We start from the raw sequence: 114,359 nt of genomic DNA, 5'->3' as shown, positions 1-114,359 counted from the left end.
ACCTATAGCCGCCTGGTTTATAACGGCCTCTGGTACAGTCCCCTCAAGCAAGCTCTGGATGCTTTTATTGCCCAAACCCAGGCGCGAGTCACCGGAACTGTGCGGATAAAACTCTTTAAGGGCCAGGCCACGACTGTGGGGCGTAAATCTGATTATTCACTCTATACTCCAGACTTGGCCACCTATGGTGCGGACGATCAATTTGATCACAAAGCGGCCGAGGGCTTCATCTATGTTTGGGGTTTACCGACCCGAGTTTGGTCTCAACAAGTCCGCAACACCTGAACTTCACTGGGCCTGGCGAATTAATAGGCCCCGGCCAAACTAATCTTTAGGATTTAAGGCCGCCTCAAGGGCAAGGAGTTCATCCCGATGGGCAGTAATTGTAATCGCTGTCGGGCCGGGTTCACTCTGGGGGCGTTCCAGTTGGACAGTCACAGTTTCCAAACGTTGCGCACCGCGCCAATAAAAAATAGTTGCCAGAGGTGCAAAAATGACCAGGCCCAGGCCCCAGCCCTGTAACGGTGGCCAAACCATTCCTAAAACCAGGCCTAGACTCCCCAAGCCAAGGGCTGCCAACAGGGTGAGAAAAATGGCTAACCCCAGACTGGCACTCACCAACCCCTCAAAAGTAATCTGCTCTTGTTCAGGACTAACCGCAATAATCCGATAGGCTCGTCCTGTCAGATGGTTTTGAATTTGAGTCAACAGAGAGGCAGGTTCCCCAGGAGCAGGCAGGCGTTTGACTTCAGTCCGGTTCTTTGTTGAGGCCCGTAGAAAGAAAACCAGACCCATTAAAAGCAAGAGGGTTAAAAACAGGGTCGAGGGCAAAACATAGTCCGTGGGCATACAGCCTATTTCTCATCTAATAGTGTCACTTAATTGGTGGAAGCGTTTATTGTAGAGTGGGTCGAGACTGTTCCTGTGTACATTAAACCCAAAATAGGCTGTCAGCACAATTCCGACAAGAGTTAAGCGGTTTTTTCTAAGATTAGTTCCGACTTATCGATCTTCTCAATCTCTGGGCGTAAATCATTCAAGTCTAAATAGCGATCTGTGGCATTTCGGAGTTCACGCGCAATCATCCCCTCCGTCGAAACCACCGTAATGTGGGTATTTTTAGAGCGTAGGAGTTCAATGGCCCGCTCAAAATCCCCATCCCCACTAAATAAAATCACCCGATCATACTGATCCACGGTGTTAAACATATCAATGACAATTTCAATATCTAGATTTGCTTTTTGAGAGAATTTATGTTGCTGATCATCATAGAACTCTTTCAGCATTTTTGTCCGCACCGTATAACCCAAGTTGATCAGAGCATCCCGAAATGAGCGTTGATCTTGGACATCTTTAAGGCCGGTGTACCAGAAGGCATTAACTAAGTGAGTGGCGGGATCTCGAGTAAAATAGTTCAAAACTCGCCGGGGATCAAAGAACCAGCCATTCTTTTGTTGGGCGTAAAACATATTATTGCCATCAACAAAGATAGATAAACGGTTAATCACAGATAACATAAGTAATACTTAACCTGAAAATTTAGATAATCAATCAGAGGGCAGAAACAATCCTAGTGATCGGGTTAACTCCCTAAGGGAATGGATAACAGTTATGGCAACGACCGTATCTGTAACCTCTTGTGATGGGTAGGCCAGATTCCCCGCAATAGGGGCCAGACCTGAGCAGAGATAACAGTTATGGGTAGGGTTCATCAGATAATCTAAGGCGGCGTAGTCAAGATTGACTGACAACCAAAAATTGATATTTATCAATCAAACACATTTAGCGGTGAAATTATCTGATGTCTTAGAAATAAATCAGCGTTACTATAAGGTTATATCGCTTTCATTCTAACAGTTTGTTTTACCTTCCCTATGTTGCCCCAGATTAAACATTTAGCAGAAACCCTTCAGCCCCGCTTATTAGAAATTCGCCGTCATCTCCACAGCCATCCAGAACTGAGCGGCCAGGAAACCCAAACTTCAGCCTATGTAGCCGGTGTTTTGTCTTCGGCGGGGGTGCAACTCTTACCAGGCCCGGCAGGGGTGGGGGTGATGGGGGAGATTCCTGGCAATGGACAAGATGAGCGGGTTTTGGCGATTCGGACGGATTTGGATGCCTTACCGATTCATGAGCGCACCAATCTTGACTTTGCCTCCCAACGACCAGGGGTGATGCACGCCTGTGGCCATGATGTTCATACAACGGTGGGCCTAGGAACGGCAATGGTTTTGGCCCAACTCCAGGATCATCTACCTGGGAAACTGCGATTTATTTTTCAACCCGCTGAAGAGATTGCCCAAGGCGCGGCCTGGATGATTGGGGCAGGTGCAATGCAACAGGTGAGTTCGATTCTTTCTCTCCACGTTTTTCCGTCCATTCCGGCCGGAGAAATTGCGGTACGTTATGGGGCCTTGACTGCTGCCGCCGATGATTTAGAAATTCAAATTATGGGGGAATCTGGCCACGGCGCGCGCCCCCACGAAGCCATTGATGCAATTTGGATTGCGGCCCAAGTGATTACGAATTTGCAACAGGCCATCAGCCGTACCCAAAATCCCCTGCGCCCAGTTGTGCTCACCATTGGTCAAATTTCTGGCGGTCGGGCCCCTAATGTGATTGCGGATCAAGTCATGTTGCAAGGCACAGTCCGCTCCCTCCATCCTGAAACCAGCCAAGCTCTCCCGGCCTGGATTGAGCAAATTGTGGCCCACACCTGTCAGGCCTATGGCGCAACCTATCAATTGGATTATCACCGGAGAGTCCCTTCGGTTTGTAATGCGCCTCAACTGACCCAACTGTTACAGGAAGCAGCCCAAGAAGTGATTGGCAAAGAAAATGTCCATACTCTCCCCGAACCGTCCCTGGGTGCAGAAGACTTTTCCCTCTATTTAGATCAAGCTCCTGGGGCCATGTTTCGCTTAGGGGTTGGTTTTGCAGATCGGCCCAATTATCCCCTGCACCACCCCCAGTTTGATGTGGATGAACGGGCCATTACAGTCGGTGTCTTGACTTTAGCTCACGCGGCCTGGAAGTATTGGCAAATCGCCTACTAATCTTTTCCCTGAGGCTCGATCATGTCCCTGTCCTTAGAATCCTATAGAGACTTAGTGATTGAACTGGCCTGGGCCGCTGCCGATGTCTTGAAAGAGTACGAGGAAAACCCGGCCCGTTGGCAAATCCAGGCCCATGCGGATCTTTCTCCCGTGACGCTGGCAGACCAGGCCGTGGATGAATTGATTCTCAACCGTTTGCGAGATGCCTGTGGTGATCAAGAATTTGGCTACCTGACGGAAGAAACCCATCAACCTGGCCCCCCACTCCCGCAACCCTATGTTTGGGTTATTGATCCTCTGGACGGAACTAAAGACTTTATTCAACGGACTGGAGAATATGCTACCCACATTGCCTTGGTGCATCAAGGTCGCCCAATTTTAGCCGCCGTGGCCTGGCCGGGCCGGGATACGGTTTATCTAGCTCAAGTCGGGGAAGGCAGTTATCGGATGACTGGGACGGCCCCCCCCTATCGGTTGGTCGTGGATCAAGCGCGGGCCTGGGAAGATTTACGCATTTTGACCAGCCGCAGTCATGCCACCCCAGAACTGGAAGCATTTCTGAAGCAGATGCCGCAACCCTCACGTCAAAAAATGGGGAGTATTGGCTGCAAAATAGCGGCAATTGCGGAACAGGACGCGGATGTATATTTCATGTTGCCCAGTCGCACCTCTCCCAAGGATTGGGATCTGGCCGGGCCGGAGTTGATTTTGACAGAAGCTGGGGGTAAACTAACCCGTTTTGATCAAAGCTTATTGACCTATAACCAAGGAGATGTTAACCAGGCCGGGGGCTACCTCGCCAGTAACGGACAGTATCATCAGCAACTCTGTGCCATGCTTCAAAGGGCTTAATGCTGATTAGGCAGAGGCAACTACGGGGCTAGGGAGTAAATCGGCTTGATAAATTCTGATCCGGAGGTCTTGGTAAAACTCGGCCTGGTCTAGTTCAACCTTGGATTGGGAAGAAAGAAATAACAAGGCCCAAAATACACCCACCCGATCATTTTTGAGGGTCAGTAGGGCTTCTAAATCTAACCATTCCTCTCCCAGGCCTTGGTTCTGTAAGAGAGCTTCAACCTCATGGGCCATTTCCGTCAGATTTTCTTGGTGGGCCAGTTGGGTAATGGCTTTAATATTGCTGGGTCGTCTGCGGACTGGGGTGGGACGTGGCGGCCGATTGACCGTCCGTTTTTCAACTTCAACGGCCATGGTTTTGAGATGGTCAATTAATTCTGCTAAAGTGACACGGCGACGTTGGGGGGGTGGGGCCACCGGCCGGCGTTGGAGATGACGTTCTAACTGCACAGGTAAACCAGGCAAGACCAAGTGTTCATCGGCGGCTTCCTCGAAATCCAAAGTCGGTTCCGCTTGCTCCAGGCCCAGTAAACTATCCGACTTCAATAAAATCAGGATTGCGGCATACAGAAACGCCTGTCCCGAGTGGTGTAAATCTTGATAATGGCCGGTGGCTAGTTCTTGGAGACAACGGTCAAACACATCCACCACTTGTACATCCCAGGGATCAATTTCTCCCCGTTCAGCTAAGTCAATTAAAACCGCAATAGCTGTATCGGCAAAGGAGGTGGCCATAAAGTTTTGACCCAGGTAGAAACCGTTGTTTAACAGGGGTTAACTGGTGCTGTTGACTATCGGCAGGGCAGTTATCCGTTAAGCATAGCGTAGAAACTTGAGAAGTTATGCAAGAGCACAGGTTGTATATGTTACCGCTATAAATTAAAAATCCCAGGCCCAACCTCCTCCCCGTCTAAACTATCCCCAATTCGTAAAAACTGATCGGGGTCGGGGCCGTGATAAACCAAAACATAGCGTTCATCCGGGTGGATCATCCAGGCCAGGCGGGTCTCATTTTCAAATGTCCAAACTTGTTGCGTTGTGGCAATCATGTTCCCTTCGGTTGGATTGGGGATGTTCTTATCTGGGCAAATTTTAATCCTGTTGCGGTTGGGGATTGAGCCGATCCAAATTGGCCTGGGCATTACGTCTCCATTGGGCGGGCTTGATCCGGCGCAGGGCTGAGGCGGTAAATTTCTGCTCCCAATCTGGCTCGGTTAAGGTGGCGAGTTCCGTTAACGGAGGGGCTAATAGATCGGGGCGAGGCTCAAAATCAGGAATATCCGTGGCCTGGGCAAAGCGTTGGTTCCAGGGACATACATCTTGGCAAATATCACAGCCTGCCACCCATCCCTGTAAGTTTTGGGAAATCAATTCTGGTAACTGGGCCTGGCGATTTTCAATGGTGTGGTAAGCAATACAGCGGTTGGCATCAACAGTATAAGGACTAACAATGGCCTGGGTGGGACAAGCCTCTAGGCAACGGGTACAACTGCCGCAGTAATTCCCGTGGGGCTGATCGGGTTCCAGGTCAAGATTGGTTAAAATTTCACCGAGAAACAACCAAGAACCATATTGCCGACTAATGAGGTTACTGTGTTTACCCACCCAACCCAGGCCCCCTTGTTCAGCCCAGGCCTTGTCGGAAATGGGCCCCGTATCCACATAAAACTTGGTTTCAACTTGGGGGTTTTGGGCGGTTAACCACTGACAGAGAGCCTTTAAGCGTTTCCCTAAAACTCGGTGATAGTCGCGCCCCCAGGCATAGCGGGAAATTTTGCCCTGTTGGGGATTGTCCGAATGGCGATGGGGGGTGTAGTAGTTTAAACCTAGGGAAATAATGGATATCACCCCTGGCATCACCTGGAAAATATCTTGGCGTTTAGGATTTCCCATCCAGGCCATGTCGGCGGCATATCCCTGTTCTAGCCAGGCCTGGAGGCGTTGTTTTTGAAGCGTGACGGGGGAATCAGGATTCTCTACGGCTTGGGCTACGTTACTGATCCCAACTCGATGAAAACCTAGGGCCTGGGCCTGGTGTTTCACGGTGGCAGAGGTGATGGACTCAGGTTGAGAATTTGGGCTAGTCATCACTCAGGGCCATAAATTGGCGATTCAGTTCCTGTAAATAGGGTTCAGCCACTTCTTGGGAGAGTAATCCCTGCCTTAAACCATGGGTCACTGCACTTTTTTGGGCCAAAATCAATTGCCGCTGGAGTCGGTTTTGATAGAGCCGTTGACCCAGATCATCCGGAAATTGGATGTCAGCGTTATAGATCGATTGGAGTTCGGATTCAGCCGCTAAAATCTTGGCCTGGTATTGGTTCCAAAGATCATCGTGTAAAGGTTGGGGTAACCCACCGGCCTGGAGTAAGTCTTTGAGTTGGTTTTGGGCCGCCTTAGCTGTCATTAAATTCAGTTGCAGGGTCTGGATTTGCAGTCCAGATTCTGACCGCTGGGCCACCTTCATCTTACGGACAAACCAAGGTAAACTCAGGCCTTGGGCAATCAAAGAAACCAGCACCGTGCCAAAGACTAAGGTAATGACTTCTGTTCGAAAGGGCATTGAGCGGGGCAAACTCAAGGCCATCGCCATTGATAATGACCCTTTGACATTCCCAATCATGAGAATATTCTGCCAACGAATCGGGATCGGGCGATCAAACCAGCGCAACACATACAAAAATGGGTAAACCACGGCCGCCCGCCCAATCTGATACATGACAATCACCAGCAGGGCAATCGGCACAGCCGCAATCACAAACTTGGGGTCAACTTCAATGCCCAACAGGAGAAAGATAAAGGTATTTACCCCAAATGCTGCGTACTCCCAAAAGCTAAAGAGAGTAAGTTTCGATTGAGCCGTCGTGCTTTCATGCTCCAGGCCCCAGTTGCCAATCACCAGGCCAGCCGTCACTACCGCAATCGCCCCAGAAACCCCTAGCCCTGTGCCCACCTGAAAAGTTCCCAATGCGACAGCAACGGTCAACAATAGGCTACTCAGGGGATCTTCCAATTGCCGGAACAGGCCGATGCAGAGATACCCCAAGCCCAGGCCCAAGAGGATGCCCCCTGGAAAGGCAATCAGGAATTGCTTCAGCCCCAAAAGCGGTGTAAATGTTCCTTGTTCGTGAACTGTTGTAATCAGGCTTAACAGGACTAAAGCGACCGCGTCATTAAATAAACTCTCCCCTTCCACAATGGTAGATAAGCGGGGTGGGACTGGTACAACCCGAAAGGCCGCAATGACAGAAACCGTATCGGTAATGGTTAAAATCACCGCCGCGGCGAGGGTTGGAATCCAAGGCCAGTCAAAGGCAACCTTAAACAGACCCCCGGTAATTAGGGCCGCCACAATGGTTCCCGGCCCCGCCAACAGGCCAATGGGGAGTAAATTGCGTTTCAAGCGACTGGCATCGGTATTCAGGGCCGCTTCAAAAATCAGAATCGGTAAAAAGAGGTTTAATACCAACTCAGGATTCAGGCCAACGTTGCTGGGTAAGGTTGGTTTGGGAATCAATAGCCCAGCTACCACTAGACCAATGACATAGGGAAAGCCCAGCCGCCGACTGACCAAGGCCACGCCAGTTGCCACCAAGAGCAAAATAATAAAGGTTTGTACCAGGCCATAGATGTTGACCAATTCGATACCCGTGGCTGGCGGACTCGTCAGGGGTGGCATTAAGTTAGACAGCAGCGGCAAAGGAATCATGGCATTGGATATCTGAACACTCTGAAGTCTATAGTCTCTGGGGTTTGATCCGATCTGTTCCGCGGCGGGGCCGGGAAATATTGGGATAGGTTTAGCCTACTGGCGCGAGACCGGGGGATGCAATCAGGACATATTCAGTTTGGTAAATCTTTAGGAAGAGATGTGACGGAATGGAGATTATCTGGTACATTTATTAATGTGAGGAGCGAACCAGTCAGGGCATCGAGACGAAACACGGAAAGTCGTCGATGTCCTTTCTGATTTTTAGGCATTTTTTCAGGAATTTTTCGGACGTGCCACTACCCCCGTCACATCATCAGCGTCCACAGCCCAATTCAGCCTGACTGGGGAAAACCTGATAAACATTGATCACCAACTGGGACCGCAGCAGAAAAACTGGGAGAGAATCGCCTAGTCTGGAGATTGAATCACCTTCCGTCCCTGACTATGCTCGATGACTATCAACTAGAGCCGCGTTTAGTTGCTGCCTTAGCGGCCCTCAATCGCCAGGATTATCCCATCGCCATTGCCGCCTTAGAAGCGATTAAAAAGCAATATGGCTCCACGTCTTGGGGGGTGACAGCGCAACTCCATCTCATCCAGGCCTATGCGGCGGTTGGTGAATTTCCTCAGGCCTTGGCCCTCTGTGATCACTTGGCAGAACTGCCCCAGGCCAAGGTGCGCGATTGGGTCGAAAAAGCCCGCCCGATTCTCCAGCGCAAAGCGGAACTCTCCCAATCCCTAGCTCTTCCCACAGTTCTGGCTCCAACCCCAATCTTGGAACGGGCTATTTCTGGACAAGTGTTGCGGCAAGTTTCTCCCTGGCGACTCTGGGTGACGCAGATGGCCTGTTTAGGGGTTTTGTGGATGGGCGGGGCCTGGTTGAATCGGATCATCATTGTTCAGCCACTCATCAACTTTTTCAGTGCTTGGTATAGTCTCGATGCCTGGGCCTGGGCTATGGCCTGGTTTTTGACGGGGGTTTTGGCCCTAGTGATTGGGGTCGGTTATCCCTGGGCCTGGGTACAACTCCTGCGTTGGAAGTTCTCACTCAAGCCATTGGATTTAATTACCTTAAATACCTACAGCCCAGAAAGTATCAAGTTTTGGGGCCGCTGGGCCTGGTCTGGGTTTCAGCCGAAGCCGCAACTAGGGTTTTTACCCACTGCTGTTCCCTTAATTTTTAGTTTTGGACACTTGCGGCGTTGGGTGGTGATCAGTCAGGGGCTACTAACGGCTTTGGCCGCCGATGAAATTGCCATCCTCATCAGTGCTGAAATCATCCAACTCCGGCGAGGCTATAATCTGTTGCTGGGGCCAATGGTTTTTGTGCGGCAACTCATCTATGAGCTTTATCAAACCACTGCCCAATGTGGGAACTATTTTGCCCACCGCTTGGAATGCCTTAACCGTCAGCACCAAGACCGTCAAGTTGATGCGGGGCTAATATTCTTAAATCGGCTTATTTATGGCTGCGGCTGTGTCACAACGGCCTTGGCCTATGGCCTGGTCTGGCTTTTGGAAAAAATCATTGCTCCAGCCGCGCGGGTTCGGTTCTACTTCACAGATCGGGCGACGGCCGCCTTTACAGGCCATCCCAATGGCTTAAGCCAGGCCCTGATTCATCTCAGTCAGGCCATGGCAGAGGTGGTGTATCAGACAAGAGAGGTTTCACCCCTATTTGAGTCGTTGAGCTTGGTTTTTCCCGTTCATGCCGCTGCGGCGATCACCTATGGGAGTCTCCAGTTTCCACCCCAGTCGCGAGATTGGGTCAAGCTGACGGCCTGGGAGCGGCAAAATCCCCTTAAAGATTGGTTTAGCTTGTTTCACTCTCATCGCTTTTTGGGTATCCGGCTCCAGGCCCTGAGTATCTACGCCCAAAAGTGGCAATTAAAACCCCAATTTGAGTTTGGTGAGCAGTCCCAAGCCTGGACAGGACAACGGCAATTTTGGCGACAGTTAACTCCAGTTTGGGGCTTATTCCTGGGATTATTTCTAGCCATTTTGGTGTGGCGGGGGGGAGAGTTTGCCTTACGCACCGGGGCAATTGGAATTAAGTTTTGGTGGTTTGCCAATTTGAATCTCATGCTCTGGGGTTGGGGAAGTTTGGGGCTGGGCCTGGGAATTTTGTTACGGATTAACGCCTATTATCCAGAAATTACCACGCCTGTTACTGATCCCCAGTTACTAAAACCCCTGATTGAAAGCCCCATTGCTTTGCCCTTAGATAGTGTGCCGCTAAAGTTGACGGGGCGGTTATTACGGATGCGGGGTTTAGAGCATGGCTTAGGCCAAGGGCTGTGGCTAGAAACAGAAGTCGGGCTTTGGCAACTGCGGGCTTTGGGGTGGTGGGGGCCATTCAGCCATCTGTGGAGAAGTCCGTTTGGGGCCTGGGGAGATCGCCAAATTGAGGTGCAGGGGTGGTGGCGGCGTAGCGAAGTTCCCTGGATTGATGTTGAACAGGCTCGTTGTTTGGGGAGTCCAGGCCTGGTCTTTTGGGGACGCGCACCCTATTGGGCTACGGCGATTTTTGGATTATTAGTATTGTTTAGTCTTTACACCTTTTTGATTGCTCCTTGAAGCCGCAGATGAGCTAACCCATTCACAAATCTTCACTAACTAGAACGGCTGACCCGAATAATATTTTCCGTCATCTGCTCAAAGGCATCATCATGACTAATCACAAAGAGTTGATGAAAACTTCTCAGGTTACCTAAGGCCGTTGCCAGTTGAGAGCGGCGCTGGGTATCCATATTGGTTGTTGGCTCATCAAAAAAGGCAATATCAATTTCCACTAAAACCTTCAGCAAAGCCAAGCGAATCGCCAGGGCCCCACACATTTGCTCCCCACCGGATAAACTCTTGAAGCCGCGCCAATGTCCTTCTTCTTGGACGCGAATTTCATAGTCTTCTGTCCAGGCCAGGGCGACATCAGGGCGATTGAGTAATTCTCGAAATAACTGATCCGCCACTTGGACAATGCTGCTCATGTAGTATTGGGTGATGCGCGGCCCACTTTGATTAAAAATTTGCCGACTGGTTTGAATAAATTGATCAATCTGGATTTGGCGGTCGGACTCGGTTTGTTGTTCTTGCCAACGATCATAGATAGCAGAGCGGGCGGCTAGTTCAGTTTGCAGTTGGGTGAGCTGGGTCTGTTGCAGGGGTAAGCTGCCTAAAAGTTGATTGATTTGGCTCTCGGCCTGGTTAATTTCACGAGTGATCCTGTCCAGTTCAGTCGGATCATAGGTGGCCTGGGCCTGGGTTAGTTCCTGGTTCAAAACGGCGGCCTTTTCAGATAGTTGGGTCTGCTGAGACTGGATATCTTCGAGTTGGCTTTGGAGGACTGTCACCTGTTGGGCCAGGTTGAGGTGCTGTAAATAAATTTGTGAGCCGGGTTGATGGAGCTGATACTGCTGTTGATAGGTTTGTCGTTGTTGTTCGAGTTGGTTTAAGCGGTTTAGGGCAGTGGCCAGTTTGTTAGATTGATCTTGAAAATCCGCAATCATGGCCTGTTGCTGCTCGTAGGCCTGTTCTAATTGGGGTTTTGCTCCTAAGGATTGTTGCAGATGCTTGATTTGGGCGCGGGGGTTTCCCAGGCCATCTAGTTCTTCCCTTAAAACTTGGGCTTGGCTTTCCAGGTCGGGGAGTTGGGCTAGACGGGCTTGGATTTTTCGCAGTTGGTTGTCCAGGGCGGCGAGTTGGGCTTGATAATGGCACTGTTGTTCTTGTTTGCCGGGGAGAGTGGCCAATTGGAGTTGGGCTTGGCGGGCTGTGTGGAGTTGGGCTTGAATCTGGGCTAAAGCATCTTCCACGCTGGCAGAGTCTGATTGGGCTCGAAATCCGCCGGTGAGTTCCTGGAGTTGATGATCAAGGTCTTGGAATTGGCTGAGGCCTTGGCTGAGAGCTTGTTCAACAATGCTTTTCCCCAGTAATGAGTCGGGCCAGGCCTGGAGATAGGCTTGGGCGGTGGTGTTCAGCTCTTCCAGTTCGACCCGTTGGGTTTGGGCAAAGGTAGCTAGGGTGGTTAACTGATTCAGAACCGTTTGACTCAGTTTCCGTTCTTGTTGGTGCTGGTTGAGTTGTTGGGAATGGGCCTCAAGCTCAGGCAGTCTAGTCACGATGACTCTCAAGGCTTCTAAGGCGGTAATTTCTTGGTCTAAGGTGGCTAAGGTGTTTTGGATTTTGGCCTGGGTGGCTGATAGTTCTTGGTAGTCCGCTTCGGCTTGTTGGAGTGTGGTGAGTTCCAGTTGAATGGCCTGTAAGTTAGCTTCTAGGGTTTGTTGCTGAGGCAGGAGCGGTTCTAACACTGCAATTTGAGTCTGGGCCGCCGTGAGTTGGCTGAGTTGTAGTTCCAGTTGGCTGAGTTGGATGGTGGCTTGCTGCTGTTGGGCCTGGATCTGGTGGGCTTGTTGTTCTAGTTGGGGCCGGTCTTGGAGTTGTTGCTCTAGGGTTTGCAAGGTTGCGCTCAGTTCAAGGCAGGCCTGGTAAGCCGGGAGGTGTTTTTTGCAGAGGTGTTGGGCGGCTTCGGCGGCGGTAACTTGGCCGTTTTGCTGCTGGAGTTGGGTTTGGATATTAGCCAGTTCTAGTTGCAGATATTGATAGTCTTGGGTGAGGGTTCGCAGACGTGTGGCCTGGGTTTGGAGTTGTTGAGCTTGGCTTTCTAGGCTTTGCCGATGTTGGGTCAATTGGGTGAGTTGCTGCTCTTGGGCAGTCGTTATTTCCTGTAAGGCCTGGGCTTGTTGTTTGAGGCTGTCCCAATCCGCTAATTGTTGTTCATAGAGGGCCAACTGTTGCTGGCTGCGTTGTAACTGGGCCTGGCTATACTTTTCGAGATCAAGAGCCTTTTGATAGGCATTTTTATAATCATCCACTCGTAAAATTGGGTCAAAGACTTTTTTACGTCCTTCTGGATTTTTCAAAAAGTCAGCGGTAAATGTGCCTTGGGGAATGCCAATCATTTCCGAAAATAAGTTGCTCAGGGCAAGATCCCCTGTGATCCCCAATTGTTGCCGAAGCCAGCGAGCAATATCCTCCCTATTTTTTAAGCCAAGGTTTTGCTGCAGTTGTGGATCATAAATTTCATAGCCTTTGGTGGTACAGCGTTGAATCCGATAGGGCCGCTCGTCATAGCTAGAAATAAAATTGACCCAGGCCTGGGCACTCTTCGTTCCATTCCGAATTAGATCCGCCTTGTTGTAACTACTGTAATCAAACAACACCCAGGCCACGGCTTCAATAATGCTGGTTTTACCGGCTCCGTTTTCACCACAAATGGCATTGATTCCTGGCCGAAACTCAAAGCGTTGATCTTGGTGAATCTTAAAATTTTTGAGAACGACTGAGGTAATTTCCATTAGAGGCAAGGGATGAGCCTAAAACTGGCCTGGGAATGCTAGGGTAGGAATACTTTTCATAGTAAGTTATTGTAAGCTAGAAACCTTTGCCCAGGTTTGTGATGGCCAGCCCGACTGAAACAACGACTCCCCTGCGCTGTCTAACTGGAGCCTTAGTGGCTGGAACGTTGGGTATTTTGCTTTACCGTCTCACCCAGGCCATTGCCTCCAGTTTTGCTACCCATCCCTTGCATACCCAAAGCCAAATTGCCCAAAGTCTCTCGGTGGCAATTCGCACTCTAGTGGTAGGTCTCTCAACCATGGCCACGGGGATATTTGCCCTAGCCGCCTTGGGATTGATTGGCCTGGGAATTCAACTCTTGTTGCAGCCAAAATCTATTTCCCCCCAAGATTCCCAGGATTAAGGTAATGGCACCCGGACGTAAAAAGCCTCCCCCTCCCAAAGGCCGAGTTGTCCTCAACCACTCCACCCATATTGAAGGTTTAATTGCCACTCTAGAGCGATTAGCAACCATGGATGGAATTACCACCCTGACTCCCGCCGTCATTAGCCCAGGTGGAGGGCGTTCACCTCAATTAACGTTAAGGGTTTCTGTGCCCATTCTAGGTGGATTCAAACTAATCGCTCGTAAAGGAACGTCTGTCCAAGAGGTGTTTGTGATTACTAGCCTCGAAAAAGTTCAATTAGAACAAGCTATTCAACAGGTGATTCATAAATAGCTTGAAATTACACAACCCAATAAAATTAGAAGCACTTTCACTCAATACAACTCATATTTTAGTAACTGACAAGGGATTGTTCCATTGTAGACCGCAAAGCGTTGAGCCGACTTTAAGCCAATGGACTGAGATAACTCTTTATTTCCACTCAAGATAAACGCCGTCCACCCCTTAAATCGGGACTTAAGAACATGGCCTAATCGTTGATAAAACGCGCCTAAATCAATATCTTGCCCCAACCGTTCACCATAGGGCGGATTACAAAAGACAACACCACTATCTATGGGCGGGGCGACATCTTCTAGTTCAGTGACAGAAAAATAAACATAATTAGCAATTTCTGCTTGGGTAGCATTGGCTTGGGCCTGGTGAATCACCGCTTGATCTTCATCACTTCCCCAAATTGGTGCGACTAAACGATCTTTTTGACTTGCTTCTGCCTCACGAATCAGTCGTTCTAATAGAGGAATGTCAGCATCCAGCCAAGTTTCAAAGGCAAATTTTTCCCGATACAGGCCTGGGGCGATGTTTAAGGCTCGGAGACAGGCCTCCAAAGGTAAGGTTCCTGAACCACACAAGGGATCATAAAACATCTGCTCAGGTTGCCATTCAGACAGTTGAATTAAGGCTGCGGCTAAAGACTCTTTTAGGGGTGCGGCTCCCACTGCTGGTCTATAGCCCCGTCGATGCAAACTTTCCCCGGAACTATCGAGGCTAACGGTACAAATATCCGCTTCAATATGGATACTTACCTGGACATCCGGTGATTTGGCATCCACATCGGAGCGATCATTAAAGTGAGCTTGCTGCTGTTTGACAATGGCGGTCTTGGCCTGGATTGCGGTGAAATGGCTATGGTTCAGGCGTGCACTTTTGCCAGTGGCCTTAACAGCCAAGGTCAAATCGGGCGTGAGATAGTCTGACCAATCAATTTTTTGGATCCCCTGAAAAAGTTCATCTGCATCTTGACAGGGAAATTCATAGAGTTTAACCAAAATCCGGAAGGGAATTCTGGCCCAGATATTAACCCGGTAGAGTAACTTCCGATCTCCTGTAAATGATACCCCACAGAAGCCAGGTTGAACATGGTCGGCTCCTAATTGCTCCAACTCCTGAGCGGCCAAGGTTTCTAATCCCCGAGCTACAGTTGCAAAATAATCGTTCACGTTAAGATCATTCGACTCATTTAAGATTGACTAGAGACTGATTAGTATAGCGTCACCCAGACTATTTTGACTGATAAAAATTTAGAAACGACAATCGTTATCAATCAGATCTGACTAAAAAAAGACGTACAAAGGCAAACCGCATTAATTGACGGTAACGATAGAGCCAAACAATAAACACGGGTGTTAAAAGAACGAGCCACCAAAATAAACCCACCACAATGGCTAAATCAACCTGAAAAAATTCTTGGGATAATCGGATAAAATCATGGTCTAGCAAGCCACCCTTTCCCTCTCGATAAACGGCCTGCTCAATCGGATCAAAGATTAATCGCCAGGCAAATCGCAAATCATAGAAGATAATAAAGAGGCCAGCCATTGCATACAGCGGTCGCTCTAGGGGATATCGGCAGCCAAAGCCACTCAAAGCTCGATATAAAAAAATGCCCGCAAACAACAATTCAAAGCCATGTCCCATCGCCACGAACAGAGCTTGGTGAATTGGACTGAAGGCCGACACTGTGTAAAGCATCGTAAAGATTCCCAGGCAAATCAGGGTCAAGCGATTGTGACGATACAACCAGGCCAGATACCCCAACCCCCCATAAATAGCCCAGAGCAACAATGACCAGCGACTCCCATGAATCGTAATTCCACCCCCATAGATAAAGTCAAAGGATGGAATGGCCGGATAGCCAAAGACCCAACCACAGGCGGCATGGCCTAGCTCATGAACGAGGGTAATTAAAGGAGTAAACAGAACGGTTAAAAATGGCAAAGTAATCAGAATTAATGCCAAGACTGCGCCAATGCCGATACTTTTCCAGGCCTGGGCATCTAACCGTTGAATTGGGATCCCAACTGCTGCAGTCGGTGGGGGGTCTAACTGGGCCTGGGGAACCAATGATGATTGGGATGGCAAGATTTTGGGCCTGGGCTGGCCTGATTTGGCTAAATTGGTTAAGGCTTCCGGCTCTCTTAAATCCCAGTGATAATCCCAAATCTCCTCTGCCTGGCCTGGATGGATTGCCCGCATCACCAAAGTGTTCATAGGTAGGTTCGGCCAGGCCAACAACTCTCGACCAATCAACGTCAAGCTACTACTGGCCTCTGGGGGAACGTCTGCCTGGAGAGTTAAGATGAGACTAGGGGGAGTAATGGTCGAATTTAGAGTTGGACTAACCTTAATTCCTTTGTGACTTAGGGCTTGGTTCAAAAGTAGGGTAATTGCTCCTAAATCTCCTTTGCTGGCCTGGTGACGTAGCTCAGACAGTTTCACAAAAAATCCCTACCCACCTACTCAGAAATGAGTTCAAGACCAAGCTGAGAGCATAGTGAAATTTTATTGCAACGATGGGGAACTATAAAGTCATCGTCGGGGGACTTAGGAATGAAATCTTCATATCTACAGCTTAAAACTATTCTATTGCGAAGTTATTTAAATTCCGAGACGGGTTTTACTTTGATTGAACTCTTAACAGTGGTAATTATTATCGGAATTTTAGCAGCCATTGCCTTACCTTCCATGCTATCCATGTCTAACCGAGCCAAAGAAAGTCAAGCCCAGAGTAATATTGGAGCCGTTAACCGCGCTCAACAAACCTACCGCTTAAGCAATGCAACCTTTGCCCCAAGTATGGCTCTACTAGAAATTAATGTCCCTAGCGAGACCCCGCAGTACCTCTTTGCCATTACGGAAAATACATCTATTTTGGGAGAATATAAGGTCACTCCTAAGGAGGCTGGTCTCTCAGCGTTTACAGGCTGTGCTAATGCTAATACATCGGCTCTTCTCGCAACGACCACTGCCACAGTCCTAAAGGTTTCCCCCACTAGTGGTGGTAGTGCCGTTCCTGATGAGTGTCCTTAGGGATGCGCAACCCTCCTACTAGTTCAAATCTTGACGGCACTGTTGAGTCGGGACAATAGAAAACTCCTGAGTCAGAATGAAACTAGTGAGAGTTGCAGTTGTAATCAGGGGGGTAATACTGGTGTGGGAAATGGTGCTCAAGATCATGATCATACTCATGGGAGCATTTACGATTGACACTCCAATCGCCGCCATCATGCAAACTAGGGCTACGGACAGAGGAATTCCCGGTATTAGTTGATGTACCCCCATGCCCACGCAGGCCCCGACAAAAAAAACTGGAAAGACAACTCCACCCTTAAACCCAGACTGTAGGGATAAGCTCAAGGCCAGCATCTTCATGATTGCAATTAAAAACAAAAGCCAAGAACTATAGCGCATCCCCGTATCAAGAATTTCTTGGATTTGGGCCTCACCATAGAACAGGGTAATCGGAAAAGCCATCGCAATCAGACCAAAGGCTAATCCCCCTAAGGTAATAAGTAATAAAGGGCGCTTGCGTAACGGATAGACCAAGCGTTGGACGACAATATCAATTCCCAAAAATAGTAAACCAACTCCAGCCCCAACCACGCCTAAAAGTACGGCCGAGCCAATGTCTATAGGACGCAATTGTTCATAGGGTGGAAAACTGTAAATGCCTCCAAAGGTTACACCTGTAGCACAACGAAAAACGGCAAAACCCATGAAAGCGGACATTAAGGTAGGAATAATTGCTTCAAAAAACTCCAGGCCCCGCCGATGGGGAATTTCTAAAACAAAGAGGGCTGCTCCCAAGGGGGCTGAGAAGAAGACACCCATGCCTGCACCCATGCCACAAAAGGTGAGAATCCGGGCATCTCGAGTAGATAGTTTAAGGCGGTCAGCAATCCAACTCCCCACCCCCCCATTAATGTCAATTAGAGGACTTTCTGGCCCAGCACTACTTCCGACGGTCAAAGATAGCCAAGAAGCCAATGCTGTACCCGGAAGTTTTGTGTAATCTAATTTGCCATATTTATGAAGTTCTTTGACCGCCCCCGCTAGCCCCCCAGCCGCCCCCAAATATTTAACAATTAGTCCCACCAGTAAGCCGCCAATTCCGGTAATGATCCAGACTCGATAACGAAGTTGATCCCAGTTTGGCAAAATCGCCCGCCCAGGTAATTCATTCCATAACAGTGAGAACCCCAGTTTCATCGCTAAATAAAATAAAGTTGCCAGGAATCCACCGACAAGGCCCACCCCAGCTGCATAGAGCAATAATTTCGGATAAGGGAGGGCTTTTGGTTCCTTGCACTGCTCAGTCATAGGGATAGTCGCCAAGTTTTCTTTTAGAAATAGCAGACTTTCTAGCTCAGGTACATACCTATTGCCAGCAACTAAAGAGGCCAAGATTAGAGTTCTAAGCAGACAGTGACTAATTTTTAACTAAAGATACTATCAAAGGATTGGCGATATAAAGCGGGTAACGCGATTCGAACGCGCGACATCAACCTTGGCAAGGTTGCGCTCTACCACTGAGCTATACCCGCATGAACTATTGATTAAGCATCGTTTATCATTTCAAACTTGGGCCGCTTTTGTCAACCTTTAGGGAAGAATAATTGAGGATGGATTTAATTGATCGGCGGATGTCCACAAAAGCTTGGATTTATCCTTAAGTACAGGCCTATCCCTGACAAAGAAGGGTTTAGGTCTAGATCGTTGCTCTTAACTCCCAGAGATTTATGTCTTTTTTTGCTGGCCGGGTTGCAGTGTTAGGAACCAAACACCAGAAAGAACAAGTTATTGGGCCTATTTTAGCTGAGGCGGGGATCACCCTTACTGTGTCACCGGAATTTGACTCGGATTGCTTGGGAACCTTTAGTCGGGAAAAGCCGCGCCAATCGTCTCCCCTGACAACAGCCCGCCAAAAAGCTGAATTAGCCCTTAGCCAGGCCGGTGGTGATTTAGCCCTAGCCAGTGAAGGCAGTTTTGGCCCCCATCCCCAGATGCCCATGCTGCCAGCCAACCATGAACTGGTGATCCTGATTGATCGAGCTAATCATCTGGAATTAATCGGAGAAGTTTGGTCTGTTGACACCAATTTTGCTCATCAGTCGGTTTCTACCTTTGAGTCCGCCTTGGCCTTTGCTGAAAAAGTTGGCTTTCCTACCCACGGACTAATTGTGATGCCCCAGGCCCAGCCCGCACCAGGCGATCCAATCTGGAAAGGAATCACCACTGTGGAAGCTTTAGAGACAACCCTGCAAGACGCTCTGAACTACTCCCAAACTGGAACGGTTCACCTGGAAACAGATATGCGAGCCATGTTTAACCCCACCCGAATGCAGGTCATTGCCCAGGCCACCCAAAATCTTTTAACAGCCATTCAAAGTCCTTGCCCGCGCTGTGAACTTCCTGGTTTTACCCTAAAAGAAACTCAACCCGGCCTGCCCTGTAGTTGGTGTAGTTTACCGACTCCATTACCAAGAGTGGGGATTTATCGCTGTCAACAGTGCCATTTTCAAGAGTCCCGGTTGTACCCATTGGGCCTGGAAGTTGCGGATCCCGGACAATGCCCCTATTGCAATCCCTAAGCATGAGGGGAGGGTGATAGATAAATCTGGGCCAAGATGGGGAATTTCTCGTCCCAATAGAGCATCCGCCATGTAAATTATGGGAAGGACTACCCCCACACCCCCATCCATCCGCCAATATGTCAGAACCTGGAATCCCGCCCGTTACCCCTGAACCCTCACCGGCTTCGACCTCAGACGATCCGACTGCGGCCGCCCGTCAACTTTTAGGTATGAAAGGGGCCCAGGCCGGGGAAACCAACCTTTGGAAAATTCGCCTCCAACTGATGAAGCCAATCACCTGGATCCCCTTGATTTGGGGGGTGGTTTGTGGAGCAGCCTCTTCCGGTGGGTTTACCTGGAGTGTGGAGGATGTCTTAAAAGCAGCTACCTGTATGCTCCTGTCGGGGCCGTTAATGGCCGGCTATACCCAAACCCTAAATGACTACTACGACCGCGACATTGACGCAATTAATGAACCCTATCGCCCAATTCCCTCTGGGGCTATTTCTTTGGGGCAGGTCAAAGCGCAAATTATTATCCTGGTGGTGGCGGGTCTGAGTTTGGCGGTTTTGCTGGATGTGTGGGCAGGTCATGGACAATTTCCAGTCACCTTAACGGCATTGTTGGGGGGATTTTTAGCCTATATTTACTCAGCCCCTCCCCTAAAACTAAAGAAAAATGGTTGGCTAGGAAATTATGCCTTAGGTGCGAGTTACATTGCCTTACCCTGGTGGGCAGGTCATGCTCTGTTTGGGGAATTAAACCCGACCCTGATTGTCTTGACCTTGTTTTATAGTCTGGCTGGCCTGGGGATCGCGATTGTCAATGACTTTAAGAGTGTCGAAGGGGATCAGAAACTAGGGTTGGCCTCCTTGCCTGTGATGTTTGGGATTGGGACTGCGGCTTGGATTTGTGTGTTGATGATTGATATTTTTCAAGCTGGCATTGCGGGCTATCTGATCAGTATTCAACAAAACCTCTATGCCGTTATTTTGATCTTGCTGATTATTCCCCAAATTACTTTTCAGGATATGTACTTCCTCCGTGATCCCCTCAAGAACGATGTTAAATACCAGGCCAGTGCCCAACCCTTTTTAGTTTTGGGAATGTTGGTTGTAGGTTTGGCCTTAGGGCATCAGTAATTCTCCAGTCAATCAATTATCTCTTGAGCAAGATTTTCGATTGGCTTAGGGGTGAGTCAGGCAAGTAATCAGGTCTTGATGGTGGGGAAATGCGGCTAGTAATTTGTTCCGCTCACCCATCTCGAAATCGCGAAAATCAAATCCGGGTGCAACCGTACAACCCACCAAGCTATAACTCTCCGGTTCATTCACATAGGCCCCAAACCAAGCCCCCGCTGGAACCCAGGCCTGGAACTGTTGCCCTTGATCTATATCCGCGCCTAAATGTAAATCAGTCCGCTCTCCTTCTGGGGAAATTACCACCACGGTTAATCCTGATCCCGCGTAAAAATGCCACACTTCATCGGCTTGGATGCGGTGTAAGGCTGAAAACTGTCCCGACTGGAGCAAGAAGTAAATGGCGGTTCCATAATTACGATCTCCACCAGCAAAATTAGGCGGTAAGGCCTGGCCTGGAATAATCCCCGTTGCGCGATAGGTTTCCCGAAAATAGCCCCCTTCTGGATGGGGTTCCAGGCCCAGGCCTGTGATCCACGTTTCCGCCGTGATAGACATCAACACCAACCCTAGCTGGCCAGGTATTCCCGCATTTGATGCCGCCGCCGCCGCAGATGATCCAAAGCTTGCCGTTCTAATTGGCGCACCCGTTCGCGACTAAGGCTGAGTTGTTCCCCGACCTTGGCCAAAGAAAGCTCCTGCCCATCGGAAAGGCCATAGCGCAAACTTAAGACCTGCCGTTGTTGGGGTGAGAGTTCCGCTAACCAATGGTGCATATCGTCTCGGAGGGCTTCTCCGGCGGTGAATTGCTCCGGTGAGGGGCCTTCGTCTTCCAAGAGTTCTCCCAATTCAGTGTCTTGGTTATCCCCAACTCGGAGATCTAAGGAAATGGGTTGCCGTGACAAGGTTAGATATTCCCGAATTTGAGCCGGTTCTAACTCTAGGGCCTGGGCAATTTCGGCCGGGGTGGCACTGCGACCTAACCCTTGGGACAATTCCCGCTGCGTCCGTTTGATCTTGTTCAGCTTTTCGGTGATGTGAATCGGTAGCCGAATCGTTCGGGCTTGTTGGGCAATGGCCCGCGTAATGGCCTGGCGAATCCACCAATAGGCATAGGTTGAGAACTTATAACCCCGAGTCGGATCAAATTTTTCCACGCCCCGCTCCAGGCCAAGGGTTCCTTCTTGAATTAGATCTAAAAGCTCCAGATTCCGTTTCTGGTACTTTTTGGCCACCGAAACCACCAACCGTAAGTTAGCCTCAATCATTTTTTGTTTGGCCCGTTGCCCTTTGCGTAAAGCCAAGTTGAGTTTCTCTGGGGGCATTTCCGCGACGGTGGCCAGTTCTGCCAGGGTAGGTTCACGCCCCAATTCGGTCGTCAGGGTTTCTTCCAGATCTCGGAGCCGCATTAGTTGTTGGACTTGTTTGCCGAGGATGATTTCTTGCTCATGGGTTAACAACGGCACACGGCCAATTTCATGGAGGTAGGTGCGCACCATATCAGTATTCAGCGGTAAGGAGGGGGGGGTGCTAGTTGTCTTTGTCATAGGGAGTCCGGGGGTATAGGGACAAGGAAAAAACTTTTAGAGAGCAAGCCAAGCTCAGGGGGGCAATTTATCTCGAAGTCAGTATGAGTTTATATGTGTAGGATACCTGACGACTTGGGGTAGCAGGGGGTGGGTTGATGGCGGTATTACCGTACCGAGCGGATGTGAAGTTGCAAGGAAAGGGAATTTACCTAAGTGTTATAAGGGGATTTCACGGACAAAAATGTGGCCTACGCTTCTTTAGACTTTGATTCTGCCCCGAAAGTTGCCGATTCTTACCTTAAATCTTGTGAAATGATCCTTAAATTTATGGGACTTAGCCTATAAAAATTGCTCTCGTCTTTGAAGTCTTTACCAGGCCTGGGTTTGCTCGTTTTAGAATTTTGTTACGTTTTATTTTGGCAACTCAGGTTAACGTGATCGCAGTCTGTTTGGGGCCAGGGTTGGGGCTGAAATCTGAACCGAAAGAGAGCGGCTGTGGCCTGAAGGAGAGCGGCTTGAAACTGATCAATAGTGATCTCTGGGACAAATTGCGTCACATTTCCGACCGGATATTGGCTAATTCCGCAGGGAACAATGGCCTGGAACCCAGATAAATCAGCCGTGACATTCACCGCCAGGCCATGCATCGTGATCCAACGACTGACTTTAATCCCAATGGCCGCCACTTTGTATCCCTCGACCCAAACTCCCGTCATCCCCGGCCAGCGTTCTCCCCAAATCTCAAACGGAGCCAGGGCTTGCATGACAATTTCTTCGAGTTGTCGTAAATACCAATGCAGATCCATCTGATAACGCCGTAAATTCAGAATTGGGTAGAGAATCACCTGGCCGGGGCAATGATGGGTGACTTCACCGCCGCGCTCGATTCGATATAAGGGGGCTGGGGGAGATTGGGGATCAAAATTCAGATGCTCCAAGGTGGCCCCTTGTCCGAGGGTATAGACGGGGGGATGTTGGCAGAGAATTAATGCATCAGGGAGGGCTGGGTGGGTGTGTCGGGCGGCAACTAACTGTTTTTGAACAGTCCAGGCCTGGGAGTAGGGGATCAGGGGGGCCTGGTAGAGATAGCAGGGGTTGCGATTGTGGGGTGGATGAGAAAGTGCTGTCAAGAGTTACATCCAGTTTCAGAGCAAAGAATTGTCACGGAAAGCAAAATATCGTTAACTCGCCCCAAAAGTAATGTTATCCCCAATACGAAAGTGTTACGGTGATCGTATCGGTCAGGAACGGAGGCAACCTTTATGCAACTTGTGATCCACGGTAAAAACATTGATATCACAGATGCCATCCGCAGTTATGTCGAACAGAAGTTAGAACGGGCCGCAGGCCACTTTCAAAATATTACCCAAGAAATTGATGTCCACCTTTCAGTTGCGCGCAACCCGCGGATTACCACGAATCAAACCGCGGAAGTGACGATCTATGTCAACGGCTCAATTATCCGGGCAGAAGAGAGCAGCGATAACCTCTATGCCAGTGTAGATTTGGTCGCCGACAAAGTGTACCGAAAGTTACGGAAGCTGAAAGAAAAACGCCAAGATAAGTCCCGCACTCACGAAGTCCCAGAAATTGAAAATCCCAAGTTAGTTCCAGACCTGTTGGGGGATCGCGCTCCAGAATTGCCCCAGGAAGTTGTTCGGGTGAAATACTTTGCCATGCCAGCGATGACGGTTGAGGCAGCCCTGGAGCAATTGGAAATGGTTGACCATGATTTTTACGTCTTCCGTAATGCTGAAACAGGCGAGATCAATGTCATTTATGAGCGTAATCATGGCGGCTACGGAGTCATTCAACCCCGCAATGGCAATGATAACCATCAATCTGACAGTGATCTGCAAGTGCCAGTTCCCGCCCATTAACGGAGTTGTTAACTAATCGGACGGGGACTCCCTGTTGCTAACCTCGCAATTGTGAAGGGGAAGAGTCGGGGCCTGAGTTGGCAAGGCTGTGGGGAGCAAATTGAAGGATTAGGCTGGCTGCCTCTGGATGCGAACTACCAGGGAGATCTCCTAAGCTAGTAAGCATACCTGTATGACCTTAGCCCCTTGCTATGGCATCGTTTATCCCAAAGGAATCTTCCCTTGAGCCAGCCTACTACCACCGAACTGACCACAACCACTCCGGCTCCCCTCGACACCAGTACCATGCTCGAGGCTCTGAATCGGCAGATGATTGTCATCCTCGATTTTGGATCCCAATATTCGGAATTGATTGCGCGGCGGATCCGGGAAACAAGCGTCTATTCAGAAGTGGTTTCCTATCGGACTACGGCGGCCCAACTCCGGCAAATAGCGCCTAAGGGAATTATTCTCTCTGGTGGCCCCAACTCCGTCTATGATGACCAGGCCCCAGCTTGCGACCCAGAAATCTGGGAGTTAGGAATTCCAGTGCTTGGAGTCTGCTATGGGATGCAGTTGATGGTCAAGCAGTTGGGGGGAGAAGTTGAACGGGCCAGTCGCGGCGAATATGGTAAAGCCTCTCTCCTGATTGACGACCCCACAGACCTCCTCACGAATGTTGAAAACACCGCAACCATGTGGATGAGTCATGGGGATTCGGTGACACAACTACCCGGTGGCTTCAAGACTCTCGCCCATACAACCAATACTCCCTGTGCGGCCATTGCCGATGATCAGCGTCAGTTTTATGGGGTGCAATTTCATCCAGAAGTAGTCCATTCCATCGGTGGCCAGGCCCTGATTCGCAACTTTGTCTATCACATTTGTGGCTGTGAACCGACTTGGACAACGGCGGCCTTTGTGGATGAAGCCATTCGGGAAGTCCGAGCCAAAGTGGGGGATAAACGGGTTTTGCTGGCCCTCTCCGGGGGAGTTGATTCGTCCACATTGGCCTTTTTACTCCATCGAGCCATCGGGGACCAACTCACCTGTATGTTTATTGACCAGGGCTTCATGCGCAAATATGAGCCGGAGCGTTTAGTTAAACTCTTTCAAGAGCAGTTTCATATTCCGGTGGTCTATGTTAATGCCAGGGAACGGTTTTTAGCCCAAGTCGTGGGAGTTACGGATCCCGAAGAAAAACGCCGCCGGATTGGTCATGAATTTATCCAAGTATTTGAGGAAGAGTCTAATCGCCTGGGGCCGTTTGACTATTTAGCCCAAGGGACGCTTTATCCTGATGTGATTGAGTCGGCCAATACCAATATTGATCCCAAGACTGGGGAACGGGTAGCCGTTAAAATTAAGAGTCATCACAATGTCGGCGGCTTACCCCCAAATCTGCGGTTTAAGTTGGTTGAACCCTTACGGAAACTCTTTAAGGATGAAGTGCGGGAAGTGGGTCGGTCGTTGGGTTTACCCGATGAAATTGTCCGGCGGCATCCGTTCCCAGGCCCCGGTTTAGCCATTCGGATTATTGGCGAGATTACCCCAGAGCGGTTGGATATTTTGCGGGATGCGGATCTAATTGTTCGACAAGAAATTAATCGCTCGGAAACCTACCATGATCTCTGGCAGGCCTTTGCGGTACTGTTACCGGTTCGTTCCGTGGGGGTGATGGGGGATCAACGAACCTATGCCTATCCGATTGTCTTGCGTTTAGTCTCCAGTGAAGATGGGATGACAGCGGACTGGTCACGGGTGCCTTATGAATTACTGGAAACGATCTCCAATCGGATTGTCAATGAAGTCCCAGGGGTGAATCGGGTTGTGTATGACATTACCTCGAAGCCACCAGGAACGATTGAATGGGAATAGATCGGGGTAAAGTCGGCTCCATCAAATCCCATCTCGGTTTGGGTTGAGCAGTTGACAGATCCTGTTGGCAATGTTTTGGGCGGCTCCAGGTTGTCCCATGCGTTGTTGGCCATTCTGACGGATAAGGTCGAGGCGGGGGTGATCGTTTCTTAACTCGATAATTTTCGGCATAACGGCGGTTGGATTTTCGACTAGGTGTACAGATATGCCTAAAAGGCGGGCCTGGCAGCGGGCAAACAGGGGGGTAAATTGCGGCCCTTGTCCCGGAAAGGTGATCACGGGTTTTCCCAGGCCAACACATTGTTCCGTGGCTGTCCCGGCCTGGGCAATGGCCAGATCTCCCAGATGCAAACAATCACTATAGGCCTGCTGGGTGAGGACTAAATAACCCTGGTTTTGCTGGAATGTTAAGGCTGCTGAATCTCCGATCTTTAACCAGGCCGGTCGGGCTATTTTTTTCCAGCCAAAGCTTACCAATGGGTTTAATATCTCCGCTAACTCCAGGCCTGGACTGATGGCCGCTAAAAATAAACAATTTGGCTGATAACTGGGGAACTGCTGAATAGCCGCCAAAATTCGCTGCCAATTCTGATAGGCCTCTGGGGGACGCGAACCCGGCAAGAGGGTGATGGTCAGGGCCTGGGGATAGGATTCACGGGGGGCAGCGGGCGAGGGTAATTCATCCATCATCGGATTGCCGCAGTTAAAGGAGCGAATTCCTAGTCCAGTTAAGACCTGATGCGTGAGTTCATCCCGCGCAAACACCGCGACACAACCCGGTCGGGCCATCAACCATTGCTCCCAAGGTAAATAATCACTGCCGGCCCAGCCCAGACCCCAACGATGGGAGAGAAGTTTTCCGGTTTCGTCTCGGATGTAATATTCAGATTTAGCCGTACCCACAAACCCATAGTCACTCCTACTCAACCCGGCCAGGCCCAAGGGAACAATATCGCCCACTGCTAGAATTATGCCCCGCGTCTTTAAGGATTGGTTTTCGGACTCCCAGGCCTGGATGGCTCTAACTTGTTTACCCAACAGTCCTAATAGACCCGCCCGTAGATCCCGCCATAACTGTCGTCCATCTTGATAAATAAATCCCCCCGAAGGCATGACCTCAACTGGCCCAGCAATTGCAATCCCCAGGTTTTGGTACGCGGTTCCCAGGCCAACAATGGGCAAAGCTGTGGTTTCAATCTCAGGGGCGAGTTTCTGTAATGCCTCCAGAATCCGGGCCCCAATTTGATCTTCCCCGTGACCATTACTGATACATAACAACCGCACCGAGCCAGACCTCCCCTAACTGAGACAGTCTAAAAATCAGATTCACCAGCATTGATAGGATAAAGAGACTAGACCCTTTTTTTGTAAGCATTTTCTAGGACAACCAATGACCAGCAATCTCCAGGCCGACTTGAAAACAGGCGAGCGCGAAATTCTCGCAGGACAACTCACCACCTTTCCCAACCCCAGGCCTGGTCGTCCCTATCAAATTAACATCACCCTGCCGGAGTTTACCTGTAAATGCCCTTTTTCTGGCTATCCCGATTTCGCGACTATTCACCTCACCTACACTCCAGATCAACGGGTTTTGGAACTCAAGGCCCTCAAGCTTTACATCAACAGCTACCGGGATCAATATATTTCCCATGAGGAAGGGGTAAATAAAATTCTGGATGATTTAGTTGCAGCCTGTGCCCCCTTAGCCATGACGATCAAAGGGGATTACTCCCCCCGTGGCAATGTTCACACTGTCATTGAAGTCCATTATCCCTTCCATCCAGAGGGAGCCTGAAGGAGATATCGGGAACAAATTCCTCTGGATTGGGATCGCCCTCAGTCCCAGGCAAATGTTAGAATAGCGGCGTTCTTCTACTAGATTGAGTTCACTGCCTTGACCCAGGCCACCGGACTTCCCGCTATTGATAGCCCCAGTGTTGATGAGTTTCTCCAAGAATTAGCCACAATCCAGCAAGCAGGGCCCAAACGCATTGCCTTACTCGGTTCTCGCCATGTTCCCATTACCCATCAACACCTAATCGAAATGATGAGTTATGCCATGGTTTTAGCGGGAAACCGCTTGATGACCTCAGGAGCAATGGGGACAAATGCGGCTGTCATTCGGGGGGCCATGCGGGCAGACCCCAATCTCCTCACGGTTGTTTTACCCCAAGGGATGGATCGTCAACCCCGCGAATCACGGCAACAGTTGGATAAGGTCATGCACCTAGTCGAGAAACCAGAAAACGATCACCTTCCTCTCGCTGAAGCCAGTGCGCTCTGTAACCAAGAAATTATTAGTCGTTGCCAACAACTGATTTGCTTTGCCTTTCATGACAGCCATACGCTGCTCCAGGCCTGTGAGTTTGCCGAGGAACAGCATAAGGTAGTCACTTTGTTTTACTTTGATTAGCCCGCTCATCCCCAGTAAGGCTGCCAGGGCTTCAATCCGCCCCCTAGAACGTAAAGGTGGAGCGAATTAGGCCAACGGCGGTAGTTTCGTTCAGGCTATTAAACTCTGGGTTAAAAATCACAAAGGCTCCTGGGGTGACACTAATGTTGTCAGTAATCCGAAAGCGATAGTAGGCTTCTACCTGGAATGGGCGGGCCCGGCTAAACACCCCCGGAATATTCGGGCTACTGGCAATTCCACTGGTGGATTCCAGATAGAGAGGCTGACCGATGATTAGGGCCGCTGTATTGCCCTCAAAAATGGCATCACTAAATTGGACACCCCCCATAAAGCTGGTATAAACTGCCCCAGCGGTTGGACTGGGTAGGGCCCCACCCCCCGCTAAGGTATTCGTCCCGCCAATCGTGTTCACAAAAATCCCCGCCGCATAACCAGACAGGGCAATGTTGGGGGTGACTCGATAGGTGCCAGTTCCACCCACGCCAAAAATCTGCACCCGCTGGGCTAAGTTGCCAATCGCCCCATAGGGTAGGCCGGGGACTGAAAACACATCTCCCCCATAGCCCAAAAGCCCACCGGAAGATAAGCCTGTCCCCAACACATTAATTGCATGTTGTGAGTAGGAAAAGTTAAGGGCTAAGTCTAGGGTTTTGAGGGGGCTAAAGGTGGCCTGGGCCGCCGCGATAAAACTATTTTGGTTACTGGGAAAGAATCCAGAACCCAGCGGTGTCCCCGCACTGCCATCTAAAGCCGTTGGTACCAGGCCTGGATTAGCAGCCCCCGCAACTCCATAAAGAGCGGTTAAGTTAACCTTGCTATTCGGATTCCAAATGAACCCTAAACCACTGGGAACACCAATTCCAGATGTACCTGTGGTGAGGCGGACAATGGGATTGACCCCAGCAAACCGTGATAAAGCTCCTTGCCCCTCACCGGCCCAGGGAATAATTTGCGGAAAGGCATCGGTGGTCTCGGCTTTAACAAAGGCAAAGCTGGTAAAGGATTTAACAACTGGAAAGATATACAACAACTTATATAGGTTGAGGCTATTTGGCCCATAAGCACCACTATTCGCCAAATTGTTCGGGTCAATGCCAGCAAATTGGGGTTGAAAGCCAAGATTCGTACTCCCAGAATTGAGCACCGTACCCGGAAATAGGGTGTTTTGGACACTGCCCCCGCCCAGTAATGCGCCTTGGAAGTTAAAGGCCTGTAAGCCTGTAATCAACATATCTTGGCCCGTAAAACTGGTAACCAGGTTCAGCCGGGTGCGATAGACCGCAATGGGATTGGGCTGACTTCCGGTTGGATTTCCTCCCCCAGCCGCTTCAAAACCCAAGATCGCTTCACCCTGGAGCTTAGTTGTGGTGGAAAATTGGGTGGCTTCCAAGGCGGCAATGCGGGCTTCAGCATTATCTACGCGACCGCGAATTGTTGCGAGTTCGGTGGCAAATTCCTGCTGAAGACGGCGGACTGCTGCTAAATCTTCTTTGGTGGCAAACCGATCACTGACCACATCTAAGCAGGCGTTGAGGGCGGCGGCCAGTTCAAAGCGAGTTGCGGCCCGATTCCCCCGAAATGTGCCATCGGGATAGCCAGCAATACAGCCGTATTTTTCCACAAGAGAGGCTAAAGCCTGGTAGGCCCAGTCTGTGGGTTGCACATCGGCGAGCTGGGAGACAGAGGTGACCTGCCCCAGAGCTTGCAGGTCGGCTTGAGTTGGATTGGCTATAGGTAATGGTGCAACAGGAGCGGGAATACTGCTGCTATTGGGGGCTAGACTCTCAATTGTCGTTAAGGTCACCGATTGACGCGGTGGGTTGGGTAGGGCCGATTCAGCCCAGGCCTGGCCTGTCCAAACAAGGCTACTGCCACTCATCAAGAGCAGACTACAGGCCCTTAGGGGATTGATTTGATCCATTGTGTGTTCTCCTCACAGCATTGTGGTCGCGCTAAGCCCCTCTGAATGGACAGAGAAGTGCTTAAACTTAAGGGGTTGACAGACGTTGATGAGTCGGAGTCAGGAGCAGTTTACGGAAAGTGACCGGGTGTTTTGCCGCTGTGCTGCCGAATGACACTATCGCTGTATTCAGTATCCTAGGGCGTAATGCATAGGTTTAAGCAAATGATTGTTTAATTGCCAATAGATATTTTCAATGGATAGGACAACTAAAAATTATCGTAGTCCCAGGCTGATCGGCCGACCCCAAGCCGAGCATTCCTGCATTAATGTTCAAAGATATTCTCAAAACCCGCTAAATCCAATTCGATGATGGTGGGTAAGGCGGTAAAACAGGCCTGGGCCAGACTCCAACGGCATTCCCGCGCGAGCATGGCCTGAAGTTGGGCCTGGGCCGAGAGGAGATAGCGGACATCATTAGCGGCATAACGGAGTTGGGATTCGGATAAATTTGCCGCATTACCCCAATCGGAACTCTGAGAGCTTTTGTCTAATTCAACTCCCGTGAGTTCTAAAACCACTTCTTTCAATCCGTGGCGAGGGCTATAGGTACGGGCCAGTTTGCTCGCAATTTTGGTGCAGAAAATTGGCGCGACCCTAATCCCTAGTTGATGCTGCAAAATCCCCAGATCAAAGCGAGCAAAATGGAACACTTTTGTACTGTCAGGGGCTTCGAGCAGGTGTTTTAAGAGGGGGGCTTGAGTTTGTCCCCGGTCAATCCGAATCACTGCCACTTCCCCTTGGGGATCGCAAATTTGCACGAGGCATAACCGATCGCGACTGGGCTTTAACCCCATTGTTTCTGTGTCAATGGCTAAACGGTCGGCCTGGCGGAATTGCTCAAAGCTGGCCTGGGATAAATCTTGATTGAAAATAGTGAAGGGAAAATCCATATCCATCAAATATACAGCAACGTTAGCTGAAAACCGACCTAACTTTTATAGATAAATCTTGAGGTAGGAAAACTGGAAATCATGAATAGAAATAAATAGAAGTTAAGAAATTCTGCATTTTGAAACTCTCTGTTTACAGAATGTGATTATCCCTTCAGGCCTGGGGAGATTTAGGGGCACAACCGATAAGAGATGGACGTTTCCGCCTAAGATGAGGGGAAAGCTGGCTAGGTTCTGAGCCTTAAATTTCTTGGCAATGCTTAAAGAATCTACCCTTCAATTCTCCTCTGCTTGACCGCCCCTCATCCAAAAGTAAGACCCCTATGTCTATTGGCTACCTTGCCCTTGTCCTCCATGCCCATTTACCCTTTGTCCGTCACCCCGAAAGTGATTACGTCTTAGAGGAAGAGTGGCTATTTGAGGCGATTACGGAAACCTATATCCCGCTCTTGTGGATGTTTGAGGGGCTGAAGCGGGATGGAGTGGACTTTAAGATCACTATGAGTATGACACCGCCCTTGGTTTCTATGTTGCGGGATGAATTACTCCAAGATCGCTATGATGCCCATCTGGCCCAGTTAGAAGAGTTAGCGGAGTTAGAAGTTGAACGGAATCATTACAACGGGCATATTCGTTACTTAGCCGAGCATTATGTTCAAGAATTTAATCGGGTACGGAATACCTGGGAAGACTACGGGCGGGATTTAGTTAAAGCCTTCAAGCAATTCCAAGACAGCAACAACCTAGAAATTATTACCTGCGGGGCGACTCACGGCTATTTCCCCTTAATGAAAATGTATCCCCAGGCCGTCTGGGCCCAAATCAAGGTGGCCTGTGAACATTATGAGGAAAATTTTGGGCGGTCGCCGAAGGGGATTTGGTTACCGGAATGTGCCTATTACGAGGGGGTAGAACGCCAGTTAGCTGATGCGGGGTTACGCTATTTTCTGATTGATGGTCACGGGATTTTATATGCCCGCCCGCGGCCCCGTTTTGGGACCTATGCCCCCATCTTTACCGAAACAGGCGTGGCAGCCTTTGGTCGCGATCATGAATCTTCACAACAAGTCTGGTCTTCGGAGGTGGGTTATCCGGGAGCGGCAGAATATCGGGAATTTTATAAGGATTTGGGCTGGGAAGCGGAATATGAGTACATCAAGCCCTATATCATGCCCAATGGTCAACGGAAAAACACCGGGATCAAATATCACAAAATTACTGGCCGAGGCCTGGGACTCAGTGATAAGGCCCTTTACGATCCCTACTGGGCTAAGGAAAAAGCGGCCGAACACGCTGAAAATTTTATGTTTAATCGGGGGCAACAAGTCCGCCACTTGGCCCAGATGATGCAGCGGCCACCGATTGTGGTTTCTCCTTACGATGCGGAACTCTACGGTCACTGGTGGTATGAGGGGCCCTGGTTCCTAGATTTCCTCTTCCGCAAATCTTGGTTTGATCAAGATACCTTTGCGATGACCCACTTGGCAGACTACCTCAAAGCCCACCCAACGCAGCAGGTTTGTCGCCCCTCTCAATCCAGTTGGGGGTATAAAGGCTTCCATGAATATTGGCTGAATGAGACCAATACCTGGATTTACCCCCACCTCCATAAGGCTGCAGAACGGATGATTGAATTGGCCAAAGTCGAGGCCTGGGATGAACTGAGTTGGCGAGCCTTAAATCAGGCGGCGCGGGAACTCCTCTTAGCTCAATCCTCTGACTGGGCGTTCATTATGCGGACTGGAACCATGGTGCCCTATGCGGTGCGGCGAACTCGCTCTCACTTAACCCGGTTCCATAAACTTCATGATGAAATTCGGGCGGAAAAGATTGATGCCGGCTGGCTGGAAAAAGTTGAGGCGATTGATAACATTTTCCCAAGCATTAACTATCGCGTTTATCGTCCACTGTAAGGGGGATATGGATAGGGCTAGTTTGCTTTTATTGACTGAGAGCAAAATGTCTCTGTAGCTCAGGAAATTAGTAGTTATACTGAAAGCATTCAAATCTTTCAGATAGCTTATGCCTAGCATTAATACAAATCTATTCATCCCTGAAGACATACAGGCAGGCCTGGACGCTGGTCAATATATTCGGAAAGGTGGCGTTATTCGGGAGGTAGGAACCCAGCGGATAGTTAGGTTACTCAAAGAAGGGCCGGCGCAAATCTCCCAGGCCTTATCAAATTTATCAACTCTTGGATCAGTCGCTAGTCTTCTCAACGTGGCTGTTTCTATTGCCGGTTTTGCAATGGTTCTAGCTAAATTAGGTGCAATGGATAAAAAGCTAGATAAAATTCTCGATAAATTAGAGCAGATGTCAGATAAGTTAGACAATATTGAAGCCAAAGTTGATCAAATTCACCATAAGTTAGATGCCCAGAGCCGAGCAAACTTTCTTCATGCCATAGAGCAACTACAATTAGCCTTAAATATGAAGCATGATAAAAATCGAGAGGCTTTACTCTATCGGGTTGTAGATCGTTTAGGAGAAGCAAGGCAACTGTTTTTTAGTTATTTTCAAGATGCTCCTAAAATAGAAATCGCCACAGAATATGCGAATTTTTACCTATTGTCTAGCTTGTCACAATCTATTGCCTATTTAGAATTAGATGAAACAGAAGCTGCTCAGAGAATTATTAAACAGATTACAACAATTCATGACGATCATCACACTTGTCAATTAATGGAAGTATATGTATCAAAGGTCAAAGCTAATTTAGAAAAGAGAGAGATCAAAGATATAGTACTTTCAATTAAGAAGTAAAGATGAAAAGTCAATGCCGTACAGCATGGATTTGCGCACCCGAGTCGTGACCTTTGTAAAAGAGGGTGGCAGCAAAGCAGAGGCATCTCGTCGGTTTCAGGTGTGTCCGGCAACGGTCTATAACTGGTTGAACCGAGAGGATTTACGTCCCACCGTTGTCAAACGTCGTCAGCGCAAGCTCGATTGGGCGGTTCTAGAACAGCACGTTAAAGACCACCCCAATGCCCGCCTCTGTGACCGAGCAGCCCATTTCGGGGTGAACATTCACGCCATTTGGTATGCCCTGAAGCAGATGAAAATTACCCGAAAAAAAACAGCAAAAGTATCGAGAACGCAATCCTCAGGAACGTCAAGTCTATCTCAAGCAGTTACAGGAGATTGTGAAGCGACAGGGGTCGAGACATCTCGTTTACATCGATGAAAGTGGCTTTGACAACCGAGTCTCTCAACCCTGGGGGTGGGCCCAACGAGGCACCAAGCTTTTTGCAGACAGAACCGGAAAACGAGAAAAACGGGAAAATCTACTCATGGCCAGATGCAAAGATGCTCTATTAGCCCCCATGGTAGTTGAGGGAAGCGTTGATGCCGGATGTTTTGAGAAATGGCTGTCTGAGTGGGTATTACCGACCCTCCAAGTCCCGTCCGTGTTGATTTTAGACAATGCCCCGATTCACCGGAAAAATGTGATTCGAGACATTGCCCACCAATGCGCGCATCAGGTGCTCTTCCTACCCAAATACTCGCCAGACTTTAACAAGATTGAGCACGATTTTGCTGCCTTGAAGAAACGAAGACAGTATGCAACGCCAGACACCGCCATTGATGACATTATTCGAGACTATGCCAACCGCAATCTCTAAGACTTATTTGTAATTACTATATAAGTATTCATTACGCTCCCTTCACTGTTCCAGCTTGGTTTAGACCCTATGACGGAGGATATGGACATTTAATGATCTTAGAAGCTTCTGTTTATTCACCTCAAGTATCAGCAGGAGAAAAAAACTTCATTGCCCTTAATACCTTTGATCCCACCTATCTTTTGTTTCCCCTATTATCTATATTAGGTAATTCATCACATAAGTCTTCGAATCTTAATTCAAGTCAAATTGCTTTAATCAAAAGTAGCAATAAACTATTAAATGATTCGGGTAATAATCTTGAAATGTTAAAGAATTTTGAAACAGAGCTAACAATAATGAATGAAGAAAAGCTGACATGGCAAGAATGGAAGGCCTTACCATTTCATTGCATCGAAGATAGTCGGCAATAGCTTTTGTGCTGTTATAGATAAGTTGCTATGCTTTCTTTCTTGATTTCGAACTATGTCAACGTTGGTGTAAGAAATACTAGGGCAATGCCGCCAACTGCTAAGGTAGCCCCCAGGCCTGCTCGCAATGTAACGGGTTCCTTGAGGAAGGGAGCCAATAGCAAAATAAATAAAGGGCTTGTGGAACTCAGGGTTTGGGCAATACCTGCTGAAACAAATTTTAGGGAGATTTGCTGTAACCAAATACCCAAGTAAGTACCTGCCAAGGCTGCCAGGACTAAAATCAAACAGGCCTTAATATTTAACTCATAGCCTGAGATGGTTGGAGAAGGCTCACGCCCTTTAACAAATGATCTTTTGAGTTGCCAAAATCCCTGTAACCAATCCCCTAGCTTTCCTTGAAATCCTCCTAATGCCACCAGGAAAATCACCCCAGCCAAAATCCGTAATAGGGCGGCATAGAGGGGATCAAATTCGGTTTCTAAAAACGCAACCCGCGCCAACGCAACTCCCCCGGCCTGGGCAATATTAGAACCCATTACAGCTAATAGGCCTAATCTCGATACCGGAGAACTGGGGCAAGACTCGATAGAAATGGGCGCAGTTCGTTCACCAATCACAACCGTAATTCCGACCAGTGTAATGATTGTGCCAACCGCAGTTAAATGGGGAATTGTTTCACCCAAAAACCAAAACGCTAATAACAGCGTCATTAATGGCGAAAGTGTACCCAATAACAGCGTGATTCTGGCTCCTAACTCCTTCAACGCAATAAAATAAGCCGTATCCCCCAGGCCAATGCCTAAGAAGCCACTACCCAGCAATAAGCCAACGGATCGGGGCGACTCATGGATTGGGAAAATTGGCAACCAGAAAACCGTTAGCAAAATTAACCCTAAGGCAACCAGACCCTTAGCCAAGTTTAAGCCTAGGGCGGGAATTGTCTGCCCTAAATACCGATAGCCTACAGAAGCAGCCGCCCATAGAGCCGCGCTACTCAATGCTGCTACTTGCCCTAGCCAAAAAGCTTGATTCATAGATGACCAAATTAACTTTATCGCGTTACCCAAGCTGTTTTGATTCATAAAAACTTTAGAAAGCCTGCTCCGGGAAGAGGCTCTTTAGCTTGCCATGATCCAATTCTAAATCCGTAACATTAAGGCAGGTGGGTCATTACTTTATCTCATTCATGATGATCATGAACCATAAAAGTCTTTAACAACCTTAGGGTTAAATAGAAAACCAGGGTTAGATAGATCTAGCTTATGCAAATTAGTTCTCTTTCTACTTAATCTATTTATAGGCAAGTTTTTTGAAATCTATGAATGTTATAACCCATGAATATATTAATTGAGTCAGCTAGATATTCTGAGTCCTCCTCACATTCCTATGGGTTGTCCGTCAAAACCTTTGAAGACTGTCAAAGTAGAAGAGATGGAGATTCTCATTTCTATTAGGATCAAGATCAACTAGTTTAGATTAAATATTTTAATTAATTAAATTTGTCTAGTAAATATCAATTTCATGCCAATTTTTCTTGTCAAGCAAAAGTTTATGCTTGTATTAGATCGTGAATTTAGGATTCAATCAGATGAACGCAAATACAAACAATATTAATCTTAACAGTTGGTCATAAATAGTAAATATATTAAGTTTTTTAATGTGTTGGTCTTAATCGGCATTAGGTTTCTATTAGTTTTTAAGCATAATTTATACTGTGAGTATCATATTTTTCTACCCTTGATGTCGCGACCCTACTACCCGTCCCTTTATCAAATTAACACCCGCGTTTGGCTCCAGGCCTTGAGTCAGGACCTGGGATGTCCAGCAACCTTAGATCATGTTCCTGATTATCTCCTCGATACCTGGGCTAAAGCGGGTTTTAATTGGCTGTGGTGTTTAAGTGTTTGGCAAACGAGTCCAACCAGTCAGGAGGTTTCCCGCGCTTTCCCGGCCTGGCAATCAGAATTTCAAGCGGTGTTACCGGATTTGGAGACGGAGGATATTTGTGGTTCTGGGTTTGCGATCCAGGCCTATGACGTTGCGCCCAAATTGGGTGGAAATGTGGCCCTCCAACGCTTTCGTCAACGCCTGAATGATCGCGGCCTAAAACTGATGCTGGATTTTGTCCCCAATCATACGGGCCTGGATCACCCGTGGCTACAAACCCATCCTGAATACTTTATTTCCGGCACAGAATCAGATTTAGCGAACCAACCCAAAAACTATTACCGTTTACCTGATGCCTCAGGGGGTGGAATTTATGCCTATGGACGAGATCCTTACTTTGCTGACTGGCCTGATACTTTACAACTCAATTACACTGAACCAGGCCTGGTGGCGGCCATGACTGAGGAATTGGTAAAAATCTCAGCTTTGTGTGATGGGGTGCGCTGTGATGTGGCGATGCTGGTCTTGCCGGATGTCTTTGCGCTCACCTGGGGAAGGGCAGCCCAATCCTTTTGGCCAGAGGCCATTGCCAAGGTACAGGCCGCCCAACCCGGATTTTGTTTTTTGGCAGAAGTTTATTGGGATTTGGAGTGGCGGCTCCATGAGGCTGGTTTTGATTACACCTACGATAAACAACTCTATGATCGGCTTCGTTCCCACCAAGTTGCCCCCGTGCGTGAGCATTTATCCAGAGAAGTAAAATTCCATAACCAAGCGGTGCGGTTTTTAGAAAACCATGATGAACAGCGGGCGGCGGTGACGTTTTCCTTTGAAGTTCACCAAGCAGCAGCGATCATTACCTATTTAACTCCTGGACTCCGATTTTTTTATGATGGCCAATTACAAGGTTATCCCCATCGCATCTCGCCCCACCTCGGTCGTCAACCCCAGACCCCGGTAAATGCCAGTATCGAAGCCTTTTATCAACAACTCCTAACGGTATTGCAACAGAACATCCTCAGAACGGGGACATGGGAATTTTTAACCTGTCGTCCGGCCTGGTCAGAGAATGGCAGTTGGGCTAATTTCTTGGCCTGGGCCTGGACGGATGAGAAAAATTGGTTACTGGTTGTGGTCAATTATGCCCCCTATGCCAGCCAGTGTTATGTGGATTTACCTTGGCCAGAGCTAGCGGGTGAGTCGTGGTGGTTGCAGGATCAACTGAGTGCCGCTGGTTATGAACGCCAGGGAGATGAGCTACGCCAAAGAGGTTTGTATCTGGATATCCCGGCCTGGGGCTATCACCTCTTTGAATTTGGCCAGGTTTAGGGCCACTGAGTCTTGGCAGAGTCCACAAATTTGAAAAGCTTTTTGCGTAAAGTTTGCCCAAGTTCTGACACCACCAGGCCCCGGGGAAAAAAGATAGTGCCCAAGACGATCAACAGCCCAAAAATCATTAATCGTCCCTCTTGGAGGAGTTGCTGCAACCATAAAGGTAGTCCGGGAATGCCTGCTAAGCCCCGTAATACTTCTGGTAAGGCTGTGAAGATCATGCCCCCAATCACGGGGCCAAGAAAGGTGCGATTGCCGCCAATGAGAACGGCCGTTAAATAAATCACCCCAGCATCAAATGTCCCCTGTCTGGCATTCCAAGTATTAAGGAAATGGGCACTGATGACCCCCACCAGGCCAGCCAAGATTGCCCCCAGGGTAAAGGCTAAAACCTTGTAATAGGTTGGGTTAATTCCCACAGTACTGGCGGCTAATTCATCGGCCCGAATCGCAATCAACGCCCGGCCGGGACGAATTTTTTCCAGGCGATAGAGAAAGACCATGCTTAAGACCAGTAGGGGCAATGTCAACCAAAGATATTCAATCGGGGTTTGAAAGGGTTGTGGAATGCCGAAAATCCCCACCGCCCCACCCGTAATCTCCAGGCCCAAGGCCAAAATCCGCAGGACTTCCACAAAGGCAATAGTGGCAATGGCTAGATAAATTCCTCGTAACCGTAAAGTCGGCATCCCAATGATAATTCCCAGGCCCCCACACATTAGACCACCGATAAGCAGTTCTAAACCCACCCAACCCAGTGGATACAGCCCCCCAGAACTTGGCAGGAGGCGGGTTGAAAAAATTGCCGCAATATAGCCCCCCAACGCATAAAAGCCAGGACTGGCTAAAGATAACTGCCCTGCCATGAGCGGGAAATAAAGGGATAAGCCCAGTAACGCCCCTAAGGTCATCGAAACGAATAAAAAGCCGTAGGTCTCTAAGAGCAATTTTTTGATTCCTAAATACTATGTCTTGCGGAAATGATATAAGATCTGGTTAAAAACCTGGCAGAGTTATTGGGATAATCCCACGGATAACTTGCTCTGGTGATTGCCCCTCTCCCTTGCTCTCCTGTAAGACTATTAGACTAGGATAACTCTGTGACCAAAACTAATTGGGATTACCTCCTTGCTTCAGATCCAGCGGTTACGGCAATTTTGGATCGGGAACTCCACCGCCAACAAAACCACTTGGAATTGATTGCCAGCGAAAACTTTACCTCTGCCGCCGTCATGGCCGCCCAAGGCTCAGTGTTAACCAATAAATATGCCGAAGGATTGCCGGAAAAACGCTATTACGGCGGTTGTGACTATATCGATCAAGTTGAGCAGTTGGCCATCGAGCGGGCGAAGGAACTGTTCGGGGCAACCCATGCCAACGTCCAACCCCACTCCGGGGCCCAGGCCAACTTTGCCGTCTTTTTGGCCCTCCTTAACCCTGGGGATACCATCTTGGGCATGGACTTATCCCACGGCGGACATTTAACCCACGGCTCTCCGGTCAATGTCTCTGGGAAATGGTTCAAAGTTGTCCAGTACGGGGTGAGTCCTGAAACTGAGCAATTGGATTTTGACCAAATTCGCAGTCTAGCCCTGGAGCACAAACCCAAGCTGATTATTTGCGGCTATTCGGCCTATCCTCGGGTCATTCCCTTTGAAAAATTCCGGGCCATTGCCGATGAAGTGGGAGCTTACCTCTTGGCAGATATGGCCCACATTGCTGGCCTGGTGGCCTCTGGACATCACCCCAATCCGGTGCCAATTTGCGATGTCGTCACTACTACCACCCACAAAACCCTGCGCGGGCCAAGGGGCGGGTTAATTTTGACTCAAGATGCGGAACTGGGGAAAAAATTTGATAAGGCCGTGTTTCCGGGCAGCCAAGGGGGCCCCCTCGAGCACGTTATTGCCGCAAAAGCCGTCACCTTTGGGGAAGCCCTCAAACCCGATTTCAAAGCCTATTCTGCCCAAGTGATCCGTAATGCCCAGGCCCTGGCCAGTGGTTTACAAGCCCGCAACTTACGCATTGTCTCTGGGGGTACAGATAATCACCTATTGTTAATTGATTTGCGCTCGGTCGGGTTAACCGGAAAAGTCGCGGATCAACTGATGGCTGAGATCAACATCACGACGAACAAAAACACAATTCCCTTTGATCCAGCCTCACCCTTTGTTACCAGTGGCTTACGCTTGGGTTCACCGGCCTTGACTACCAGGGGGATGACCGAAATTGAATTCCGGGAAATTGCCGAAATTATTGCGGATCGTTTACAACACCCTGAGGACAAAACCATTGCCCAGGCCTGTCGCGACCGGGTAGCCCAACTTTGTAGTAAATTTCCCCTCTATCCCCACTTGTCGAAACCACAACCAGTGTTAGCCTAAGAGGTGTTTACTGCTACCGACCGTCTTAATCCGCTCTCAAGCCTCTGAATCGGATGCCCTATCACCTGATTGCTTTTATTGCCGCTTGCCTGGTGGTTCTCTGGGTGACGCCTTTTGTGCAAACCTTGGGATTAAAAATTGGCTGTGTAGATAAACCGAATGCTCGCAAAGTCCATGCCCAGCCAATGGTGCGCTTAGGGGGGGTGGCCATTTTTCTGGGGAACCTCGTCGCGCTCCTCTTGGTTTGGAATGCCGGGGGGTTTGGTTGGCTGCCGACCTCGGAGGAATACCGAATTTGGGGGGTAACGGTTGGGGGAATTGTCTTTTTCCTCATTGGCCTGGCGGACGACCTCTTCACCTTACCCGCCTTAGTTCGGCTAGTGGCTCAATTCATAGCGGCCAGCTTGGTTTGGGCCGTGGGGGTGCGAATTGAAAACTTTTCAATGCCATTTTTAGGCACGGTTGCTTTAGGGGCCTTAAGTTTACCCCTGACGACCATCTGGCTAGTGGGTATGACCAACGCGATGAATTTTATCGATGGCTTAGATGGCCTGGCGGCGGGGGTAGCGGCCATTGCGGCGGCGGTAATGCTGTTTGTGAGCGTATTTCTGAATCAACCAGCAGCGGGCCTGTTAGCGGCGGCCTTGGCGGGAGGGGCTTTGGGTTTTCTGCGGTATAACTTTAATCCTGCCAAGATTTTTATGGGGGATGGTGGAGCCTACTTTATGGGCTTTACCCTGGCGGGAATTGGCGTGATTGGCCTGGTGAAGGGGGTGACAACGGTGGCGGTGGCTTTGCCCTTTTTAATCCTGGCAGTGCCGATTATTGATACCTCCACGGTGGTCATTGAACGACTACGGCGAGGGCTTTCTCCTTTTCAGCCCGATAAACGTCATCTACACCATCGGCTCTTAAAAGCAGGTCTATCCCAGCGGGGGACTGTTCTGTTTATTTATGCCTTAACCCTCTGGGTAGGGAGCTTAGCCTTGGGCTTTGCCGGAATTCCCAGTGGTTGGGGGTATGCCATTGGGGCTTCAATGTTAATGATTTATGCAATTTGGATGGTTTGGCAACGCACAAGGGGTCTGGGGGACGAATGACTGCATTGGGCTGGCAGCAAAGTGCGGAAATTATCTGTATTGGCACAGAACTGCTTTTAGGGGAAGTGGTCAATACCAATGCCAATTATCTTGCCGCTGAATTGGCCCGCTTGGGGATCCCCCACTACTATCAAACTGTAGTTGGCGATAACCCAACGCGGATTAAACAAGCCATTGCCATTGCCTGTGAACGGGCGCGATTGTTGATTTTTACCGGGGGATTGGGGCCGACCCCAGATGACTTAACGGCAGAAACCATCGCCGATTTTTTTGAAACACCCCTGATTGAACGCCCCGAAATTATTGCCGATTTAGACCAGAAATTCGCCCAGCGGGGTGGTTATAGCCCAAGTAATCGTAAACAAGCACTTTTGCCCATGGGGGCTGAGATTCTCCCCAATCCAACGGGGACGGCTCCTGGCCTAATCTGGCAACCCCGGCTGGGTTTAACCTTAATGACCTTTCCCGGCGTACCCTCGGAAATGAAAGCCATGTGGCAACAAACCGCCGTGCCCTTTCTCCAGGCCCAGGGGTGGGGAGAAGAGATGATCTACAGTCGGGTCTTACGGTTTTGGGGCATCCCGGAATCGGTCTTAGCGGAGAAGGTGGCATCCCAAATTGGGCTGGATAACCCCACCGTTGCCCCCTACGCTGGGGAGGGAGAAGCGCGTTTACGGATTACCACCAAAGCGAAATCTCAAGCTGAAGCCGAAGCAATCATTGCCCCCGTGGCCACAGAGATTCTCCAGATTACGGGCCTGGATTGTTATGGAGCCGATCAGGATACCCTGGCTAAGGTCGTGGGACAACTTTTGTTAGCGCATCATCAAACCTTGGGGATTGCCGAGTCTTGTACCGGTGGAGGCCTAGGGGCGATGTTAACTGCCATTCCAGGGAGTTCGACCTATTTTCTGGGTGGAGTTATCTCCTATGCCAATCCGATTAAAGTCAATGTTCTGGGTGTGGATGCCGATGCCCTAGAACAAGCAGGGGCTGTCAGTGCTATTGTGGCTGGCCAAATGGCCCAAGGGAGCAAGCAACTTCTCGGTAGTGATTGGGCCTTGAGTATTACCGGGATTGCTGGGCCAGGGGGCGGGTCAGAACTTAAGCCTGTGGGTTTGGTGTTTATTGGCCTGGCGGGGCCGCAGAATTTTCTCGAAACCTTTGAGTATCGGTTTAGTCCCCAACGTGGCCGTGATTGGATTCGTTCCCTCAGTAGTCGGGCTGCACTGGATAAGCTCCGCCGTCAGTTGTTAAGGGAGGCTTCCCCGATCTGATACAGCATACTTATCAAAAGCTGTGATAACTGCGGCCACGCCAGGATTTGGGTTGTTGCATTGAAGATTGGACAATTCGCGAGACTGCTAAGGAATCTGCTACAGGAGATAACCACAACAACCACTGGCCGGGGCCGGGAAGATAGGAACCGGAAACCGCAGCAACCATTCCCCAACGCATCGCCAGCAGCCCCAGATTCAGGGCTAAGAGAATATCCAAGGTGAACCATTCAACCCCACCTAGTTTTAGTCCCAGGCCCGCTAGGCTCAAAATTAAGGGGAGGCCCTGTACCGCTGTCAAAAACCAAATATCCCCCCAAACTTGCCCTCTTGGGGTTGCATCCTTTAAGTCCAGCGAACGGCCCCACTCTTGCCAGGTTTCCCCCAGGCCCTCATACATCCGCACTTGAATTAAGTTTTTCCCATCCCGAAATCCAACTCTGGCCCCTTTCATGACACATTCCCGCACAAGACTGACATCATCACAAAAGGACTGTTGGGCGCAGGTATAGCCCTTAATTTTGTCCAAAAGTGACCGCCGAATTAGTAAACATTGCCCATTGGTGAGGGCCCGCTCTGGCTGGGTTTCTACCTTAGCTCCGGCCCCAAAGCGATAAATTAGGGTCATCAACAGGGCCGGCTGCAACCACCATTCCCCAGGATATTTGAGGATAAAGCGCGGTGATAGGCCGATGACATCTAGGTTTTCAGCTCTGGCAGTTTGAACTAAACTCGCAACTAACCCGGCCTGGGGACGAATATCAGCATCAATCCCTAAAATCCATTCAGAATCAGGACTACTGAGCAAATAGCCGTTATGCAAGGCCCAGGGCCGTCCCACCCAATCAGCGGGTAAGGGGGGATCATGCTTGAGTCTGATGCGAGGATCCTTGGCTTGGGCTGCTTTGACCACCGCATCAGTGCCATCTTGGGAGTAACTGTCCACCACCAAAATTTCGCGGACTTCATAACTCTGGCGACTTAAGCCATTTAAACAAGGGCCAAGACGTAATGCCTCATTTAGGGTGGGGACAACAATACTAACTTGGGCTAAATCTTCGGGTTGGGATAATGCGGGCTTGAGCGGGGCTGGGCGGCGGATTCCTGGTAATAGGCGCGCCACAAGAATAAAAAAAGCAGGTACCTGGAGGAGTAAGACCACAACCAGGCCTGGGGTGAGTAAATTTAGTAAGTTGGGGTTGGGCAATGGTTTAACAAAATCTAAGTGTTATTTAGAGGCCAGGGTCACAGGTAAGCTGGGGGTAGATTCGTTTAAGGAACCTGACGGAACTGGCGCAGAACTAACTAAGGGAGCCTTAGCCCACAAGGCCATCACTGGCAGAACACCCACGACCAAGCCAATAACAGCAGGAATAATAAATCGCTGATCCAGAGATGTTAGGGTAATGACCGCCCCAAACGCAAAGTTAACGAGGTAAACAATGAGGGGAAGCATCAACTGGGCCTGGGTAATGATGATCGGCTTCGAGCGCCAAAAAAACATCCCCACAGCCATAAACACGGCTCCAGTGCCCGTCCAGCCCAAGATATTGCGATAGGGCATCCCAAAAAAAGCTCCGACCTCTTGAAACTGCCAGAAGGGGATAGAGGTTTGGCTCATGGCTGGGTCTAAAACAAAGTCCCAGGCCGTGAGGAGTACCGCCGCTAATCCAACTGTCCCAATTGTCGCCAATACCCCAGCCAATTTCCCTCGCATTAGGGGCCTCGAAATGAGACCAGAGTAGGCGAGGACAAAGGTGGCTAGGCCCATATAAAACCACGACAAGGGAATCGTAAAGGGGACTAAGCCCGCAATCTTATAGCCCAGGCCACTGAGATAGGCATAGTGACCAAAGGGAAAACCAGTGCTAGTGCCTAAGAGTTCACTACTCAGGGAAATGGCCACGGCTGGAATTAAAAAGCTCCAGAGTTTACTGGCCCCAAAATGTCGATAGGCGTGCAGGGCCACGGCTGCTGCCCCAAAAACAATGTAAACCACTCCCCCTGTGCCCATACTCAGTTGAAAAAGCTGCTGTCCCCAACTCGGTAAGGACAAAATAAATTCGGGATGGGGGACAACTAAGAGCAAACCCGCCAGGCCAAAGGTCATTGAGAGGACATGGGTGATCAGGCAAATCCGTTCAGCAATTACGAGGGGCTTCATAGGGCGAATTCCACAAAGGGCGGCAGGCAGTTAAGGGCCGCTGCCAGAAATTTTAGTCTCTCATTAGTGTAGCGGCAATGTTTACAAATGTTTATAACTATCCGTGCCAATCTGGCCAGGCTCAGGGAGCAAAGTTAGGGGGTTATAATTCCGGATCAGTCCCCAATGCCTGCCGTTTTGCCGCAAGTCATTCAGCCCGGAGATGTTCAGATTCCAAGGCCTGGGGCAGTTCGACAGTCTGGAGAAACCGTTGCCCAGCGGGAAAATGGACCCCTAGGGTGTCTGGCCTGATCACAAACCGAATCTTCAGTAAGGGACTCTGCCAAGCGTGGCTGCTCGGAATTGGCCGAAGGGTCGAGTCTCCTCGTTGCCAGCCTTGGAGGACATTATCGTCCGGATTGTCAGCCATTGGTTGTCCATCACTGTCGGGATAAATAATTTCGGCTGGGGTAGAAACGGTCATCAGCGGCCCCTAGGTTGGACTTAATTTTTATTCTATTGCCTGTCTCGCCTGTGCATGAGTGATGAGGCCATTGCCGTTAGATGGTTTGATAGAGGTGAGTTGGGAATTGTTGGGGAGCTTTTAGGAATGTGGACTGGATTGGGGATTGCCTTACTGGTCATTGGGGTAGTTGCAATTTTGATTGCCCTCGGCCTGGAATGGAAGTATCGGACGCGGGCCGCTAACCCCTTGGAAATTATTCCGACTACTTGGCAGTTAGAAATTTATGAACCCCATTATTACAAGCTCACGGGGGAAATTGGCCTGAGTAACCCCTCGGCGGGCATTGAGGTTATGGTGACGGATCTCCAGGCCACGGTTCTGCTTTTGTCCGGGGGCAGCCTCCAAGACATCAGGTCTGTGATCACCGTTACCCCCAACCATCCCGATGCCGAAGCCCGTCCCGATGGCTACTGGTTTGCCTATATTGTCAAATCCAAAAAACAAACCCAAGCCCAACTCACCCTCGATATTACGGGCCCTGACCTCACAGCTCTGACAGCGGCCTGGGTGAAAGTTCACTATGTGGTCTATGGCCCCCACGGTCGGGAAGAGCGCACCCACCATGATGTGATTCCCTTAGCCTTTCCCAGTAGTGAGGTTTCCCGGAACTGGCGGCCCGTAGCCCAAGGGGATGTTTTACCAATTCATACCCATTTACTCACCCCTCTGGATAACCCAACTGAAATTGTCAAACGCTATGTCATGCCCCACGCCCAGGCCGGAGATATTGTCACCATTGGCGAAACTCCGGTGGCGATCATGCAAAGTCGCTGGTTTGATCCGGCCCAGTTAAAACCCGGTTGGGTGGCCCGGCGGGTCTGTCAGTTTTTCTTGCCCACCTCTAGTTTGGCCTCGGCCTGTGGAATGCAAGCTTTAGTCGAAGTGGTGGGCCCAACCAGAGTCTTATTCGCCTTCTTAGGTGGCTCCATTGCCAAGGTCTTTGGCCATGCGGGCGGTTTTTATCAGTTAGCTGGAGACCAGGCCCGCCTGATTGATGATGTGACCGGAACGTTGCCTCCCTACGACCAATTTATTGTCCTTGGCCCCGCTCATCCCCAGGCCGTAGTTGAGCAAATTAAAGCGGAAACCGGACTAGACGCGGCGATTGTGGATGTCAATGATTTGCAGCGGGTAAAGGTACTGGCCAAAACTAGCGGGGCATCGGAGGAATTTTTACAATCAGCCTTGCGTTCCAATCCAGCCGGAAATGCTGATGAACAAACCCCAGTCGTGTTGTTACGGCCCACCGCCTCGGAAGCGCAACTTTAGCCTGCCCATGGAGCTTGTATCGGTTAAAGCCTACGCAAGTTCATTATCCTAAAACAGGGCTGGGAGAAATTATCAGAGGCTCCAATTAGGTCGCAATGGATTTCGATCATGTGCATTTTTATTTGAGGAGTCGGGCGCAGTCGTACCATTTTGCTCAACAACTCGGACTTCAGGTTTGTGGAACTTGGGCCAGGCCTGGGCAAGAAACCCTACTCTGGGGACGGGATGCGTTCTCAATCCTCATAACCTACCCCTGCAACTCCCCCAGGGAGGCTGAACCCCTCCTCATGAGCCACTTCCAGAATCATCCAGATGGGGTTGTGGATGTTGCCTTTCGGGTCACAGATGTCGGGGCGCAATTAAAAACTATCCCTGAGTCTGCCATTCTCAGCCCTCTAAAAACCAAAATAACGGCATCCGGTGGCTGGGCCTGGGGGGTGGTTCGGGGCTGGGGCGACCTACGCCATAGTTTAATTCAACGCTGGGGGGATGCGGCCGGTCATCCTGAATACCCTGGACTGTTACCAGAAGCCCAACACGTACCGACTGCGCCCCAATTATTAGGGGTTGATCATGCGGTTTTAAATGTCAGTGCCAGTGAGTTTGCGCAGGCCGTGGCCTGGTATCAAGAGGTCTTGGGCTTTGTGCCGGAACAACGGTTTGCGATTCAAACCCCCCATTCTGGCTTAATTAGTCGAGTGATGGTACATCCCTTGGGTGCGGCACAGTTGCCCATTAATGCCCCGACCTCGGATAACTCCCAGATTCAACGCTTTCTAGATGACTATGGTGGGAGTGGTATCCAGCACATTGCTTTGCGAACAGGCGATATTCTTAGCCTTGTAGAAGATCTGCATCAGCGGGGCCTGGAGTTTTTGCCTATTCCCGATACCTACTATCACCAGGCCAGCCAGAATCATCCCCAATGCTTTGCCAAACTGGACTTAGACCAACTCCGCCAGGCCCAGGTCTTAATTGAGCCACAAGATGAGACGGCCGAGCAGCTTTTACTGCAAATTTTTAGTCAGCCTGTTTTTGATCGGCCAACCTTCTTTTGGGAATTAATCGAACGCCGTCACCAGGCCTGGGGTTTTGGAGCCGGAAATTTTCAAGCCCTGTTTGAAGCCATTGAGCAACAGCAACGTTCAGAGTAAATACAACAGCATACCCTGACCTTGGGCGGCCGCATCTTGATAGTAACTGGCCACATTTTCATAACTCTCCCCCAGGCCTGGCCGATCCGCTTCTTCCCAATTCCCCGGATAAATATCTGCATCATTCAAACCGGCCGGATCAAATTTCCCCATCAATTCATCTGGAGATAACACCCTCAAAGCCTCGGCCACACCCCTGACTTGCTCGGGCAATAACAGACGGGCCGCCCCATAGCCTAAGTCTTCCCCCACTTCCTGACCGCCTAAGATCACCTGCCCTAAAACCCCTGGACTCTCCCAGGCCTGGCCTGTTAACAGATAATGCAAACCATGCCAGTCTTTATCAATGTCTAAGGCCACCGCCGCGGCTTCTGACAATTCCTTGATTTCAGGAGTTTCAGTTGCCTCCTCAATGAGTCCCTCAAGCAGGCCTGGTTCCGCTTGGATCGCCCCAACTAACTGGGGTGGAATTTGTTGCAGGTAGGCAATCATGGACATAATCCGTTTCTCCCAAAGAACTGGTGCAGTGATCCTAAGGTCATAGTCTGTAAGCCTCATTCCTTTGTAGCAGAACGCAGGGGGGAACAACTCGACTGATCTAGGGGCTAGAGAGGGGAGAGGGACTGGCTAAACTGGCATCGGGGACTCCACTGGGGTCTGAAGCGGCATAGATTTTCTCTTCAATGGCTCCAAACTCTCCCATGGCCTGGGCGGGATTGTTGTTAAAGGAAACCACGACGGCTCCGGCATTTCCAGTGCGGAGAACAATTTTTTCTTTGGCTGTCCAGGTTTTAGTGTCACCACTGATTAATATCCCCTCATAGACAACTTCTCCATCCACGAGAACTTCTAACCAGGCATCTTGGGTAATGTTCACGCCAACTTTGATAGGTTCAGCTTGGGGACTTGGGGTAGGCGTAGGCGAGGCGACAACTGGGCTAGGACTCGCGGGTGAATTTTGGGGACTGGCAGGGGCTAAAGTGGGGCTGGGGCGATTAGCAACAGTTGGGGGTGGGGCTGTGGGACTGGCCTGGGGTTGCACTCCATTGGGTCGGCTGGCCGGCTTCAAAAAGTAGGAGAGAGCGGCAATTGCACCAACGACTAAGACTACATACAAGAGATAGAGGTGAATCGGCCGAAATTGAAAGCTGGGCAACGCAAGTTTTTTATGTGCCTGGGGCTGCTCGACCATCGGACTCAAGGTATGGGCCGGAAATTGTTGGGCAATGGCTTGTCCGTCCAGGCCCAGGGTTTCGGCAAAGCGGCGAATAAAGCCTTGGGTATAGACGGGTTCAGGTAAGTATTCGGATTGTCCCGCTTCAATGGCCTCTAGGATTGACTGGCGGATCATGGTTTTAGCGGCCACTGCTTCCAGACTCAGGGATTTTTCCTGCCTGACTTGCTGGAGATACCTCCCAATTTCTGCTAGTTTTTCCGCTTGTTCCGGCGCAAAGGTCATAGTTCCCATAAACTCCCTACTCAAATCCCATTCGGCCTGCAACTATAGCGTTACACGGACTCGTCTGAACCAGTCGAAATCTGAGAGATAGTGTCTATATCCCTACGGGTGGCTGGGCCCACAACTACTATCTAAACTTGCTCTGAGCCGATCTGCCATTTAAAGCGTGAGACCTTGATTCACAATCCCTATTGAACAACTGGATGCCCTCCCTCAGGATTATATCGGTTCTGCAAAGCAGTGACTTCGGCAGGGGTAAGAATACGAACTGCACCTAAGGGGAGATGGGTAGCTGCTTGGGAATTTCCCAATTCAATCGGGCCAATGGCGGCGCGATGGAGTGAGATGACAGGATGCCCCAGTTGTTTGGCGACCCGGCGAATTTGACGGTTTCTACCTTCGCAAATCACGATTTCAAGCAGGGCTTCGGCCTGGGGCTGGTTTTTAGTCAGACACAGTTTGACCTGGGCCGGTAAAGTCATCTGCCCGGCTAAGTTGACCCCTGTTTGCCATTGGGTCAGAGTTTCTGGGGTGGGATGGCCCCGTACCCAGGCCTGGTAAGTTTTCGGGAAATGCTGGCTGGGGTGCGTTAACTTAAAGGTCAAATCCCCATCATTGGTCAAAATAAAAGCTCCAGTGGTGGAAAAATCTAACCGCCCGACCGGATGCAGCCCCGGCACGGATCGCCAAGGTTCTGGCAAAATATCCAACACCGTTGGCCGCCCTTGGGGATCTGCACAGGTAGAGACGACTCCGGCCGGTTTGTGTAAGAGGAGATAGACCAATTCCGGCGGGGTCTGGGGATTGAGACAACGCCCTTGATATTCAACCCGATCTTGCTCTGGATCCACCTGATCCCCCAGGGTTGCTATTTGTCCATTAATAGAGACCCGGCCCGCCCGGATTAAATCCTCTGCCCGCCGCCGTGACGCAATCCCCCACCGGGCGAGAAGTTTTTGCAATCGTTCAGCCATAGCTATTACAAAACAGTCTCAAGGTTAGGGTTTGGATAAGTGTAGGGGGGTTGGGGTGAGGGCCTGGGGTAGCCAAATCTCGACCGCCGCGCCTCCAGTCAGCGGATCGTTGCTGGCCGAAATCTGCCCTTGGTGGCAATCCACAATTTGCTGAGCAATGGCTAATCCCAGGCCACTGCCACTACTAATGGGTAAGATCAGCCCCGATGAATCTTGGCCCGTTGATGCACTGAGCGGCGGGGTGGAGCGAGATCGGGCCGGATCCGAACGAAAAAACCGATCAAAAATGTAGGGCAAATCTTGGGGGATAAAGCCCGGCCCATGATCAATAATTTCTAAGGTCAGACCGGCCAGTCGCTGCCCTGTGGGGGGGCTTAATTTCAAACGAGCCAGAATGGCCTGGGCCGGGGGACTGTATTTAATCCCATTGTCTAAAAGATTCATCAGTAACCGAAAGAGTTGCGCCTCATTGCCCCAATAAATCAGTTGACTGGGGCCAACGTAATCTAAGGTAATCTGACGCGGGCTGGCGAGGGGTTCTAAATTGCTCCAGGCCCGCCGTAATAGGGCGACCAAATCCAGGGATTGCCGTTCCAACTGCTCAACGGGGGCCAGGGACAGCCGGTTTAACTCCAATAGCTCCTGCACCAATAAACTCAGCCGCACGGTTTCTGCCAGTAGGCGATCCACCCAGGAGCGGAGGCTGGGATCCACTCGTTGTTGTAAGGTTTCTGCCACCAAGCGCAAGGAGGTTAAGGGGGTTTTCAGTTCATGGGCCACATCCGATGCCCAGCGATCTCGCTCATCCCGCAGAATCTTAACTTCCTGACGATTTTCTAAAAACACCCCCACATGGCCATGGGACAGGGGAATGCCGCGGCCGCGCAAGGGCAGGCGTTGGGTTTGCCCCGAGGGTTTGAGGACGCTGTGGAGCCATTCCCGCACGACAGGAACCTGGGTTGTTTGGACATCATCTACTAAGCAATCCAACTCATAGGAACGCACAACCTCAATCAAGAGCCGTCCGGGTTGTGGGGCCGTACCCAGCAAATTGGCCATAGACTGATTTGACCACTGACATAAACAATCTTGATCCACTTCAATGTAGGAAACTGGGGCCTGGTCAAGAATGTTTTGCCAGTAAAGGATTTTGGCTTCCAGGTGAGCGATTTGGGCTTGATAATTTTTCAGAATGGTGCGGAGGCGAACCGGGAGGGGGGAACGAACCGGAACAACATTAAATTCCTTCAGCACTCGCAGCCATTGTTGCCGTTGCCAAGCGGAGGCGATGCCATAGAACACCAGGCCTAGGCCTAGCCCCAAGAAAAATCCTAACTCGGCTGAAATGACCACCGTAGTTTGCCCCCAGGCCTGGATGTGACCGAACCCAACTCCTAACCAAACCGATAGCCAAAGCCCCGCACTGTAATGATGTAGGTGGGATGGGAGGCATCCGGTTCGATCTTTTCTCGCAACCATCGAATATGAACATCAACGGTCTTACTATCACCCACAAAATCTGGGCCCCAAATCCGATCTAAGAGTTGCTCGCGCGGCCACACTCGGCGCGGGTAGCTCATAAATAATTCGAGAATCCGGTATTCCTTGGGCGATAAGCTAATTTCTTTCGTCCCTAACATCACCCGGCATTCTTGGGGATAGAGAGTTAATTCTCCATATTTGAAGGACGGCCCATCCTCCTCATTGGTGGTTTGACTGGTGATGGCTCGCCGAATTAAGGCCCGACAGCGAGCAATCAACTCCCGCATCCCAAAGGGCTTGGTTAGATAATCATCGGCCCCCACCTCCAGGCCCACAACCCGATCAATTTCACTCCCCTTGGCACTGAGCATCAAGATAGGCACACTACAGCCTTCTCGGCGCAAAAACCGACAAATATCCAGGCCATTGACGAAGGGTAACATCAAGTCCAGGATGATCAAGTCAAAGCCCCGCACCCCCAGAACCGCTTCAGCAGCCAGGTTATTATCCAAAAGTTGGCTATTGATCCGATCCAAGGCCTGGCGACCATCGCTGGCTGTCACCACCGCATAACCCTCATCCTGTAAGGCCAAGGCAATGGTGTCCCGAATCAAGTCTTCATCTTCAACTAAAAAAATCGTAGCTGGGCGGCGTTTTCCTAAGTCTAGAGTATCGGTCGCATCAGTGAGCGTTAGCATAACAATCTGGCCCATCAGGCATTTAGGAAGGATTTTATCACTTTCCTTTCGGAGGTTCCCAGACCATGCTCTATTTCACCTGTCCACCCCTAACCCGCCTGAGTCAACTGCGGGGCGCGCTGGGATTTGGTTTGGGGGCCGCTGCTTGGGGACAATGGCAAACCGAGACGGCTCAACCCTTGCCAGAAAACTTGTACTACCTCCCGTTACCCGCTGCCGCCGATACCCTAATGGCTCAGTATTTCCAGGCCTGGGGGAAGCCGCAACAATTTTTGCAGATCACTCCCGGAAATTTATCCCTGGATCAGTTATTACTGTGGGGACTCGGTAGTTCCGACCAGACCTGGGCTAAGGCTGGTTTTCTCTCTCCAAGACCGTCACACCCCAATGCCCCAAGTTCATCACCCCTTCCCAACCTGAGTGAGATATTTCTGGGGGATTTACGCCAGGCCCTGCATGGACATCTAGCAATTTCACCCAGTCTGAATCACGGGTTAAGGGCCGGCCTGAATTCAATCCCAACCCAACCGGCCTGGGCTTCACTCTCGAGAGAGTTACGGGGCTTACTCTGGGGCAGTTTGTACGGGGCTAGGTATGGCTGGAGTTGTTTACCTCCCCTCTGGATTGTCAAAATGCCGCCGGAATTAGAGACACTGGCTAATCAGCTTTTGGCGGCCTGGGCTGGACAATTAGGGAATCTTGCCCCCAAGCAGTCCGGCTCGATTACAACTGCTGGTTATCTTTATCCGCGCTAAAAGTTCGAGCGGGAAAGCCTTGGCCTAAAATAGAAGATCGCCCTCGTCCGTTGTTTTGCTGTTTTACGCCCCCATTCCCCCTCATTGTTCGTTGATAACCTCCTATGAAACATACTCTTTCTGTTTTGGTTGAAGATGAAGCAGGTGTGTTAACCCGGATTGCGGGGTTGTTTGCCCGGCGGGGTTTTAACATTGAAAGTCTGGCGGTTGGCCCGGCCGAACAACTGGGAATCTCCCGAATCACGATGGTCGTGCCTGGGGACGATACCGTCATTGAGCAAATCACCAAGCAACTCTACAAGTTAATCAACGTCCTCAAGGTGCAAGACATTACCACCACCCCCTGTGTTGAGCGAGAATTAATGCTCCTGAAGCTGAACGCCACGCCGGCTAACCGCTCTGAAGTTTTGGAGTTGGTACAAATTTTCCGGGCCAAGGTGGTGGATGTGTCCGATGATTCCGTCACGATTGAGGTTGCAGGAGACCCCGGCAAGATGGTGGCGATTGTCCAGATGGTCAATAAGTTTGGCATCCGGGAAATTGCCCGCACCGGAAAAATTGCCCTCGTTCGGGAATCTGGAGTCAATACGGAATACCTCAAGTCTTTGGAAGCCCGTCTTTAAGGAACCTGACCCTGTGGCAGTTTTTGCAGGAAGCATGATTCTAGACCCATACTCTGCTTCAGCAGGCCCCGGCGAACTGACCTCAAACATATTGGTGAACGCCCTCCACTCATGTCCAACCAACTTCAGGCCTTGTCCTTCAAATAGCTAGATAAAATCCCTAGGGTTAGCTTAGAGTTTGAGAACTTGACAGGATTGGAGCAACGAATTAACTCAGTGGATTCCAATCACAACAGACATTTTACGGAAGAGTTATTTTTTGCCAATTAGTTACTAGACTTGAATCTTTGCACGATCAGCCCATATTTAGGAGCCAGTACCATGGTCAGGACAAATAAAAGGGTTTGAAAGACAACAATACATCCCCCGGTTGATGCATCTAGATGATAACTAATATAGGTTCCGGCCACACTGGATAAAACCCCCGATCCGGCTGCAATCCACACCATCTGATCAAAGCGATCCGAGAGGAGATAGCCAATGGCTCCAGGGGTGACTAACATGGCAACGACTAGGATAATCCCTACAGTTTGCAGAGCAGCGACAATCGTGAGAGAGAGTAGGATTAAAAATGTGTAGTAAAGAGCCGTAATATTCAGACCAATGGATTGAGCATGAATCGGATCAAAGCAAAAGAGAAGTAGGTCTTTTCGGAGACAGAGAATGACCATTAAGGTGATTGCACTCACAACAGCCGTTTGGATAATGTCAGCTTGAGATATCCCCAACACATTGCCAAAAAGAATATGTTGTAAATCAATATTACTGGGACTTTTAGAAACCAAGACCAGGCCAAGGGCAAAGAATCCCGTAAAGACTAAACCAATGACCGTATCTTCCTTGACGCGGGTATGAGCTTTAATAAAACCAATGGATAAAACAGCCATTAAACCAAAGATAAACGCACCAATGGCAAAGGGAATATTTAATAAATAGGCCACGACTACACCGGGCATGACGGCATGGGACACCGCATCTCCCATTAAGGCCCAACCCTTTAAGGTCATATAACAGGACAACACGGCACAGACCAGGCCAACTAAGGCACTGACCACCACCGCCTTAACCATAAACTCGTATTGCAGCGGGGCAATAAACCAATCCCAAATCAGAGTCATAGATTACCGGTCACTGAGGTAAACCTACTATTCATGCTGATGCGCCAATCCAACTCAACAGAAACGGCGTTATTTTTTAATTTGATGAGGCAAGACCCCCCCAAAGGTACGGGTTAAATTCTCTTCGGTAAAAACATCAGCCGTGTCACCATAGGCCAAAATCGTTTTATTCACCAAAACAACTTGATCACAAAAGGTGGCAATGGAGCTTAAGTCGTGGGTGGAAATCAAAATCGTATAGCCCTGTTGCCGCAACTCTAACAGCAAATCAATCATCGCTTTTTCAGTCCGAACATCCACCCCCGCAAAGGGTTCATCTAGAAGTAAAATCCCACTGTTCTGAGCTAAGGCCCTGGCTAAAAATGTCCGTTTCTTCTGTCCGCCCGAAAGTTCGCCAATTTGTCGCTCGCGAAATTCTCCCATCTGCACCCGCTCTAAACTGGCCGCGACCACCGCCCGATCCTGATCTGTGGGGATCCGCAACCAATTCAAATAGCCATGTCGCCCCATCATCACCACATCGGCAACATTGACCGGGAACTGCCAATCCACTTCTTCAGCCTGGGGAACATAGGCAATCTGATGGCGCTTTTGGGCCTGGCGCACGGGCAAGCCGTTAATTAAAACCCGACCGGACTGGGGCTTGATAAATCCCATAATGGCCTTGAATAAGGTAGATTTTCCACTGCCATTCATCCCGACTAAGCCACTAATGGAACCGGGAGCGAGTTTAACACTGGCCTGGTGGAGCGCAACTTTACCGTGATATTTAACCGTGACATTTTCAACATCAATGCTGGCGCGATTCATGGTTTAGCTCCTGGTGGTTGAGGGGAAACTTGAAAGCCTTTTTGAATGGTTTTCAGGTTGGTGGTCAGTAAGTCCAAATAGGTTGGGGCTGGCCCATTGCTGTCCGTGAGGGAATCTACATAAAAAACACCCCCAAATTTGCTGTTGGTTTCCTGGGCAACTTGGTGCTGGGCTTTGTCGTTGACCGTACTTTCACAAAACACAACGGGGATCTTGTTGGCTCGCACCGCATCCACGACTTGGCGAATTTGTTGGGGTGTACCGTCTTGATCGGAGTTAACTGGCCAGAGATAAAGCTCCTGTAACCCATAATCTCGCGTCAGGTAGGAAAATGCGCCTTCACAGGTGACTAAGGTGCGTTGATTGGGGGCCAGTTGGGCCAGGGCTACCCAGAGTTTTTTATCCAAAGCCTTGATTTTCTGACTGTAGGTGGCGGCGTTTTGGTTGTAGGTGGGGGCATGATTGGGGTCAAGATCCACGAGGGCCTGGCGAATGTTCTCGACATAGATCAAGGCATTTTGGGGCGACATCCAGGCATGGGGATTGGGTTGATTGGCATAGACACCTTCAGTCAGAGGAATGATTTCTACACCCTGACTAATCGTAATGTGGGGGACACCCTGGAGATTGCCGTAAAACTTTTGGGCCCAACGTTCCAGGCCCAGGCCATTGTCCAGAATTAAATCTGCCTGTTGAGCCCGAATCATGTCGCTCGGAGTAGGTTCATAGGTGTGAATCTGTGTCCCCGGTTTTGTGAGGGATTCAACAACCGCTTTATCTCCTGCAACGTTTTGGGCCATATCGGCTAAGACCGTAAAAGTGGTCAAAATAACTTTTTTGCTGTCAGCCAGACCGGGAGAAGCAGATGTCCCAGCGGTTGGTGATTGCTCCGGTAATAGGGCTTGACAACCGGCTAACAGGGGACTCCAAAGCAATGCCACCAGGCCCAGACCCAAAACCTGACCTAGCTTTGATCCGTACATTGGGGCAGTGGTCAGGAACGAACGTTGCATTTCATAATCTTTTCACTTTCCTTAGTGTACTGTAATCCGATGATTATGAAAGAACTATGAAACAAATCTGGCCTGGAATGGGTGAACCTGGACCTGATCATTGGCGGCCAGGCAATACTTGATGGAATAGAGGTTTGCATCTTTACCGCCCGGCTTGGAGTTCGGTTATAACCCTAGCGAGATCCTTTTTTGTCCCTTAAGGTCAAAGACAGAAGCCCAGGCCATTGTTGTGATGAATTGGTTCCTGTCCCCCCCTCTTGATCCAGATGCCAAGCCAGTTGTTAGGGTGGGTGAGGATTTGAGTTGGCAATGGTCAGCCGCGATCCAAGCTTTAGAAGAACTCTCGATCCTCTCTTGGCCGGTTGAAGCGGGATTTCTCTTGGCTGGGCCGGCCCCGATTTTTGCCCACCCCCAACTCACCCCCTGGATTTTTGCTCCCTTAGCCAACCACCAGGCCTGTTTACCGCCCACTTTCGCCACCACCTCCCCAGAACCCATTACCCTGATTCCCATTAGTCCAGCAGATCCCTTAGCGACCCACCCCTTTTGCCTCCTCCTCAGCCCGGCCTGGAACTTAGTTTTAAGCTTCGATGGAGAGTTGGGGCTAAAATTTTCTTTTGATCCGGCTGATATTCTCCAGGCCTGGCAACAGTTAGAACTCCGCCTCAAGATGACCGCGCCCCACTGCCTGTCTGTCATGGCGGATTGGTTACTAGCCCACCCACCCCAGCCCCCGGATTATCACTTGGTGACAGACTTCAGCCAGGCCCTCCTGCGGGAACTGATAGCGCCCCAACCCCGGACTTTTGGGGAATTAAATCTATCGAGTCCCGCTCCGGAGCTATCCCCAGGCCTGGAGACGGAAGAAGAGCAGTTTCTGGATATTGAATTGCTCCAGGCTCTCACCCATGAAGTCCGCACTCCCCTGACTACGATCCAAACCCTGATTCAACTCCTCCTCAAACGGGCCGACCTACCCGCCGATGTTCATCACCGTCTCCAGGCCATTGCCCAAGAATGTCACGACCAAGTGAATCGCTTTAGTTTGCTCTTTCATGCCGCAGAACTGATGGCCGATCCAGCCCCCTCCCCACTGACCGGGTTAAGTTCTGTCTCGGTGGAAGAAATTCTTCAGGATAATATTCCTCGCTGGCAAAAGCAAGCCCAACGCCGCCACCTCGCCTTAGACATGCAATATCCGGCCAAGCTCCCCGCCGTTACCAGTGATCCCAATCTCCTCGATCAAGTTCTGACGGGCCTGGTGGAGCATTTTAGCCAGACCTTGCCGCCCCGAAGTACCCTGGAAATGCGCTTTAGTTTGGCTGGTTCTCAACTCAAAGTCCAACTGAAATCCAGTGAAAAACATCGCAGTCAAACCCTGGCCGCAGTCGGAAAAATGCTGATGTGGCAACCGGAAACCGGACATTTAAGCCTGAACCTGTCGGTGACAAAAACCCTCTTTCACGCCCTTGGCGGCAAACTCACCGTCCGTCATGATCACCGTTGGGGCGACATTTTAACGTTATATTTACCGCTAAACCAAGAGCATCAGGCATACTAGGGAAAGTATTTCAGGCAACTATGACTCTGGCTGTGACAGTTCCTCCCTTGGCAGATTTGCGGTTAATTCCCTATTTAACGGTGACGGGACTGGTGGATACCTCTCCCACAGGACAAATTGGGGTCTATGCCATCTTTGATCAATCAGACCAAGTGCAGTATATTGGCTTTTCTCGGGATATTTATCTCAGTCTGCGGCAACATTTAGTCCGCCAACCCCAGGCCTGCTATGGTTTTAAGTTCTATGCCATTGACCGGCCCAACCGCACCCAGCTAGACGCAATCCGGCAGCAGTGGCTCAATGAGTTGGGGACTATCCCCCCCGGTAATGACACACAACAGGGGGCCTGGGAAAATGCCATTGATGTTAAAACCCGGATGTCCCCAGCGATGCAGCAGGAATGGGCTGGCCTGGATGAGGTTGGGCAAATTAAATATCTTAAGGACTTAGCCCGCCAAGCCGAACAGGAAATTTTCCAAGTCCTAGAAGCTCGCCATGTCACTGAACCCCTTAGATTTAACCCTAAACTCAAAGAGAACGGCCTCCTGGACTTGAAATGACTCCCGTATCCTTGGCACAACTCACCCACATTAACCAGGCCCTCCGGGATGCGGGACAACTGGCCCAAACCCTCGCCACTCAACCCTTTGAAATTATTGAAAAAGGCAAGAATGATTTTGCCACGAGTATTGATTGCCAACTGGATGAGCAACTCAGTCAACAATTCCAGGCCTGGTTTCCAGCCGATGGGATCATTACTGAAGAAAATCCCGACTCTCGAATCCAATTTCATCAAAACTATGAACGGCTCTGGTTAATTGATCCCCTCGATGGCACCGATGATTTAATCCGGATCCAAAAAAACTATGCGGTTATGGTTGGTCTCTGGCAAGAGGGCGCGCCCCGGGCAGGTTGGGTTTATGATCCGGCTGCCGATCAACTCTTTTATGGCGGGCCAAGCTGGGGCCTGTGGCAAAGTAACGGCAACGATCCTGCTTTTCCCTTAAAACCTAGTCCCCCACCCCACCCCACCCCCGACCAGGCCCCGTTGATGATTGGTTACAAAGATTTCCAGGCCTATGGGGCAGCCATTCAACACGCCATTCCCGAAACCCAATTTCATTTCCTCGGCAGCTTTGGTCTCAAGGTCTTACAGGTCATTACCGGACAAGTGGGTTTATACCTCTATCTCAATAAGCGAGTCAAACTCTGGGATACAACCGCGCCCCTGGCGTTGGCCCAAGCCGCTGGACTGATTTGCTGTGACTTGACGGGAGAACCCTTGCGATTTAGTGCCGATAGCCTGGAACATGAGACTCTCACCCATGATCAAACCATTCTGGTGGGATGGCCCAACTATATTAATTGTTTCCGGGAACGCCTCCAACTAGCCATTGAATCTGTCTAAGGGAGTATGAATTGGATGAGTGAACCTGAACCTCTACAAACGAGCCTCTTTGATCTGGTTGCCCCTTCCCCAGAAATTGCCGCTCAAAGACCAATTGCGCCGATCCCCCCCCCTAGCCCCAAGGAATCACACCTGTCCCCAGCGGACTACGCCCAGATTCCCACATCCGCAACCGTCCCCATTCCCCCTGGCACCTATCCGACTTTGACAGAACTAACGGAACATTGCCAGGCCTGTCAGCGATGCGAGCTCAGCCAAACCCGTACCCATGTGGTCATTAGTCGGGGTAACCCAGAGGCAGATTTAATGATCATTGGCGAGGGGCCTGGGCAAACGGAAGATGAAACCGGACTCCCCTTTGTCGGCCGGGCGGGACAACTCTTAGAAAAAATCCTCGCATCCGTGAATCTAGACAGCGACAAAGATGTGTATATCTGCAATATCGTCAAATGTCGTCCGCCGGGAAATCGGGTTCCCACCCTGGCCGAGTCCAACGCTTGCCGCCCCTACCTTTTAGAGCAAATTCGCCTCGTGGATCCCAAAATTATTTTGCTGACTGGAGCCACTGCGGTTAAGGGAGTGACCGGGGATACTCGCGGGATTACCAAGATTCGCGGCACCTGGATTGAATGGGAGGGCCGTCTCTGTATGCCGATTCTTCACCCTGCCTATCTGTTGCGAAACCCCAGCCGAGAGGTGGGCGGGCCCAAATGGTTGATGTGGCAAGATATCCAAGCAGTCCAGGCCAAGTTACAATCCCTCAGCCCAGACCACTCTGTTAATCACTGAGACATCCAAGCATTACTTGCGGCTTTTTGAGGACTTTTCAAAAGTGCTTTCATCTTGGAGATAGGTCAACCAGAGTTTGGCTAGATCTTTGGCTAACTCGTCTTTTTCTGGAACCACATGATACATCCGCCGCGGCCGCCCCCGCCCTTCAACTTTTTTCCAGTAGCCGCTGATAATCCCGTCATCCTCCAGAAACTTTAAGGCACTGTATAGCACCGTGTCAGATAGACGATAGAGGGGATAGTCAGTTTCGATGGATTGAATCAGGGCTGTGCCGTAGGAGTCACCTTTTTCCACCAAGGTGTAAAGCACATAACAGACCGCGACTTCCTTGCTCAAATACACCGGCGGCGGTTGCTTAAAAAACTGATAAATGTCATCCAGTTTCATGATCTGTATTCCAAGTAGGTGTTAAGGACAAAAACAGATGGAACTACAATCTACCACTACCATGAAATCCAAGGAAAAAACACATAATTCCAAAATAACTGCCGTAATGGTAGCGATCTTTCGTATGTCTTAGTATAGCTCTTAGAAAAATCACCAACTGCTCTTGTTTCAGTCTCGTTTACGAGTTTTTACAAATTGTTTCAGTTTGGCTACAGAAACTAAGAAAAAATTCATGATATCCCCTAAAGCCTTATTTTTCATGGTTTTGCCATCACTCAAGGCAGTTAAGACAGATTCGATATGACTTGAATTTAGCATTACATCCCACCGCTATATAAGTCAGGTGAGTCAGTCTTTATTAATATTCGATTGTTACAATTTATCACAACTCTCAATTTACCTACTCCATAGGTTATCGGTCTGGGTAATATCTCTGGGATTATCAGTTAAATCTAAAATTAGAATTCTCGATGTCTGCAACATATCCGCCAGAGACCCCAGCAACCCGAGGGGAATCCGGGGCGGCTCTAGCATTTCCTAGATGCAACCCATTGGCGGGAAAGGGTCACTGAGCGATTAAAAATAGGGCTGGGCTTATTTACTGCGTTGTGCGCGAATCTGTTGACTCAGGCGAATGAGTTTACGATCAAGGGAAAACCCCCGATAGGCGACCACGATCTCTGTCTGTGAAATTAAGTCGTGGAGAGTATTATGACGGGGATTAATCCAGGCCCAGCTACAGTCCACAATCACCGGCGCGACCAACAACAGGATGGCAAACCCCAGGCCACTGTCCAGTGCCACCAAGGCTAATAAAACCAGCCCGCCTAAGATTCCCTCCCGTTGGGTCAAGCGTTGCAGCAGAGGCGTGCGTCCCCGTTGATCAATGACCCGCAGATCCATCAACCAATGCCCCAAGCTCTGGCCCTTATTGCGGGAAACCACAGCTACCCGTAAGACCCACCAGGCTAGGAGAAAGACCAAGATTTGCCCCCATTGAATCGCCTGGCCTGGAACCGCCGCAACCGCACTTAAGACCCAGACCATCGCCCCATCAATCCCGGTGGCAATCACCCGCTTCCAGGGCCGGGCGGGAAAATAATCTGGATATTGGCGGGCAAGTTCACTCATCAGTAAAATCAAACCTTTTTTCCAACAGATGGCCCCTTGGTTTGCCCCATGACCACCTTGGCGCGACTTTAATTCCACCCTATCAATTTTCAATCCTGATCGGGCTTAGCCCCAGGCCTAATTGATGTGGCGTTGGGAAAATTTTTGTGAATGTCTAAGTCAACAGAGATGATTGGTGCAATTTTTAAAGCCTGCCCCCATCTACTCAGGATCTGTCACCCATGACATCATGTTGCGATCTGATCACTGATTAAGATTCCAGAAATTGTTGAATCCAAACTCCTTAACCAATTGGGCTGCCGACAAGTCGCTCTTCATTGCAGCCGTCAGGAGAAGAGGAGAGTGATTTTAATCTGTAATATCAAATATCTGCCACGCAGGGCTAATTTATCTTGAAATGTTAAGTTACGCAGAAAAATTTACTGCGATTGGGTCATAGCCCAACTGTTGGGTTAGGCGTTGGCGGGCTAATTCTCGATAGTCCCAAAAATGTTCCCCAGCGGCACAGAGGCCAAGATAGAGATGCAATACTTCTGGCTTTTGGGAGATAATAATCCAAAGTTGCACCCAAAACTGCCCCCGAATTTCCGACCGGCGTAGCCCTTGATGCCAAATAAGTTGCAGGATCAGTCGCAGGCCTTGACTCAGGGAAAATTGCATCACCTGTTTCCGATTTTGGGGGGAATGAATCTGGAGGCACTGGTATAAACAGCGTCTGAGGTAATGCCTGGGTTCGTACATCGCCCAAAAACCAGAAACATATTCCCGAGCAATATCCGCTACGGGGCGAGTCGGGATAAAGTTCATCAGAGTATTTTGATCCCCGGTCAGAGGGCTATTGCTTTCGACTAAGCGATGCTCTTGTTTGAGGCGATCCCAGAGGGCTGTGTTGGGTAAGGCCTGGAGAATCCCTAACATTGGCTGGGGAATATTGGTTTGGGCAACAAAGGCCTGAATTCTCTCACCGGCCCCGCTGCGTTCCCCATCAAACCCCAAAATAAATCCGGCATAAATCAACAAACCTGCCTCGTTAATTTTTTGGCAAGCTGCAATCAGAGGGTTACGGGTATTTTGGACTTTACGCGCGACCTGTAAACTGTCTTGATCTGGGGTTTCAATGCCGAGAAAAACCGCATAGAATCCGGCTTCCCGCATCAGTTGGAGTAGTTCATCATCTTCGGCCAGATTAACCGATGCTTCAGTAATAAAGGCAAAGGGATAGTGGTGTGACTTCATCCACGGAATCAAGGTGCGGAGAAATTGTTTGACATTTCGTTGATTGCCAATAAAATTATCATCCACCACAAATAACGAGCCCCGCCAACCCAAGTCATACAGAGATTGCAATTCCGCCAGAGCCTGTTCCGGTTCTTTGGTGCGCGGTTTACGGCCATAGAGGGAGATAATATCGCAAAATTCACAGTTAAAGGGGCAACCGCGGGAAAACTGGATTGCCATCATTAAATAGGCATCTCGTTGCAGCAGATCAAAACGGGGCTGGGGACTTTGGCTAACATCCGGTTTTTCCAGAGAACGAAACACCCCCCGCGTCTCTCCCCGATCCAAGGCTGCCAGAAACTGAGGTATGGTCATTTCCCCTTCATCTAAAACGAGGAAATTAGCTCCAGCCTCTAACGCATCTTGAGGGACAGAGGTGGGGTAAGGGCCACCCACGGCAACGGGTTTTCCCAACTGCACTGCCTTACGAATCAAGGCCTGGAAATCGGGCTTTTGCACCAACATGGCCGAAAGAATGACTAAATCACACCAGGCCCAGTCAGCCTCCGATTCACAGCCAACATTCCGATCAAAAAATCGAATCTCCCAGTCTTCAGGTAAGAGCGCGGCAACGGTAATAATTCCCAAGGGTGGAATCACAGCCTTCAAGCCCGCCAATTTCATAAATCGGTCGTATGACCAGAAGGACTGGGGAAATTGCGGATAGAGTAACAGAGCGTTCATGCATTCCCTCCCACAGAGCTATTGCTGTTGATCAACAAGGAAGGATGATCATTACTCAATGATGAGTGAATGACAAAGTTAATCTAATTTCTAAGTTGTGTCTCGTACTCCAAATTATAGCTAGGCCAGCATAGGAACGGAGACACAATAATCTGACTTAAATAGCATTTATTTATTGAAATCAATGGGCAATAAATTGACTGGACAAACCTGGGCCATCGTATCGTTTGGGGTCTTTTTTGGGCTTTTTAGGGCCATCTGTTGGTGCTTTAGGCTTCTTGGTTTCTTTATTTCCCTTTGTTTTTTTTGACATGATACTCCTCCAATAAATACGTTATTCCTGATCTGATACAGAGTTCCACAGCTATAAAAGTTGATACCCTCTAGATATCAGCACTAACATGAGACTACCATTCTATTCCCTTTTAGAGCGTAACAACCTGATTAATTGGGTGACCGATGTTGTGTAACAGGTCATGGGCCTGAATAATCTCCGCCTCACTTCCAACAACTAGAACCACAAACTTTCCCTCTTTGACATCATCCTCATACTGGGTCGCTTGGCTGGTGGTAATGCCCAATTCAACTAAGGCAATAGCTAACCCGCCAGATTCATAAATATGTGGCCAATTTAGGACACCTATACCCGCATCAGGGAATTGGTAGTTCCGACTAATAATGGCAATTTTTTCGGCAGTTAAACCAGCCAATCTCATCTGTGAACTCATCTGTTCAGCATCTACGAGTGACGGAAAAACATCCACAATAGTGTAGGTATTAGTCATGGTTGAACTATTGCAGCTTGCTGGGAGATCACCGGGTGTTTCGGCATACATTTCTGGTTCCGAGGCATAGTTGTTGATTAGCCCTTCATTATCAACGGTATAACCACCGGTCGTATTAATGCTATCCGGGCGTTCAGGGTTCTCAGGAATATGTTTATAGATGTCACCTCCCCGAGCCTTGCGAGCCGCAGTTTCTGCCGGAATTAAATGAGCATCATAGGAATCAGCGGTGGATTCATGAAGGGGGAGATTGCTAGCTTTAGGACTCATGGGTTTTCTCCGTTAGGTGGAAGCTTAAATGTTGTTCAAATCAACCGAATTAAAAACTCATCAAAATATTTTCATTCGTTACATGAACTTTAGAGAGATAGATACTTAATTCATCTCTATTTGGGGAATTATTGTCATTTCTGCCAAAAGTGAGACACTATCCCTCCGGGAGGCTCCACCAACAAAAGTACAACGGGGAGTGGTTTCAAGCATTTCTGTATTTCATTCCTAAGCAAAATGAATATATTTAAGATTTGGAGTCATCCTAAACAATGTTTTTAACTTTACTGACAACTCACACAAACTCTGGCATCGGGCTGATGACATTAACACTCGATGGAATGTTGTGAATGGAATGGATGATTTAAAGATGAGTGTGACAGCCGCTTGTTTTAAATCGAGTTGATGTTACTGTTTGAATTCAGGAACTAGGCTGAATTTAGATAATATATTTCCACAGAAGTTAGCACTTGTTCAGAGAAAGTTATTTTATTTGCTATACATTGATCTTTAGCAGTGCTGACTGTTTACCCTGAGTCTGAGCCTATGAGTAATTCTCCCCCTGTCCCCCCTAAAACTGCCTGGATTAGCCGAGTCTGGACAACGGCCCAACCGATTTTGGTGCAGGAAAGTATTGTTATTCTCCAGAGTGTGATGAAAGGTGGTGCCATCCTCCTCAGTCGTTTGGAAACCCGCTCCGGTCAACTCCAATTACCGGCCCCTAGCCCTGAATCCTCCTATCTCCTCAAGGCTCAACCCTGGTTCCAAACCCTCGGGGCAAAGTGGTGGCAACTGATGAGTTGGTTACGGGGCAAACTCCCCCCGGCCTGGCAGGCAAAACTGACGGAAATGGGTTTAACCATAATCTTTATGGGTGTCCTGTTAATCTTTCTCTGGTCGGGCCCGAGTCAAGCCCCCGCTACATCACCAGCCTCTAAAACTCGTCCCAGTCCAACCCTATCGCCGCCGCCGTCCCAAACTACGGTTTTGGTTAAACCCCGCCCTGCTCCTACCCCTTACCTTCCAGTCCCATCGCCCTCGTCACCGCCGGAGTTGGCCCCCACTTCAGAAAGCATGGATTCTACAGACACTCAAGAGGTTAACTTGCGTCCTGTTGCTGCACCTGAGACTCGTGACGATCAAATCTCTGAAATTCCAGCAGAGTCAGTCCTGCCCACTGCACTGGGTGATGTAGCTGTACCAGCCGAGAGTCTACCCCCGATAGAAGCAGAACTAGGAGCATCTAAGTCGCCAGCGGAGATTGAGGATATTCCGGTAGTTCCCATGCTTAGCCCTGAGGAAGCGGCCTTAGCTGATGCCCGCAACCAATTCTTGGGAATTACTAACCAGTATCAACCTGGCCTGGTAGAGGATTTAGCCTTGGATCAAAACACAGGGGCAGCTAGATTTACCTTGAACCCGGCCTGGTATGCGCTAACGTCCCAAGCCCAGGATGGCCTGGCCCAAGACCTCTGGCAGCGGAGCCATCAACTGGAATTTTCTCAGGTGCTCATTACCGATACATCAGGACGGATGCTGGTGCGCTCCCCGATTATTGGGCAAAAACCAGTGATCGTGCATCGCGTGGCCAGCGTTCCCTAGAATAGAGACATTCCATCGCTTCAGGAGGACATTATGGCCCGGACAGAATCAACCATGCTGGAACTCAGTACCCCAGCCCCGGATTTTGCCTTGCCAGATGTCGTGACTGGAAACATCATCAGCCTGAGCAGCTTTGCTGATGAAAAAGCTCTCTTAGTCATGTTCATTTGCCGCCATTGCCCCTACGTCAAGCACGTTGAAAGGGAATTGGCCAACATTGGCCTGGATTACAAGGGCCAGGGCCTCGGAATTGTGGCTATCAGCGCCAATGATGCGGCGGCCTATCCCGATGATAGTCCTGAGTCTCTTAAAGAAATGGCTGAGACCTTGGGCTTTGTTTTCCCCCTCTGCTATGACGAAACCCAAAAAGTTGCCCAGGCCTACACCGCGGCCTGTACTCCCGATTTCTTTTTGTTTGATTCTGACCGGAAATTAGTCTATCGGGGGCAACTAGACGAGAGCCGGCCGCGCAATGATCTGCCAGTGACTGGGAAAGACTTACGGGCTGCGATTGATCTGGTCTTAGCGGATAAGCCCCCCGATCCCCACCAAATTCCCAGCCTGGGTTGCAATATTAAATGGATTCCGGGCAACGAACCTGATTACTACGGTTAAACCCGAAACCGCTAGACTAAGCAAAACAAGAGGATACAGAAGCACTATGTTTAATTTGGGTTGGCCCGAGGTGGCGATTGCGGTGGTGGTGGCGATTATTATCTTTGGGCCGCAGAAGCTTCCTGAACTGGGGCGAGCCTTAGCAAAGTCGTTATTAGGCTTTAAATCAGAAATTCAACCAGGCCCCACCAGTAAACCTGATGATCCCGCCTAATGGTCCTAGTAATTGATGGCGATGGGTAATCCAGATACATTGCGCGAGTTACTCACGGCTGTAGCCCAAGGATGGGTGTCTCCAGACCAGGCCTGGGATAAGCTGAAATATTTAGCCTACGAACCAGTGGGAAATTTTGCCAAGCTGGATCATCATCGGGCCATCCGTACAGGCTTTCCCGAAGTGATTTGGGGGCCGGGTAAAACAACTGCCCAACTGATTGAGATTTTCCAGGCCATGCGCGCCCATCATCCCTGTGTCATGGCGACGCGAATTACGGCTGAGGTTTTTGCGGAACTCAATACGACCTTACGCGATCTTTATTATTTTCCGGCAGCTCGGATTTGTAGTACCACAGATGTAGCTATGCCTAGATTTCCGGGAACTATTGGCCTGTTAGCTGCCGGAACCGCAGATTTATCTGTAGCCGAGGAAGCCGCCATCACTGCTGGTTTACATGGGTTTGCCATTCAGCGGTTTTGGGATGTAGGGGTGGCCGGAATTCACCGCCTCTTGAGTATTCGGGAGCAGTTAAACCAGGCCCAGGTGTTGATTGTGGTGGCGGGGATGGAGGGGGCCTTAGCCAGTGTTGTAGCTGGATTGGTGGATGTGCCAGTGATTGCGGTACCAACCAGTATTGGCTATGGGGCCAGTTTTGGCGGGTTGGCCCCGTTATTGACGATGTTAAACTCCTGTGCGCCAGGGATTGGGGTTGTCAATATTGACAATGGCTTTGGGGCAGCGGTCTTGGCGGGACAAATTATCCGAGCGGCAACGAAGCTCCCTCATTGATGATGCTCTTGATTTCCGAGGGAGAGCAATTGTTATTGATGTGCCAGAAGCGGACACAACCGCGATATATGATACTGGGAAGATTCTGGCCATGGTTATTGACCGGGCCAAGCACATTAGTGATCCTCTGGGTCAGGCTTGTTTATTAGGTGTTGATTACGTTGAAATGCTCCATTAAGTCTTAACGTCCATGTGGCCCAAACGTACCGAACTACAAAAGGCATGGCGTTATTTCCAGGCTCAACGCTGGCAGGACGCTGAACAAATTGCCCAAAAAGCACTCAAAGAACGCCCCCAGGCCGAAGCCTATTATTTGTTGGGGTTAATTGCCAGCAAAGCTGAAGATTGGTTAAATGCCCGTCGTCAGTTTCAAAAAGCGGTGGATTTAGATCCCTGGTATGCCCCGGCCCAATACTCGTTGGGATTACTCCTCCATCAGTTGGGTCTGACCGTAGCGGCGATTCCCCATTACACCAAGGCAGTCGAAATTAAACCCGATTGGGCCGAGGCCCAGATCAATTTGGGAAATGCCCATTTAGATTTGGCCCAGTTAGACCAGGCCATTGCCAGTTATCGAGCGGCCTTAACGGCTCAACCCGATGCAGCCACGGCTATCTTTAACATGGGAACTGCCTTTCAGGCCAAAGGGTTATTGACGGAAGCCCTGGCCTGTTATGAGCAAGCCCTGCAATTTAATCCCCAAGATAGTGATGCCCATAACAACCTGGGCAGTTTGTACTTGGAAATGAATCGCTATCAAGAAGCTCTGTATCACTTTGACCAGGCCTTGACCGTTGATCCCCACCATGTCAAAGCAGCCTTTAATCGCGGGCGGATTTTCCAGCAACAGCAACAGATGGATCACGCCGCCCAGATCTATCAACAGGTCTTAGAGCTTGAACCGGATTTGGTGGCGGCCCGTTTAGAATTAGCCCATATTTACCTCGGACAAGGTCGCTATGAGTTGGCGATGGGGGCCTATCAAACCTGCTTAAAATATGACCGCAACTTAGCAATGGCCCACAATGGCCTGGGAACCACCCTCCTAGAACAGGGACATTTAGAACCCGCCCTGCAAGCCTTTGACCAGGCCTGTCAACTCAGTCCCCACGATGCGGATATTCGCTTGAACCGGGCCATGACCTTACTGCTGAAAGGGGATTACAAACGGGGCTGGGCAGAATACGAATGGCGCGCGGCCCAACAGCCGGCCACGGGGCGCGCCTTTGCAGAACCGGCCTGGGATGGGCAACCCCTAGAAGGACGCACCTTACTGATTTATGCTGAACAGGGCCTGGGGGATGTGATTCAATTTAGTCGCTACTTGCCCTTGCTGAAAAACTTGGGTGGCCCCATTCTCTTTGAAACTCCCTTACCCCTCTATCGCCTTTTGCAGCCCTTAAGTACTCACGTTACCCGGATTCCCCAGGGGCAGCCCCTGCCAAAATTTGACTGTCACGCGCCCCTATTAAGCCTGCCGTTTCTGTTGGGATTAGAAACCATTCCCCCGCCCCTTTCTTGCTTGGCAACTTCTGGTTTAGCGGTCAGTCAGGTTACGGGTTATCCCCCAGACGCGGCTCAGACTCTCCGGGTTGGCCTGGTCTGGAAGAGTAGTGCCTACAGTCAAACAGCCAAGAAACGTTCCTGTCCCCTAGAATTGCTGCTGCCTCTAGCCTCAATTTCAGATGTCACTCTGTTCAGCTTGCAAAAAGAGATTTCACCGGAACACGCGACCCAACTCGCCCAAGCCGGAATCTTTGATTGTCGTCCCCATCTGGCGGATTTTGCGGATACAGCGGCCTGGCTGACCCATCTAGATTTAGTTATTACCGTAGATACAGCCGTTGCCCACTTGTCCGGCTCTTTGGGGATTCCCACTGCGATTTTGCTGCCCTTTGTCCCCGATTGGCGCTGGCAATTAAAACGTCCAGATTCTCCTTGGTATCCGACTGTCCAACTCCTGCGCCAAAGCCAGATTAATGATTGGCAGATCCTTGTCCCGCAGATCAAAGACTTAGTGGTCAGGAACATTTCTATGAAAAAATCGAGAATGACTGAGCTTTAATGTCTAAAACATTTTTCTAGAACCCCATGCTAACGGCTTTCACTGCGGGACTTTTGCTGATTACGGTTTCCGAAATTGGTGATAAGACCTTTTTTATTGGGGTTATTTTAGCGACCCGCCATCCCAAACGCTGGGTGTTTCTCGGGGCCTGGTCAGCTTTATCCCTGATGACAATCCTTTCCGTCTTGATGGGACGGGTTTTAGCCTTGTTACCCCCCATCTATACCCGTTATGGGGCGATTGCGTTATTTTTGTTTTTTGGTGTGCGCTTGATCTACCAGGCCGGGAAGATGCCTGCCCAAGGAGCGGCGACAGAAACAGCGGAAGCGGCGGAAGTGGTTGAAAAGGCGGAAAAAGAAATGAATGCACTTCAGACCAATTCTGCCTGGGTAATTCTGATGGAGGCCTTCACCCTGACATTCTTGGCGGAATGGGGCGACCGAACCCAAATTGCCACCCTAACCTTGGCGGCGGCCCAAAATCCCTGGGGCGTTACCCTAGGGGCCATTACCGGGCATGGGATTTCCAGCTTGATTGCGGTCGTGGGTGGCGGTTTACTGGCCGGACGCATTTCAGAGCGGAACATTACCCTCTTGGGGGGCATCCTATTTCTTATCTTTGCTATGGTGATGTGGGTTGAGGGTATTTAGGTGTTGAGGTTTTCGTTGCCATCCTACGATTGGGGCCGTTTGGTACAGATGTTACCCGGCCCCTTACAGGCTCCCCATCGGCTGGGATTAATCGCTTCCTTGGGGTTTCATGGTCTGCTGTTTTTAACGGTTTTGATTCCTGCACCCCCTGAACCAACTTCAGAAATTGCTGAAACCGTAGATATTGTCACGCTCTCTCCAGAGCAAACAGCCCTGCTCCCCTCCCTCACGCCCTTAGTCCCCGATGAATTACCCAGCCTGAGCCAAACCATTGCGGGCCTGGGGGAAGAGTTTGCTCTACCACCTGTAAGCTTTGATACATTGCCCCCACTGCCGCCGTTACCGGCCTTGACTCCCTTACCCAATTTTAGTCAACTCCCACCCCCCATCTATGCCCCCTTTCCGCCTCTGGTGACACCGCCCCGACTCAGCCAATCTCCCTCCTTGCCCCCAACCATTCGTACCCTCCCTGATGGCCCCAGTGATGTGGCCGTTGCCCCTGATTTAGTCGCCCCCAGTCCTAACGAAACTCCAAACGCCGTCACCTCGCCCACAGATGATCAGCAGGCCCTCTCCGGTTTGTCTCGGTGGATTTCCCAGGCCCGTAGCAGCATTAATGGGGCTGTGATTGGCCTAAACTTTACTGCCAAGCTAGAGCCGCCCTATCCTGCCGGGGCCTGTGGGGATCAGTTACAAGGTCGAGTGGCCGTGGCTGTTCTGGTCACGCCAGAAGGTCGGTTGGCCAGTACCTCCGCAGCCTCTGGGTTCAGTCAAAACCCCCAGTTAATTCGCTCCAGTGGCCATGCCTTGCTGGATCAAGTGGCGGTGCGGACTGTGGCGGCCCAGACATTTTCGGGCGGGAACCAATACCAGGCCATGCTTTACACCCTGGATTTTGTCTATAACCCAGCCGTTTGTGGACAACCGCCCCGCCCGGAAACCTCGCCAACCCCGGAGAACTCCCCCACACCTACCGCATCTCCAACTGGATCAACTCCAACACCATCCCCAATCCTCAGTCCTGAATCTTCGCCAACCCCGCAAAACATCCAGCCAAGCCCAGAGGCAACTCCTACACCCACAGAAACGCCACAGCCGCCCACTCCTAGTCCTAGTCCGGAAAATAGTGGCGTTTAGGGTTAACTTTTGAGGTTTTTTGAGCCTGATTAGTCTGATTCAACCCGATACCCCAGTTCTGCTAAATGAATTTTCGATTGTCGCCAGCGAGTGCGGACTTTGACAAATAGTTCTAAATAGACTGGCCCTAAAATGAGTTTTTGCATCTGTATCCGGGCCTCTGTGCCAATGGTCTTCAACATCAGTCCGCCTTTGCCAATGATGATCGCTTTTTGAGAGGGACGTTCAACATAGATACTGGCCAGGACTTTAGTGATCTTGGTTTCCTCTACGACTTGCTCAATGGTCACAGCGACGGAATGGGGAACTTCATCACGGGTTTGGGTCAGGATTTGCTCCCGAATCAGTTCGCCCATAATGAATCGCTCGGGTTGATCGGTGACTAGATCGGGGGGATAGTAGTAGGGGCCTGGGGGTAAGAGAGCAACCAACTGCTGCTGTAATTCCGGTAAGCCAGTCTCTGTCAAGGCTGAAAATGCGGAGGATTGCCAACCATAGGTTTCTGCTAGTTCGTGATAGGTGGCAGCAACGGGGCCGGGATCCGTCAGTAGGTCGGTTTTGTTTTGGCCTAAAATCACCGGGATTGTCGCCGTTTTGAGCAACTCAGCAATATAGCGATCCCCATTACCAGCCTTCACAGAACCATCCACAACAAATAAAATCACATCCACCGCGTTGATGGCGAGTTTGGCATTACTGACGAGGACTTGCCCAAGGGAATGGTGGGGTTTGTGAATCCCTGGGGTATCGACAAAAATCAACTGGGCGGCCTCAGTGGTTAAAATTCCTCGGAGCCGATTCCGAGTTGTTTGGGCCACAGGTGAGGTGATAGCAACTTTTTGACCAATGAGTTGGTTCATGAGAGTGGATTTCCCGACATTGGGCCGGCCGATAATGGCGATAAACCCGGATCGGTAGTCAGGCGGGGCCTGGGGGATTAACACAGGGATATCAGCCCTTGACTGTTGACGATCACGATCACGATAGACGACCTAATTGGAGTTAGTTACGACAATCCCTATCCTAAGATTCAACGAGAGACTTGGCATAGTATGATCACATAATGTTTTATCCCAGTTTCGCTAAAACCCTACCTGCCCATCTCAGTCTGCTACATGCCTTAGTTAAACGAGAACTGGAAAGCTACTATAAAGGTTCTGTCTTAGGCAATCTTTGGTCACTGCTGAAGCAATTATCCCAACTGTTAATCTATACCTATGTTTTTGGGATAGTTCTGAAGGTTAAGCTGACTTTAGCAAATTTGCCGGAAAACAATTTTATCTTTGGTCTCTGGCTTTTTGCCGGTTTAATTCCCTGGACAGCTTTTGTAACAGGTGTTTCCCAGGCCAGTACATCTGTAATTAACCAGCCAAACCTAGTTAAAAAAGTATTATTTCCCTTAACCCTATTGCCACTAGTCCCGATTTTGGCTGCCTTTATAGAAAGTAGTTTGGGGTTAATTGTCTTAATTATTTTGACTGGTTTTGCATTACACAATGTTGCCTGGACATTAATTTTATTACCCCTAGTCTGGCTCCCACAGTTGTTGTTTACTGCCGGCCTGGGTTACTGGTGTGCTGGATTAACGGTGTTTATTCGCGACATCCCCCAAAGCTTAAGCGTTATTCTCAATGCTTGGTTTTACCTGACCCCCCTAGTTTATCCAGCCGCAGTCATTCCAGCTTCAATCCGACCCTGGGTCTTTCGACTTAACCCTTTGGCCGCTATTGCTGAGAGCTATCGAGATATGGTACTAGGGGGAAATGTTGATCATTGGCGTGACCTTGGCCTGGCGACAATCATTTCAGTCGTTGTTTTTTCCACGGGTTTATGGGTGTATCGGCGGTTACGTCCTGCATTTGCCGATGTCCTTTAGGGGTGAGTGATGTCCAGAGATAGCCTAATTTCCTTAGAAAGGGTTTCCAAATGTTATCGCCGCTATGATCATCCAGGGGATCGCTTAAAGGAAATCTTCTGGAAACAGGCCAGTAAAGCTCAGGAATTTTGGGCCCTAAGGGATATCAGTCTAACGGTTCAACGGGGTGAAACACTGGGAATTATTGGCAGAAATGGCTCAGGTAAGAGTACCCTTCTCCAAATTATTGCCGGTACACTAGCTCCAAGCAGCGGCACACTGAAGGTTCAAGGACGGATTGCGGCTCTGTTGGAGTTAGGCAGTGGGTTTAATATTGAGTTTACTGGTAGAGAAAATGTTTATTTTAATGGACAAGTTCTCGGCTTAAAACCAGTTGAAATTGAGGAAAAATTTGCAGAGATTACGGCATTTGCTGACATTGGAGACTTTATTGATCAGCCAGTCAAAACCTATTCGAGTGGGATGATGGTGCGGTTGGCCTTTGCCGTTGCAACGAGCGTAGAACCCGATATTCTCATTGTTGATGAAGCTTTAGCCGTTGGGGATATTCACTTCCAGGCCAAGTGCTTTAAACGGATGCGAAACATGATGGATCGGGGAATTACGGTCTTATTTGTTTCCCATGACACCAGTACCATGACCGGCCTGTGTGATCGTTGCCTTTGGCTTAAACATGGGCAAATTGCGATGGAGGGCAAGCCCAAAGATGTTACCCAGGCCTATCGGCAGGAGGTTTGGGAAGATCAAGGGTTTTTAGCCGCCACCTCGATGACATCAGCGGTTGAGTTGGATAATCAAAGTTCATCTGGGTTTGAAGGTGATGTGACTCAATCTTCAGCAATTCCAATTAACCAAATTACAGAAAGTGAACGAATTGGTAACGGTGATATCCAAATCATTGACTTTCAGCTTCTGGATGCTCGCGGCCGCTTTCGGCAGGATATTGATCACGATGAGTTAGTGACTGCGGAATATACCTTAAAAGCTCATCGAGATGTTGCTGTTTATGACATAGGATTAATTGTTAAAGACTTGAAAGGTAATGAGGTATTTTCAATTTTAGATCTACAACCTCAAAACTACCCAGTTCTCAACGCTGGCCAAGTGATTCAGGCTAAAGTGAACCTCTGTTTTCCTCTCCGGGCAGGGGCTTACTACATGACCTTAGGGGTAATTGGGTATCAAGACAATCAACGGTATGATTTGCAACGGGTGATTATCTACGACCATCTAGAATATGGCTATTTCTTTAATGTTAATCTTTACTCTAAGCGTGTTATCCATGGCCCTGTCCATTTTGACGTTAAGTTTACTGTCAATGTGCTGGAGGCCGCTTATCCTGAGCCATTGGTCAAACCCTAAGATGAGGAGTTAATTTACGGATGGGTGTATCTCTACCTAACCAGAAACAACAGTCCTGGGAGGAGTTAATGCGACTTGTAAAACCTTACACCCTCTCAGATGCTCAACGATTAGGCTCTCTTTATCATTTAGCAGAAACATTGAAAACTCAGGCAATTTCTGGGGATTTTGTTGAATGTGGAGTGTATAAGGGGGGTAGTGCCGCAATCTTGGCTCGATCCCTCAGTGAAAATACTAAAATTTGGTTATTTGATAGCTTCCAAGGAATGCCAGAAACCACAGAAAGAGACGGAAGTGAGGCGGCTGAATGGGTTGGGGCTTGTGTTGGCCAAATTGATGATGTCAACGCTGTCATGAAAGCCTTAAATATTTCCAAAGACCAATATATCATTCGGCCGGGTTGGTTTGAGGAGACCTTTCAAGATGCGCTTCCTGAACAGGTTTCTCTCCTTCATTGCGATGCTGATTGGTATGATTCAGTAACATTAGTTTTAGAAACATTCTATCCCCGGATTCCCGTGGGGGGATGTGTTGTTTTAGATGATTTTGGCTACTGGGAAGGCTGTCGGGAAGCGTTTTATGATTTTTGCTTTAGACATCATGAAAAACCGATTTTAGAGCGTGTGGGTACAACCCAAGCCTATTGGATTAAAGGTAAAACTCATACACGGCATGGCTAATGATTTATAGTCCTTTAACGGGTTCTGATCAAGTTAGGCGACTCCAAACATTTCAGGTCGAAGAACTCATCCAGGCCTGGCAAGACACCTTTCAAATTGATATCTCTCTTGAGTTTAAAAGTTATCAAAATATTTATTTATATGAATGCTTAGAAACAAAGCTACAGTTCTTCTATCCTTTTGACATTGAAGGATCAGGAAAGCTTTATGCTCAGTTAATGGGTTTTACCTGGTATTACATGAGTGACAAATGGGAGTATCAGTTGGCATTCCAAGATATCCAACGACAGCAACGAATCTTAGAGGTGGGTAGTGGCTTTGGTCGTTTTATCCAGGCCGCTCAGGATCAAAGATTTAATATTCAAGGCATTGAACTTAATCCTGATGCAATTCAATCAGCCCAGGCCCAAGGACTCCCGATCAGTTCGGCTACACTTGCAGAGTTGTTAGAGCAAGGAGAAATGTTTGATTGCATTTGTAGTTTTCAAGTGTTAGAACATATTGCTAATGCCAAAAAATTCTTGACAGAGTGTTTGTCGCTTTTGCATCCCGATGGCACTCTTCTGTTGGGATTACCGAATCGTGAAAGCTTTCTCCAGTATCAATATAATCTTTTAGATATGCCTCCTCATCATATGTCGCGCTGGTCACTAACCAGTTGTCAGGCCTTAGAACATCTATTTCCGCTCAGACTAGAACGAGTTGAGTTTGAACCACTAGCAGCATATCATGTAGAAGGATATTTAGAAAGTTACACTAATTACTATCAGGCTTCAAATCATATTGGCAAGTGGTGGCTTAACTCTTGGACTCAATCAATAGCAGCTAAAATCCTCAAGGTTGGTTTAAGACATCGATTAAAAGGACAAAGTTTTTATGTCAAATATCGTAAATTAGCCACTCCCCAGGCTGATGATCCTTCATCAATTGAAATGAGAAATTAATCATGGTGAACTGTCTTAACTTGGGATGTGGCTATAACTTTCATCCAGACTGGGTAAATGTTGATTTTACAGTCACTGGGACGGGAGTAATTGCCCATGATTTGAAACAAGGAATTCCCTTTGCTGATCAAAGCTTTGACTTAGTTTATCATTCCCATGTTTTAGAGCATTTTCCGAAGGCTTTGGCCGACAATTTTATCAAGGAATGCTATCGTGTTCTCCGGCCTGGTGGCGTTATTCGAATTGTTGTTCCAGACCTCGAACAAATTACTCGTCAATACTTAAACTGTTTGGAATTAGGCCTCAATACAGTTGCTGCTGCTCATGGGGCAGAATCAGAAATTATTGCGGCTGAATATGATTGGGTCATGCTAGAGCTATTGGATCAAGCGGTTCGTCATTATTCTGGAGGAGACATGATTTCCTACCTCACTAATTTAAGCCCTGAAGGAGAACAATTTGTTTTAAGCCGAATTGGGAGGGAAGGCCAAGAATTAATTAACCAGATCAAAAAGGGGAAACCTGTCGTTGAATTAAATGATCCTAGCTCTCCTTTGGATGTAGGTCAATTTCGGTTAGGGGGCGAACCGCATCTTTGGATGTATGATCAATACTCATTAGGGCGATTACTTAGGCAGGCTCAGTTTGAGTCCGTCTGTCAAAAATCCGCAAATGATTCATATTTTCAAAATTTCAAGGAATATCACCTAGACATTGAAATAAATGGTGAAGTAAAAAAGCCGGACTCTTTATTTATGGAAGCTATTAAGCCACGGCAAAATGGATGGGAGCAAATTATATTTAACGCGCAGGAAAATTCTCCGAAGATTATTCACCTGAGTACTTTCGACATTCAAGGTGGTGCAGCCAAGGCTGGTTATCGTTTACACCAGGCCCTACTTGGTTCAGGACATCGTTCTTTAATGATTGTGAAGGAAAAGCTGTCTGATGATCCAACTGTCTTGCAGATTAATCAGCCCTCGGACTTAGATTGCTATACTCAAAGCTTACTAGCAATTCAAACACACGGGATTAATACACACCGCACTTCAATTTCAAACACATTGTTTTCCCTTCCCTACCCAGGCCTAGATCTGAGTCAACTGCCAGAGATTCAAGATGCTGATGTGATTAACCTGCATTGGGTTTCCTATGGTTTCTTATCTCTAACATCTATTAATCAATTACTTCAACTCAACAAGCCAATCATTTGGACGTTGCATGATATGTCAGCGTTTACTGGTGGATGCCACTATAGTGCTGGATGTCGGGGCTATGAGGAAACCTGCAGCAATTGTCCTCAACTGAGTTCCGAATGGTCTGAATTGGCAACTTTAACTCTTCAAGACAAGATTGAACTCCTGAATTCAAAAAATCTCACGATTATTACCCCCAGTCAATGGCTATATCAATGTGCAACTGCTAGTCAGGTCTTCAGGCATCAAACTATTAAGCAAATACCTTATTCTATTTCCATAGATATTTTTAAACCAGAGAAAAAATCTATTGCTAAGCAAAAACTAGGTATTCGTCCAGAAGTCTGTACCCTTCTCTTTGTTGCGCACAATCGAGATGAAATTCGTAAGGGCTTTGCTCATCTCATCCAGGCTCTAAAATATTGTTTAGATGATGATTTATTTTGGACTAAATACAATCAACAAGAAATAAAGTTAGTTTGCCTAGGAGCTGGTGAATCTGATTGGCAAGTACCCGGCTTGGAAATAACTTTTTTAAAATATGAAGAAGATGAAAATACTATAAGCCAAGTGTATAGTGCAAGTGATCTATTACTTCTTTCTTCCCTAGAGGACAACTTGCCTAATACAGTTCTAGAGGCCATGGGCTGTGGTACACCTGTGTTGGCCTATGAGGTCGGTGGTATCCCTGATATGGTTGAGCACACAACCAATGGATATCTAGTGACCCTTGGCAACACCAGGGAATTTGCTGAAACGATTATAGACTTTATTAACACATTTTTCTTTAATACTAATTCTATTGTAACAATGGGACTGAATGCTCGAAAAACAATTGAAGATAAATTTACAGCATCTTTACAAGCAAAACAATATCTAAAGGTGTATCAAGAATTGTTAAATAACAATAGTTCTAAAAATAATATATGTGAGAGTAAAAATAAGAAAAGCTCATTATCCCTGCATATCCCAAGATTTGAACAGACTCTAGGAAATAATTTTCAAGCGGCTTTCAATCAATTCTCAGTCCAGTCTCTACATACAAAATTAATGGAAATAGAGATAAAAACAGAGTTAAACCTTAAATCTACTCAAAACAATCTGGAACAGGCACAGATTGCACTCTCTCATCTACAAACAGCGCATAACATTTGCCAGGCTGATCTAAGCGCAACTCAAGCAGCAATGATAAAACTAGAATCCGACTTAAATCAGACCAATCTAGAACTAGAGCATCTGAAAATTCTCATCGCTGAGATGGAAACAAGTAAATTTTGGAAGGCTAGGATAGCTTGGTTTAAACTTAAAGAGATTTTTAAGATCAATTAAGGAATTAGGAGAAACTGCTAGAAGATAGACTTTATATTTTTTTGTAAATTTAATCATGGAATTCACTTTATGGCTTTACAAATAGCAGACGTTATTATTACTGGTTCTGAAGTCAATAATAGGCATGGTACTGGAATTTTCTTAAAGAGAATTTTTCAGGATGACTCTCAGATTATCTCCATTCGCTCTAGCAATGGCTACAAGGGGGAGCAAGATTTCGGCAAATTAAACTTCTGCTATAAAAGCAATCAAAACAATTTACTGAGTTACTTTGAGGGTGTTCAGGTTAGGCGCATTTTGTGCATTCCCTATAATTCTGATGATGTACTAACTGCCCTGGAGCTAAAGCGTGTCTTCGCAGCTCCTCTTTGTACCTATGTTATGGATGATCAAAATATTTTAGCAACAGGTATTTCAGATACATTAATGCATGATCTGTTAATCAAATCCGAGCTAAGACTAGCAATCTCTCAGGAAATGCGAGATATGTATCATGCAAAATACCAGGTTCCCTTGACATTTGTGCCTCCACTTGTCGAGTCGAAACTATTTGGTGGCTCAATTGAGATGCTGAATACAAGTCAAGCTCAAAATAAAGTTGGTATTTTGATTGGTAATATTTGGAGTCAGAAGGCGTTTCAACTCCTGTACTCAACTTTAGAAACTTCAAAACAACAAATTCATTGGTACGGCCAAGCGAGTTTAGAAGCCTTTTCTTACGCATCTCAAAGCAACAATTTAGATGAGTCAGCAATTAAACTATTTGGATTCTTGCCAACTGAGCAAGATTTAGTTCAGAATATGCGCCAATACCCCTATGCAGTTATTCCTTCGGGAACTATTGACCAACAGGATGATCGACCCGAAATTTCTCAATTTAGCTTGCCTAGTCGAATTCCATTTATCATTGCAACATCCCATACGCCAATCATTGTCTTAGGTAATCAGCGCGGTGCAGCGGCTCGTTTTGTGACTCGTTTTAATGTCGGTGTTGTCTGTGAGTATGAAGACAGTAAGTTTATCGAGACGGTTCACTATATTTGTCAACCTCATATACAGAGAATCATGCGACAAAATGCTGCTAACATTACGTCTTGTTTTAGTGTTGACGGCTTTTCCGAATGGCTTTGGCAATCCTTGGAACTACACCGGCCATGCGATACAACCTTTGAAAACTTGAGTGATCATCCCGATATTGAAGCTCTGATGCCAACTCTCTTTTTTTACGCAAAGCAGGCCTTTGACTCTAAAAATTATCAAGACCTACTCGACCAAATTTCTAATTTACGTTTGGAAAGAGATAAAATGCATTGGGAACTTGTCAATGCCCAGGCCACTGTCAAGCACGTTGAAATTTTCCGAGATATCGCTGAAAGGGAAATTCTTGCCATGAAAACTAGTAAATTTTGGCAGTTGCGAGAAGCTTGGTTTAAGCTCAAAGGCCGAATTAAACGTGGGTGATTGCTCAGGCGGTATCGGGAGAACGTTGATCGGGCTAGGATGCTTTTCTTGTCCGTGCATGCTTTATACCCCAGGCTTGGAAGCAACTGTTACAATAAATTAAGCTATACAGTCCCCCGGAAATCTCAAAACTTTTCAATTAGCTAGAGGTGGTTATGGCATTGTTTGGTCTTGGTAAGAAATTAACTCTCCCCACTCTAGAGGAAGCCTTTCCCGGCCGGAGTCAGCCCATCCCGATTCCCGCAACTCATTATGTCAACGGCAACCCCCTGGCTCCCCCTTATCCCCCAGAGATGGAGATTGCTCTGTTTGGCCTGGGATGCTTTTGGGGCGCAGAGCGCAAATTCTGGCAAATTCCGGGAGTTTATGTTACAGCGGTCGGCTATGCAGCTGGGGTCACCCCTAATCCCACCTATCAAGAAGTCTGTACGGGGATGACGGGCCATAATGAAGTCGTGCAAGTGGTCTATGATCCAGGCCAAGTCTCTTACCAAACTCTTCTGAAAGTGTTTTGGGAAAGTCACAACCCGACCCAAGGAATGCGCCAAGGAAATGATGTTGGCACCCAGTATCGCTCAGGAATTTATATCTTCAATGAATCCCAACGCCAGGTTGCGGAACAGTCTTTGCAACAGTATCAACGTGCTTTAGATGCCACTCGCAAAGGCAAAATTACCACCGAAATTTTGGCTGCCCCTACTTTTTACTTTGCCGAAGCCTATCATCAACAATACCTGGCCAAAAATCCTAATGGCTACTGCGGCTTGGGCGGAACGGGGGTGTGTTATGAAGAAGCCTAACTCTGTGGATTTAGCCCAACGGACGCTGATCGGAATGGTCATTGGCATTTTCATTGTCTCTATCCCTATCTCCTTAAGTGATTTGAGTCAACTGAATGTCTCACATTTCATCGTTGCAGGCATGGTCGTTTTTTCAATAATGATGATGTATCAGCTTTGGGGTAGTCGCTTTCTTGATACCCTCAGCAAAATCCTGAATGGCTTTGGTGGATAATTGCTCAACAACGCTCGTTGCTCTGCTTCGGTCTATTCCTTTTTGGACTAATCAACCGGGATACGCGGTAGACGATGTTTAAACCCGCAAAGAATTTCCCAGGAAATTGTCCCCAGGGTATCAGCCCAGCTATCCACAGTAATTTCTTCGTGACCATCCTCACCTAACAGAGTCACAACTTCTCCCTCTTGAACATCCGGCAAGTTGGAAATATCGATCATTAACTGATCCATCGTAATCGCCCCAATCTGCTGCACTCGTTGTCCACGAACAATCACGGTCATTTGATTCGACAGGCGGCGTGGGACTCCATCGGCATAACCAATGGCTACGACTGCGATCCGCATGGGCTGGGGAGCAATAAATTGATGGCCGTAACTGACTCCGGCTCCGGCGGCTAGAGATTTAATCAAGGTAATGCGGGCCCGGACTTGTAAGACGGGTCGTAGTTTAAGCTGATGGGCCAGATGCGGGGCTGGATAAAGTCCATACAAGGCCAGGCCAACTCGGACTAAATCGTAATGAACGGTCTGATCCCGCAAGGTGGCGGCGGAGTTGGCCAAGTGGAGGCGGGGAATAGGAATACCATTAACCTGGGCCTGGTGAATGACGCTCTGAAATTGGTGATGCTGAACTTGCATCAACGTGGGGTCTAGGGCATCGGCACCGGCAAAGTGGGAGTAAATACTGGCAACTTGGAGATTCGGTAAACCCCGGACAAATTGAATAAACTCCAGGCCCTGCTCCCAGGGGCAACCCAAACGGGCCATCCCAGTATCCAACATTAAATGGACTGGCAAGGGATGGGGGGCATCATCCAAATGTCGGGAAAAGATCAGAGCTTGCTTAGGAGAGGACAAAGTGGGCTGTAATTGCCATTGGGCAATAGCTCGAACTAGGGCTGGGGTATTAACCGCTCCAAGAACCAAAATAGGGACTTGAATACCCTGTTTGCGTAATTCAATTCCCTCGGGCACAGTGGCCACTCCTAACCAATCCACCCCATTGTCTAATAAGGTGGGGGTGACTAAACTCGCACCATGACCATAGGCATCGGCTTTAACAACCGCCATTAACTCAGTTGGGGCTTGCAATAACCGCTTAATTCGGCGGGCATTATGGGCAAGGGCCGTTAAATCAACCTCAACCCAGGCCCGTTGGCATTCTTGGGCAACAGATAATCGTTCTTGGCTCAACATCTCCCAACATCCTCACCCACACCGCTTGCAAGCCAATGCCAGACTCAACATCATTCTTGAGTTAGATTAGACATTGCTAGGATTACGGTACACTAGGTTGTCCCATGCAGCCTAATTACTAGATTTCCTGGCTTGCTATGTTAGCATTTGTGGGAATCCCTGCTCTACAGCCATATGGGGAAAGTTCTGGTTCTAAATGCATCCTATGAGCCGCTCAATATTACGAGCTGGCAGCGGGCGATTGTGCTTTTGATCAAGGGCAAAGCAGAACAGGTAGAGCATAATGGCAAGTTGATCTATAACGATTTCCCCCTCCCGACCGTCATTCGGCTGCGTCATTACGTCACGATGCCCTACAAGGAAATTCCCCTAACGAGGCGTAACATCCTTCACCGAGATGGTCATGCCTGCCAATATTGTGGCTATAGCGGCGATGAGTTGACCTTGGATCACATTATTCCGCGCTCTCGCGGGGGGGGAGACACCTGGGAAAACATTGTCACGGCCTGTGTTCGCTGTAATGTGCGCAAAGGTAGCCGGACTCCTCGGGAAGCCAATATGCCTCTTAACCAAACTCCACGCCGTCCCTTTAGTAGCCTTTATTTTGAAGTGACTAAGCATTTACGGAGTGGCACCCATCAAGAGTGGCGTAAATATGTGATTGGGATGTAAGTGGGGCTGTCATAATCCGCCGATTGCGACCCGACCTGATCCCTTCAGTTGACCTGTTTTAATTCGGCAATATTCCAAAGCGTCCCCCCCAGCCCAGTGGGTTCAGCACCTTCAATCGTATTGCGAAAAGCGGCCAGTGTGAGGGGATTAACGAGATAGATAAACGGGACATTGGCCTGGGTAATTTGTTGAGTTTCAAAGTAAATTTCTTTACGGCGGTCTTCATTCAGTTCCTGCGCCCCTTGAATGTATAAGTCTCCAATCCGTTGCTCCCAGGCCTGGACTTCTCGCCCCCTTAAAGCCGCATCTGCCTGATTAAAAACGTGCAATCGCCCACTGGGAGACCAGATGCTAAAGCCATTATTGGGTTCTACCCCCCCCGTAAATCCGCCAATGTAAGCGTCCCAATCGTAACTGTTGGATAGTTTTTCAACCAAGGTGCTAAAGCTGATAAAAGTGAGGTCGGCCTGGATACCAATCGCAGCCAGATTTTGTTTAATTTGAGCACTGATCGCCTCACGCACCGGACTGCCCGTGGTTGAAAGCAGCGTAAACTGGACGCGGTGTCCCTTGGGATCTAGTAATTGGTTTTGACGATTCCAACTAAAACCCGCTTCTGCCAAAAGTTTTCTAGATTGGTCTGGGTCGAAATCATAGACCTTCAGGCCCGCTTTGGGAGAGAGATAGTAGGGACTTTGGACAGATAGGGGAGAATTTTGAGTCGCGCCCAGGCCCCGATAGAGGTTATTGATCATGGTTTGGCGGTCAATGGCATAGGCCACGGCCTGGCGGAAGGGAATTGAGTTAAACCAGGCGGACTTAATCGGATCCACAAGGGGTTGACCGTTACGGCGGCCTTTATTTTGATTGAATGATAAAAATGTCACCCCGGAAGCTGGGCCGCCGTTATAGATGCGAAAATTACCGCTCGTCTCTTCCCGTTTAAGGAGCGAAAAATTCATGGGAGCGACCTCTAAGACATCCAGGCCCCGCGAGCGAAATTGAATGAGTGCCGTATCCGTAGAATCCACAATTTGCCAAACGAACCGCTCTAGATAGGGTTGGGGTTGATGCCAATAGTAGGGATTACGCCGGAAAATGATCCGTTGATTGGTGGTGTAGCTCTCAATCGTAAACGGGCCATTAGTAATAATTAGTTTGGGATCGGTTTGCGTTCCCCACATGGACAAAAATTTGGGATGGCCGGCCCGATCCAGGGTTCTCACTCCCTCGGCCAAACTGTGCTCCGGCAAGATTGGCAGGCCAGATGTCCGAAAAAAGGGAGCAAAAGGTTCCGGCAAACTAAACTTGACCCGCCGCGCATCCAAGGCCTGGACTGTTGGTAATTGTTTATTTTGACCAACCCGAAGAATATCTATCGTACTACTGGGAATTTTCGGATTAAGATAAATTTCGTTATAGGTAAAAACAACGTCCGCAGTGCTTAAGGGGGTGCCATCTGACCATTTCAGGTTTGGGCGGAGGGTGTAAATAATGCTTAGATTATCGGGAGTTAATTCCCAAGATTCTGCCAAGGCGGGCTCCAGTTCACCAGTAACACCATTTTCAGTAATCAACCCTTCATAGATAAACCCAAAAACGTTGGGGGACTCCTCATTCAGGGGATAGTTAAACGTCTTAGGGTCAACCGTGATACTGGCAATGAGTTGGGGAACTTGTGCTGTTTGGTTCCTGAGTCCATCTAGGTTACATCCTGTCAATCCCAGACCTACCCAAAAACTCAGAATCACAGCCCACACACGCATGGGGATAACCACGAATCAAGACAAGCCCATTATATTCCCCAGAGATGCGAGACTCGAATGAGTATGGGGGGGGCAATCAAGCCAAGTTGACAAGGTACTGAGTTGTCGATCACCTGAATGGTTTTGATCGAAGTGTTTAGCTCTAACCCCTCAGAGATGGATAGATAGAGATTTGATATTCACTCCATACGGCCTTTAATCCTATTAGATACAGCTTTCCGACCAATACAGCAATCCTAAATAATTTCTGAAGTACAAAACCTTGACGGTACGGGATTTACGGCTTCATAGAGTTCTAAAATCAGCTGCAATTGCTATAGATGATCAAGTCATCCTGAAGCGGTTTTCTAAGCACCGTTAATTCAATCTCCAGGGAATACTGAGGATGGGGCCGAGATTAAGGTTAAGTCCCGACCCTAGCTGTTTTGCTGCTGTCGGTAAGCCAGATAAACCGCCTCAATAAACTCTTCGGCATTAGCCTGAGCCAGTTCAAAAGGTATATCTTCCTGAACAAAAAGAAGTTCTTGGAGACTGCGGTGTAAGCGTTGACTCGTTTCAAAGCGGCCGGCTGGCTTAAGCTGTTGGCGGTTCAGCAAAAAGTTACGAACGAGCAGATAGTGATCCGGTTGGAGTTCCCCCAGGCCTGGTAAATTCTGGATGAGCGGGGCCAATTCCCTTGCAACGAGTGAAACTGTTTGTCCAGTGGGAGCATTCCGAGTGGCCTGTTCATCCTGAATCACGAGGGTGCCGGCCACCATATCCCCCAAGCGCTTTTCTGCAGGGGTCAGAGCCACCAAAAACACGCCAATTCCGAAGAAAGGAATATCTATAGTTTGTAAAAAACTTCGCAGGGCCGCTTCTCGCAGGCTAATGGGTTTGCCATTATCCTGAACAACCCGAATCTCTGCTAAACGTTTTCCGGGGGTTTGTCCCTGCCAGGCCGATTCAAAATAAATGTAATAGCCGTTGTAAATAAAGTAATTAATTAGTAAATAAAGTCCCAAGGCCCAGAGGTTATAGGACTGATCACCGTTGGGAAATTGCTCCAGTAAAAACGGATAAATCCCATAGAAATAGAGATAGCCGACAACAATGGCTAAGATAGATAACCCCACATAGAGAATAACCTGATCCACCACCCAGGCCAGGGCCCGACTGCCAATTCCGGCTAGGGCAAAATCCAACTCAATACTTTCGGGGGTTTGTAAAATCACTCGCCGCATAAAGCGCATTGGGGAGGGGATTGTTTCCTGGAGGCGAAAACTCAGGCCTTCATTTCGGACGCGCAAGTCGTAATACATGACAGCTTTAATCCCTTGCCAAATGGGCAGTAATAACACCGCCGCAAAGAAGCCAGCAACGGGGATGACTATGACCGCATTGATAAGACTGGCGGCCAAGTTGGCGGGGATGACCAAAATGGAGGCAATAAAAAACACAGTCAGGGTATGCCAGGCCTGGCCCTGGGTTAATCGCCAACTGCGCTGAATGGCCTGTATTGTGGTGAGTTCCGGTTCAATGGCTAAAATGGCATCCACTAAGGACAACCGAGCCGCCACATAGGAGACCGTCACCATGGCGACTAGAATAACCCCCAACACTAGTAAAAGAATGATCAGGATTAAGGCCGTCCGCCAGGCCTCGCTCATATTGCCCCAATCGAGGCTGTTGATCAGGGGCCAGAAGCCTAAGTAGAGCAAATAACCAAACGCCCCCCAGGCCAGGTAAATGAACAAGAGAATCAAGCCTGTCCCCAAGACCGTCCAGAGATAAGACCAGAGCCGGGGATAAATAGATCGCCGCACCTCTGCTTCATCTTCGGTGGAGTCCCGGAGGACATTGAACATCAACCGCGACAAAAGACCTCCACTGGCAGTAAAGCGAGCGAGGCCAAAGCCAAACAAAGGCAACCCCAATCCCAACAGCAAAATCAATAGCCCCAAGACTGGGCCGAAGTTACCCTGAGTACTCCCAATCAACACGGCTCCGACAACGCCCAACAGGAGTCCCCCCACCACCAGGCCAAGGCCAATCAGGAAAAACCAAGCATGGGCAATCAAACTAATGAGAAAATAGCGATTCCCGGCCTGGCGGTAGATTTGCAAGGCAATGGTGATGATAGTCCCACTGGCAAGGGAGCGGGCTGGACGAGATTGAGGACGCATCATGACCCAAACAAATTAGGGCAGTTTCGGCGGTGTGAGTCCACCTGGCAGGTTCAGATTAGTCCCCCCGGTATCATTGCTGGGCGGGGGCGGGGTCAAACCATCGGGTAAGCTTAAGCCTTGGGGTAAGGGAGTTCTCAGGACAGCCGACTCAGCTTGAATCGCCACGGCATTGGCAGGAGGGGTAAACTGGAATAACTGGGCGGGCTGACTGGGGGGAAACTGCCAACGGGTAAATTCAGCCGTATATTGGGGTGCGCCCGGTAAGGTTTTGTAGGTAATCGCAACTTTTTGGACGAGGGGTTGATCACTGGTGCTAACCCAAATTTGCCAGTTTGACTCTGGCCCAGTGACTAAGATGTTATGGCAGGGTTGGCCATTGACCGTACTCAACCCCAAATAGCGACTGGTAAAATTCTGGGGATCGTAGGCCGAAAAAGCATCGGAAGTGACAAAGGCTGCCATCGGTATCGGGCTACTGCTGCGGGTTGTCAGGCTGGCGACGAGATCATCCAAATTATTGGGAGCCGGGGCCTGGTAATACATCTTTTGATCCACATCCAACCAGGTGAACATGGTGCCGTTGTAGAAAATCTCCGTCCTTTGGAAATCCCCATCATAACTAGCCCGGAGTCGGTTATTGCGTTGGACAGAGACCGTCTGGGTGGCGTGATAGGTAACCTTATCCCCCCCAGAAAGAACATTATCGTAGGTAATTTGATTGGTAAAGGTAAAGGCAGGCTTGGTTTTCAAATAGTCAGCAGCAGCCCGGAGAATCCCTGCGGGAGAAGTTTGACTGGTACTGGGGGGCGGGGCGGCCTGGGTTTGAGCCAAAGATGGAGCTAAGGAGACTCCCCAGCAACCCAGACAGAGGGCAAAGGCAAACCCAATCGGGCGATTCATAGCAGGCATAGCGGAGATTTCTACGATCACGACAATCATGACACAATCCCCTGAATATGGGACTCACCAGGCCTGGCCGTTTAAAATGCTTAATTTTTCTGCACTGTTCCTAAACCGATTCAATCGAACTGAACTACAAAGCCCCCCAACAAGCGAGTTAAGTCGGACTTATATCACATAAACATTATTTATATCTTTGATCTCTTTGAATTGCCTGAGCTTATCGTTAACCTAAATATATCCCCCTGAATGATGCGAGGCTTTCCTATGCCAACGATCTTCACCCTGATCTATTTCCTATTGATTCGGACCGGCCAATCGGTACAGACATCCCTAACGACTCTCAATCCGTTACAACCTATTCGCCAATGGTTGAATACCATCACGATTCAGCATCCCGGCCAGGCCCATTTATTGTGCCAATTGATTCCGGCCCAATGTCCATTTGCACGGGATATTCATCTATTTGGACGACTCTGGATTCATATTCCTCCCCTGTGTAAACTCAATCCTTTCTATGAAGAAGTCATTAGCTTAAGGTTGCGGGCCCTATGCTATCTTGCAGATGTGTGTGATCAAGATATTCATCGCTACTGTTAAGCTCAACCCACAACGGTTTTGGAATTGCCCTTCTCCCCTCTGTCCAGGCACGCCTTCTATGCACAAAGTCAATCAGCAACCGGCAAATCTTGATTTAGGTTGGTCTATCCAGATTTACAGTGGTCAGCGGCGATTGCTTTGTGTTTTAGATGCGTCCCATGCTTGGAGCTTAATCACAGGCATTGGCTTTGGCTTCCTCTGCGCCCTCCTGACCATCCATGCCCCGATGAATCAAGCCCAGTCACCATCCCTGGGGAATCAGCCCGTTAAGTCCCAAGATTTTGATTACTCCCATTGGCCGGGTTGATTGACTACCCCCTGACCCATGACTGATCATCCAATTTTATCAAATTTTTCGTCCCCGGTAGCGCATTTGATAGCGATAGGCATTTTGTTGGAGGAACAGTCGAATTTCCTCCTTCCGGCCAACTGTAATTAATGTATCTTCTGGCCCCAAGCGATCATCAGGTTTGAGGTGGGTTTGCATCTCATCATTACGATGGCGAAGGGCAATCACTAACATCATTCCCTTGGCCTTAGCTTCCAAATCTTCTAAGGCGAGGCCAACTAGGGGGGAATCAGGTGGTAAGGTAAATTCTTCAATTTCCACTTCTAATTGAGTTAATAATTCAATCAAATGACTGCGTTCAGCCCGTGCTTCTAAAAAGTTTAAAATTGTTGGGCGGGTAATCAGTTGTACCATCCGGTGGGCACTAATGGTGGCCGGTAAAATCACATGATCTGCACCAGCTAGTCGGAGTTTGGCCTCAGTTTCTGGTAAGTCTCCCCGCGCTAAAATTTGCAACTGGGGATTTAAGCCACGGGCTGTAAGGGTAATAAAGACATTACTGGCATCATTGGGTAAAACCGTCGCTAAGGTACTGGCCCGATTGATGCCCACTGCCAATAGTTCAGTTTCATCCATCACATCATCGCCCACATAGGTGAGAAACCCCATTTCTGCGGCAATTTCTAAGTTCGCGACACTGGCATCAATCACCACAAAGGGGATCTGGGCCTGGGCCAACTGCTCGGCTAAACTGCGGCCAAGATAGCCAAAGCCACAGAGGATCACATGATTGTTCAGTTCCGCAAGATCGGCAGGCAAGGTCTCCATTGTTAACTATGCACGCCTCGATAGTGGAGTTTGCTCTTGATGGAAACTTCCCGCACATATTGGGGGGTATCACCGTTATGCCCCAGAACAATCAGCGTATCGCCCAAAATTAAAACCGGATTATGACTAAGTTTGGTCAAGAGTCGTCCATCGGGTCGGCGCACCGCCACAATAATAAAACTCCCCACCCCCCTGACTTCCAGATCATTAATGGCCCGCCCAGTATGGGGACAGTCCGAGGTAATCAATAATTCTTCCAGTTGAATATCAATTTGTCTAAGGAGTTGGTTAATGCCCCCCCGGTCATGGGTTTGTTCGACAAAATTTAAGCCCTTGGGCCGCAAAATTAGGTTGGCCATCTGGGCCGCACCAATGGCAGTGGGCAGGAGGACATGATCAGCTCCGGCTAGGCGCAGCTTCGCTTCAGTACTCGGATATTCGGCCCGAGCAATGATTTGAATGGCCTGGTTAATATTGCGGGCTGTCAGGGTAATAAACACATTCATCGTATCGTTGGGCAAAACTGTTGCCAGGGCTTTGGCCCGTTCAATACCGACAATTTTGAGGGAGTCTTCCTCGGCCGCACTGCCTAAGCTGGCGAGATAGCCCAAACCATCTGCTAAGTTAATCCGCTCGACATCCGTATCTAGAATCACAAAGGGCTGTTGAAGTTCCTTGAGTTGTTTGGCTATGACCTGCCCTAACCGCCCAAACCCACAGATAATGACATGCTGTTGTAGGTTACTGATTTCCCGAGAAGTTCGGTGAATGTCCAGGGCCCGATTAATTTCTCCCTCCGTAAACATCTGCACAACGCCACCAATGGTATAAACCGCTGAAGATGTCCCGGCGACAATCACAAAGATGTTAAATACCCGTTGATAGTTTGCGGTGAGCGGCCTTACTTCTCCATAACCCACCCCAAAAATGGTGATCACATACATATAAACTGCATCAAGGAGTGTCCAACCAAAACTGAGATAGCCGAGAATAGCCACGATCATTGTCAGAAAGAAAAAACTGACCCCAATCATGATCCGTTGGAGAGAACTCAGTTGAAAGTATTTTTTACCAGGCCTGGGCATAGGGGGTGCAAGGGGCAATTAGTGGGACTGAATCAAGTCTTGCCTAGGACTATAGCACTAGGGTTCATATTTGCGAAAAGATTTTCATATCGTCTTTAAGAGCAAGAATCTTTGTGAATTTATTATGTCTTATCTGTTTTGTCTATTATCCCAACTAGAGCTTTAACCTGAACTGAGTGTATGGCATCCCTACTCTTAAATTTGCTACCTAGAAAACACTTCAATTAAAAAGTCATAATTAGAGGTATGTAGAGTAGGGTAGATTGTGGCGTTTCCTATGGCCATCAAGATTGCAGATTTACGGCAGGACTACCGATTGCGGCGATTACTCGAATCTGAAGCCCTCGCGGATCCAATTCACCAATTCCAGGCCTGGTTTGAGGAAGCCGTTCAAGCTGAGTTACCTGAACCCAATGCCATGACCTTAGCAACCGTCACCGCCGGACATACCCCCGCTGCCCGGATGGTTTTGCTTAAGCATGTTGATCAGCAAGGCTTTGTATTTTTCACGAATTATCTCAGTCGCAAAGGCCAAGAACTTGCCGGTAATCCTCACGCTGCGTTGGTTTTTTGGTGGGCAGAATTAGAACGACAAGTCCGCATTGAGGGAGTTGTGAGCCAAATTGCGCCTCAGGAATCCGATCACTATTTCCAAAGTCGCCCGCTTGGGAGTCAGTGGGGGGCCTGGGCTTCTGAGCAAAGTGCACCAATTCAAAGTTATGCTAGCCTTGAAGCCGCCCTACAACAGATTCAAGCTCAGTATCCCCAGCCGCCAATTCCCCGCCCCGATCATTGGGGTGGTTATTGCCTCAGCCCAACCTTAATCGAGTTTTGGCAAGGACGGCCCAATCGGCTCCACGATCGGCTGTGCTATCAACGGCGGGCAGAGACGACCACTTGGGATATCCTCAGACTCTGTCCTTGAACGATAGCTAACTAGCAGATCAGAAAGCGGCCAAACTTAATGTATTGAGTTCTATTCAAAGCATACAGCCCATGGGATTACCCATTAAGGGTTGGCTAGGGGCGGGTTAAAAACATCTGGCTGGCGGAGTTTCTCGGATTTTGATGAGGCGGATTGACCTGGTGTAAATAACGACTGGGCCGAGTATGGAGATATAGGCTCAATCATTGCGGTAGCCGACCCAAGTTCCATCCATCTATCTGATAGGATTGAGGGGCCATAATCCAAAAGAAATGTTAATCTGTACTACGCATCATTATTAAGATTTTGGTACTATTGCTCAATTTAGGATCAGGGCAGATCTAGCCGTGGCTATGTACATATCCCTTGACTGCTATCAAATTCTCGGACTCCCGATCCAGGCCACACCGGATCAACTAGAACAGGCCCATCACGATCGGCAACAGCAACAGCCCCATCATCACTTTTCCACAACGACCCTGAGTACTAGAGAAGAAATCATTACCCAGGCCTATCAAACTCTTCGTAATCCCATTAGTCGGAGCCATTACGATCAAGCAGTGATCAGCTATGCCCAAAGCCTCAAGTCCCAGCCTCAGCCCGAAGAACCACCTCCAGGGATTCAGATCGAAGATAGTCAATTTGCGGGCGCCTTACTGCTGCTTTATGAACTAGGAGCCTATAGTCAGGTTGTGGAACTGGGAGAACCCCATGTTGGCGGGGGCAGATTTGACTTACGCCGACCCTATATGGGATCAGCCCTAGCAGAGTCAGATATTTTGCTAACGGTAGCTCTGTCTTACCTAGAACTGGGCCGAGAACAATGGCAACAGGGACATTATGAGCCAGCCGCCTACTATCTTCAGGGTGGGCTGAATATCCTAGTTTCGGAAAACCAATTTACAGATGTGCAAACCCAACTGAAAACCGAGCTTTATCGGTTGCGTCCCTACCGAGTCTTAGAATTGGTTGCCCACCCAGACATAGAGAGCAATGAGCGGCAGCGGGGGTTAATGCTTCTCAAGGATATGTTGTTGGAGCGGGAGGGAATTGATGGCAATCGCAATGATCACTCCGGCCTGGGTATTGATGACTTCCTCAAATTCATTCAGCAGTTACGGGCCTATTTAAGCACCGCTGAACAACAGGAATTATTTGAGGCAGAAGCACGCCGTCCCTCCGCCGTAGGCACCTATTTAGCCAGTTATGCCCTGATTGCCCGTGGGGTTAGCCAACATCAACCTGCCTTAATTCGCCGGGCCAAGTCCATGCTGAAGCGGCTACTTCCCCATCAAGATGTCTATTTAGAAATTGCCAGTGCGGCCTTGTTACTGGGGCAAACCCATGAAGCTTTGCAAACCCTCAGTTTGACCCAAGATGTTGATGCCCTGAGCTTTATCAAGGACTATTCCCTTAGTTCTCCCGATCTCCTCCCAGGTCTGTATCACTACACGGATCAATGGTTAACGGAGGAGGTTTATCCAGCCTTTCGGGATTTGGTCGGGCAACCTGTGGGCCTGGAGGCCTATTTCGCAGATGATCAAATTCAAGCCTATGCAGATGCCTTAGCCGCAGAAACGGCCACCCGTCCACAGCCAGCAACGGTGACTACAGCCCTTAGCCCCCCTAGCACCGATCCCATCTTTAGTGTTCCACCCTTGCCTGCACCATCTCCAGCAGTTGATCCCCTCACACCCCCAACTGTGACCTCTCCTCCGCTCAAACCCGACTATGCTTGGCCGAGTTTACCCACATTCTCGACAGACTCTGAAACCACACTGAGTCCCTCACCACTTTCAACCCCAACTTCCTCCTTTCCCTCCCTCAGTGCCCCGACTCTCCCCTATGAACCCATAGCTAACCTGCCTAGCAGTCTGACATCTCCCCGCCCTACCCATCATCTCAACCAGCCTGACTTTGCCAGTCCCTCAGATGGGCCACCCCTAGGGCCGGAAGATCGCCCCTCCCCCAATCACAAGGCTGTTCAAATTCTCCCCCAGCCCGCCCAGGCCAGTCCTCGCCGTCTTCGTCATGGCTTACGAATTGCCCAGCCTGGCCGCTTCGCCTCAGTTTGTCTGCTGCTGGGCCTGGGTGTCGTTGGAATTGGGTTTGCTGTCCGGGGCCTGTGGTTAGACAGGAGTAGCCCCCCCATTTTGACCCGTGAAACACCCCCAACTCCCCTGAGTCCTCCCGCCAGTATGAGTCCCAGCCCAAATCCGGTCGCCCTTGACTCTCCTATGAGTGAAGTAACCACATCTCCTACTGCTCCAACCACCAGGCCAGCCCCGATCAATGCTTCAATTCCTAGCCCAAGTAATGAAATTCTGACTACGGAAATGGCCCAGGCCCGGATCGCGGATTGGCAAAAAGCAAAAGCAAGTGCCCTCGGTCAAGAATATAAAATTTCCTACTTAGAAGAAATACTGGCTGAGCCGGCCCTCTCTCGCTGGAAAAGTACGGCCCAAACCAGCCAATTTGAACAGTCCCATTGGCAATTTGAACTTGGCTCCATTGAAATTGATAGCCTCCGTCCCCTAGGGGTTGATCGTTTTGAAGTGATGGCCCGGATTCGAGAGGCAGCCAAACTCTATCAAGGCGACCAACTGCAAACCAAAGAATCCTATGAAGATGACTATCAGGTGCGGTATGTCTTTATTCGCCAAGGCAATACCTGGTTGATTCGCGAAATGAAAGTGGTGTCTTAAGTACTTCCCATCCAGCCCCCACCCAGAATGTCAGATCAAACGTTAGGCTGAAAAGGGAGACTCAGCAATTCCTAGAGATTGGTAATGCCCCACTATTCAACATTTTGGCCCCAACCCGATCTTTCTCAGACTGCCTTTGTTGCCGACACTGCGACTGTCATTGGCCAGATTGAATTGGATACAGGCAGTAGTATCTGGTACGGGGCTGTTCTGCGTGCTGATGTTGAAAGGATTAAAATTGGTGCTCACACTAATGTCCAAGATGGGGCCGTTCTCCACGGTGATCCCGGCCAGCCCACGATATTAGAAGATTATGTGACCGTTGGGCATCGCGCTGTTGTTCATGGAGCCTATATTGAGCGGGGCTGCTTGATTGGGATTGGGGCTATAGTCCTGAATGGCGTGAGGATAGGTGCAGGCAGCATTATTGGAGCCGGGGCAGTGGTGACTCAGAATATTCCAGCCGGTTCTCTAGTGGTTGGTGTTCCCGGAAAAGTAGTCCGAGCCGTTTCAGAAACCGACCAGGCCGAGTTAATTACCCATGCCCAAAAGTACGAAAAACTAGCCCAAGTTCACAATAACCAAGGGACAGATTTAGGGTTTTATCTCACAACCTAAGTTGCCATTGAAAAGAATCAAATTACAAAGGTCGTTCTAGACCGGTATGAAGTTCCAGTAATTGGGCTAAAACGTCCTATGCAGGTTACGACTAGCTGTAGTCTGACTCAATTAAGACTGAAAGATCGGTTAGATAGCATCATCAAGATTGGGAATTGGAGAGGAGCAAGTTAAAACGCGTCTTGCCAGCAGAAATTTTAAGATTTTATGCGTCAGAAGAGCCTTTTTCACTCTAGAGTCCCAGATTGCTCAGGTCGGATCAGGTTAGGGCAACTACCTTTTCATGGCTCTGGTCTTTACGGGCCGATAAAAAGCTGTTTTCTGCCAAGGTTTGCCGATGCCCCAGTTCCCGCAGGACAACAATTTGCCCATTCACCAGGCCTTGGAGGAGTTTTTCTAAAATTTGCCGATCCGCTGGGGTGAGTTCACTGTCCCAAAGAGCCTGGTTCAACTGATACTCCTGGGCAGGGGTCACGAGGCGAGTGGCGAGGATGCGTCTGACTAAGTGGGATAGGGAAAAATTGGCGGGCAAGGTTAACACGGGGGGTAATTCCTCAAATTAAATACCTTTAGTCAAGGGGTGTTTAACATCCATCTTGGCGACTGAGTTTAGTATCGCAACCCCCCAACTTCCAAGCGGTGATCTGATCAAAGGCAGGGTTGTAATCCTGATCACAGGGAACCATTGCCAGGCCCAAATCGACATATCTGCGGTCAGTCTTTGCGTAAAATAGAACATCAGTTCACAATCCTGGCTCCTATGAGTGCTTTTGCCTAGTGAGTAACGAAGCTGACAGTGGGCTTAACGGTTAGAGATTAATTTTTGTGATTTGAGGAGAATCAGCCATGCTTAAACAACGGTTGCACAGCCTAGGATTACTCACGCTTACCTGCATCAGCTTGGGTATTGGCTCAGGCCCGGCCTGGGGAAGTCAGTTTGGGCAAAAGGATGTGGATCAGACGAAATATGCTGTGGTGGCTATGCCCATTGCTCGGGGCGGATACAAACTCCTGGTCGTTGAGCAGGTCAGTAATAAGCGGCCATGTTGGGCTGAAAATGGTGTCCAACCTACTGTCATTGATCCCCTCTTAGCCACCTTTGACTTCACCGGAATTTGCGGTCGCAGCATGGATAGTAATGGCTACTCCATCCGGGTTGAACAACAAGATTTAGGGATGGAATATCGGTTGAGCGTAGAGCAGCAGGAGAATGAACTGTATCTGGTGGGAGTCAGGAATCGGGGTGGGGTAGAAGCCAAAATGGTGATCGGCCGTACCAATGGCCTGGTTCCGGGAGCTTTCCTGAAAATTAATTTAGAACCCAATTGGCGGATCACTCGCCGTACCTTTGAAGAGCGCACCCTTGGCCACGTATATTTCACCTCGGATTCCATACAAGCGGCCTTTACTCCGGCAGCAATCCAAGCTAACCCAGCCCCCCCTGCAACCCCTGTGGTTTCCCAAACAGATGCCCCCGTCAGCCCAAACACCCCTACTCTCCCAAAACCCCAGGCCCCACAACCCATTACCAACTAACCCTGCCTCCCTGGCCGAGCCAACTGACGGAATATGATGGGAACAAGTGGCAAAGGTACAGACATGGTAGTGCGGTTCCAAGATTATGATCCCGGAGAATTCTATGACGAGTGGTTCATTGCCCCAGGCCAGGCCCGTCCTTTAGTTCAGCCCCTGATTGAACGGGTTGAATCTCTGCCCCCTGGGGAAATGACTCGCCGCCAACAAACCGCCCAAACGGCCATGCTCAATCTTGGTGCCACGTTCAATGTCTATGGGGATGATCAGGGGGTTGAGCGGGCCATGCCCTTTGATATTATTCCCCGCGTTGTTTCTGCCACGGATTGGGCTAACTTAGAGCGTGGGCTAAAGCAACGGATCTATGCCTTAAATTGCTTTTTAACCGATGTTTATAGCGAACAGAAGATTATCAAAGACGGGATCATTCCACGGGAGTTGATTGAATCCGCTAAGGGATTTCTGTCTCCCTGCATGGGACTCCTGCCCCCCCAAGGTATTTGGTGTCATGTGACGGGAACCGACCTAGTCCGCGATCGGGCAGGAAAATGGTATGTCCTAGAGGATAATCTTCGGTGTCCCTCAGGGATTTCCTACGTCCTTGAAAACCGGCGGGTGATGAAAAGCACCTTTCCCCTCGTCTTTAAGCAAATGGCCATCCAACCCGTGGATGAATATCCCGGCCATTTATTAGAAACTCTCCTCAACTTAGCCCCAGCCAACCTCCCAGATCCAACGGTGGTGGTTTTAACCCCAGGAATTTATAACTCTGCCTATTTTGAACACTCTTTCTTGGCCCAACAGATGGGTGTCACCCTTGTGGAAGGGAGAGACTTAGTCGTGGCGGATGGATATGTGCAAATGCGGACAACGAAGGGACTCAAACGGGTAGATGTGATCTATCGGCGGATTGATGATGACTTTATTGATCCGGCCACATTTCGACCCGATTCCATGCTGGGAGTGAAAGGCATTACGGAGGTCTATCGGCGGGGACGGGTAGCGTTGGCTAATGCCTTGGGAACTGGTGTGGCCGATGACAAGGTGATCTATGCCTATGTCCCACAAATGATTAAGTACTATCTGGATGAAGAAATTCTCTTGGATAATGTCCCCACCTACCTATGTTGGCAACCCCAAGACCTCAAGTATGTTTTGGAAAATTTAGCTCAATTAGTCGTCAAAGCTGCGAATGAATCCGGTGGCTATGGAATGCTCATTGGCACCCAATCCACCCAGGCCCAACGGGAGGAATTTGCGGCACGGATTACGGCTAACCCCCGGAATTACATTGCTCAGCCGACCTTGGCCCTATCCCGTGTTCCGACCATGATTGGTGGAGAACTCACCGGTTGCCATGTGGATTTACGTCCCTACATTCTCTATGGAGAAGAAATTTATGTGCATCCAGGGGGATTGACGCGGGTAGCGATGCGGAAAGGTTCCTTAGTCGTCAATTCATCCCAAGGGGGTGGGAGTAAAGATACTTGGGTTCTATGTGAGTAATGTTTAGCGGCCGGCCGGACTCATGGCCTGATTTAGCAAATCTACAGAAATCATATTGCACTCTAGAAGTCGGTTAATTAAGGGCGTACCGAGTTTACTGACTAAAATACCTTGGAGGTTAGGGCTGTTTTTGACAGAAATCATCACTTGCCCGAGAAGTGAACTGGGGTCGGGGGGAGTTTGGGGCGTACTGCCAATTTGCTGAATCAGGGTGGCTAAGTCTTGACAGGAGCTAGTGGATATTCTATTAGCGAGGGAATCACTCAGTTGTGTCACCATTGGGGTCAAACTGCTTTCAGAAAATCCGGGTTGGGCCAGGCCTGGGGCGGTGATTCCTAAACTCAGGCCCAAAGCAGTCAAATAACCCAAGTAGGGTAAAGGATAAGCACGCATAGAGAAATGTAGGGAAGAATTTGAGATTGCCCTTATTTTACACATAGCCTAGGGGCTTTCCCGCACTGGCTTCTCGGAGAGTTGGCTCCAGGCCTCTGCTCTAGGTACAGTCTCCAAATTGTCCGGCGGCCGGATGGGCAACTGTCACAGTTTTGCATGGGTCTTAGGGTTTTGGCGTAGAGCATTTGGTTCTAAATTTTACTGCTGTTGACCCAAGATCAAGCTGGTGATTATCCTATGCCTACCTCTGTGCCATTGTCTTTCCCTTTACGCCTGACGTTATCCCCAGCCCTGTTAGGACTAGGTTTAGGATTTGGGCTTTGGACAGTCGTGGTTCCCCAGGCCTGGAGTCAAACTACATTGCCAGGTATCGATCAACGGGTTTCTGGAGAAGCGACCCTGACGTTGCCGGATGGCACAACCTACAAAGGAGAGGTCTTTAACGGTCGTTTTAATGGCCAGGGTGTCTTGAGTATGTCCAATGGAACGCGTTACGAAGGCAATTTCAAGGATGGGAAATATCAAGGCAACGGTATCCTAACCCAGGCCGATGGCACCCGCTATGAAGGGGAATTTGCCGATGGGGCTTATAACGGAAAAGGAGTTTTAACCAACAGCGATGGCAGCCGCTACGAAGGGATGTTTAGCAAAGGGGTTTACAGTGGCCCTGGAATTTTAACCCTTCCCGATGGCACCCGCTATGAGGGTAACTTTGCCGCTGGTGAATTTAATGGCAAAGGGGTGATTAGCTATCCGGGTGGTGTGAGCTATCGCGGGGACTTTAGTAATGGCAAGTTCGAGGGGCCGGGGGTCTTATCCTTGCCCGATGGTTCACGGGTTATCGCCACTTGGCGCAATGGTCAACGTTTGCCTAAATAATTCGGATTCAACGCTTGGGTATGAACAAGTTAGGCCCTATTGGATTAAATTCTCTCAAACCAAGTTGTATTAACTTCTACCGACTCAATCATTTTGAGCTTGACACCAAACCCCAACTCTTTAACTTTGTCGAAGTAAGTCTAATGCTTCTAACCGCTCAGATTGCTCTGCCACGCCATGGGTGAGGTGTTAGCAGACTAATGCACAGAGATCAAAGATCAGCGGATCTACCACCGAATAATAGACATTTACCCCTTGAGGTTTGACGCTGAATAATCCCGGCCTGGGGCGGTCATAATTTCACTAACATTCATTGGCCCAGATTTCAATATACAGAGTACTAGGCGACTGAGTTCAGATAAGACCTTATAGTATTCAGCAACTTGGTTAAGTGCCGTAATCGGGCTAGCCGCGACACCTTGCATTTATAGGCATTTGATTATATGGCATATCCGAATGCGCCGGGACAATTTTGACAACTCGGGGATATAGCTTGCTGCGTCAATGATTGCACTGGCCTGGAGTTGTCCCCTCAAATAATTTTATGAATAAGCAAGGACTAGAATTTGTTGCTTCTTTTAACAAGTGGTTTAAGGTCTTTTGAGTTGAAGATAAGAATAAAAAGAAGTATTACAACTTGCATGGGTCTCAAAGGTTAATGCTAGGATTAAAAGCCGTTATAAAATAATGAGCTTCCCGAACATCCATGGCATCCCTATCCCGGTTATTTAAGCCATATTCCCAACTTTTCAGTAAATTTCGCCTGTTCTTAATCTGCCTAGTCTTACTTCTTATTGGAAGCTCTTGTTGGCTCTTGCCGGCCCTCTCTCAATCGAGTCAATGGCACTCCCTCTCAGGGGTGGTCTGGGGCAAAGATTTACCCGCCTTCAGTTACCCATTTCATCAAACCCCCCTCACCCTCTATGACGGCGGTACCACCAAGCAGGTCGGGACCTATAACTTTCCGGTGAGCAAGGGCATGGCGGGGGTTTACATGACTCTGGAACCAGGCGCAATTCGGGAACTTCACTGGCATGCTAATGCGGCCGAATGGGCCTATGTTATCTCTGGCCGGACTCGGATTACCTTGACGAGTCCCGATGGTAATGTCCAAATTGCGGATGTAGATCAAGGAGGGTTATGGTACTTTCCGCGAGGGTGGGGGCATAGCATTGAGGGCCTGGGGCCTGGGACTGCCAAATTCATTCTGGTCTTTAATGACGGCACATTTTCAGAAGGGGCTACGTTCAGCATTACGGATTGGGTCTCCCATATGCCCATTTCCTGGGTACAAGACGCGCTCGGTTTAACGGCGACCCAAGTTCAAGGCTTACCGAATAAACAAGTCTATATCTCTCGTCGTCCGCCAGCCCCAGGCCCCCTTGCGACTACCCAACCCCGCAATCCCAACATCCCCCGTTTGGAAGTCACTCACGTTCACGACTTAGCGGCCCAACCCTTCTTTGCAGTTGAAGATCAAAATACAATTTTGCTGGCCAGTAATAAGGAGTTTCCAGCTAGTTTCAATATGGCTGGGGGAATTATTCATTTAGAACCGGGAGCTATTCGCCAACCCCACTGGCATCCTAACGCCGATGAATGGCAATACATTCTAGATGGAGAAATGGAACTGACTGTTTTTGCCTCTGAGGGTAAAGCCAGTATCAGCACGCTCAAAACCGGAGATGTGGGTTACATTCCCAAAGGCTATGGCCATGCGCTCCGTAATCCAAGTCATAAACCGATGGATGTGCTGCTAGTCTTTGATGCTGGGGAGTACGAAAGTATTGAACTGACGGGTTGGATTGCTAGTAATCCTGATTCAGTGGTTGGGAATACGTTTCAAGTCCCAGCTAATTTATTGTCACGGTTACCACGGCAGAAAAAACTCTTTGCCAGGCCTGGGAAGTAAAAGAGATTGGACTTACTCTCTTGCGAGATGTGATTTTAGAAGGAACCAAACAACTTATAAAAAATACGATTTTAGGATGTCTCCGACTAAATTTGTCCCTTAGTTCAATTTCCCATCGTTTCCGCAGAGAGTCCGGGCAAATCACCAGTCAGTTTCGCCGCCGTTTCGCCCAATCTTGACACAAGACCAGGCCCACCTCGATTGTTTTTCTAAGGCAACTTCATCGGCCACCAAGGTTCCCTGGGATAATGGTGAACGCAAGGTGAAGCGGGCCGCTTCAAATAGTTTTTTCCGTCGTAATTCGTCATCATCCTGGTTATCCCCTGGTCTGGCCAAGAGAAAAAGTAACCTTGCCCTGGGGATAGGCTTATATTTCTTTAGAGAATCCATTTTCCCAGACTGAAAACTACTGCCCCTTGTCCTCCAGACAGAACCCAGTAGTGCGGACATTTTGGGGAGGTTCAGACTCAGTCACCCAATCCTGGGAAAAATTGATCTGAAATATCTAGACAATCCAGGCCTGGATCATTTATAGTTAATGATTGCGGCCGAAATTAGATACTGAGTCATAACTTAGTCTTAATTTTATGGTTCAAGTCTAGGCTGCCCCTCTCTTCAAGCACGGTTAGTCTCTACTATTTTGATGGTTTTCGCCTCCCGTGTTTGGAAATAGCTTGATCACATAACTTTGGTCTCTAGGGCCTGGTTAACCGCCACCCTACCAAGTTGGCTCCGCAAAACAGACTCCTTAGACGCTTCCAGGTTCAAATTCCTTGGAAATGCCTATTCCTGTCTAAAAATTGCACCTGTGGTCATGAGTCGGGTAAACGGTAGCTGATAGAACGAGGTAAGGACAGTGGCCATTGGCATTTTAGGGACAAAACTGGGGATGACCCAAATATTTGATGACAGCGGCAAAGCCGTGCCAATCACGGTTGTCCAAGCTGGCCCCTGCCCTGTTACCCAAATTAAAACTAAAGCCACCGATGGTTACACCGCGATTCAATTGGGCTATGGCGAAACCAAGGAAAAAGCCCTCAGTAAACCAGAAATGGGGCATTTGTCCAAAAGTGAGTCGAATCCCCTCCGCCATCTCCAAGAGTATCGTCTCGAGGATGTTAGCTCTTATCAACTGGGGCAACCCATCACCGTGGATATTTTTGAAGCTGGAAAATTGGTGGATGTGGTTGGTACAAGCATCGGACGTGGTTTTGCGGGTTATCAAAAACGTCACAACTTCAAACGGGGGCCAATGGCACATGGTTCTAAAAACCACCGCCTTCCGGGTTCAACTGGGGCCGGTACAACCCCCGGTCGCGTCTATCCCGGCAAGCGGATGGCAGGGCAACTGGGGAACTGCCGAGTTACCGTTCGCAAACTCCAAATTGTTCGAGTTGATGCTGAACGTAATCTCTTGTTAATCAAAGGGGCCTTACCTGGCAAACCTGGAGCTTTAGTTAACATCCTTCCCGCTACTATCGTTGGACAGAAATAGGCAGGCAGAATAATGGTTTCATGTGTTGTTAAAGACTGGCAAGGTACTTCAGCGGGAGCGGCAGAACTGGAACTAGCCGTAGCCAAAGAAACCACCGCAAGCCACATTCTCCATCGAGCAGTCGTACGGCAGCTAGCCAATGCCCGCCAAGGAACTGTCTCGACCAAAACCAGGGCCGAGGTTAGTGGGGGTGGTCGCAAGCCCTGGAAGCAAAAAGGGACAGGTCGGGCCAGGGCAGGCTCAAATCGTTCTCCCCTCTGGCGCGGGGGTGGTGTCATTTTTGGTCCAAAACCGCGGGACTACTCCCAAAAAATGAATCGGAAAGAGCGGCGGTTGGCCCTACGCACGGCCTTAATGAGTCGCAGTGAGGCTTTAATTGTCGTCCAAGATTTTGCCGAACAACTGCCTCGCCCCAAGACCAAAGAACTGATCAATGCCCTTACACGATGGGGTGTTGAGACCGGGAGCAAGGTTCTCCTCATTACTGCGGAGCGGCAGGAAAACATTTATCTTTCTGCCCGCAATGTCCCCCGTTTGAAACTGATTGCTGCGGATCAACTTAATGTTTTTGATCTGCTCCATGCCGACAGTATTGTGGCCACCAGTGAAGCCATCGCCAAAATTCAGGAGGTTTATGGTGAGTAGAATTAACAACCCTCGCTCATTAGCAGATCTGGTTCGCCGCCCAATTGTCACGGAAAAGGCCACCATTGCCCTCGAAAACAATCAATACACCTTTGATGTAGATCCACGGGCCAACAAAATTCAAATCAAAGATGCCATTGAAGAGCTTTTTTCAGTCAAGGTAACAGCGGTTAATACCTATAACCCTCCCAAGAAAGCACGGCGTGTGGGTAAATTTGCTGGCTTTCGGCCTCAGTACAAGCGCGCCATTGTTACCTTAGCCGCTGGCGACACCATTACCCTCTTCCCCGACGTTTAGGAGCGTAACAATTCATGGGCATTCGAGCTTACCGACCCTATACTCCCAGTACTCGCCAAAAGTCTGTCTCTGATTTTGCTGAAATTACGACAGACTCGCCGGAGAAGTCTCTAACGGGTAGCAAACATCGCAAAAAAGGGCGCAATAACCGGGGGGTTATTACCAGCCGGCGGCGGGGTGGTGGCCACAAACGTCGCTATCGGGATGTGGACTTTCGCCGGAATAAAGTGGACGTCCCCGGCAAGGTGGCGACAGTGGAATATGACCCCAACCGGAATGCCCGGATTGCCTTAATTAACTATGAAGATGGAGAAAAACGTTACATCCTCCATCCTCGCAACTTGACCCCTGGCACCAAAATTATTGCCAGTGCTGAAGCCCCCATCGAGATTGGTAACGCCATGCCCTTAGGCAAAATTCCTTTGGGAACTTCTGTCCATAACGTGGAAATCACCCCAGGCCGGGGGGCGCAGATGGTACGGGCGGCCGGGGCCATGGCCCAAGTGGTTGCGAAGGAAGGGGATATGGTGACGCTGAAGTTGCCCTCAGGGGAAGTGCGCCTATTCCGGAAAGAATGCTTTGCCACCATTGGTCAGGTTGGGAATGTCGATCACAGCAACCTCAGCATGGGGAAAGCGGGCCGGAATCGTTGGAAAGGCCGTCGTCCCAAGGTTCGCGGTTCAGTAATGAATCCGGTGGATCACCCCCATGGTGGTGGTGAAGGGCGTGCCCCCATTGGTCGCAGTGGCCCCGTCACTCCTTGGGGTAAACCCACTCTCGGTTATAAGACCCGCAAAAAGAAAAAACTCAGCAATGCTTTAATTGTCCGGCGGCGGCGGAAGTCCTCGAAACGGGGTCGCGGTGGGCGGCAATCCTAACGGATGGTAACGATGACACAGGGAAATGCTTAGGGAGTAAAGATTATGGGACGTTCACTCAAAAAAGGGCCATTTGTTGCCGACCATCTCTTGCGGAAAGTCGAGGCTCTCAATGCTCGCAATGATAAGCAAGTGATTAAAACCTGGTCACGGGCCTCCACGATTTTGCCGGAGATGATTGGTCACACAATTGCGGTTCATAACGGCCGTCAACATGTTCCCGTTTTTGTCACCGAGCAAATGGTCGGTCATAAATTGGGTGAATTTGCCCCAACCCGCACCTTCCGCAGCCATGTCAAAGGCGATAAAAAAGCCCGTTACTAATGCCCTCCAGATTTGCAAGGAATTGAGTCCCAGAGATAACTACTATGGCAACACCAACCATCACTAGAATTGGCAGCAAGGCGACAGCCCGGTATGTGCGGATGTCTCCCCATAAAGTCCGGCGGGTCTTAGACCAATTGCGGGGTCGCTCCTATCGGGAAGCCCTGATTATCTTGCGGTTTATGCCGTACCGGGCCTGTGATCCGATCACTAAGGTTTTACGCTCGGCGGCGGCCAACTCTGAGCATAATCAGGGGATCAATCCGGCTGACTTGATTGTTTACGAAGCTTTCGCCGATCAAGGTCCTAGCTTGAAACGGTTCAGGCCACGGGCGCAGGGGCGGGCTTATCAAATCCGTAAACCAACTTGCCACATCACCATTTCTGTGGCCGAAGCAAAGTCTGAAGAGTAATTCATCTTAGGTATTGAGTAGGTAATAAATCGTGGGACAAAAAATCAACCCTATTGGCTTTCGCCTCGGCATTACTCAGGATCACCGCTCTCGTTGGTATGCGGATGCGAGTCGCTATCCCGAACTTCTCCAAGAGGATCACCGTATTCGCCAGTACATTGAAAAAACCTTAGCGGGTGCGAGTATTGCCGATGTGCGAATCGAACGCAAAGCAGATCAAGTAGAGTTGCAGGTCCGTACCGCCCGGCCTGGTGTAGTTGTTGGTAAGGGTGGGGCTGGAATTGAAAATCTGCGTTTGAGCCTAAAAAAACTCTTACCCCCAGGCCGCAGCGTCAAGGTCAATGTGGTAGAGGTCACTCGGGTTGATGCCGAAGCGGGCTTACTAGCTGAGTATATTACCCAGCAGTTGGAACGGCGTGTGGCGTTTCGGCGGGCGGTTCGGCAAGCGATTCAACGGGCCCAGCGTGCAGGTGTGGAGGGGATCAAAATCCAAGTTGCGGGTCGCCTGAACGGGGCAGAAATTGCTCGGACGGAATGGACTCGGGAGGGGCGCGTTCCTTTGCACACCCTACGGGCCGATATTGACTACGCCTATCGGACGGCCAAGACGATTTACGGAATCCTCGGGGTAAAAGTTTGGATATTCAAAGGTGAAGTCCTCCCTGGCCAGCAGCCCGACCCCGATTTCGGACGGGAACAACCCCGTCAACGTCCCCCACGGCAACGACGTAACTTTGAAGATCGTTCTTCCCGTAATGAATCTTAAGGTCTCCTCCAGAATATTTAACCGTCAAGGATTGGAATCATGTTAAGTCCTAAGCGTACTAAATTTCGCAAGCAACAACGGGGTCGGATGGCAGGCCTGGCAACTCGGGGCAGTGATATCAGCTTCGGTAAATTTGCCTTGCAAGCCCTCGAGCCGGCCTGGATTACCTCTCGCCAAATCGAAGCTGGACGGCGCGCTATGACGCGCTACATCCGCCGGGGGGGCAAAATTTGGATTCGCGTTTTCCCCGATAAGCCAGTCACAATGAGAGCTGCAGAAACTCGGATGGGTTCCGGTAAAGGCTCTCCTGAGTTCTGGGTAGCGGTGGTTAAACCCGGCCGGATCATGTACGAAATTGATGGGGTTCCGGAAGCAACGGCTCGAGAAGCTATGCGCCTAGCAGCCTTCAAAATGCCGATTAAAACCCGCTTTATTGTTCGCCCAGAGGTGGAGGCTTAAGAGATGGCACTAACTAAAATGTCAGAATTTGTGGATTTAAGTGACCAATCCCTAGATGAAAAAATTGCAGAAATAAAAAAGCAACTCTTTGATCTGCGGTTTGCCCAGGCCACCCGTCGGGAAGTCAAGCCCCACCAGTATAAACACTTGCGTCATACTCTGGCCCAACTCATGACCCTCGAACGTCAGCGGCAACTGGGTATCACTCATTCCAGCACAGGAGAAGGTTAATCATGGCAGTTAAAGAACGGGTTGGCGTTGTTGTCAGCGACAAAATGGAAAAAACTGTTGTGGTAGCGGTGGAAAATCGCTCCTCTCACCCCAAGTACGGCAAAATCGTGGTCAAAACCAACCGCTATAAAGCCCACGACGAAGAAAACCGCTGCAAAGTGGGTGATCGAGTCCGTATTCAAGAAACTCGTCCCTTAAGCCGTACTAAGCGGTGGACGGTGATCGAGATCCTGACAGCGACAATATCGGCTTAGGAGACAGTCATGATTCAACAGGAAACCTATCTCAACGTGGCGGACAACAGCGGGGCGAAAAAACTCCTCTGTATCCGTGTTCTTGGTGGTGGTAACCGTCGCTATGGCAGCGTCGGGGATGTAATTATCGCAACGGTTAAAGATGCCACACCTAACATGGCCGTCAAAAAATCTGATGTCGTCCGAGCCGTCATTGTCCGAACCCGCAAAACTATTCGTCGTGACAGTGGCATGAGTATTCGTTTTGATGATAATGCTGCTGTCTTAATCAATGCAGAAGGCAACCCCCGGGGAACTCGGGTGTTTGGCCCAGTTGCTCGGGAACTGCGGGATAAAAACTTTACTAAAATCGTTTCTCTGGCTCCGGAGGTACTCTAAATGGCTACGACAAAACCACCGATCCGTTATCGGATGCATGTCAAAAAAGGGGATACCGTTCAAGTCATTGCCGGTGACGACAAGGCTAAGGTCGGAGAAGTGCTAGCAGTTTTCCCTAAGAAAAGCCAAGTCGTTGTCAAGGGTGTAAACATTAAAACCAAGCATGTCAAACCCCAACAAGAAGGTGAAGCAGGACAGATTGTCAACAAAGAATTTCCCATCCACAGTTCTAACGTCATGCTCTACTCCAACAAGCAGAACGTGGCCAGTCGGATTTGTTATACCTATACCGAAGCTGGCAAGAAGGTACGGATGCTAAAGAAAACCGGGGAAATTATTGATTAGTCTTTTGATTGAAATCTAAGTCTCTGACCCAGCCCAGAGCCTATAAGGAGAGCCAGCTATGAGTTCACGCATGAAAACCCTATATCAAGAAACTGCTGTCCCCCAACTTCAGCAGCAATTTAAGTACAGCAATGTTCATCAAGTTCCCAAAGTGGTCAAAGTAACGGTCAACCGGGGCCTGGGGGAAGCCGCTCAAAACGCCAAATCCCTAGAAGCAACCCTAGCCGAAGTTGCCAGAATTACGGGGCAAAAGCCGGTTGTAACTCGGGCTAAAAAAGCAATTGCTGGCTTTAAGATTCGTCAAGGTATGCCGGTTGGCGTGATGGTTACACTGCGTGCTGATCGGATGTACGCCTTTTTAGATCGGCTGATAAACTTGGCTTTACCTCGAATTCGTGACTTTCGAGGCATCAATCCCAAAAGCTTTGACGGCCGCGGTAACTTTACTCTCGGACTGCGGGAGCAACTCATCTTCCCAGAAGTTAATTATGACGATATCGATCAGATTCGCGGGATGGACATCTCGATCATCACTACCGCTAAAACTGATGAGGAAGGGAGAGCCTTACTTAAGGCGTTGGGTATGCCCTTTCGTGAGAATTAATCACCCCCAGGAGGTCAGAATCTTTTAGGAGTACCTATGGCAGTAAACGACACCATCAGCGATATGCTTACCCGGATCCGCAACGCGAACCTGGCCCGGCATCAAACGACAACTATCCCCGCCACTCGGATGACCCGTAACATTGCTCAAGTCCTCAAGGCTGAAGGCTTTATAGAAGACTTCAAAGTCGAAGGGGAAGGAATCAAACAACAACTTGTGGTTGGACTCAAGTACCGTGGTAAGCAGCGGCAACCGATCATCACAGCCCTAAAACGAGTCAGCAAACCAGGCCTGCGTGTTTATGCTAACCGTCAGGAACTGCCCCGGGTTTTAGGTGGGATTGGCATTGCCATTATCTCTACTTCTAGCGGGATTATGACCGACCGAGAGGCTCGGAAGCAGGGCATCGGCGGTGAAGTCCTTTGTTATGTCTGGTAAACCTGGGAGTTAATTTATGTCTCGTATTGGTAAACGGCCCATTCCTCTCCCCGACAAGGTCTCACTGGCATTAGCTGGGCAAGAGGTAACGGTCAAAGGCCCTAAAGGTCAACTTAGCCGTGTGTTACCTGCTGAAGTTGAGGTCTTACAAGAGGGCAGCACAATTCTTGTCAGTCGCCGCAATGAATCTCGGCCAGCTCGTCAGCGTCATGGTCTGTGTCGCACCCTAGTCGCTAATATGGTCGAGGGAGTTGCCCAAGGCTTTAGTAAGCGCTTAGAAATTCAAGGGATTGGTTACCGGGCCAACCTTCAAGGGACAAAGCTGGTCTTAAGTGTTGGCTACAGTCACCCGGTGGAGATTGATCCCCCAACTGGCATTACCTTTGAGTTAGAAGACAACCAAGGTAAAAAAGTCACCCAAGGTACTCTGATCTTGGTGTCGGGTATTGACAAAGAGCAAGTCGGCAACTTGGCCGCCCAAATCCGAGCTGTGCGCCCTCCTGAACCCTACAAGGGCAAAGGAATTCGCTATGCCGGTGAAGCAGTTCGTCGTAAGGTCGGGAAGACAGGGAAAAAATAGATGAAACAGTCACGCACAGAAGCAACCCAAAGTCGGCATCGGCGGATTCGGCGCAAAGTTTCTGGAACAGCCGCCCGTCCGCGTTTAGCTGTTTTTCGTTCTCATCAGCATATTTATGCTCAAGTGATTGACGATAATCAACAGCACACTCTTGTTGCTGCTTCTACGGTTGAACCTGAACTCAAGGAACAATTTAGTCATGGTCGGAGTTGTCAAGCGGCGGTGGCCGTAGGCCAATCCCTCGCCAAACGGGCTTTAGCTGCTGGTATTAAGGAAGTCGTATTTGATCGGGGTGGCAATCTGTATCACGGACGGGTTCAGGCCCTAGCGGATGCAGCAAGGGAAGCAGGTCTGGAATTTTAGAGGATAAGTTGATGGCAAGTCGTCGCAAAGGTTCACGCAAAGCAGAGAAAGAAACAGACTGGCAAGAGCGGGTTGTCCAAATTCGCCGTGTCTCTAAGGTCGTTAAAGGCGGTAAAAAGCTTAGTTTCCGAGCCATTGTTGTTGTTGGCAATGAACGGGGACAAGTTGGTGTGGGCGTGGGTAAAGCCGCTGATGTGATTGGGGCTGTCAAGAAAGGCGTGGCCGATGGTAAAAAGCACCTAGTAGAAATTCCAATTACTAAAGCCAATTCAATTCCCCACCCAACAACGGGGGAAGGGGGTGCAGCCCGTGTTTTGATTCGCCCAGCAGCCCCAGGAACAGGGGTAATTGCCGGTGGGGCCGTTCGTACTGTTTTAGAATTGGCTGGGGTGCGGAACGTGCTTGCCAAACAACTCGGCTCCAGCAACCCTCTCAATAATGCCCGGGCTGCGATTGAAGCCTTAGCATCCCTGCGGACTTTGGCAGAAGTTGCTGAAGAGCGGGAAATTTCCATCCAACAACTCTATAGCCAATAACTTCGAGGAAAATCAACCATGCGACTTACGGATATTCAACCGCAAGCTGGCTCTCGGAAACGGGGCAGACGAATTGGGCGGGGAATTGCAGCTGGACAAGGGGCTAGCGGGGGCTTTGGCATGCGGGGGCAAAAATCTCGCTCCGGACGGCCGACTCGCCCAGGTTTTGAAGGGGGGCAAAATCCTCTCTATCGGCGGGTTCCAAAACTGAAGCACTTTACGGTTGTCAATCGCCAGTCCTACACTACAATCAATGTCGGTCGCCTGAATGATTTAGCTGCTAACAGTGTGATCACCCTTGATTCCCTAATGGAAGTTGGGATTGTCACTACCAACGACGGCCCCCTCAAGCTTTTGGGAGACGGTGAATTGTCTGTAGCCCTCCAGGTCACAGCGGCAGCCTTTACTCAATCTGCTCAGGCCAAGATCGAGCAAGCAGGTGGTTCTTGTACGGTGACTGGATAATCCAAAGCAAAGCAAGTTAGGTGCAGAGGTATCAGGTATGGTTGTCAGTCGCGGTAAAACGCCATCAGCCCAAGAAACATTCATGCAAATGGCCCAGGCCGCAGGATTACGCAGTCGGGTCTTAGTCACATTAGGACTGTTAATTCTAGTCAGACTAGGAATTTATTTACCTGTTCCTGGCATTGATCGCCAAGTCTTTGCGGCGGCGGTTCAAAATAATTCTGTCATCCGCTTTTTAGATATTTTTTCTGGGGGTGGTATCTCAGCTTTAGGTATTTTTGCCCTGGGGATTCTGCCCTATATCAATGCTTCGATCATCATGCAGTTGATGACTGCGGCTTTACCATCCTTAGAGCGATTACAAAAGGATGAAGGGGAAGCCGGACGGCGAAAAATTTCCCAAATCACCCGCTACGTGGCCTTGGGTTGGGCCATCATTCAAAGCACGGGGATTGCCATTTTTGTTAACTCCATTCCAGGCGCAGCCCTGACACCAGGTTCTCTATTCTTAGCGGAAACGGCCTTAGCCCTAACGGCTGGTTCCATGTTTGTGATGTGGGTTTCGGAATTAATCACCGAACGTGGCATTGGTAACGGGGCTTCCTTGCTGATTTTCTTGAGCATTGTTGCTTACCTCCCCAGTTCTGTGGGACAAACCATTGCCTTGGCTGAAAGTGGGGGCAGCATTGGCGGAATTATTGTACTGGCCCTTGTCTTTCTGGTCATGATTGTCGGGATTGTTTTTGTTCAGGAAGGCACACGCCGGATTCCGATTGTTTCTGCCCGGCGACAAGTCGGACGGCGATTGTACCGCGAGCAAACTAGCTATTTACCCCTGCGCCTGAATCAAGGTGGGGTGATGCCGATTATTTTTGCTTCGGCAATGTTGATTTTACCCTCCACTCTGGCTCAATTTAGTCAAAATGCCGTTGTTGCCCAAGTTGCCGCCTATCTTTCTCCCGGGGGGCCAACGCCTTGGGTCTATGTCATGTTCTATCTGGTTTTAATCCTTTTCTTTAGTTACTTCTACGCCTCCCTAGTGGTGAATCCCGTGGATATGTCCCAAAACTTGAAAAAAATGGGTGCCAGTATTCCGGGAATTCGCCCCGGAAAAGCCACATCAGATTACATCGAAAAAGTCTTAAATCGCTTGACATTGCTGGGGGCTATTTTCTTAGGGCTAGTGGCCATTGTGCCAACGGCTGTCGAAAGTGCAACGCGGGTGACAACCTTCCAAGGCCTGGGGGCAACCTCTTTGCTGATCTTGGTGGGTGTGGCTATTGATACGGCTAAACAGATTCAAACCTATGTGATCTCCCAACGCTATGAAGGGATGGTGAAACAGTAATGCGGTTGATTTTGTTTGGCGGTCCAGGTTCCGGGAAGGGAACACAGGCAGCTTTTTTAGTGGATCACTTCCATATTCCTCATATCTCCACAGGGGACATTCTTCGAGCCGAGCGGGCTAAAAAGAGTGAACTTGGTCAGCAGGCCCAAGTCTATATGGACAGCGGCCAACTGGTTCCCGATCAACTGGTGGTTGATATGGTGGAAAAACGCTTGGCCCAGGCGGATGCTCAGTCGGGTTGGCTCTTGGATGGATTCCCCCGTAATGCCAACCAGGCCAAGGTTTTGGAAGAGATGCTTCAACGCACCAAGCAAGGCTATGACTATCTCTTATTCCTGGAAGTCCAGCCGGAGATTCTCAGCCAGCGCCTCCTCGGTCGTCAGCGTCAGGACGACGATCCGAAGGTCATTCAGGATCGTTTACGGGTCTATGCCGAAGAAACCTTGCCGATGATTCTCAGCTATCAGGATCATCCAAGGTTTGTCCGCATTGATGGTATGGAATCCATTGCAACCGTATCAACGGCAATTAAAACAGCGATAACCTCATGATCATCAAAAGGAGCTTGCTTGTCTAAACAGGATGCGATTGAAATTGAAGGCACGGTGACTGAGTCTTTACCCAATGCCATGTTTCGGGTGGACTTAGATAACGGGTTTAATGTCTTAGCCCATATTTCCGGCAAAATTCGTCGTAACTATATCAAAATTCTCCCCGGTGACCGAGTCAAGGTGGAACTCACCCCCTATGACCTCACAAAAGGGCGAATTACCTATCGTTTACGGAAAAAATAATTGGAATTGGGTTCACTGTTGATCAGAATATTGCTGCTGTGTTGGCAGGTAGCCGCCCAATTCCCAAAAACTCTTGATATGACCTGTAATCTTTGCTACAATCCTATATTTGCGACTATATAAGCGATCATTATGAAAGTTAGAGCCTCTGTCCGCAAAATTTGTGAAAAATGCCGTGTTATTCGCCGCCGCGGACGCGTCATGGTGATTTGCACCAACCCCAAGCATAAGCAACGGCAAGGTTAATTTTGTTTATTCATTCAGTTTAGGGAGAACGACTTGTGGCCCGGATTGCTGGCGTAGATTTGCCCCGTGACAAGCGGGTAGAAATTGCCCTCACTTATATTTATGGCATTGGCCTAACCCGTTCCCAGGAAATCTTGGCAAAGACGGGGGTCAATCCTGACACGCGGGTAAAAGACCTAGTAGATGGCGATGTTTTGTCTCTCCGGCAAACGATTGACGAATACGATGTCGAGGGAGACTTACGTCGTATTGAAGCCATGAACATCAAACGATTGATGGATATTGGCACCTATCGAGG

At 49.2% G+C, this 114,359-nt stretch carries 120 protein-coding genes, 1 tRNA gene and 1 pseudogene (2 of these 122 running past the window's edge); 77 read left to right on the top strand and 45 right to left on the bottom strand.

The features are described from left to right. On the top strand, positions 1–285 hold the final stretch of the coding sequence (locus SYN6312_RS15660; protein WP_015125876.1) for an argininosuccinate synthase. Its footprint begins 921 nt before the window's first position; 285 of the gene's 1,206 nt are visible here — the last part of the coding sequence; the start codon falls outside the window, past its left edge; the stop codon is at positions 283–285. A gap of 39 nt (positions 286–324) precedes the next feature. On the opposite strand, the gene SYN6312_RS15655 is transcribed toward SYN6312_RS15660, so the two are convergent. Continuing rightward, positions 325–849, bottom strand: coding sequence for a cofactor assembly of complex C subunit B (locus SYN6312_RS15655; RefSeq protein ID WP_015125875.1), 525 nt, complete (start codon positions 847–849; stop codon positions 325–327). A 122-nt stretch (positions 850–971) separates the two neighbouring features. After that, on the bottom strand, positions 972–1,517 hold the full coding sequence (locus SYN6312_RS15650; protein ID WP_015125874.1) for an NYN domain-containing protein: 546 nt from the start codon (positions 1,515–1,517) through the stop codon (positions 972–974). 357 nt (positions 1,518–1,874) lie between these two features. Between SYN6312_RS15650 and SYN6312_RS15645 the strand changes: the two genes are divergently transcribed. Then, positions 1,875–3,056: a M20 family metallopeptidase gene (locus tag SYN6312_RS15645; protein WP_015125873.1), complete on the top strand. Its 1,182-nt coding sequence runs from the start codon at positions 1,875–1,877 to the stop codon at positions 3,054–3,056. Between the two features lie 21 nt (positions 3,057–3,077). Beyond that, positions 3,078–3,908, top strand: a complete 831-nt coding sequence (locus SYN6312_RS15640) for a 3'(2'),5'-bisphosphate nucleotidase CysQ (RefSeq protein ID WP_015125872.1) — start codon at positions 3,078–3,080, stop codon at positions 3,906–3,908. 6 nt (positions 3,909–3,914) lie between these two features. Here the strand turns inward: SYN6312_RS15640 and SYN6312_RS15635 are convergent, their stop codons facing one another. The 4 genes from SYN6312_RS15635 to SYN6312_RS15620 all read right to left on the bottom strand — a co-directional run bounded on the left by SYN6312_RS15635 (position 3,915) and on the right by SYN6312_RS15620 (position 7,620). Beyond that, positions 3,915–4,646, bottom strand: a complete 732-nt coding sequence (locus SYN6312_RS15635) for a segregation/condensation protein A (protein WP_015125871.1) — start codon at positions 4,644–4,646, stop codon at positions 3,915–3,917. 137 nt (positions 4,647–4,783) lie between these two features. Continuing rightward, positions 4,784–4,960 carry a Uma2 family endonuclease gene (locus SYN6312_RS20000; RefSeq protein ID WP_216594154.1) on the bottom strand — a complete coding sequence of 59 codons (177 nt, stop codon included), beginning with the start codon at positions 4,958–4,960 and terminating at the stop codon, positions 4,784–4,786. A gap of 43 nt (positions 4,961–5,003) precedes the next feature. Then, positions 5,004–5,999, bottom strand: coding sequence for a tRNA epoxyqueuosine(34) reductase QueG (gene queG, locus SYN6312_RS15625; protein ID WP_015125870.1), 996 nt, complete (start codon positions 5,997–5,999; stop codon positions 5,004–5,006). Further along, entirely contained in the window at positions 5,992–7,620 is a 1,629-nt protein-coding gene (locus SYN6312_RS15620) for a sodium:proton antiporter (RefSeq protein WP_015125869.1), read from the bottom strand. Before SYN6312_RS15620 ends, queG begins: the two co-directional genes overlap by 8 nt. 423 nt (positions 7,621–8,043) lie before the next feature. Here SYN6312_RS15620 and SYN6312_RS15615 point away from each other — a divergent pair, with 423 nt between their 5' ends. After that, on the top strand, positions 8,044–10,200 hold the full coding sequence (locus SYN6312_RS15615; RefSeq protein ID WP_216594153.1) for a tetratricopeptide repeat protein: 2,157 nt from the start codon (positions 8,044–8,046) through the stop codon (positions 10,198–10,200). 35 nt (positions 10,201–10,235) lie between these two features. On the opposite strand, the gene SYN6312_RS15610 is transcribed toward SYN6312_RS15615, so the two are convergent. Further along, positions 10,236–12,977, bottom strand: coding sequence for an SMC family ATPase (locus SYN6312_RS15610; protein WP_015125867.1), 2,742 nt, complete (start codon positions 12,975–12,977; stop codon positions 10,236–10,238). Between the two features lie 101 nt (positions 12,978–13,078). On the opposite strand from SYN6312_RS15610, the gene SYN6312_RS15605 reads away from it, so the two are divergent. Both SYN6312_RS15605 and SYN6312_RS15600 read left to right on the top strand, forming a co-directional pair. Further along, positions 13,079–13,381, top strand: coding sequence for a DUF3082 domain-containing protein (locus SYN6312_RS15605; protein WP_015125866.1), 303 nt, complete (start codon positions 13,079–13,081; stop codon positions 13,379–13,381). A gap of 4 nt (positions 13,382–13,385) precedes the next feature. Next, positions 13,386–13,697 (top strand): DUF2103 domain-containing protein, encoded by a 312-nt coding sequence (locus SYN6312_RS15600; RefSeq protein ID WP_015125865.1) that lies wholly within the window; start codon positions 13,386–13,388, stop codon positions 13,695–13,697. 41 nt (positions 13,698–13,738) lie between these two features. Here the strand turns inward: SYN6312_RS15600 and SYN6312_RS15595 are convergent, their stop codons facing one another. Both SYN6312_RS15595 and SYN6312_RS15590 read right to left on the bottom strand, forming a co-directional pair. Further along, positions 13,739–14,863 carry a class I SAM-dependent RNA methyltransferase gene (locus SYN6312_RS15595; RefSeq protein ID WP_015125864.1) on the bottom strand — a complete coding sequence of 375 codons (1,125 nt, stop codon included), beginning with the start codon at positions 14,861–14,863 and terminating at the stop codon, positions 13,739–13,741. Positions 14,864–14,963: 100 nt separating this feature from the next. Next, entirely contained in the window at positions 14,964–16,142 is a 1,179-nt protein-coding gene (locus SYN6312_RS15590; protein WP_015125863.1) for a hypothetical protein, read from the bottom strand. Positions 16,143–16,253: 111 nt separating this feature from the next. On the opposite strand from SYN6312_RS15590, the gene SYN6312_RS15585 reads away from it, so the two are divergent. Beyond that, positions 16,254–16,733, top strand: coding sequence for a type IV pilin-like G/H family protein (locus tag SYN6312_RS15585; protein ID WP_015125862.1), 480 nt, complete (start codon positions 16,254–16,256; stop codon positions 16,731–16,733). A gap of 18 nt (positions 16,734–16,751) precedes the next feature. Here the strand turns inward: SYN6312_RS15585 and SYN6312_RS15580 are convergent, their stop codons facing one another. Together SYN6312_RS15580 and SYN6312_RS15575 are read right to left on the bottom strand one after the other, a co-directional pair. Next, positions 16,752–18,023 carry a chloride channel protein gene (locus SYN6312_RS15580; RefSeq protein WP_015125861.1) on the bottom strand — a complete coding sequence of 424 codons (1,272 nt, stop codon included), beginning with the start codon at positions 18,021–18,023 and terminating at the stop codon, positions 16,752–16,754. 152 nt (positions 18,024–18,175) lie between these two features. Further along, a tRNA-Gly gene (locus SYN6312_RS15575) sits at positions 18,176–18,247 on the bottom strand. Positions 18,248–18,442: 195 nt separating this feature from the next. Between SYN6312_RS15575 and SYN6312_RS15570 the strand changes: the two genes are divergently transcribed. Then, entirely contained in the window at positions 18,443–19,294 is an 852-nt protein-coding gene (locus tag SYN6312_RS15570) for a DUF6671 family protein (protein ID WP_015125860.1), read from the top strand. Between the two features lie 119 nt (positions 19,295–19,413). Continuing rightward, the gene (gene chlG, locus SYN6312_RS15565) at positions 19,414–20,418 is read left to right on the top strand and encodes a chlorophyll synthase ChlG (RefSeq protein ID WP_015125859.1); all 1,005 of its coding nucleotides are present in this window, start codon (positions 19,414–19,416) and stop codon (positions 20,416–20,418) included. A gap of 45 nt (positions 20,419–20,463) precedes the next feature. On the opposite strand, the gene SYN6312_RS15560 is transcribed toward chlG, so the two are convergent. From SYN6312_RS15560 to lipB, 3 genes are all read right to left on the bottom strand, one after another. Next, complete coding sequence (locus SYN6312_RS15560; protein ID WP_015125858.1) at positions 20,464–20,973, bottom strand: cupin domain-containing protein; 510 nt, start codon at positions 20,971–20,973, stop codon at positions 20,464–20,466. 11 nt (positions 20,974–20,984) lie between these two features. Continuing rightward, positions 20,985–21,962, bottom strand: a complete 978-nt coding sequence (locus SYN6312_RS15555; RefSeq protein ID WP_015125857.1) for an RNA polymerase sigma factor, RpoD/SigA family — start codon at positions 21,960–21,962, stop codon at positions 20,985–20,987. Positions 21,963–22,348: 386 nt separating this feature from the next. Beyond that, entirely contained in the window at positions 22,349–23,074 is a 726-nt protein-coding gene (gene lipB, locus SYN6312_RS15550) for a lipoyl(octanoyl) transferase LipB (protein ID WP_015125856.1), read from the bottom strand. 132 nt (positions 23,075–23,206) lie between these two features. Here lipB and hpf point away from each other — a divergent pair, with 132 nt between their 5' ends. Together hpf and guaA are read left to right on the top strand one after the other, a co-directional pair. Further along, on the top strand, positions 23,207–23,824 hold the full coding sequence (gene hpf / locus SYN6312_RS15545) for a ribosome hibernation-promoting factor, HPF/YfiA family (protein WP_015125855.1): 618 nt from the start codon (positions 23,207–23,209) through the stop codon (positions 23,822–23,824). A gap of 246 nt (positions 23,825–24,070) precedes the next feature. Next, complete coding sequence (guaA, locus tag SYN6312_RS15540) at positions 24,071–25,681, top strand: glutamine-hydrolyzing GMP synthase (RefSeq protein ID WP_041431690.1); 1,611 nt, start codon at positions 24,071–24,073, stop codon at positions 25,679–25,681. Between the two features lie 21 nt (positions 25,682–25,702). Here guaA and SYN6312_RS15535 read toward each other — a convergent pair whose 3' ends face one another. After that, positions 25,703–26,965 carry a lipid-A-disaccharide synthase-related protein gene (locus SYN6312_RS15535; RefSeq protein ID WP_015125853.1) on the bottom strand — a complete coding sequence of 421 codons (1,263 nt, stop codon included), beginning with the start codon at positions 26,963–26,965 and terminating at the stop codon, positions 25,703–25,705. A 106-nt stretch (positions 26,966–27,071) separates the two neighbouring features. Here SYN6312_RS15535 and queF point away from each other — a divergent pair, with 106 nt between their 5' ends. Both queF and SYN6312_RS15525 read left to right on the top strand, forming a co-directional pair. Continuing rightward, on the top strand, positions 27,072–27,476 hold the full coding sequence (gene queF, locus SYN6312_RS15530) for a preQ(1) synthase (protein WP_015125852.1): 405 nt from the start codon (positions 27,072–27,074) through the stop codon (positions 27,474–27,476). 99 nt (positions 27,477–27,575) lie between these two features. Continuing rightward, on the top strand, positions 27,576–28,094 hold the full coding sequence (locus SYN6312_RS15525) for a hypothetical protein (RefSeq protein ID WP_015125851.1): 519 nt from the start codon (positions 27,576–27,578) through the stop codon (positions 28,092–28,094). 43 nt (positions 28,095–28,137) lie between these two features. On the opposite strand, the gene SYN6312_RS15520 is transcribed toward SYN6312_RS15525, so the two are convergent. Together SYN6312_RS15520 and SYN6312_RS15515 are read right to left on the bottom strand one after the other, a co-directional pair. Beyond that, positions 28,138–30,015 carry an iron uptake porin gene (locus SYN6312_RS15520; RefSeq protein WP_015125850.1) on the bottom strand — a complete coding sequence of 626 codons (1,878 nt, stop codon included), beginning with the start codon at positions 30,013–30,015 and terminating at the stop codon, positions 28,138–28,140. 305 nt (positions 30,016–30,320) lie between these two features. Beyond that, positions 30,321–30,953 (bottom strand): ribonuclease H-like domain-containing protein, encoded by a 633-nt coding sequence (locus SYN6312_RS15515; protein WP_015125849.1) that lies wholly within the window; start codon positions 30,951–30,953, stop codon positions 30,321–30,323. A gap of 317 nt (positions 30,954–31,270) precedes the next feature. Between SYN6312_RS15515 and SYN6312_RS15510 the strand changes: the two genes are divergently transcribed. The 4 genes and pseudogenes from SYN6312_RS15510 (at position 31,271) to SYN6312_RS15495 (ending at position 34,986) form a co-directional block, all read left to right on the top strand. Further along, on the top strand, positions 31,271–32,860 hold the full coding sequence (locus tag SYN6312_RS15510) for a glycoside hydrolase family 57 protein (RefSeq protein WP_015125848.1): 1,590 nt from the start codon (positions 31,271–31,273) through the stop codon (positions 32,858–32,860). Positions 32,861–32,969: 109 nt separating this feature from the next. Then, a complete protein-coding gene (locus tag SYN6312_RS15505; RefSeq protein WP_015125847.1) occupies positions 32,970–33,713 on the top strand; it encodes a hypothetical protein in 744 nt (247 codons plus the stop codon). 13 nt (positions 33,714–33,726) lie between these two features. Then, a pseudogene (locus tag SYN6312_RS19545) lies at positions 33,727–34,573 on the top strand (IS630 family transposase). 92 nt (positions 34,574–34,665) lie between these two features. Next, the gene (locus SYN6312_RS15495; RefSeq protein WP_015125846.1) at positions 34,666–34,986 is read left to right on the top strand and encodes a hypothetical protein; all 321 of its coding nucleotides are present in this window, start codon (positions 34,666–34,668) and stop codon (positions 34,984–34,986) included. A gap of 50 nt (positions 34,987–35,036) precedes the next feature. Here the strand turns inward: SYN6312_RS15495 and SYN6312_RS15490 are convergent, their stop codons facing one another. Continuing rightward, a complete protein-coding gene (locus SYN6312_RS15490; RefSeq protein WP_015125845.1) occupies positions 35,037–36,020 on the bottom strand; it encodes a DMT family transporter in 984 nt (327 codons plus the stop codon). 706 nt (positions 36,021–36,726) lie between these two features. On the opposite strand from SYN6312_RS15490, the gene SYN6312_RS15485 reads away from it, so the two are divergent. Next, on the top strand, positions 36,727–38,202 hold the full coding sequence (locus SYN6312_RS15485; protein WP_041430895.1) for an alpha-amylase family glycosyl hydrolase: 1,476 nt from the start codon (positions 36,727–36,729) through the stop codon (positions 38,200–38,202). Here the strand turns inward: SYN6312_RS15485 and SYN6312_RS15480 are convergent. After that, positions 38,199–39,152, bottom strand: a complete 954-nt coding sequence (locus tag SYN6312_RS15480; protein ID WP_015125843.1) for a branched-chain amino acid ABC transporter permease — start codon at positions 39,150–39,152, stop codon at positions 38,199–38,201. The genes SYN6312_RS15485 and SYN6312_RS15480 overlap by 4 nt on opposite strands. Positions 39,153–39,305: 153 nt before the next feature. Between SYN6312_RS15480 and glyA the strand changes: the two genes are divergently transcribed. Genes glyA through SYN6312_RS15465 form a run of 3 tightly spaced genes read left to right on the top strand, consistent with a single transcriptional unit; the run spans position 39,306 to position 42,966 of the window. Continuing rightward, positions 39,306–40,589 carry a serine hydroxymethyltransferase gene (gene glyA, locus SYN6312_RS15475; protein ID WP_015125842.1) on the top strand — a complete coding sequence of 428 codons (1,284 nt, stop codon included), beginning with the start codon at positions 39,306–39,308 and terminating at the stop codon, positions 40,587–40,589. A gap of 53 nt (positions 40,590–40,642) precedes the next feature. Then, positions 40,643–41,689, top strand: coding sequence for a glycosyltransferase family 4 protein (locus SYN6312_RS15470; RefSeq protein ID WP_015125841.1), 1,047 nt, complete (start codon positions 40,643–40,645; stop codon positions 41,687–41,689). Then, positions 41,686–42,966 carry a competence/damage-inducible protein A gene (locus tag SYN6312_RS15465; protein ID WP_015125840.1) on the top strand — a complete coding sequence of 427 codons (1,281 nt, stop codon included), beginning with the start codon at positions 41,686–41,688 and terminating at the stop codon, positions 42,964–42,966. Before SYN6312_RS15470 ends, SYN6312_RS15465 begins: the two co-directional genes overlap by 4 nt. A 13-nt stretch (positions 42,967–42,979) precedes the next feature. Here the strand turns inward: SYN6312_RS15465 and SYN6312_RS15460 are convergent, their stop codons facing one another. From SYN6312_RS15460 to SYN6312_RS15450, 3 genes are all read right to left on the bottom strand, one after another. Next, a complete protein-coding gene (locus SYN6312_RS15460; RefSeq protein WP_041430894.1) occupies positions 42,980–44,173 on the bottom strand; it encodes a glycosyltransferase family 2 protein in 1,194 nt (397 codons plus the stop codon). A gap of 21 nt (positions 44,174–44,194) precedes the next feature. Beyond that, positions 44,195–45,130, bottom strand: coding sequence for a gamma-carotene 1'-hydroxylase CruF (gene cruF, locus SYN6312_RS15455; protein WP_015125838.1), 936 nt, complete (start codon positions 45,128–45,130; stop codon positions 44,195–44,197). Positions 45,131–45,317: 187 nt separating this feature from the next. Next, on the bottom strand, positions 45,318–45,593 hold the full coding sequence (locus SYN6312_RS15450) for a hypothetical protein (RefSeq protein ID WP_051021048.1): 276 nt from the start codon (positions 45,591–45,593) through the stop codon (positions 45,318–45,320). A 126-nt stretch (positions 45,594–45,719) separates the two neighbouring features. Between SYN6312_RS15450 and SYN6312_RS15445 the strand changes: the two genes are divergently transcribed. After that, positions 45,720–46,904 carry a F420-0:Gamma-glutamyl ligase gene (locus tag SYN6312_RS15445; protein WP_156805072.1) on the top strand — a complete coding sequence of 395 codons (1,185 nt, stop codon included), beginning with the start codon at positions 45,720–45,722 and terminating at the stop codon, positions 46,902–46,904. A gap of 95 nt (positions 46,905–46,999) precedes the next feature. Beyond that, positions 47,000–48,058 carry a 4-hydroxyphenylpyruvate dioxygenase gene (gene hppD, locus SYN6312_RS15440; protein WP_015125836.1) on the top strand — a complete coding sequence of 353 codons (1,059 nt, stop codon included), beginning with the start codon at positions 47,000–47,002 and terminating at the stop codon, positions 48,056–48,058. Here hppD and SYN6312_RS15435 read toward each other — a convergent pair. From SYN6312_RS15435 to SYN6312_RS15415, 5 genes are all read right to left on the bottom strand, one after another. Continuing rightward, positions 48,050–48,556 carry a YfbM family protein gene (locus tag SYN6312_RS15435; protein ID WP_015125835.1) on the bottom strand — a complete coding sequence of 169 codons (507 nt, stop codon included), beginning with the start codon at positions 48,554–48,556 and terminating at the stop codon, positions 48,050–48,052. The two genes, hppD and SYN6312_RS15435, sit on opposite strands and share 9 nt — an antisense overlap. A 100-nt stretch (positions 48,557–48,656) precedes the next feature. Further along, positions 48,657–49,526 carry a RodZ domain-containing protein gene (locus tag SYN6312_RS15430; protein ID WP_071880541.1) on the bottom strand — a complete coding sequence of 290 codons (870 nt, stop codon included), beginning with the start codon at positions 49,524–49,526 and terminating at the stop codon, positions 48,657–48,659. 179 nt (positions 49,527–49,705) lie between these two features. Beyond that, complete coding sequence (locus SYN6312_RS15425; RefSeq protein ID WP_015125833.1) at positions 49,706–50,491, bottom strand: pseudouridine synthase; 786 nt, start codon at positions 50,489–50,491, stop codon at positions 49,706–49,708. Between the two features lie 24 nt (positions 50,492–50,515). After that, positions 50,516–51,970 carry a PAS domain-containing sensor histidine kinase gene (locus SYN6312_RS15420; protein WP_156804841.1) on the bottom strand — a complete coding sequence of 485 codons (1,455 nt, stop codon included), beginning with the start codon at positions 51,968–51,970 and terminating at the stop codon, positions 50,516–50,518. Next, positions 51,886–52,671, bottom strand: coding sequence for a winged helix-turn-helix domain-containing protein (locus tag SYN6312_RS15415; protein WP_041431678.1), 786 nt, complete (start codon positions 52,669–52,671; stop codon positions 51,886–51,888). Before SYN6312_RS15415 ends, SYN6312_RS15420 begins: the two co-directional genes overlap by 85 nt. A 65-nt stretch (positions 52,672–52,736) precedes the next feature. On the opposite strand from SYN6312_RS15415, the gene SYN6312_RS15410 reads away from it, so the two are divergent. Next, on the top strand, positions 52,737–53,426 hold the full coding sequence (locus SYN6312_RS15410) for a hypothetical protein (protein ID WP_015125830.1): 690 nt from the start codon (positions 52,737–52,739) through the stop codon (positions 53,424–53,426). Positions 53,427–53,530: 104 nt separating this feature from the next. After that, a complete protein-coding gene (ilvN, locus tag SYN6312_RS15405) occupies positions 53,531–54,049 on the top strand; it encodes an acetolactate synthase small subunit (RefSeq protein WP_015125829.1) in 519 nt (172 codons plus the stop codon). Positions 54,050–54,315: 266 nt separating this feature from the next. Here the strand turns inward: ilvN and SYN6312_RS15400 are convergent, their stop codons facing one another. The 3 genes from SYN6312_RS15400 to SYN6312_RS15390 form a co-directional block, all read right to left on the bottom strand. Next, positions 54,316–55,167 carry a metal ABC transporter permease gene (locus tag SYN6312_RS15400; protein WP_015125828.1) on the bottom strand — a complete coding sequence of 284 codons (852 nt, stop codon included), beginning with the start codon at positions 55,165–55,167 and terminating at the stop codon, positions 54,316–54,318. Positions 55,168–55,236: 69 nt separating this feature from the next. Continuing rightward, entirely contained in the window at positions 55,237–55,977 is a 741-nt protein-coding gene (locus SYN6312_RS15395) for a metal ABC transporter ATP-binding protein (RefSeq protein WP_015125827.1), read from the bottom strand. Next, positions 55,974–56,990 (bottom strand): metal ABC transporter substrate-binding protein, encoded by a 1,017-nt coding sequence (locus SYN6312_RS15390; RefSeq protein ID WP_305807442.1) that lies wholly within the window; start codon positions 56,988–56,990, stop codon positions 55,974–55,976. The genes SYN6312_RS15395 and SYN6312_RS15390 overlap by 4 nt, the downstream gene beginning before the upstream one ends. Before the next feature lie 232 nt (positions 56,991–57,222). Between SYN6312_RS15390 and SYN6312_RS15385 the strand changes: the two genes are divergently transcribed. The 4 genes from SYN6312_RS15385 to SYN6312_RS15370 all read left to right on the top strand — a co-directional run bounded on the left by SYN6312_RS15385 (position 57,223) and on the right by SYN6312_RS15370 (position 60,748). Beyond that, complete coding sequence (locus SYN6312_RS15385) at positions 57,223–58,551, top strand: sensor histidine kinase KdpD (RefSeq protein ID WP_015125825.1); 1,329 nt, start codon at positions 57,223–57,225, stop codon at positions 58,549–58,551. Between the two features lie 20 nt (positions 58,552–58,571). Further along, positions 58,572–59,111: a GIY-YIG nuclease family protein gene (locus SYN6312_RS15380; protein WP_015125824.1), complete on the top strand. Its 540-nt coding sequence runs from the start codon at positions 58,572–58,574 to the stop codon at positions 59,109–59,111. Then, positions 59,108–59,959 (top strand): 3'(2'),5'-bisphosphate nucleotidase CysQ, encoded by an 852-nt coding sequence (locus tag SYN6312_RS15375; RefSeq protein ID WP_015125823.1) that lies wholly within the window; start codon positions 59,108–59,110, stop codon positions 59,957–59,959. The genes SYN6312_RS15380 and SYN6312_RS15375 overlap by 4 nt, the downstream gene beginning before the upstream one ends. 204 nt (positions 59,960–60,163) lie before the next feature. Continuing rightward, positions 60,164–60,748, top strand: coding sequence for a uracil-DNA glycosylase family protein (locus tag SYN6312_RS15370; RefSeq protein WP_371257407.1), 585 nt, complete (start codon positions 60,164–60,166; stop codon positions 60,746–60,748). A 12-nt stretch (positions 60,749–60,760) separates the two neighbouring features. On the opposite strand, the gene SYN6312_RS15365 is transcribed toward SYN6312_RS15370, so the two are convergent. From SYN6312_RS15365 to SYN6312_RS18490, 5 genes are all read right to left on the bottom strand, one after another. Beyond that, complete coding sequence (locus tag SYN6312_RS15365) at positions 60,761–61,138, bottom strand: PadR family transcriptional regulator (protein ID WP_015125821.1); 378 nt, start codon at positions 61,136–61,138, stop codon at positions 60,761–60,763. Positions 61,139–61,732: 594 nt separating this feature from the next. Continuing rightward, positions 61,733–62,347, bottom strand: coding sequence for an RDD family protein (locus tag SYN6312_RS15360; protein WP_015125819.1), 615 nt, complete (start codon positions 62,345–62,347; stop codon positions 61,733–61,735). A gap of 327 nt (positions 62,348–62,674) precedes the next feature. Next, positions 62,675–64,231 (bottom strand): B12-binding domain-containing radical SAM protein, encoded by a 1,557-nt coding sequence (locus tag SYN6312_RS15355; protein ID WP_015125818.1) that lies wholly within the window; start codon positions 64,229–64,231, stop codon positions 62,675–62,677. A 181-nt stretch (positions 64,232–64,412) separates the two neighbouring features. Next, on the bottom strand, positions 64,413–64,544 hold the full coding sequence (locus SYN6312_RS20795; RefSeq protein ID WP_015125817.1) for a hypothetical protein: 132 nt from the start codon (positions 64,542–64,544) through the stop codon (positions 64,413–64,415). A gap of 112 nt (positions 64,545–64,656) precedes the next feature. After that, positions 64,657–65,286, bottom strand: coding sequence for a hypothetical protein (locus tag SYN6312_RS18490; RefSeq protein ID WP_015125816.1), 630 nt, complete (start codon positions 65,284–65,286; stop codon positions 64,657–64,659). 546 nt (positions 65,287–65,832) lie between these two features. Here SYN6312_RS18490 and SYN6312_RS15345 point away from each other — a divergent pair. From SYN6312_RS15345 to SYN6312_RS15315, 7 genes are all read left to right on the top strand, one after another. After that, complete coding sequence (locus SYN6312_RS15345) at positions 65,833–66,888, top strand: hypothetical protein (RefSeq protein WP_015125815.1); 1,056 nt, start codon at positions 65,833–65,835, stop codon at positions 66,886–66,888. Between the two features lie 33 nt (positions 66,889–66,921). Next, positions 66,922–67,503 (top strand): thioredoxin family protein, encoded by a 582-nt coding sequence (locus SYN6312_RS15340; RefSeq protein ID WP_015125814.1) that lies wholly within the window; start codon positions 66,922–66,924, stop codon positions 67,501–67,503. A 46-nt stretch (positions 67,504–67,549) separates the two neighbouring features. Continuing rightward, entirely contained in the window at positions 67,550–67,717 is a 168-nt protein-coding gene (locus tag SYN6312_RS15335) for a twin-arginine translocase TatA/TatE family subunit (RefSeq protein WP_015125813.1), read from the top strand. Between the two features lie 21 nt (positions 67,718–67,738). After that, positions 67,739–68,509, top strand: a complete 771-nt coding sequence (gene larB, locus SYN6312_RS15330) for a nickel pincer cofactor biosynthesis protein LarB (RefSeq protein ID WP_041431670.1) — start codon at positions 67,739–67,741, stop codon at positions 68,507–68,509. 190 nt (positions 68,510–68,699) lie between these two features. Further along, entirely contained in the window at positions 68,700–70,574 is a 1,875-nt protein-coding gene (locus SYN6312_RS15325) for a tetratricopeptide repeat protein (protein ID WP_015125811.1), read from the top strand. A 26-nt stretch (positions 70,575–70,600) separates the two neighbouring features. After that, the gene (locus SYN6312_RS15320; protein WP_015125810.1) at positions 70,601–71,224 is read left to right on the top strand and encodes a TMEM165/GDT1 family protein; all 624 of its coding nucleotides are present in this window, start codon (positions 70,601–70,603) and stop codon (positions 71,222–71,224) included. Continuing rightward, a complete protein-coding gene (locus tag SYN6312_RS15315; protein WP_015125809.1) occupies positions 71,225–72,361 on the top strand; it encodes an energy transducer TonB in 1,137 nt (378 codons plus the stop codon). It abuts the gene before it with no gap. Between the two features lie 29 nt (positions 72,362–72,390). Here the strand turns inward: SYN6312_RS15315 and era are convergent, their stop codons facing one another. After that, positions 72,391–73,305, bottom strand: coding sequence for a GTPase Era (gene era, locus SYN6312_RS15310; protein WP_015125808.1), 915 nt, complete (start codon positions 73,303–73,305; stop codon positions 72,391–72,393). A gap of 119 nt (positions 73,306–73,424) precedes the next feature. Here era and SYN6312_RS15305 point away from each other — a divergent pair, with 119 nt between their 5' ends. From SYN6312_RS15305 to SYN6312_RS15270, 8 genes are all read left to right on the top strand, one after another. After that, a complete protein-coding gene (locus tag SYN6312_RS15305) occupies positions 73,425–74,237 on the top strand; it encodes an ABC transporter permease (RefSeq protein ID WP_015125807.1) in 813 nt (270 codons plus the stop codon). Between the two features lie 9 nt (positions 74,238–74,246). After that, positions 74,247–75,599, top strand: a complete 1,353-nt coding sequence (locus tag SYN6312_RS18485; RefSeq protein ID WP_015125806.1) for an ABC transporter ATP-binding protein — start codon at positions 74,247–74,249, stop codon at positions 75,597–75,599. A 20-nt stretch (positions 75,600–75,619) separates the two neighbouring features. Beyond that, complete coding sequence (locus SYN6312_RS15295; protein ID WP_015125805.1) at positions 75,620–76,279, top strand: TylF/MycF/NovP-related O-methyltransferase; 660 nt, start codon at positions 75,620–75,622, stop codon at positions 76,277–76,279. Then, the gene (locus tag SYN6312_RS15290; protein ID WP_015125804.1) at positions 76,279–77,223 is read left to right on the top strand and encodes a bifunctional 2-polyprenyl-6-hydroxyphenol methylase/3-demethylubiquinol 3-O-methyltransferase UbiG; all 945 of its coding nucleotides are present in this window, start codon (positions 76,279–76,281) and stop codon (positions 77,221–77,223) included. The genes SYN6312_RS15295 and SYN6312_RS15290 overlap by 1 nt, the downstream gene beginning before the upstream one ends. A gap of 2 nt (positions 77,224–77,225) precedes the next feature. After that, positions 77,226–79,748 (top strand): glycosyltransferase, encoded by a 2,523-nt coding sequence (locus tag SYN6312_RS15285; protein WP_015125803.1) that lies wholly within the window; start codon positions 77,226–77,228, stop codon positions 79,746–79,748. A gap of 69 nt (positions 79,749–79,817) precedes the next feature. After that, positions 79,818–81,209 carry a hypothetical protein gene (locus SYN6312_RS15280; protein ID WP_015125802.1) on the top strand — a complete coding sequence of 464 codons (1,392 nt, stop codon included), beginning with the start codon at positions 79,818–79,820 and terminating at the stop codon, positions 81,207–81,209. Positions 81,210–81,364: 155 nt separating this feature from the next. Then, complete coding sequence (gene msrA, locus SYN6312_RS15275) at positions 81,365–82,009, top strand: peptide-methionine (S)-S-oxide reductase MsrA (protein WP_015125801.1); 645 nt, start codon at positions 81,365–81,367, stop codon at positions 82,007–82,009. Next, a complete protein-coding gene (locus SYN6312_RS15270; RefSeq protein ID WP_041430892.1) occupies positions 81,996–82,223 on the top strand; it encodes a hypothetical protein in 228 nt (75 codons plus the stop codon). Before msrA ends, SYN6312_RS15270 begins: the two co-directional genes overlap by 14 nt. A 47-nt stretch (positions 82,224–82,270) precedes the next feature. On the opposite strand, the gene alr is transcribed toward SYN6312_RS15270, so the two are convergent. Continuing rightward, positions 82,271–83,422, bottom strand: coding sequence for an alanine racemase (gene alr / locus SYN6312_RS15265; RefSeq protein WP_015125799.1), 1,152 nt, complete (start codon positions 83,420–83,422; stop codon positions 82,271–82,273). 174 nt (positions 83,423–83,596) lie between these two features. Between alr and SYN6312_RS15260 the strand changes: the two genes are divergently transcribed. Further along, positions 83,597–84,094, top strand: a complete 498-nt coding sequence (locus SYN6312_RS15260; protein WP_015125798.1) for an HNH endonuclease — start codon at positions 83,597–83,599, stop codon at positions 84,092–84,094. A gap of 44 nt (positions 84,095–84,138) precedes the next feature. Here SYN6312_RS15260 and SYN6312_RS15255 read toward each other — a convergent pair whose 3' ends face one another. The 3 genes from SYN6312_RS15255 to SYN6312_RS15245 all read right to left on the bottom strand — a co-directional run bounded on the left by SYN6312_RS15255 (position 84,139) and on the right by SYN6312_RS15245 (position 88,967). Further along, a complete protein-coding gene (locus tag SYN6312_RS15255; RefSeq protein WP_015125797.1) occupies positions 84,139–85,860 on the bottom strand; it encodes an ABC transporter substrate-binding protein in 1,722 nt (573 codons plus the stop codon). Between the two features lie 416 nt (positions 85,861–86,276). Next, entirely contained in the window at positions 86,277–88,028 is a 1,752-nt protein-coding gene (locus SYN6312_RS19540) for an RDD family protein (RefSeq protein ID WP_015125796.1), read from the bottom strand. A gap of 12 nt (positions 88,029–88,040) precedes the next feature. After that, positions 88,041–88,967, bottom strand: a complete 927-nt coding sequence (locus SYN6312_RS15245; protein ID WP_015125795.1) for a DUF2092 domain-containing protein — start codon at positions 88,965–88,967, stop codon at positions 88,041–88,043. A gap of 228 nt (positions 88,968–89,195) precedes the next feature. Between SYN6312_RS15245 and SYN6312_RS15240 the strand changes: the two genes are divergently transcribed. Then, positions 89,196–89,528, top strand: a complete 333-nt coding sequence (locus SYN6312_RS15240; protein WP_015125794.1) for a Mo-dependent nitrogenase C-terminal domain-containing protein — start codon at positions 89,196–89,198, stop codon at positions 89,526–89,528. Between the two features lie 58 nt (positions 89,529–89,586). Further along, positions 89,587–89,835, top strand: a complete 249-nt coding sequence (locus SYN6312_RS15235; protein WP_015125793.1) for a hypothetical protein — start codon at positions 89,587–89,589, stop codon at positions 89,833–89,835. A 39-nt stretch (positions 89,836–89,874) separates the two neighbouring features. Here SYN6312_RS15235 and SYN6312_RS15230 read toward each other — a convergent pair whose 3' ends face one another. Next, entirely contained in the window at positions 89,875–90,645 is a 771-nt protein-coding gene (locus SYN6312_RS15230; protein WP_015125792.1) for a TrkA family potassium uptake protein, read from the bottom strand. A 2-nt stretch (positions 90,646–90,647) separates the two neighbouring features. Then, a complete protein-coding gene (locus SYN6312_RS15225; protein WP_015125791.1) occupies positions 90,648–91,730 on the bottom strand; it encodes a TrkA family potassium uptake protein in 1,083 nt (360 codons plus the stop codon). Between the two features lie 277 nt (positions 91,731–92,007). Here SYN6312_RS15225 and pdxH point away from each other — a divergent pair, with 277 nt between their 5' ends. The 3 genes from pdxH (at position 92,008) to SYN6312_RS15210 (ending at position 95,978) form a co-directional block, all read left to right on the top strand. Continuing rightward, a complete protein-coding gene (gene pdxH, locus SYN6312_RS15220) occupies positions 92,008–92,655 on the top strand; it encodes a pyridoxamine 5'-phosphate oxidase (protein WP_015125790.1) in 648 nt (215 codons plus the stop codon). Positions 92,656–93,008: 353 nt separating this feature from the next. Further along, a complete protein-coding gene (locus SYN6312_RS18475; protein WP_015125789.1) occupies positions 93,009–95,360 on the top strand; it encodes an IMS domain-containing protein in 2,352 nt (783 codons plus the stop codon). 84 nt (positions 95,361–95,444) lie between these two features. Continuing rightward, entirely contained in the window at positions 95,445–95,978 is a 534-nt protein-coding gene (locus SYN6312_RS15210) for a gamma carbonic anhydrase family protein (RefSeq protein WP_015125788.1), read from the top strand. 259 nt (positions 95,979–96,237) lie between these two features. On the opposite strand, the gene SYN6312_RS15205 is transcribed toward SYN6312_RS15210, so the two are convergent. Further along, positions 96,238–96,519 carry a hypothetical protein gene (locus SYN6312_RS15205; protein ID WP_015125787.1) on the bottom strand — a complete coding sequence of 94 codons (282 nt, stop codon included), beginning with the start codon at positions 96,517–96,519 and terminating at the stop codon, positions 96,238–96,240. Between the two features lie 305 nt (positions 96,520–96,824). Here SYN6312_RS15205 and SYN6312_RS15195 point away from each other — a divergent pair, with 305 nt between their 5' ends. Together SYN6312_RS15195 and SYN6312_RS15190 are read left to right on the top strand one after the other, a co-directional pair. Further along, positions 96,825–97,514 (top strand): DUF3747 domain-containing protein, encoded by a 690-nt coding sequence (locus tag SYN6312_RS15195; protein WP_015125786.1) that lies wholly within the window; start codon positions 96,825–96,827, stop codon positions 97,512–97,514. A gap of 69 nt (positions 97,515–97,583) precedes the next feature. Further along, entirely contained in the window at positions 97,584–99,017 is a 1,434-nt protein-coding gene (locus tag SYN6312_RS15190) for a circularly permuted type 2 ATP-grasp protein (protein WP_041431656.1), read from the top strand. A 3-nt stretch (positions 99,018–99,020) separates the two neighbouring features. Here the strand turns inward: SYN6312_RS15190 and SYN6312_RS15185 are convergent, their stop codons facing one another. Then, positions 99,021–99,410, bottom strand: a complete 390-nt coding sequence (locus SYN6312_RS15185; RefSeq protein ID WP_015125784.1) for a hypothetical protein — start codon at positions 99,408–99,410, stop codon at positions 99,021–99,023. Between the two features lie 237 nt (positions 99,411–99,647). On the opposite strand from SYN6312_RS15185, the gene SYN6312_RS15180 reads away from it, so the two are divergent. Together SYN6312_RS15180 and SYN6312_RS15175 are read left to right on the top strand one after the other, a co-directional pair. Continuing rightward, positions 99,648–100,289, top strand: coding sequence for an MORN repeat-containing protein (locus tag SYN6312_RS15180; RefSeq protein WP_015125783.1), 642 nt, complete (start codon positions 99,648–99,650; stop codon positions 100,287–100,289). A gap of 814 nt (positions 100,290–101,103) precedes the next feature. Then, the gene (locus SYN6312_RS15175; protein WP_253276371.1) at positions 101,104–102,201 is read left to right on the top strand and encodes a cupin domain-containing protein; all 1,098 of its coding nucleotides are present in this window, start codon (positions 101,104–101,106) and stop codon (positions 102,199–102,201) included. Between the two features lie 141 nt (positions 102,202–102,342). On the opposite strand, the gene SYN6312_RS15170 is transcribed toward SYN6312_RS15175, so the two are convergent. After that, entirely contained in the window at positions 102,343–102,537 is a 195-nt protein-coding gene (locus SYN6312_RS15170; protein WP_015125780.1) for a hypothetical protein, read from the bottom strand. A 520-nt stretch (positions 102,538–103,057) separates the two neighbouring features. Between SYN6312_RS15170 and rplC the strand changes: the two genes are divergently transcribed. The 23 genes from rplC to rpsM all read left to right on the top strand — a co-directional run. Continuing rightward, positions 103,058–103,696, top strand: coding sequence for a 50S ribosomal protein L3 (rplC, locus tag SYN6312_RS15165; RefSeq protein ID WP_015125779.1), 639 nt, complete (start codon positions 103,058–103,060; stop codon positions 103,694–103,696). A gap of 12 nt (positions 103,697–103,708) precedes the next feature. Further along, positions 103,709–104,341, top strand: a complete 633-nt coding sequence (rplD, locus tag SYN6312_RS15160) for a 50S ribosomal protein L4 (RefSeq protein ID WP_015125778.1) — start codon at positions 103,709–103,711, stop codon at positions 104,339–104,341. Then, a complete protein-coding gene (locus SYN6312_RS15155) occupies positions 104,331–104,639 on the top strand; it encodes a 50S ribosomal protein L23 (RefSeq protein ID WP_015125777.1) in 309 nt (102 codons plus the stop codon). Before rplD ends, SYN6312_RS15155 begins: the two co-directional genes overlap by 11 nt. A gap of 14 nt (positions 104,640–104,653) precedes the next feature. Beyond that, positions 104,654–105,517: a 50S ribosomal protein L2 gene (gene rplB / locus SYN6312_RS15150; RefSeq protein WP_015125776.1), complete on the top strand. Its 864-nt coding sequence runs from the start codon at positions 104,654–104,656 to the stop codon at positions 105,515–105,517. Positions 105,518–105,562: 45 nt separating this feature from the next. Then, positions 105,563–105,841: a 30S ribosomal protein S19 gene (gene rpsS, locus SYN6312_RS15145; protein WP_015125775.1), complete on the top strand. Its 279-nt coding sequence runs from the start codon at positions 105,563–105,565 to the stop codon at positions 105,839–105,841. Between the two features lie 44 nt (positions 105,842–105,885). Next, positions 105,886–106,254, top strand: coding sequence for a 50S ribosomal protein L22 (rplV, locus tag SYN6312_RS15140; protein ID WP_015125774.1), 369 nt, complete (start codon positions 105,886–105,888; stop codon positions 106,252–106,254). 31 nt (positions 106,255–106,285) lie between these two features. Then, entirely contained in the window at positions 106,286–107,020 is a 735-nt protein-coding gene (gene rpsC, locus SYN6312_RS15135; protein ID WP_015125773.1) for a 30S ribosomal protein S3, read from the top strand. A gap of 39 nt (positions 107,021–107,059) precedes the next feature. After that, positions 107,060–107,479: a 50S ribosomal protein L16 gene (rplP, locus tag SYN6312_RS15130; protein WP_015125772.1), complete on the top strand. Its 420-nt coding sequence runs from the start codon at positions 107,060–107,062 to the stop codon at positions 107,477–107,479. A 3-nt stretch (positions 107,480–107,482) separates the two neighbouring features. Beyond that, complete coding sequence (gene rpmC, locus SYN6312_RS15125) at positions 107,483–107,710, top strand: 50S ribosomal protein L29 (protein WP_015125771.1); 228 nt, start codon at positions 107,483–107,485, stop codon at positions 107,708–107,710. Between the two features lie 2 nt (positions 107,711–107,712). After that, positions 107,713–107,964, top strand: a complete 252-nt coding sequence (gene rpsQ / locus SYN6312_RS15120) for a 30S ribosomal protein S17 (protein WP_015125770.1) — start codon at positions 107,713–107,715, stop codon at positions 107,962–107,964. A gap of 9 nt (positions 107,965–107,973) precedes the next feature. After that, entirely contained in the window at positions 107,974–108,342 is a 369-nt protein-coding gene (gene rplN / locus SYN6312_RS15115) for a 50S ribosomal protein L14 (RefSeq protein WP_015125769.1), read from the top strand. Further along, complete coding sequence (gene rplX / locus SYN6312_RS15110; RefSeq protein ID WP_015125768.1) at positions 108,343–108,687, top strand: 50S ribosomal protein L24; 345 nt, start codon at positions 108,343–108,345, stop codon at positions 108,685–108,687. It begins immediately after the preceding gene. A 58-nt stretch (positions 108,688–108,745) separates the two neighbouring features. Beyond that, complete coding sequence (gene rplE / locus SYN6312_RS15105) at positions 108,746–109,291, top strand: 50S ribosomal protein L5 (RefSeq protein WP_015125767.1); 546 nt, start codon at positions 108,746–108,748, stop codon at positions 109,289–109,291. Positions 109,292–109,327: 36 nt separating this feature from the next. Next, the gene (gene rpsH, locus SYN6312_RS15100) at positions 109,328–109,729 is read left to right on the top strand and encodes a 30S ribosomal protein S8 (RefSeq protein ID WP_015125766.1); all 402 of its coding nucleotides are present in this window, start codon (positions 109,328–109,330) and stop codon (positions 109,727–109,729) included. A gap of 16 nt (positions 109,730–109,745) precedes the next feature. Beyond that, positions 109,746–110,309, top strand: a complete 564-nt coding sequence (gene rplF / locus SYN6312_RS15095; RefSeq protein ID WP_015125765.1) for a 50S ribosomal protein L6 — start codon at positions 109,746–109,748, stop codon at positions 110,307–110,309. Then, positions 110,310–110,672: a 50S ribosomal protein L18 gene (rplR, locus tag SYN6312_RS15090; protein WP_015125764.1), complete on the top strand. Its 363-nt coding sequence runs from the start codon at positions 110,310–110,312 to the stop codon at positions 110,670–110,672. A gap of 11 nt (positions 110,673–110,683) precedes the next feature. After that, the gene (gene rpsE / locus SYN6312_RS15085; protein WP_015125763.1) at positions 110,684–111,208 is read left to right on the top strand and encodes a 30S ribosomal protein S5; all 525 of its coding nucleotides are present in this window, start codon (positions 110,684–110,686) and stop codon (positions 111,206–111,208) included. A gap of 18 nt (positions 111,209–111,226) precedes the next feature. Continuing rightward, a complete protein-coding gene (gene rplO, locus SYN6312_RS15080; protein ID WP_015125762.1) occupies positions 111,227–111,673 on the top strand; it encodes a 50S ribosomal protein L15 in 447 nt (148 codons plus the stop codon). A 37-nt stretch (positions 111,674–111,710) separates the two neighbouring features. Further along, a complete protein-coding gene (secY, locus tag SYN6312_RS15075; RefSeq protein WP_015125761.1) occupies positions 111,711–113,021 on the top strand; it encodes a preprotein translocase subunit SecY in 1,311 nt (436 codons plus the stop codon). After that, entirely contained in the window at positions 113,021–113,572 is a 552-nt protein-coding gene (locus SYN6312_RS15070; RefSeq protein WP_015125760.1) for an adenylate kinase, read from the top strand. The genes secY and SYN6312_RS15070 overlap by 1 nt, the downstream gene beginning before the upstream one ends. Before the next feature lie 18 nt (positions 113,573–113,590). Continuing rightward, positions 113,591–113,815: a translation initiation factor IF-1 gene (infA, locus tag SYN6312_RS15065; RefSeq protein ID WP_011055956.1), complete on the top strand. Its 225-nt coding sequence runs from the start codon at positions 113,591–113,593 to the stop codon at positions 113,813–113,815. A gap of 132 nt (positions 113,816–113,947) precedes the next feature. Then, a complete protein-coding gene (gene rpmJ, locus SYN6312_RS19145) occupies positions 113,948–114,061 on the top strand; it encodes a 50S ribosomal protein L36 (RefSeq protein WP_015125759.1) in 114 nt (37 codons plus the stop codon). Between the two features lie 35 nt (positions 114,062–114,096). Then, positions 114,097–114,359 carry the 5' portion of a 30S ribosomal protein S13 gene (gene rpsM / locus SYN6312_RS15055; protein ID WP_015125758.1) on the top strand. The gene runs 118 nt beyond the window's last position, so only the first 263 of its 381 coding nucleotides appear in the window; its start codon is at positions 114,097–114,099; its stop codon lies beyond the right edge, outside the window.

The sequence above is a fragment of the Synechococcus sp. PCC 6312 genome (genome assembly GCF_000316685.1).
In the GTDB taxonomy this organism is placed as follows: domain Bacteria; phylum Cyanobacteriota; class Cyanobacteriia; order Thermosynechococcales; family Thermosynechococcaceae; genus Pseudocalidococcus.
Note: the sequence above shows the minus strand (reverse complement) of the source record. Positions and strands in the feature narration are given on the sequence as shown.

Coding starts and splice junctions, on each gene's coding strand:
- SYN6312_RS15655 (WP_015125875.1), bottom strand. CDS start 849: ATGCCCACGGACTATGTTTTGCCCTCGACCCTGTTTTTAACCCTCTTG.
- SYN6312_RS15650 (WP_015125874.1), bottom strand. CDS start 1,517: ATGTTATCTGTGATTAACCGTTTATCTATCTTTGTTGATGGCAATAAT.
- SYN6312_RS15645 (WP_015125873.1), top strand. CDS start 1,875: ATGTTGCCCCAGATTAAACATTTAGCAGAAACCCTTCAGCCCCGCTTA.
- SYN6312_RS15640 (WP_015125872.1), top strand. CDS start 3,078: ATGTCCCTGTCCTTAGAATCCTATAGAGACTTAGTGATTGAACTGGCC.
- SYN6312_RS15635 (WP_015125871.1), bottom strand. CDS start 4,646: ATGGCCACCTCCTTTGCCGATACAGCTATTGCGGTTTTAATTGACTTA.
- SYN6312_RS20000 (WP_216594154.1), bottom strand. CDS start 4,960: ATGATTGCCACAACGCAACAAGTTTGGACATTTGAAAATGAGACCCGC.
- queG (WP_015125870.1), bottom strand. CDS start 5,999: ATGACTAGCCCAAATTCTCAACCTGAGTCCATCACCTCTGCCACCGTG.
- SYN6312_RS15620 (WP_015125869.1), bottom strand. CDS start 7,620: ATGATTCCTTTGCCGCTGCTGTCTAACTTAATGCCACCCCTGACGAGT.
- SYN6312_RS15610 (WP_015125867.1), bottom strand. CDS start 12,977: ATGGAAATTACCTCAGTCGTTCTCAAAAATTTTAAGATTCACCAAGAT.
- SYN6312_RS15605 (WP_015125866.1), top strand. CDS start 13,079: ATGGCCAGCCCGACTGAAACAACGACTCCCCTGCGCTGTCTAACTGGA.
- SYN6312_RS15600 (WP_015125865.1), top strand. CDS start 13,386: ATGGCACCCGGACGTAAAAAGCCTCCCCCTCCCAAAGGCCGAGTTGTC.
- SYN6312_RS15585 (WP_015125862.1), top strand. CDS start 16,254: ATGAAATCTTCATATCTACAGCTTAAAACTATTCTATTGCGAAGTTAT.
- SYN6312_RS15580 (WP_015125861.1), bottom strand. CDS start 18,023: ATGACTGAGCAGTGCAAGGAACCAAAAGCCCTCCCTTATCCGAAATTA.
- SYN6312_RS15570 (WP_015125860.1), top strand. CDS start 18,443: ATGTCTTTTTTTGCTGGCCGGGTTGCAGTGTTAGGAACCAAACACCAG.
- chlG (WP_015125859.1), top strand. CDS start 19,414: ATGTCAGAACCTGGAATCCCGCCCGTTACCCCTGAACCCTCACCGGCT.
- SYN6312_RS15560 (WP_015125858.1), bottom strand. CDS start 20,973: ATGTCTATCACGGCGGAAACGTGGATCACAGGCCTGGGCCTGGAACCC.
- SYN6312_RS15555 (WP_015125857.1), bottom strand. CDS start 21,962: ATGACAAAGACAACTAGCACCCCCCCCTCCTTACCGCTGAATACTGAT.
- hpf (WP_015125855.1), top strand. CDS start 23,207: ATGCAACTTGTGATCCACGGTAAAAACATTGATATCACAGATGCCATC.
- queF (WP_015125852.1), top strand. CDS start 27,072: ATGACCAGCAATCTCCAGGCCGACTTGAAAACAGGCGAGCGCGAAATT.
- SYN6312_RS15520 (WP_015125850.1), bottom strand. CDS start 30,015: ATGGATCAAATCAATCCCCTAAGGGCCTGTAGTCTGCTCTTGATGAGT.
- SYN6312_RS15515 (WP_015125849.1), bottom strand. CDS start 30,953: ATGGATATGGATTTTCCCTTCACTATTTTCAATCAAGATTTATCCCAG.
- SYN6312_RS15510 (WP_015125848.1), top strand. CDS start 31,271: ATGTCTATTGGCTACCTTGCCCTTGTCCTCCATGCCCATTTACCCTTT.
- SYN6312_RS15505 (WP_015125847.1), top strand. CDS start 32,970: ATGCCTAGCATTAATACAAATCTATTCATCCCTGAAGACATACAGGCA.
- SYN6312_RS15495 (WP_015125846.1), top strand. CDS start 34,666: ATGATCTTAGAAGCTTCTGTTTATTCACCTCAAGTATCAGCAGGAGAA.
- SYN6312_RS15490 (WP_015125845.1), bottom strand. CDS start 36,020: ATGAATCAAGCTTTTTGGCTAGGGCAAGTAGCAGCATTGAGTAGCGCG.
- SYN6312_RS15485 (WP_041430895.1), top strand. CDS start 36,727: ATGTCGCGACCCTACTACCCGTCCCTTTATCAAATTAACACCCGCGTT.
- SYN6312_RS15470 (WP_015125841.1), top strand. CDS start 40,643: ATGCCCTATCACCTGATTGCTTTTATTGCCGCTTGCCTGGTGGTTCTC.
- SYN6312_RS15465 (WP_015125840.1), top strand. CDS start 41,686: ATGACTGCATTGGGCTGGCAGCAAAGTGCGGAAATTATCTGTATTGGC.
- cruF (WP_015125838.1), bottom strand. CDS start 45,130: ATGAAGCCCCTCGTAATTGCTGAACGGATTTGCCTGATCACCCATGTC.
- SYN6312_RS15450 (WP_051021048.1), bottom strand. CDS start 45,593: ATGACCGTTTCTACCCCAGCCGAAATTATTTATCCCGACAGTGATGGA.
- SYN6312_RS15445 (WP_156805072.1), top strand. CDS start 45,720: ATGTGGACTGGATTGGGGATTGCCTTACTGGTCATTGGGGTAGTTGCA.
- hppD (WP_015125836.1), top strand. CDS start 47,000: ATGGATTTCGATCATGTGCATTTTTATTTGAGGAGTCGGGCGCAGTCG.
- SYN6312_RS15435 (WP_015125835.1), bottom strand. CDS start 48,556: ATGTCCATGATTGCCTACCTGCAACAAATTCCACCCCAGTTAGTTGGG.
- SYN6312_RS15430 (WP_071880541.1), bottom strand. CDS start 49,526: ATGGGAACTATGACCTTTGCGCCGGAACAAGCGGAAAAACTAGCAGAA.
- SYN6312_RS15425 (WP_015125833.1), bottom strand. CDS start 50,491: ATGGCTGAACGATTGCAAAAACTTCTCGCCCGGTGGGGGATTGCGTCA.
- SYN6312_RS15420 (WP_156804841.1), bottom strand. CDS start 51,970: ATGGTTGCGAGAAAAGATCGAACCGGATGCCTCCCATCCCACCTACAT.
- SYN6312_RS15415 (WP_041431678.1), bottom strand. CDS start 52,671: ATGCTAACGCTCACTGATGCGACCGATACTCTAGACTTAGGAAAACGC.
- SYN6312_RS15410 (WP_015125830.1), top strand. CDS start 52,737: ATGCTCTATTTCACCTGTCCACCCCTAACCCGCCTGAGTCAACTGCGG.
- ilvN (WP_015125829.1), top strand. CDS start 53,531: ATGAAACATACTCTTTCTGTTTTGGTTGAAGATGAAGCAGGTGTGTTA.
- SYN6312_RS15400 (WP_015125828.1), bottom strand. CDS start 55,167: ATGACTCTGATTTGGGATTGGTTTATTGCCCCGCTGCAATACGAGTTT.
- SYN6312_RS15395 (WP_015125827.1), bottom strand. CDS start 55,977: ATGAATCGCGCCAGCATTGATGTTGAAAATGTCACGGTTAAATATCAC.
- SYN6312_RS15390 (WP_305807442.1), bottom strand. CDS start 56,990: ATGCAACGTTCGTTCCTGACCACTGCCCCAATGTACGGATCAAAGCTA.
- SYN6312_RS15385 (WP_015125825.1), top strand. CDS start 57,223: ATGAATTGGTTCCTGTCCCCCCCTCTTGATCCAGATGCCAAGCCAGTT.
- SYN6312_RS15380 (WP_015125824.1), top strand. CDS start 58,572: ATGACTCTGGCTGTGACAGTTCCTCCCTTGGCAGATTTGCGGTTAATT.
- SYN6312_RS15375 (WP_015125823.1), top strand. CDS start 59,108: ATGACTCCCGTATCCTTGGCACAACTCACCCACATTAACCAGGCCCTC.
- SYN6312_RS15365 (WP_015125821.1), bottom strand. CDS start 61,138: ATGAAACTGGATGACATTTATCAGTTTTTTAAGCAACCGCCGCCGGTG.
- SYN6312_RS15355 (WP_015125818.1), bottom strand. CDS start 64,231: ATGAACGCTCTGTTACTCTATCCGCAATTTCCCCAGTCCTTCTGGTCA.
- SYN6312_RS20795 (WP_015125817.1), bottom strand. CDS start 64,544: ATGTCAAAAAAAACAAAGGGAAATAAAGAAACCAAGAAGCCTAAAGCA.
- SYN6312_RS18490 (WP_015125816.1), bottom strand. CDS start 65,286: ATGAGTCCTAAAGCTAGCAATCTCCCCCTTCATGAATCCACCGCTGAT.
- SYN6312_RS15345 (WP_015125815.1), top strand. CDS start 65,833: ATGAGTAATTCTCCCCCTGTCCCCCCTAAAACTGCCTGGATTAGCCGA.
- SYN6312_RS15340 (WP_015125814.1), top strand. CDS start 66,922: ATGGCCCGGACAGAATCAACCATGCTGGAACTCAGTACCCCAGCCCCG.
- SYN6312_RS15335 (WP_015125813.1), top strand. CDS start 67,550: ATGTTTAATTTGGGTTGGCCCGAGGTGGCGATTGCGGTGGTGGTGGCG.
- larB (WP_041431670.1), top strand. CDS start 67,739: ATGGGTAATCCAGATACATTGCGCGAGTTACTCACGGCTGTAGCCCAA.
- SYN6312_RS15325 (WP_015125811.1), top strand. CDS start 68,700: ATGTGGCCCAAACGTACCGAACTACAAAAGGCATGGCGTTATTTCCAG.
- SYN6312_RS15320 (WP_015125810.1), top strand. CDS start 70,601: ATGCTAACGGCTTTCACTGCGGGACTTTTGCTGATTACGGTTTCCGAA.
- SYN6312_RS15305 (WP_015125807.1), top strand. CDS start 73,425: ATGTTTTATCCCAGTTTCGCTAAAACCCTACCTGCCCATCTCAGTCTG.
- SYN6312_RS18485 (WP_015125806.1), top strand. CDS start 74,247: ATGTCCAGAGATAGCCTAATTTCCTTAGAAAGGGTTTCCAAATGTTAT.
- SYN6312_RS15295 (WP_015125805.1), top strand. CDS start 75,620: ATGGGTGTATCTCTACCTAACCAGAAACAACAGTCCTGGGAGGAGTTA.
- SYN6312_RS15290 (WP_015125804.1), top strand. CDS start 76,279: ATGATTTATAGTCCTTTAACGGGTTCTGATCAAGTTAGGCGACTCCAA.
- SYN6312_RS15285 (WP_015125803.1), top strand. CDS start 77,226: ATGGTGAACTGTCTTAACTTGGGATGTGGCTATAACTTTCATCCAGAC.
- SYN6312_RS15280 (WP_015125802.1), top strand. CDS start 79,818: ATGGCTTTACAAATAGCAGACGTTATTATTACTGGTTCTGAAGTCAAT.
- msrA (WP_015125801.1), top strand. CDS start 81,365: ATGGCATTGTTTGGTCTTGGTAAGAAATTAACTCTCCCCACTCTAGAG.
- SYN6312_RS15270 (WP_041430892.1), top strand. CDS start 81,996: ATGAAGAAGCCTAACTCTGTGGATTTAGCCCAACGGACGCTGATCGGA.
- alr (WP_015125799.1), bottom strand. CDS start 83,422: ATGTTGAGCCAAGAACGATTATCTGTTGCCCAAGAATGCCAACGGGCC.
- SYN6312_RS15260 (WP_015125798.1), top strand. CDS start 83,597: ATGGGGAAAGTTCTGGTTCTAAATGCATCCTATGAGCCGCTCAATATT.
- SYN6312_RS15255 (WP_015125797.1), bottom strand. CDS start 85,860: ATGCGTGTGTGGGCTGTGATTCTGAGTTTTTGGGTAGGTCTGGGATTG.
- SYN6312_RS19540 (WP_015125796.1), bottom strand. CDS start 88,028: ATGATGCGTCCTCAATCTCGTCCAGCCCGCTCCCTTGCCAGTGGGACT.
- SYN6312_RS15245 (WP_015125795.1), bottom strand. CDS start 88,967: ATGATTGTCGTGATCGTAGAAATCTCCGCTATGCCTGCTATGAATCGC.
- SYN6312_RS15240 (WP_015125794.1), top strand. CDS start 89,196: ATGCCAACGATCTTCACCCTGATCTATTTCCTATTGATTCGGACCGGC.
- SYN6312_RS15235 (WP_015125793.1), top strand. CDS start 89,587: ATGCACAAAGTCAATCAGCAACCGGCAAATCTTGATTTAGGTTGGTCT.
- SYN6312_RS15230 (WP_015125792.1), bottom strand. CDS start 90,645: ATGGAGACCTTGCCTGCCGATCTTGCGGAACTGAACAATCATGTGATC.
- SYN6312_RS15225 (WP_015125791.1), bottom strand. CDS start 91,730: ATGCCCAGGCCTGGTAAAAAATACTTTCAACTGAGTTCTCTCCAACGG.
- pdxH (WP_015125790.1), top strand. CDS start 92,008: ATGGCCATCAAGATTGCAGATTTACGGCAGGACTACCGATTGCGGCGA.
- SYN6312_RS18475 (WP_015125789.1), top strand. CDS start 93,009: ATGTACATATCCCTTGACTGCTATCAAATTCTCGGACTCCCGATCCAG.
- SYN6312_RS15210 (WP_015125788.1), top strand. CDS start 95,445: ATGCCCCACTATTCAACATTTTGGCCCCAACCCGATCTTTCTCAGACT.
- SYN6312_RS15195 (WP_015125786.1), top strand. CDS start 96,825: ATGCTTAAACAACGGTTGCACAGCCTAGGATTACTCACGCTTACCTGC.
- SYN6312_RS15185 (WP_015125784.1), bottom strand. CDS start 99,410: ATGCGTGCTTATCCTTTACCCTACTTGGGTTATTTGACTGCTTTGGGC.
- SYN6312_RS15180 (WP_015125783.1), top strand. CDS start 99,648: ATGCCTACCTCTGTGCCATTGTCTTTCCCTTTACGCCTGACGTTATCC.
- rplD (WP_015125778.1), top strand. CDS start 103,709: ATGGTTTCATGTGTTGTTAAAGACTGGCAAGGTACTTCAGCGGGAGCG.
- SYN6312_RS15155 (WP_015125777.1), top strand. CDS start 104,331: ATGGTGAGTAGAATTAACAACCCTCGCTCATTAGCAGATCTGGTTCGC.
- rplB (WP_015125776.1), top strand. CDS start 104,654: ATGGGCATTCGAGCTTACCGACCCTATACTCCCAGTACTCGCCAAAAG.
- rpsS (WP_015125775.1), top strand. CDS start 105,563: ATGGGACGTTCACTCAAAAAAGGGCCATTTGTTGCCGACCATCTCTTG.
- rplV (WP_015125774.1), top strand. CDS start 105,886: ATGGCAACACCAACCATCACTAGAATTGGCAGCAAGGCGACAGCCCGG.
- rplP (WP_015125772.1), top strand. CDS start 107,060: ATGTTAAGTCCTAAGCGTACTAAATTTCGCAAGCAACAACGGGGTCGG.
- rpmC (WP_015125771.1), top strand. CDS start 107,483: ATGGCACTAACTAAAATGTCAGAATTTGTGGATTTAAGTGACCAATCC.
- rpsQ (WP_015125770.1), top strand. CDS start 107,713: ATGGCAGTTAAAGAACGGGTTGGCGTTGTTGTCAGCGACAAAATGGAA.
- rplN (WP_015125769.1), top strand. CDS start 107,974: ATGATTCAACAGGAAACCTATCTCAACGTGGCGGACAACAGCGGGGCG.
- rplX (WP_015125768.1), top strand. CDS start 108,343: ATGGCTACGACAAAACCACCGATCCGTTATCGGATGCATGTCAAAAAA.
- rplE (WP_015125767.1), top strand. CDS start 108,746: ATGAGTTCACGCATGAAAACCCTATATCAAGAAACTGCTGTCCCCCAA.
- rpsH (WP_015125766.1), top strand. CDS start 109,328: ATGGCAGTAAACGACACCATCAGCGATATGCTTACCCGGATCCGCAAC.
- rplF (WP_015125765.1), top strand. CDS start 109,746: ATGTCTCGTATTGGTAAACGGCCCATTCCTCTCCCCGACAAGGTCTCA.
- rplR (WP_015125764.1), top strand. CDS start 110,310: ATGAAACAGTCACGCACAGAAGCAACCCAAAGTCGGCATCGGCGGATT.
- rpsE (WP_015125763.1), top strand. CDS start 110,684: ATGGCAAGTCGTCGCAAAGGTTCACGCAAAGCAGAGAAAGAAACAGAC.
- rplO (WP_015125762.1), top strand. CDS start 111,227: ATGCGACTTACGGATATTCAACCGCAAGCTGGCTCTCGGAAACGGGGC.
- secY (WP_015125761.1), top strand. CDS start 111,711: ATGGTTGTCAGTCGCGGTAAAACGCCATCAGCCCAAGAAACATTCATG.
- SYN6312_RS15070 (WP_015125760.1), top strand. CDS start 113,021: ATGCGGTTGATTTTGTTTGGCGGTCCAGGTTCCGGGAAGGGAACACAG.
- rpmJ (WP_015125759.1), top strand. CDS start 113,948: ATGAAAGTTAGAGCCTCTGTCCGCAAAATTTGTGAAAAATGCCGTGTT.